The organism is Candidatus Blochmannia vicinus (genome assembly GCA_030020825.1).
In the GTDB taxonomy this organism is placed as follows: domain Bacteria; phylum Pseudomonadota; class Gammaproteobacteria; order Enterobacterales; family Enterobacteriaceae; genus Blochmanniella; species Blochmanniella vicinus_A.
On sequence record CP125213.1, the window covers coordinates 692058 to 780225 of the forward strand.

Genomic DNA, 88168 nt, shown 5'->3' on the forward strand with positions numbered 1-88168 from the left:
TATCGATTAACCAAGAATTTACTAAAGCAGTTTTTGGTTTGCGACAACTACATTGTTCTTCAGGAAAATGAGGGCAAATTAAGATTTGATTAAACTTAATACCTTGGGATTGAAATATTTGAATCATTAGGTAATGCAGCTCATCAAATTTTTCTTTGGGAAATGAAATACTTCCTAGTCCATTTTGGTTAGTAACTATAACAAATTCAAAACCTATATTTTTTAGCGCTATGAGAGCAGAAATAACATGGGGTTCTAATGAGAACTTATCTAAAGAATCAACTTGAAAATTGTCTTTTGGTTCGTTAATTAGAGTTCCATCCCGATCTATAAATAAAATTTTATGACACATGGGTGCTCCTATATGTATTTACGTAGGTGACGATGAAACACGTAATTTTTTTAAAACAGAAACTACACGTTTACATTCATTAAATGTACCAATAGTGATGCGTGAGCAATTAATTAATCCTAGTTGGTTGCTTTGATCTCTTAAAACTATACCTTGATTTAATAGTGCATTAAAAACTTGATATTTTGGATTAAATTTAACTAATACGTAATTAGCATTACTATTAAACACTTTTTGGACACAAGAGCATTGTTTTAAACCTGTAATTAATATGTCTCTGTTTGTATTGATTATAGTTATTCTGTTTTTAGTGTATTGTATGTTTATTGGGGTTAAAGCTTGTTCTGCAATGTCAATTACTGGAATAGACAATGGATATGGTGCTATAACTTTTTCTAACAATTTAATAATTTCTGGATTAGCTAAGGTAAAACCGCAACGTATTCCGGCTAGTGCGAAAGCTTTAGATAAAGTTCTTAAAATAACCAAATTTGGATATGTGGATAACCAGCGTACTAAGCTTGCATCAGGACAAAAGTCAATATATGCTTCATCAGTTATTAATAGCGCTCGATTTTGGATAATATTTAATAATTTTTTTAAACTATTTAAATGAATAATATTACCAGTAGGATTATTTGGGTTGCAAATATAAATTAATTTAACATTATTTAATTGTGATTTAATAGATACTAAATCCAGTTGCCAGTTTTTCTTTTTTGGTATGATCCGATAATTAATTCCTAAAATTTCCGCAGTGGTTTTGTACATACCATATGTTGGAGGACAAAATACAATGACGTCTTTCCCAGGGTTACAAAATACTTTCATTAATAATTCAATACTTTCATCAGCTCCTCTAGATACTAAAATTTGATCAGATCGTACTCCAGCATAGTCAGCATATTTGTTGATTATTTCTTGTGGTTGGCACATAGGATATCTATGAATTTTTTTACAACGTAATTGATAATCAGGGGCAATCGGAAATTCATTGGCGTTAAGCCATATGTTACCTGAATGTGTTAATTTTCTGGCAGATTGATAAGGTTTGAGAGTTAATACATTATTCCTAGCTAAGTCACGAATGTTCATTTTGTTCCTTAATATGATTGATGCGATATATTACAGCATATTCATGAGCTTTTAATTGTTCAATTTGTGTTAATGTTCTAATTGTTGATGATAATTTTAAGAATCCATTTTGAGTTAATTGTTGTACTGATATCCTTTTTTGAAAATCTACAACTCCTAAACCAGATGTAGTAATTGAACGTCCGTATGTAGGTAAAACATGATTAGGCCCGCTTGCATAGTCTCCAGCAACTTCTGGAGACCAATTTCCAAGAAATATTGATCCGGCATTAATGACGTGATTTAAATAATTTTGGGCATTTTCAATGTGAATGATTAAGTGTTCTGGAGCATAACTATTACTTATAGAAAAACATTGCATCAAATTATCAGTAATAATTATGCAGCCATTAATTAATGAATCCTCAATTATATTTTTACGTGGTAGTATTTTTAATTGTTTATGTAGTTCTTTTTTTGTTTGTTCTGCAATGTGTATGCTGGGAGTAATTAGTATTATGTGCGAATTAGGCCCATGTTCTGCCTGCGCTAAAAGATCAGCTGCGATAAAAATAGGATTAGCTGTATTATCTGCAATAATCAATATTTCGGAAGGTCCAGCCAACATATCGATAGCTGTTCCATTTGGTGCAAAATTAATTTGCCGTTTTGCTTCAGTAACCCAAGCGTTACCTGGTCCAAATATTTTATCTACTTTTGGAATAGATTCAGTACCAAATCCCATAGCAGCTATAGCTTGGCTTCCTCCTATTTGATAGATCTCATTGATTCCACAAAGTTGTGCAGTATATATAATTATGTTGGGCACCGGAGGAGGAGAGCATAATATAATACGTTTACATTGAGCAATACGAGCTGGAATACCCAACATCATCACTGTTGATAGTAATGGTGCAGTTCCTCCTGGAATATATAGTCCGACAATGTTTAATGGGCGAATAATTTGTCGACAGTATACTTCGGGAGAAGTTTCTAAATTTATTTCTGAAGGATATTGTTCTTGATGAAATCGTGTAATATTAGTTATCGCGACGTTTATTGCTTTTTTTATTGTATCAGATAAACCATTACCTGAGTTTATAATAGTTTCAGGTGTAATCTTTAATTGTTTAGTTTGTACGTTATCGAAATGTAGGTTAAATTTAAATAAAGCGCGGTCTCCTTCATTATAAACTTGATTAAGGATGTCTTTAACATTTATACTAATATCTTTTAAGTTATTGTTTATTGGACGGATAAGTAATCTTTTTTGTTCAGATGTAGAACAACAGTTCCAATAAACAGATATAGGATGTTTATAAGGACTCATAATATTATTCCATCATTTTTTCTATTGGTAATACTAAAATAGAACTAGCTCCAAGATTTTTTAAATTTTCCATTGTTTCCCAAAATAATGTTTCATTGCTTACCATATATATTGCTACACGATGTTGATTTCCTGCTAATGGTAATACCGTTGGACTTTCTGCTCCAGGTAGTAAATTAATAATTTCTTCTAGTTGTTCAGTAGGAGCATGTAACATTATATATTTAGAACCTCTAGCTTGTATAACTCCTTGGATACGAATCATTAATTTATTTATTAATGATTGTTTTATGTTTGATAATTTTCCAGATCTTTGAATAAGACATGCTCTAGACCGATAAATCACTTCTACTTCATGTAATCCGTTAGCTTCTAAGGTAGCTCCAGTAGAAACAAGATCGCAAATTGCGTCTGCTAATCCAACGCGTGGCGCTACTTCCACCGAACCGTTTAGTAAGCAAGATTTAAAACTAATACCCAATTTATCTAAATACTGTTTTAATAGATGAGGATATGAAGTTGCAATTCGTTTTCCTTGTAAACATTTTGGCCCGTTCCATGGTTCATCTATTGGTAAAGCCATGGATAGTCTACAATCTCCAAAATCTAATCGACGTAACATAACAAAACAAGGATTATCTCCTTGTGACCGTCTTGATAACAATGCTTCTTCTAATACGTTTTCTCCGATGATTCCTAAATCTACAATACCATCCATAACTAAACCAGGAATGTCATCATCTCGTACTCTCATGATATCGATAGCCATATTTTCAGCAAACGCTAGTAGGCGTTGTTGTTGTAAATTGATTTTAATGCCACATTGTTCAAGAAGTTGTTGGGATTCTTTGCTTAATCTTCCTGATTTTTGCATCGCTATTCGTAATCGTGATCTATCCAACATGATATTTTACCTTATGTAAAGAATTTGTTATAACTAAATACTTTAATAAAATTTATACAATAGAAGTAATTTTGACATTTTTAATGAACAAAGGATTCAAATTATTTCTATTGTTAATTTATTTGGAGGATCGGCCAAGATCATGATGTTAAATTAACATATGAAGCGCAGTTTTTTCATTAAAAAATTTTTTAATACTTTAATATTTTAGCGAATATAATTAAATTTGTATAGGGTTAAATTTTGTTCAGTTACTTTATTTTATACGTATATAATTAATATTTTAATTAAATTATAAAATATTTTAGTATAAAAAATACTTATATAAAAAGTTTTAGAATTATAATTGTGACCATATACATATATAGTTAGTAATAATAATACGACATATATCATATTTTTATAATATTATATTTATGTAGTAAAGTAATTTTTTAGTTAATTTAGTTATATTGGATCGTATTTTATTTGTATCTATGAATAAAATATTAAAAATTATTATTTTTAACGAAAATTAGAGTATCTCTCATAAAGATGCTGATAATATTTTTGTAATAAATGTAGAAGTTCAGTTTTTTGTTTATTATAGCTGTAAATTGATAAAAGTATATTTAATTTATCGTTATAAGATTTTGATTGATTTTGAGTAAATAATTTATTTTTTATATAATTCAACCATTCTTTTTGTTCTTTTTGATTTAAAGTGCTAGGGAAGTTACGAGCTTTATAATAGTATAATAATAATTTTAAACGACTATCCACATTTTCGATACATAGATTTTTTAAGTTTTTTGGATGAGTTTTTTGGATATTTAAAATTATTTTTTGATCGGCATTATTAAAGAATCCATGATATAGTTGAGAATCTACATGGAAGTTATTATGTAGCGATTTTTGATGCATGTATGAGTCAATGATAGTATATAATGTATTTATTTTTTTACGTAGATGAATGCTATTTTCATGAATTCTAATAAAGTTTAAATTTTTTGAACAATGTTGATAATTGGTAGAAAACTGCATGGAATAATTGATGTTGATAGTGTTTTTATTAAAAAAACTTATTGGTATTAAAATGGGACATGCATTTAATCGGATCAGTTGTAATGGTATGTTTTTTAATACATCACGTATTGTTGTATGGTTGGAGTATAATTTTTGATATATTGTATTTATATTTAAATTTAACAAAGTATCAATATTTTTATTTAGATCATATGCAATTAAAATATTAGAATTTGTAGGGTGCCAAGTAATTGGAGCTATATAAGTTATAAAATTATGATATTTATTGTTAATTTTTTTATCTATAAATATTAGAGGTTGTGTGGTTTCTAAATCAATTATTTTTTTCAATTGGTATTTGGTACGATGATTAAATAAGAATTGAAATAATTGAGGTTGGGTTTTTTTTGTTAATTTTGTTAACTCTAAGGTAGCATATACATCTGACATAGCATCATGAGCGTTAAGGTGTGTTATAGAATTTGCTTGTGTTAAATCTTTTAGACGAAAGCTAGGTTTATTCTGAGTATTTAATGGCCATGTAATGCCATTTGGACATAGCGAATAATAGGCACGTAATACATGTAACAAATCCCAGCGTGAATTTCCTTGTTGATAAGCCCATATATAGGGATCAAGAAAATTTCTATAGAAGATATTTCTACTAAATTCATCATCAAAATGAATATTATTATATCCAAGTATGCAAGTGTTGGGTATACAGAAAATTTGGTTGATGCGATGGGCGAATTCAGCTTCTATCAAACCGTTATGCAAAGTATCTTGAGGGGTAATTTTTGTAATAAGTACTGATTTTGGATCAGGAAGATAATCGTCTGGTAAGCGACAAAAGAAAACTTTTTCTTTTTCTATGGGAGTTAATGTATCGTTAGTACGAATCCCAGCAAACTGTGCTGGTTTATCTAGCGCTGGATTTATTCCAAAAGTTTCATAATCATAAAAAAAAAACTAGGATTTTTAGTATTTTTATTTATTGACATAGTCACACCGGTACTTTCAGTATAAATGACATTTAAATTATTTACTAATATTATAAAACCATATGTTTAGACTTATTTGTAATGCATTGTATTTTCTGATACAACGTAAACAAAATGTAGTCGTGTATTATATATAGTTCGTGTAATGTATTATGATTAATTTAGTATCTATATTTATAGACATATTAGTATTATCTCAATGTGAATAATATTGGTTTTGGTATAATTGAGTAACATTATGATTTTTTTAATTTAAATAAAATAATTATTGTATAATACTCGTAATATTTATAAATTTAAATTTTAAATTTTGATTTAATTAGATTATAGAAACTTATTATGTATATATTTTTAAAATAAATATAAATAGGAGATGATTTATGGGCAATGATGTTAATAAATCGTTTTATGACGTATTGGAATTTGTGCGCATATTTCGTCGTAAGAATAAACTGCAACGAGAGATTATTGATAATGAAAAAAAAATTAGAGATAATCAAAAAAGAGTATTATTGTTGGGTAATTTAAGTGATTATATTAAGACTGAAACATCTGTAGAAGGGATACAAGTTATTATTACTAATATGTGTAATGATTATGAAGATCGAGTGGATGAATATATAATAAAAAACGCTGAATTATCAAAGGAACGTCGTGAATTATCAAAAAAATTAAATAATTTTAAAGAATCTATAGTTGATTAAATGTAATGAAAAGTCGATTTATATTGAAATATTTATTTCAATTATTAGTAATGAATTAATATATGGAAATAAGATGTTTATGTTTACATATAATTCTGTATTGGGGACGATAGTGGTCTGATAAAAACATAAGATGTGTTATGTTTATTGTATTGTATTGTTAATACAATGGAAAAATTATAATGATAACCATTAACCGCAATATATGTTATTATTATATTTAATTTCAACATTTAATTAAAATATTTATGTATTTTTATTTTAATAATGAAATATTTATTGTGTATCTTAGTTGGGTTTAAATAAATGAATATAAATATGTTTTGAGTATTTGTTATTTTATATAATACCCATAGAAATATATTTTCTAATGTTAGCTGAAGGATTTCATTTATATTCAATAATGTGAGTTATTTAACAGTGTTATAGTTTGAAATTGATTATTTAATAATTATGGTAATAGTTAATGATGCATTACTGTTAGAATTTGCTAAAGAAACTTTAAAGATCGAAATTAACGAAGCTCAAAGCATGTTAGATAGGTTAGATGAAAGCATTGTTTTTGCTTGTCATATATTATTGAATTGTACAGGAAAGGTTGCGGTTTCTGGTATAGGTAAGTCAGGACACATTGGAAAAAAAATTGCTGCTTCTTTATCAAGTACAGGTACTCCTGCTTTTTTTGTTCATCCTGCAGAAGCTTTGCATGGTGATTTAGGTATGATTGGAACACAAGATGTGGTTATATTTATTTCTTATTCGGGTCGTGCTTGTGAAATAATGACTTTAATGCCATTCTTGTCAGAAATCGGAATTCCTGTAATTGCATTTACTGGTGATGTTAGCTCTCCTTTAGCTAAAGGAGCTACATGTGTTCTTAATATTAAAATAAAAAGAGAAGCTTGCCCTATGGAATTAGCTCCTACTTCTAGTGCAGTTAACACTTTAATGATGGGGGATGCATTGACAATGGCTCTTATGAGATATAGAGGGTTTAGTTTAGAACAATTTGCTAGATCTCACCCAGGAGGTATATTAGGAGCTCAATTACTCAATTGTGTGCATCACTTAATGCGTACTGGGGAACATATTTCAAAAGTTTTTTGGGAGGTAACAGTAATGGACGCAATGTTTGAATTAAGTCGTACTGGGCTTGGATTAACTGCTGTATGTGACAATAATATTCGTGTTATAGGAGTGTTTACTGACGGAGATTTAAGACGTTGGATGGTTAAAGGTAAGTCTCTTGATGATCCAATTGATATTGCTATGACTAAACCTGGGTACCGTATTCCAAAAGAATGGCACGCGAGTGCGGCATTAAAAGCGTTATATCAACGAAAAATAGCTGCGGCACCAGTGGTGGATAAATCTGGAATATTGGTAGGTTCAATCAATATACATGATTTACACCAAGCCATAATAGAGTGAGTAATTTAGTTTTAATTTTAATGAACTAAAATATAAAATAACTAAAATTATGTAAAAAATATTTTTAGTTATTTTGACTCCCCTGACTGGATTCGAACCAGTGACATACGGATTAACAGTCCGTTGTTCTACCAACTGAACTACAGAGGAACCAATAAATTGGATCAATACTATATATTAATATATTTAATAATACAAGCGCTTAATGACAATTGGGCGAATTAGTAAGATACGTGATATGATAATGGGAAAACTGTATATATCATTACCACATTTAATAGTTAGATCATGTTTATTATTTTGTGGTATTTTCATGTGTTATTTTCTATATGAAAGAATATAAGATTCTTTATATTTTTGATAGGGAGAGATGCCGGAGTGGTTGAACGGAGCGGTTTCGAAAACCGTTTTAAAGAAATAATGTCTTTCAAGGGTTCGAATCCCTTTCTCTCCGTCATTTTTTGAGAGTATAAATATTAATAAATGCTTATTATGATATTTAATGTTATGTTGGAATATGATGATTCGTATTTAATTAAAATAATTAAATAATTGATGATGAAATTCATATTGGTTTGTATTAGTTTTATTTTTTGATAATGTCAATGTGTATAATATTATTATTTATTGTTGTATTACAATATGTTTAAGATTTTTTTATTGTTTTGTTGTAGATATAAAATGATAAGGGATATTATTTTGGTTAGTTATGGTTTATATATTTATATGACATCATTCATGTATAGGTAAATTGAAACAAATAATATAATTTATTTGTGATCAATTTAAAGGATGATTGTATATTTTTATGTTTTATGAAGTAAATATTATGGATTTAGTTTTTATTTTTATAAAAATATCTGGTTTTATTATATATAGATCGCAAGAAGATGATTTTTATAAATATTACAAATAGAATAATGATGTAATTACTTTTATTTTATTTAGTAATTAAAATTGATTTTTGTTAATTTGCAGGTATATATAAATTTTAATTTTTATAAAATTTAATAACTGATTTTAATTTATATAGTTATGGTAGTGGCGGTGAGGAAGGGATTCGAACCCTTGATACATAAATTATGTGTATACATGCTTTCCAGGCACGCTCCTTAAGCCACTCGGACACCTCACCATGAAATAAATAATATTATTCTGAAATAATTATAAAATTTTTGTTTATTTCGGGTTAAGTATGATTAAGTTAATTTAATCTGTTGTTTGCTAGTATCGATTAAATGTATTAGTCTTAAATTAAGCATTAAAAATTTTTTAGTATTCCAAAAGTTAAGTGATATAGTAAGGCATATTTTATACGATAACTATATATTTTTAGTTATAGTTTACGTTTCTTATTATTTTTATTATTAAGTAAAGATTGAAAAGAATAATATTTGAATTGAAAATATAATCCTAATAAAGTAATTAAACCGATTATACTCAGAACGATCCAAGGTAATTGCATAAAATTTTGTGCTTTACCAATATCATATAACCATCCGCTGCCGCTATAACCTACAGTACCTCCCAAAGCTAAGCTCAGTTTACTAAAACCTATGTAACTGCTACGTGCCTTGTAATCTGTTAGTAAAGCCACTAAAGTTTCTCTCGCAGGTTCAGCAATAATAGAACCTATGTAGAATAAGCTAATTAGAATTAATAGCATATGTAAGTTTTTAACTAACCCAATGGGAAATAAACTAATAATAATAGTTACTAACCCTACCATTAAGCGGGTTTCTAATTTGAAATATTTTTCACTCCACCAAGTTATAGGAATAATCAATAATAAAGACAAAATTGCTTCTATGATATACATCCACTTTATATATGATAGTTGTCCAGATACTTCATGAATACGAATAGGTAACATTAACATTACTTGAGCTGATAAGATATAATATCCGGTTAAGGTAAAAACAAAAATTATAAATCTTTGATTATTAAGTACTTTTTTTATACCTTCTAGTAATGAATCATGGGAACTAGAAATTTTGTATGCAGGTAATCGCCAGGCGTTAAAAACTCCAGCGATAAAAAATAATGTTGCTCCGGTAAAGCATACTAATTTAAAGTCATATTGTAATAACCATGTGCCTAGTACAATACCTATGATAGCACACATGCTGTCTTCTAGCATTAATACAGAATAAAATCTCCCTAATTCCCATGGGCGAACTAATTTAATTACAAGGGCAGTGCGTGGTGGATCAAATAATGTTCCACCTAATGCAGATAATACACATGATAAACATAATAACGTGGGAGTATTTGCAATACTCATTATAATAAATCCTAAAGTACGCATAAATAATCCGGATACGATCATGGGTTTTGCGCCTAATTTATCAGCGAAGGCACCGCTAAAAATTCCTAATCCTTGTTGAATAAATTGCCGTAATCCTAAAGCAAATCCTACTAAAAAAGCTCCCCATCCTAGTTGTTCGACAAAATATATTGAAATAAGTGGGAAAACAACATAAAAACCTACAACTACAAACATATTATCTATAATTAAAAAATATTTACCTAGTCTTCTGGCTTGCGATATTGTATACATGGGTCCTCGTTTGTGTATTTTGTATACATTTTTGTTTACTGTGTGTATTAAAAATATTTTTAATAGTTGTATGTTTTTATTTTTAATCACAGTGTAAATTAATATGTATTTTATATTTTTCATGAAACATTTAAATACATAAATATAATATTTGTGTATGTTTATCTTTTATATATTTTGTTCCAAATATAATACTTAATAATAAAAGTGATTATCTTTACTAAAGATTGCTAATATGTGTAAATATTTATGTTACACATAGTTAACCAGTTTTATAGTAAATTTTAAAGAAAGCATTTTAAGCGGTCATTTTTTAAAAATATATAGCATAAGCAATATGGCTTTTGTTATTAGTTATTTTTAATAACTACCATGTTTTGTGCGCATCAGTATATGTACTACATTATAACAGAGATATATAATAATTGTAGTTTATATATACGTTCTATTGGTATTTTAAATATATGATTCTAAAATCAAAATATTTTCAAAATAATATTATTGTTTATAGAACTGGTTGTTATAAGTTATGTAACTCAGCGCAATTTTTTAATTTGTGATGAAAATTATCTTTGAATAATACTATATTTATACTGAATTTTTGAAAATTTTAATATAATGAATCTGTTAAAGTCGCTGACTTCAATGAGTTTTATAACTATGTTATCTCGTATTTTGGGTTTTATTAGAGATACTATTATAGCTCGAATGTTTGGCGCCAGTGTCATGACAGATGCGTTTTTCATTGCTTTTAAATTACCTAATTTATTAAGACGTATTTTTGCTGAAGGAGTGTTTTATCAAGTTTTTTTGCCTATATTATCAGAATATCGATGTCGTGATAGTGAAGAAGAAATACGAGTATTTATTTCTAGAGTCTCTGGTGTGTTAATATTTATGGTAACTATTGTAGTTGTAATTGGGTTAATAACAGCTCCTTGGATTATCGCGGTTACTGCTCCAGGTTTTGATAGTTCTACAGAAAAATTTATTATGGCTATTAAAATGTTTAGAGTAATGTTTCCTTATATTTTATTAGTGTCATTGACATCATTAATGGGATCTATTTTAAATACTTGTAATTTTTTTTTAATACCATCGTTTACTCCAGTTTTTTTAAATATTAGCATGATCAGCTTTATGTTATTTGCAGAGCGTGTATATTCTCATATTCCTATCATGGGATTAGCTTGGTCAGTTATTGTAGGAGGAGTATTACAGTGCGTCTATTGTGTGCTGTTTTTAAAAAAAATTAATATGTTAGTTATTCCAAAAATGCAATTTCATGATAGTAGAGTATGTAAAACATATAGATCAATGGTTCCTGCTATAATTTCTGTTTCAAGTAGTCAGATATCGTTAGTTATTAATACCATTCTTGCTTCTTTTTTGAGCGATGGTGCTATTTCTTGGATGTATTATGCTGATAGATTAATGGAGTTACCCATTGGAGTTTTTGGTGTAACGTTAACTACTATTTTATATCCATATTTGTCTCGTTTTATTTCTAATAAAAATTATGAAGATTATTCTTGTTTGATAAATTGGGGTATTAAGTTATGTTTTATACTAAGTTTACCTAGTGCTGTTATTTTAGGAGTTTTGTCGGAACCATTAATAATAACATTGTTTAAGTATGGAAAATTTTTAGAGTTTGATGTACTAATGACACAATATTCTGTCATCGCCTATGCGATAGGGTTACCTGGTTTAATTTTGGCTAAAATATTAACATCTGCTTTTTACGCACGCCATGATATTAAGACTCCAGTCTATATAATCGTTATTGTACTTGTTTTTACTCAATGTGTAAATTTAATGTGTATTCATTCATTAAAGCATGTTGTTTTTTCTTTTTCTATTAGTTTAGGGGCATGGTTAAATGCAGGGTTATTATATTGGAAATTGAAAAAAAAATATTTATTTCGATTCCAGCCTGGATGGCTGTTTTTTTGTGGCCAATTGATTGTAGCTCTTATTATATTGTGTGCAGCATGTGTAGGATTGTTAATGTATATATCTGATTGGACGCAAGGGCGTATTTTTTATAGATTAATTAGAATGATAGTTGTTTTAGTATTAGTTGGTAGTAGTTATTGTTTGACGTTATGGTGTGTAGGTATTCGTTTAAAAGATTTTATTTTTTTAAGTAGAGAATAGAGTTTTTTTATTAAATAATAGATGTGTTAGTTTATCACATATGCTTTACTGTTTTAATTCCTAATAAATTTAATCCTTTTTTTAAAATACGAACAGTAATTAATGCTAATTTTAATCTACTATATTTTATGTGTGTATTGGCTACTTTAATGATTGGACAGTGTTCATAAAAAGAAGAAAATAATACAGATAATTTATATAAATAAGAACATAACATGTGAGGGGTTCCTTGATTTGCTACTGTAGTAATTGTTTCTTCAAATTGAAGTAAACAAATTGCCAACAATTTTTCTTCTTGAGTTTCTAATTGAATATGATTTTGTTTTAGTTGAAAATCAATTTTTTTAGATCGTTCAAAAATAGAAAAAATTCTAGTACATGCATATTGTATATAGGGCGCAGTATTTCCCTCAAATTTTAACATGTTATTCCAATCGAATATATAATTTATAATACGGTTTTTTGATAATTCAGAATATTTGATAGCACCAATACTAATAATATGTGCTAGTTTATTTATTTGAGCGTATTTTAAATTGGAGTTTTTACTTAATATCAATAAACGAGCACGTTTTAAAGCTTCATCTAACAATGTTTTTAATTTTAATGCATTACCAGTTCGTGTTTTAAATGGTTTTTTGTCTTTTCCAAGTAACATACCGCATATGTGATGTTCTAATAGCACTGATTTATCTAAATAACCTGCTTTATGGGCAATTTCTTGTGCTTGCATGATATGTTGTTTTTGGCGACTATCAATATAGTAAATAATTCTGTCGGCATGCAATATTTTGCAGCGATATTTTATGCAAGCAATGTCAGTAGTGCTATATAAGTAAGCTCCATCTTTTTTTTGAATAATTACTCCGAAAGGAGTGTCATTTTTATTGTTATAATTTTTTAGAGGTACTACAATGGCTCCATTACTTGTAATTGCTAAGCCTTTATTTTTTAAATCTGATACAATATCAGGAAGCATGTTATTATAAAAACTTTCTCCTATAATATCGCTTTTTTTTAAAGTAACATTTAATCGCATGTATATATTTTGATTATTTGATATGGAGATATCTACTAAACGTTGCCATATTTGACAGCAATATTTGTTTCCTTTTTGTAATTTTAGAACATAATTTCGAGATAATTCTGCAAAATCGGGATCAATATCATACATTTTTTTAGCTTCTTGATAAAAATTCTCTAATTTAGATAATTCTATAGATTTATTTAATAAAAATTTAGGATGAACATTTTTTTCTATATAAGCAATAAGCATGCCAAATTGAGTGCCCCAATCTCCTATATGATTGGCTCTAATGACGTTATGTCCTAAAAAAGATAAAACACGAGCAACACTATCTCCTATAACAGTTGAACGTAAATGTCCAACATGCATTTCTTTTGCAATATTTGGACTAGAGTAATCAATAACAATGGTTTTTGGTGTGACCGGAGTAATACCTAAACGAGGTGCTGAAAAAATACTATTAATTTGATGAGATATCCATTTTGTGTTTAAAAATATATTAATAAATCCTGGTTGTTCAATTTTTGTTGTTTGAGCGATATTATTTAAATCGATAAGTTCTATAATTTTTTTAGCAAGTTCTTCAACAGGGATATGTAATTTTTTGGAGATATTTATTAATCCATTAACTTGATAGTCCCCAAATTTTGTTTTTGTTGATTGTTGTATTTTTATTAGATTGGAAACAGATTTATTCGTAATTAATAATAGAGCTTGGTTTATTTTTTTTAGTAAAAATGTTTGAATATTCATATAAATATTTCAAAAATATATTATCTAATAATATTAGATAATATATTAATTTCTAGTAATGTACATCATAAATTTTATTTTATAATTTCAAATATACTTTAAGGTTATTTTTATCTGTTAAGTATATTTGCTGTGTTGGATAATAATTAAGTTATATAAAATTATTTTTAAAACTAATGAAATAGTAATTGTATATGTGAGCAATATAATACACTTTATTTGTGAAAAATGAGATATTTTAGCTCTATTTTAGATAGAGAATTTGTTTTAGTTTTAATTAAATTTATTTAAATTATAATTTTATAATAAATACATAGTTTTGACTAAAATAAATGGTATATATTTTAGTCAAAACTATGTATTTAATTTTTTTTAAATATTAAAATATTACTTAATTGATATCTTCAAGATAAGTTACGATTGACTGCAATAAATTTAAGTATGGTTCAGAATGAGTATTTTGTAATCTTGAGAAATGATTAATATAACATCAGACAATGTTTTTATTTGTATGAATTATTAAAATTAAAAATATATATGCATATATATATAATGTTTTTGATATGATTTTTTTAAATATATTTTATGCAATTAAACATTTATGATTAGAGGAATTTGTATGCGTACTGCATATTGTGGGCAATTAAATTTGTCTCATGTTGGATTAGAAGTTACGTTATGTGGTTGGGTAAGTAAGTATCGTAATCTTGGCGGGTTAATATTTATTGATTTACGTGATAGAGAAGGATATATACAAGTCTATTTTGATGTTAATCAAAATAGAAAAATGTGCATATCTGCAACTACATTGAAACAAGAATTTTGTATTCAGTTAACAGGAATCGTTCGTGCACGACCTAAAAATCAAATTAATAGAAATATGTTTACTGGCGCTGTTGAAATAGCTGCAAAAATTTTTAGTATTCTTAATACTTCTGAGCCATTACCATTAGATATTAATCATAATAATATTGAAGAAAATAGATTAAAATATCGTTATCTTGATTTAAGACGTCCGGTTATGTTACATCGCATAAAAACTCGATCGCGTATTATCTCAATTGTTCATCGTTTTATGGAATTAGAAGGATTTTTAAATATTGAGACACCAATGTTAACAAAAGTTACTCCAGAAGGTTCGCGTAATTATATTGTTCCTAGTAGATTGCATATGGGTAAAAGTTATGCTTTGCCTCAGTCACCTCAGATATTTAAGCAATTATTAATGGTTGCTGGATTTGATAGATATTATCAAATTACTAAATGTTTTAGAGATGAGGATTTACGTGCGGATCGTCAACCAGAGTTTACTCAAATAGATATTGAAACTTCTTTTATGTCTGCACAAAAAATACGAGAACTTATGGAGATTTTTATTCGTATTATTTGGCGTGAAATTTTAAATGTAGAATTAGGAACATTTCCTCAGTTGACGTATTCTGAAGTAATTCAACGTTTTGGATCTGATACCCCAGATTTAAGAAATCCAATAGAAATGATTGATATATCATATTTATTTAAATCATGCCGAAATAGGCTATCTTTTATTCACAAAAATAATATTGATATTCAAGTAATAGTGATGAAAGTGCCTAATGGTGGAAAATTGACGCAAAGACAGATTGATGAATATATTTATTATGCTAAAAAATGTGGTTTGCAGGAATTAATGTGGATTAAGGTTTTTCAATATAATAATGGTAATGCTAAAAAAGAAATGAATGGATCATTTATTGATTTTTTAGATAATTCAGTATTGGATATTATTTTAGAAAAAACTGATACTAAAGATGGTGATATTTTATTTTTTGGATTGAGTGAGGACAAAAATAAATCTATTACAAAAATATTAAGCCCTTTAAGATCTAAATTAGGTAATGATCTTTGTTTAATTAAAAAAGATTCTTGGGCTCCGTTGTGGATAATAGATTTTCCAATGTTTAAAAAGAACAGCTATGGTCAACTTGTATCTATGCATCATATTTTTACTTCTCCAAAAAATTGTGATATTTACGATTTACAGAAAGATCCGTTATTAGCGATTTCAGAAGCTTATGATATGGTTGTTAATGGGTGCGAAGTTGGTAGTGGATCGGTTCGCATTCATTTATTTAATGTACAACAAGCAGTATTTAATATTTTAGGTATCACTCAAAATGAACAGCAAGAAAAATTTGGGTATTTAATGAATGCTTTAAAATATGGAGCGCCTCCACATGCTGGTTTAGCATTTGGTTTAGATCGTTTAACTATGCTGTTAACTGGAGTTAAGAGTATTCGAGAGGTTATTGCATTTCCTAAGACTACAGCAGCAATAGATTTAATGGTTAATGCACCTGATTAATATATGTAATTAAGTAGTTGGTTCAATATCATAGTATTTTATGTAGTACAGTTGTTAACTATATTTTAAAAAGTGTTTAAGGAAGCTATTTTTAGATATTTTAAAATATAAAAAGTGATAAATGGATCATTTAGTTTTCATATTATTTTAGATAGATTTTTAGGTAATGTGATTTTTAAAAGGTAGTGTTATTAGTGTTAAAGTTTTTATTCTTTTTATATTTTCTTTTGGTTTTTATTAAGTATCATTTTCTTTGTTATAAATCGTAATATAAGGTTATTAATTGGTGTGTAGTATTATAGTTCGTTCTATTAAGTTATTATATCGTTATTTGCATAAATGTTATTTTATAATGTCATCTATATTGCTACTAACCATTATAGTGATGTCTATTTGGAAATTTTTTATTCCATATGCATTTAATGGTAATAAAAAAAATTTTAATAAGGAATTTTATCTTAAGAAAGATGAGTCTAATAAATCTGAAATTATAAAAAATGAAAAATTTTGCAATAATGCAACAATGTATTTTGATATTTTAAAGAAACACTTATATTTTAATAAATTATCGAAAGAAATAAATGTATATAATTATATAGTATGTCCAGATGATGTTTTGAGTGAAATTTTAATAAAATATAGTAGTGATGGTGTTGATGCTTCTGGGATTTCGCTTTTATTACAACAGCATCCAATACTTAATAAGTTAGAAACAGGACAAATACTTTCTTGGATGATAATTACAAAAAAAAAATTACAATGTTTGGTTTGGGATATTTTTCCACAGGAAACTCGTATATATAATCGGATTCATGCTAGTTTTACAGAAGGCATTATTAGACTCTTAAATCAATTAAATAATGGTTTATATCCTGCAATTTTATTTATAGGTGAATTAAATGGAACATTTATCGATAGCGCTCGTTCTTTAGGTATAGAAGAAAATTATATTGTAGATATAAGTAATGCATTACAATATCAATTAGATTTTAGAAAATTGCGTAAAGGGGATAAGTTTGCGGTATTAATATCAATAATGATGGATAGTAACCATAATATTAAAAGTAAATTACTAGGGGCAAGATTATATACTTCTGGTAAAAACTATTATATTTTTCGCGCAAATAATGGTAAATTTTATGATAGTGAGGCTGTAAGATTAGAAGGGAGTTTTATACGATTTCCCACATTAAAACCATTTCGTATATCTTCTAATTTTAATTTAAACAGATTAAATCCTGTAACCGGACAAGTATCTCCCCATGCTGGGGTTGATTTTGCTGTTCCTATTGGAACTCCAGTTTTTTCGGTAGGAGATGGAGAGGTTATTGTAAGCACATATAGTAAAATTGCTGGTAATTATATAACAATTAGACACAGTTGTCATTGTATGACTCGATATATGCATTTAAAAAAATTACTAGTTATACCTGGACAAAAAGTTAAACGAGGTGACAATATAGCATTGTCTGGTAATACAGGTCGGTCAACAGGTCCTCATTTGCATTTTGAAATATGGATTAATCGTCGTCCCGTCAATCCATTAACTACTAAGATTTTAAATCTTGATAAATTATTAGGAAATGAACGTATAATATATTTAAATCAAGTAAAAGATATTATTCCAAAACTACGTTTTGATTAGAGGGATTTTTGTGATATTTGATCAATAATGAGGATCTGAGTTTGATAATAAGTAAATATTATATATTGTATATGTGAGGATGTAATATGTGTATTTTTAAAATTAATTTCCAGGAATATTGAGATAAAAATAATTATTCTACTTGTAAAATATGACTGACATTCATCATGTCACATTTGTTGTATACGTCGTTTTGTATCATAACTACTAACTCTCCAGACGTGAGAAATCCTTTATCACGTAATAAATTTCTGGCATATTTGGCGTCTATCATATTGTCGCCTGTTCGATTAAAATAAATAGGAATAACTCCTTTATAAAGAGTAACTATATTTAAGGTGCGTTTGTGTTGGGACAATGCAAAAATAGGTAATTTTGAATTGATACGAGACATCAATAATGTAGTGTTTTCAAATTCAGTTAGAGCAATAACAGCGCTTACTCCTTCTAAGTGATTAGCAGTATACATCGCTGACATGGCTATAATTTCTTCGATGTTATTAAATTTTTTTTGATTGGTGTGTGTTGAAAAATTGACGTTTGAAATTTTTTCTGCGCCTAGGCAGACATTTGCTACTGTTGCTACAGTTTCAGATGGATATTGACCTGTAGCAGTTTCAGCAGATAACATAATTGCATCAGTGCCATCTAATACTGCATTAGCTACATCCATTACTTCTGCACGAGTAGGCATAGAATTATGAACCATAGATTCCATCATTTGGGTTGCAGTAATTACTGCTCGATTAAGAGCACATGCTCTTTTTATTATCTTTTTTTGAACACCTACTAGCTCTGGTTCTCCAATTTCTACTCCTAAATCTCCTCTGGCTACCATGACAGCATCTGATGCATGAATAATATCATCTATTGTTTCATCGGATGCCACCACTTCTGCACGTTCTATTTTAGAAACAATTTTTGCGTGACTACCAGCATCTACAACTAATTTTCGAGCAAAATTTAAATCTATGCTGCTACGTGGAAATGATATTGCTAGATAGTCCACTCCAATTTTAGCTGCAGTCATAATATCGATTTTGTCTTTATTTGTTAATACTTTTGCTGCAAGTCCACCTCCTAATTTGTTTAGTCCTTTATGATTAGTTAAAATACCTCCAATAATTACTTTAGTATAAATTTTAGTATTATGGATGGTTATTACTTTTAGCTGAATTTTCCCATCATCTAATAGAAGTAAATCTCCTGAGCGTACGTCTTGTGCTAGTTCTTCATAATCAACACCTACGCATTTATGATCATTTATATTGTTCGTCAGCATAGCATCAATTAAAAAATTATCCCCAGATTTTAAATATATTTTGTTACCTTGAAAAGTTGAAATACGGATTTTAGGGCCTTGTAAATCTCCAAGAATAGCGACGTATTTGCTTAGTTTTGAGGCAATCTCGCGTACTTTTTTTGCGCGGATAAAGTGTTCTTTTGTTTCTCCATGGGAGAAATTTAGTCGTACTATATTTGCTCCTGAAACAATTATTTTCTCAAGGTTGTTATCCTTATCTGTAGCAGGTCCTAGAGTAGCGATAATTTTAGTTCTTCTTAATTGGCAAGGCATGATAATTCCTTATGGACTGAAATATAAACAACAAATATTAAAGAATGATGAATAATCATCATGTTATCAACATATGATAATTTTTACTATTTTACATTAAATCTTAATATGTTATATGGTAGTTTTATACATAGTATATAATCTATTTTAAATATCTATGAAATAATCTATTAATAATTTTGTAAATATTAATAGTGCAAGGGCATAACTAAATTTGATATTGCAGAATGCATAATTAATCATGTTGAATAGACATATAGATGTTTTGGTTGCAACTGAATACCATTATCTTTAAGATAAATAAATTCTTTAATTATAAATAAACTTGTGATACGGTGGTTTGGTTATGATGGATAGATATTATACTTATTTATGACAATATTTAAATATATTAGGTTTTAGAATAAGTAGTTTAATTGCATATTTTAAAATTATGTTGATGCTGTGCAAATATAAAGTTAACTGGTATTAGACAGACTCCATGTGTGAGATTTAATTTTTATGGGCTTTGATTTGATATTTAATCAACATATCTGCTTTTATTTTAAGTCACTTATATTTACATTGTAATTAAATATAATAACTATAAACTAACATATCAGAGAACCAATATGCAAGCAACATCTATTACTCAAGCATGTAATTTAATTATTTTTGGAACTAAAGGTGATTTAACGCGTAGAAAGTTGTTTCCATCATTATATCAGTTAGAAAAAATAGGCGCTATTCATCCTGATACACGTATTATAGGAGTAGGTCGTGCAGAATGGAGCCTTGTTATGTATATTGAAGTTGTATATGCTGCTTTAAAAAAATTTATGCAAGATCCTATTGATGAATCTTTATGGTGTATTTTTAGAGCACGACTTGATTTTTGTAATTTAGATGTATATCGAACTGAACGATTTATTCATTTGTTGGATAAATTACAGAATGTAGATATAGTAACAGTAAATTATTTGGCTACGCCTCCTGATACTTTTGGCGTTATATGTAAAGGATTAAGTACTATTGGATTAAATAAAAAATCAAATCGTATAGTTATAGAAAAACCATTGGGTACTAATTTGGATTCTGCTCGTATTATTAATGCTCAGATATCAAAATATTTTGAGGAGAAACAAATTTATCGAATTGATCATTATTTAGGAAAAGAAACAGTTTTAAATTTGTTGGCATTACGTTTCGCAAATTATTTATTTTCTGCAAATTGGGATAATAATACTATTGATCATGTGCAAATTACTGTAGCGGAAGAAGTAGGTATTGAAGGTCGTTGGGGTTATTTTGATTCGATAGGTCAAATGCGTGATATGATACAAAGTCATTTATTGCAGATTTTGACCATTATAGCTATGTCACCTCCATCTAATTTAAGTGCTGATTGTATTCGAGATGAAAAAGTTAAAGTGCTTCGATCATTGCGGAAGATTGATTGTAATAACGTACATAATGTTACAGTTCGTGGACAATATACGTCTGGTTTTATTCATGGGAAACCAGTTCCAGGCTATTTAGAAGAAAAGGGAGCTAATAAGAGCAGTAACACTGAGACATTTGTATCTCTTTGTGTTAATATAGACGACTGGCGTTGGGCTGGTGTTCCATTTTATTTGCGTACTGGAAAGAGATTACCAATTAAATGTTCTGAGATTGTAATTTTTTTTAAAAAACCAGTGATTAATTTATTTCCTGATTCATATCAAGATTTGCCTAATAATAAGTTGACCATTCGATTACAACCAGACGAAGGTATAGATGTTCAAATTTTGAATAAAATACCCGGATTAGGCCATAAGCATCGCTTACAAGCTACTAAATTAAATTTGAGTTTTTACAAAACTTTTTGTCCAGAACATATAGTTGATGCGTATGAGCGCTTATTATTAGAAACAATGCGCGGGATTCAAGCATTATTTGTTCGTCATGATGAAATAGAAGGAGCTTGGAAATGGGTTGATTCTGTCATACAATCTTGGGAATTAGAAGATAATGTACCAAAGCTTTATCAAGCTGGTACTTGGGGGCCTGTAGATTCAATGACCATGATAGCTAAAGATGGTCGTTTTTGGAATGAATATAAATTGTATACATAATTAATTTTGAATATATTACAGTTTTATTAATTTTTGAATTTTGTTAATTGATAAAGTTTTTAAATTTTAATTTAATATAAAGATATTGATATGTAATTGGGTATTTTAGATTGTTTCAAATATTGAAATACAAGTGTGTATTCTATGTACAGGATAGGATTACTTAAAATTGAGTGATTATGTATAGTAAAGCATTGTTTTTATATTTTGAGTTCTTTATTAAATAGGAAAATTATTTTTTATGGTACGTATTATATTATTTGTGATTACCAATTTATCGGTAATGATATTATTTGGCAGTATATTGAGTTTATTGGGATTTTGGTCTTCTACTACATTTGGGTTAGTCAGAATGGCTGGGATATTTGGTTTTGGGGGTGCTATTATTTCTTTATTTTTGTCAAAATTTGTAGCTTTATCTGCAGTTAATGGTGTAATCATTAACAAAGCATCTAACGACATGGAAAATTGGTTGTTAAAGATAATACATAAACAAGCCAATAAGTTGGATATTGTTGCGCCACAATTAGCTGTTTATGATTCTATGGATATGAATGCTTTTGCTACAGGTGCAAGAAGAAATGCAGCATTAATAGCAGTTAGTACTGGTCTTTTAAAAAATATGAAGCAGGAATCGATTGAAGCTGTTATTGCTCATGAAATGAATCATATTGCTTCTGGTGATATGATTACTATGACTCTCATTCAAGGTGTGGTTAATACTTTTGTTATTTTTATATCACGTAGTCTTGCTAAATTAATTTCTTATTGGACTTCATTTATGCAGGATCAAGATAATGAACAACTTGATACTAATGATTATCATGAAGATGTAAATAGTTCTTTGACGTATGTTATAGTATCTGCTCTTTTAGAGATTTTATTTGGTATGTTTGCAAGCGTGATTGTATTTTGGTTTTCTCGTCATCGTGAATTTTATGCAGATGCTGGATCTGCTAAATTAGTGGGATGTAGAAATATGATTTCTGCTTTACAAGAATTAAAACGTAGTCATGAGTCTAAAGTATCTAATAGCATCACTACTTTGTATATTAATAGTGTAAAAAAAAATAGTGTGATAAGTGATTTATTTGCATCTCATCCTTCTTTAGATAAACGGATAGAAGCGTTGCAACATGGTACTTATTTGAATAAATCGTCTTATTTTTTCTAAACAAATTATGTGCTTTATTTATTTTATTAAATAGTTGATTTATAGGTTTTTATAAATGATACCATCATATGATTTGCAAAATAAAAAATAAATGTTACTATGCAAACAGAGTTTGGTATAAGTTAAACTTTTTTGTAAATGTTTTTATTCTTTATATAAAAATGATCTGAAAGAATGAAGGAATGTATGTATATTATTGATTAATATCATATAGTCATATAATTATATGATAAGGTATCAGGTAAACCGAGGTATGTTTCCGTATGTAAGTAGTATTTTGATAAATTCAGTAAAGAAGTGTTGTTATGTATGAATAATATAATTTCCTCTTATTTGAATGTTTCACGAGAATAATAACTCTGGTTTGTCTTTTAATCGCTGTTACGGCAAATGTAAACACTCTAAAGGAAATATGTAAGATGGCAAAAATTAAAGGTCAAGTAAAGTGGTTTAATGAGTCTAAAGGTTTTGGTTTTATTACACCGTCAGATGGTAGTAAAGATGTTTTTGTACATTTTTCTGCTATTCAAGGAAATGGATTTAAGACTTTATCTGAAGGACAAAACGTAGAATTTGAAATTCAAGATGGACATAAAGGCCCATCTGCTGTTAACGTGACGACTTTATAATGTATGTGTATATGTACTTTATAATATAATTAAGGATATTAAAAGTATAAGGTGGTGGTAAAGAAGAGGAATTGTAAAAAATAAACAGCGAGTATCATGGTATACAAATTTACTGTTGATATGAAATACATAGATAGTAGTATTTAATTTTAAAGTTTAAAAAAATATGTGTAAAAACTATATATGTAGTATTAATGTGTTAATTTGGTAGTTTTGGAAGAGATCTAAAAAGTGTATAATGGTTACTGCTGTGTCTGTGTTTGTTGCTACAAAAAATAAGAGAACCTTTCTGTTGTTATGTGTTGTTGTAAACTTCAAGGTTCTCTTATTTTTTGTAGCCTTTTTATTTACTATCTACTGCTATTTGGTTAAAGACCTAATAATCCTATCCAGTATCCAAAAATTCCGATTCCGAAAAATCCTATAATAATCCATAGTGCATTTATTTTGTTATTTAGCAACCACATACAAGCAAATGTTAATAATAAAGGAATAAATCCAGGCATGAGTTGATCTAGAATATTTTGTACAGTTGTAACTACTATGTTTCCATTATTATCAGTAAGTTTAGAAAGTACACATGGAACGTTTACATGAGTCCATTTGTTAACTAATGCTCCCATAACAAATAAACCTAAAATTGAAGAACCTTCTGTTAATTTTTTTAACACTCCTCCTTTCATATCATTAACAATGCTTACTCCCTTCTTATAACCGTATATAATGCCATAATAACGAGTAGCTAATCTAGTTATGTTAAATAGAATAAAAAATAAACATGGACCTAATAGATTTCCACTCATAGCGATTCCTGCTCCTAAGGCAGCAAATACTGGTCTAGCAGTCCCCCAAAATATTGGATCACCTACTCCAGCAAGAGGACCCATTAATCCTATTTTTAAACCATTGATGGAAGCATTATCTATAGTAGTAGCACCATTAGCTTTTTGTTCTTCCATGGCCATGGTCACTCCTAATATAGGTGCGGCAACATAGGGATGTGTATTAAAGAATTCTAAATGTCGTTTAATTGCTTCTTTTTGATTTTCGCTGTGTTTAGGATATAAACGTTTAATTATTGGAATCATAGTAAAACAAAATCCTAGCGCTTGCATACGTTCAAAATTCCAAGATCCTTGAAAAAGGTTAGAACGAATAAAAGCCGCCCGTATATCACTTTTTCTTAATTTTATTATTTTTGTTTTGGTATGGATTGTTTGAGGGTTATTAATCATTATAATTACCTATTAATCTAGTCTAATTCGTCATCAAGTTTGTTTTGAGCTTTAACAGTCAAATCATGATTATTTTTTTGTGTAATTTGATTATATCGTGGAGATAATTGAATGTATAGGATAGCCATAATTATACCAATAATACCTAATGCGACTAAATTAAATTCGGTGAATGCTGTAATAACGAATCCCAGAAAAAAAAATGGCATTAGATATCCAGTGCGCATCATATTAATAACCATCGCATAACCAACTACAACTATAATACCTCCAGCAATGTTTAAACCATTAGTTATTACTTCTGGTATTGCGTGAAGCATGCGATGTATAGTTTCAGTTCCAACGGAAATTCCAACAATAGTAGCTGGAATTGCAACACGCATAGCCTGTAACATAAGAGCAGTAATATGAATCCAGCTTAAAATTGTTATATTACAGCGTTCTGCTGCTGTGTCAGCAGCATGTTGAAATGCTACAGTAATAGTACGTACAATAATAGTTAATACTTGTCCGGCAGCAGCTAATGGAATTGCTAAAGCAATTCCTGCTCCGATAGGTTGTTGTCCCATAATTACTAAGATGGTAGAAATAATTGAAGCTAAAGCAGTATCAGGCGCGACAGCGGCTCCTATGTTCATCCATCCAAGCGCTATCATTTCCAATGTTCCTCCAATAATAATCCCAGTTTTTATGTCTCCTAAGATTAAACCAATTAGAGTACATGCTATTAGTGGTCTATGACATTGAAATTCGTCAAGTATTGAACCCATTCCAATAATAGAAGATATAATAAACAATAAAAAAATTTGAAGTGCATTAATTTCCATTTCATTTTCCTAAAAATATGAAAATAAAACATTTTATTAATATAGTTCTCATATGAATTTATTAAATAAATATACATATGTAAATTAATTAGGAATGATTTATTTTTTTTATTAATTTCATTATTTTTAATGATGGATCTGATGGTACTTTACGTGCTTCTAATTCAATACCATATTGATCAAGTTTTTTAAAAGCCTCAATATCTATGTTATTTACTGATATAGCATTATTTATTTGTTTTTTGTCTTTATAAAAAGCCATTCCTCCAACATTTACTGAATTAATAGGGATACCGCCTTCAATAAGGCGTACAATATCTGTAGGATTAGTGAATAACATGATGACTTTATCTCCAGCATATTTAGGATTATTATATACGCGTATAGTTTTATCAATATCTAAGACATGAGCAGTTACTCCAGGAGGTGTTACTTGAGTCAATAAAGTTTTTCGGATCATATCTTTAGATACTTCATCGTTTACTACTATAATACGTGTAATGTTATATTCTTTAACCCAACGAGTAACTACTTGTCCATGAATTAGCCTGTCATCAATACGTGCTAAACAGATAACCATATGGTTTTTATTGTTTTTATTTAATAATGAATGCAAAATTTTATTTTTATTGGTGTTCTGGTCACTCTCTAATTGATTAGGATCAGAGCAATATTTTACAGATTTTATACTTTCGTTACCAGACTTCAATGCAATTTGTACTAATTCTTGACAAGTATGGGTATCGTCACGCGCCATGAATACTTCAATTAACATAGGGATATTTATACCCGTGACAATATCATATTTTTCTTTGTTTAATATGATGCTATGAGCAGCATTGAAAGGACTTCCTCCCCAGGTATCTACTAAGAATAATACACCTGCATTAGTATTAAGATTTGATAGACATGTATTATATTTTTTAATTAGTATTTCAGTATTTTCTTCAGGAAGTAATTCAATCCATGCAACATTTTTTTGTTTTCCCACAATCATTTCAGTGGTTTTAAGTAATTGTTCAGATACAGAACCATGAGCTCCTAATACTATAGCTATAGTCACTACTTTGTCCTCTTTGATACATTATCGATATTTTATTTTTTATTTTGTATTATTTTAATTTTTTAAAATAATACGGTATATATTTTTAGTTGTTTTTCATGTTGTTTACGATTTATTTTATGTTATGTACAATATGTAGGTTAATGTTTCTTTAGTATTTTAAAATACAAAACCATATGCTTATACTATTTTAGTTTTCTGATTTTATTTTAATCAATACATACGAAAGTAAGTATTGAGATACTTCAAAAGACAACTGATTACATTATACTGTCTTTTCTGTCATAATGATAGATTATCTTTAATGTTAAAATGCATGCTTTACAGCGGTATGTAAGAGATATTTTACATCATATCATAATAGTAGCATTTCTTTATTTAAGTAAAATTCACATAACCTTATGGCGATATATATTAACTTTTATCAATACCCTTTCCTACGCAAACTTTTATTTGATCATGTTTAATTTGTTGTTTAAAACTTCATTATGTAATCAGATATTTTAATATGTTTATATAAACATGCCATTAAATGATGTGTTATCTAACATTCAATGGAGGAGATTATCATGGAATTTTTAACGGACATTTCAATGTGGGTAGGATTATTAACTCTAGTGATTTTAGAAGTTGTACTCGGTATTGATAATTTAGTTTTTATTACTATCTTAGCAGATAAGCTGCCAAAAAAACAACGTGAACGTGCATGTATTATTGGTTTAACATTGGCATTAATAATGCGTATAGCATTATTATCTTTAATTTCGTGGTTTGCAACTCTCACAAAACCATTATGTAAAATCGCTGATTTTTCATTTTCTATTAGAGATTTAATTTTATTATTTGGTGGTATTTTTCTTTTATTTAAGGCAACTACTGAATTACATCAACAATTAGAACATAAAATACATAATAATACTACTCGTGGATACGCTAGTTTTTGGATAGTAGTAATACAGATTGTAGTTTTTGATGCTATTTTTTCTCTTGATGCAGTAATAACGGCTGTTGGTACAGTAGAAAATTTAATCATCATGATAATGGCAGTTATAATAGCGGTAACGTTGATGTTGTTATTATCTCGTTTGTTAACTAATTTTATTAATAATCATCAGACTGTAGTAGTTTTATGTTTGAGTTTTTTGTTAATTATCGGTTTAAGCTTAATTGCAGAAGGAATTGGATTTTATATACCAAAAGGTTATCTATATGTTGCTATTGGATTTTCAGTATTAATTGAATTATTTAATCAAATAGCTCACTGTAATTCTATGAAAGGTCAATCAACTAAATCAATGCGTGAACGTACTGCAGAAGTAATTATGAGGTTAATGGGTAATACGGTGCAATGGAGTTCTACTACAGAAAAAAATTATTCTATTTCTTCATCAACAACGCATTTTGCTGAAGAGGAGCGACATATGATTACTGGAGTGTTATCGTTAGCTTCACGTACTTTAAGAAGTATAATGACTCCTAGAAATGAAATTTCATGGTTAGATTCTAAAAAACCAGTACAGGAATTATATTCTATTTTAATGAATACTCCTCATAATATGTTTCCTGTATGTAACGGTGAATTAGATCAATTAATAGGAATTGTTCGTGCTAAAGATTTGATGGCAGCGATAGCTCATGGAGAGCAAGTGGAAACACATGCTGCAGAAAATTTGCCTATTGTGGTTCCAGAAACTTTAGATGTCTTAAATTTGTTGAAAGAATTACGTCGCGCGAGAGGTAGTATGGTTATTGTATCTAATGAGTTTGGGATTATTCAAGGACTAATAACCCCTTTGGATGTGCTAGAAGCTATAGCTGGTGAATTTCCTGATGAAGATGAAACACCAGAAATAGAAACAATTAATAATGGTACAGGTTGGTTAGCAAAAGGTAGTATGGATTTGCATGCATTGCAACAAGCATTACAAGCTCATGATTTAGTGCATGAATGTGATCATGTTGCTTCTTTAGCTGGATTATTATTATCTCGTTGTGATCGTATACCAAAAGAAGGTGATGTACTAACAATTAATAGATGGCGTTTTATAATTCGAAAAATGATAGAGTATCGTATTGAACTAGTGGAGATAGAACACTTTACTTTGTTTAATGAAACACATCAACAATAGATTTTTGTATAGATATATTTAAAAATATTATTGTTAGCAAATTATAGTAATTATATTAAATAAAATTTTTTCAATAACGGTAGTAATAGAGTATGTATTTTGTCTTTCATTTCTTGATATTCTATATTTTCGTCACTATCGAATACAATGCCGCTTCCTACTGAACAAAAGAGATTTTTTTTATCAGCTAATAGTGTTCTAATAGCAATATTGGTATCCATGTTCCCACAACAACTTAAGTATCCGATGCTTCCAGACCAAATACTTCGACGATGTGGTTCAAGTTGTTCGATTAACTTCATTGCTTGAATCTTTGGAGCCCCAGTTATAGATCCTCCAGGAAAGCATGCTCGTAATAAATCACAAGCAGAAAAATTATTAGCAAGCTTTCCTGTAATTGTGCTGATCATATGATGTACTCCTGTAAATGATTGGATATCAAATAATTTAGGTACATGAATACTGCCTGGAATAGCTACTTTTCCAATATCATTTCTTAATAAATCAACGATCATTAAATTTTCTGATCTATTTTTTATTGATTTAGATAATTTAATAATTTGGTGATAATCATCTTGTTTATTTTTTAGTCTGGGTAGTGTTCCTTTAATGGGTTGAGTTTTAATTTTCGTATCATGTAATTGTAGAAAACGTTCTGGGGATAAACTAAGTATACTTAATTTATTTGGCAGCCTAATAAATCCTGAAAAAGGTGCATGATTATAATTTAATAAATAACGGAACGCTATCCAAGTATTGCCTATATATGGGGTATAAAAACGTTGAGAAAGACATACTTGATAACAATTACCTATAGTTATATGTTTTTTTATAATATTAAATTTTTCTGAATATTCAGATTGGTTAATATTACTTCTCCATGGTTTTGTAATACGAAATGATGTACGATCAATGTGATTTCTGTATGTATATTGTTGATATATCCAGGGTAAAATTTGGTTAGGCTCATCATGAGTAACAAGGTAATTTTTATAAAGTTTATGATCAGAAATGATTGCCCAACGATATAAACCTATTGCCATATCTGGAAACAGGAGATCTTGCTTTGCTAATGTTGGTAATGATTCGATACATCTTGCGAGGTCATATCCAAATATACCTAAAAATCCACCTTGAAATGGTAATTTAAGTTTATGACTATTACATGATTCCATATTAATAATATGAGTATATTCTTTTAATAATATAAAAGGATCTGTATTACTAATCTTATGATTTTTGTTATGAGAAATTGTAGTGATATTATTTTTAGTAACTAATGTTAATACTGGATCAGTAACTAATATATCGAAACGACTATCTGGGTGTTGATTATTATGCCCAGAATACAGCAGCATAGACCATGCTGTATTGGATAAAGGTTCAAAAAGATTTAATATAGCATCGGGGCGATAAGGTAATTCTATAAGATGTATTCCCATTAAAAATAGACATTCCTTTATGTTTTGAAAATATGTGTTAATTATGTTAGTTATATTAATAAAGATAAGGTATTAATATTAATTGTATGATATTTTATCATTTTAAAATTATTAAAGAATGTATAATAATTTATTATTTTATATTGTGTTAGGTATATTTATTTTCATATTGTGTTTTATTTTGAAGCAAACGTAAAACGATAAATCTTTATTACGATATATATTATTATTTTGAAAAATTAAGTTGTGATAGCACTCATTTTTTATAAAAAAAATGAGTGCTATCACAACTTAATTTTTTAGTGTTGGTAATTTTTTCTTGAATTTAATTGGTATTTTATAGTTTATATGATAAACATAGCACGTATAATATAATTTTTTTATGATACTTTCAATATATAATTTTATTGTATTTATGTGATATGTCTACTCGAATTTTGGCTTTTGATACTACTACTGAATTATGTTCTGTTGCTTTGATGATCGATCATCACATATATGATCACAAAATTGTAGCATTAAGACGTCATTCAGAAAAGATATTACCTATGATTAATAAATTATTATCAGAAGTAGGTGTTACCTTGCAATCTCTTGATTGCATTATATTTAATAGAGGTCCGGGTAGCTTTGTGGGGGTACGAATTGGCATATGTGTTGCACAAGGGTTAGCATTGGGAGCTGATTTGCCATTAGTGGAAGTATCTTCTTTGGTAGTACTAGCTCAAGGAGCTTGGCGTATTTTTTCTATTAAACAAATTATATCTACTATTGATGCACGTATGGGCGAATTGTATTGCGCTCGTTATCGGATGAGTGATAATGATTGTTGGATATGTTATAGTAATGAGTCTATTATGACAGCAGAGATAATTGCGGCAGAGTTAACATCTTATAATACAATGTTGCAAGGTAGTTGGGTACTTGCAGGTACAGGTTGGAATAACTATTCAGTGTTAGAACATATCAAAGTAAGTGATACTATTTTTTTAAGGAAGATTGTCATGTCACCTGAAGCACGGGATATGTTACCATTAGGAATGCATAGTTGGAGAAATAAAATGTTTTTGACTCCAAGTCAGGTACAACCTGTTTATTTACGTAATAAAATAGTTTCTACATAAACAATATTGGTTTAGTATCAAATGTGGTATTTAATACTTAATATCGTATACAATACTAGTAAGGTATATGGATGAGTTTTTGTTAATAGTTTGTGTGTGAAAATATTGCATATATGGTTTATTATGGGTTGTGAGATGTTATAATATAATCTATTGTAGAATTGACCGTATAAATAAAAAGATAATGTAAATGTTATCCATATATTTAATTTCATTGCAATTTTGATTGAAATAGAGTGGTTTATTAGAAAATTAGTAAATAAATGATGAGGGATGAATATATTTTTATAATATTAGTTTAATACATAAATTAATAAAGTGTTTTTCAAGTGTTATTTTTATTGGAATATTTAATTTAAATGATACGTATAGCTTGACGTATTACGTTTTTTCATTAGAGTAAATTACTTTACATTTTAAAATAAATGTGTTGTTGTCTTCTTTTTCTAGTTGTACTGAAAGTATATATGGATCAGGTATATATTTATGTATTATTCGGGTTAAATCTTTTTTTAGTTGATATAAATAATGTGGAGAATGGTTATTTATATTTTTGATCTTATGTTCAGAAATAACGTCTTGTAGTCTTCTTTTGGCAATTTTAGCTGGGGTTCTTTTTCTTAAAAAAAGGAAATTGACTAATACCATAAGTATTATCTCTTAAAAAATCGTTTTAAAAAGTTAAATTTTTTGCTTTCAGTAAATCGAAAAGGACACTGTTTCCCCAATAAACGATCCACTGTATCTGAGTAGGCTTGACCTGCATGGGATTTGATATCTAAAATAATTGGTTCACCTTGATTAGATGCTTTTAGTACTGATTTATCTTCTGGTATAACACCCAATAAAGGGATTCTTAATATTTCTATTACGTCTTCTAAACTAAGCATATCTCCATGTTTTACGCGAATAGGATTATATCGAGTCAGTAATAAGTATTCTTTGATAGTTTCTATATTATTTATAGAATGTTTAGATTTAGAAGACAAAATACCTAAAACACGATCTGAGTCATGTACTGAAGAAACTTCTGGATTGGTGATGACGATAGCTTCGTCAGCAAAATGTAGAGCTGCTAATGCTCCGCTATCAATACCTGCAGGAGAATCACATATTATAAATTCAAAATTCATTTTATTAAGATCATTTAATATTTTTTCTACTCCGATAAGAGTTAAGGCATTCTTATCGCGGGTTTGTGAAGCAGGTAGAATATATAGATAGTCACTGCGCTTGTCTTTAATTAATGCTTGATGTAATGTGGCTTCATTTTGAATGACATTAATAAAATCATATACCACTCTGCGTTCACAGCCCATAACTAAATCAAGATTACGTAAACCAATATCGAAATCAATAACAACTGTTTTTTTTCCTTTATGTGCCAATCCAGTGGCAATAGCTGCGCTTGATGTTGTTTTACCAACTCCTCCTTTTCCTGAAGTAATAACAATTATACGTGCCATCAACAAATTCCTTATTTTCAGTATACATTATAAATCTTGAATGATAAGAGCGTCATTTTTTAAACTAAGTCTTACTGCTTTACCTGAAAATTCTTTTGGAATTTGATCGCTTAGCCAATAACGCCCTCCAATAGATACTAGTTCAGAAGATAAATTAGTACAAAAAATTTGAGATTCTTTATTACCAGATGCACCAGCTAATATACGTCCTCGCATTGTGCCATAAATGTGGATATTCCCATCAGCAATTATTTCGGCGCCAGCACTAACATTTGCAATAACAATTAAATCTCTATTATGAGCATATATTTTTTGTCCAGAACGTATTGGTGTTTTAATTAGTTGTGTTCTGGATGTTGTTAAAGTATTTTTTTGAAGATATTCTGGAAAATCTTTATGTAATATGGTTATGTTTTGTGATAAAACAGGTAACCCGCTACGAATGATTATTTCTTTTAATTTATTATCGTGACAACAACATGCTCCAACTACAGATAATCCAGAATCTGATATTGTTTGATATAGCGCATCCCAATTACTACGGGAATTAAGATTACCAACATTTATAACAACTGGAGTATTTTTTAATAGAAAAATAGGAGATTTTTTAATTTTTTCTAGCAATGATCTACGAATTGTTTCCAAGCATGTACTATAAACATGCACCACTAATAATGGAAAATTGCTTCCTTTTATGCTAATAGACACTCTAATTTTTCACAATTTAAATATATATATGTATATGTATGTACTTATATGTAATAAATATTATTTATATAAGTATACGTTTATTTATTGTTAATTTTATTTATTTTAAATAAAATTAACAGTTTACATATTTTTAATTAAAATACTATATTATAATTTTTACAACGTTACAATAAAAAATAGCACTATAACTTTATTATATTAATGATTTATGTTTTTATGAACGCTTATAATAAATAACTTATTTGTTAGGATGATGTAGAGATGATTACGCTGTTATTTGGTATAATGGTGTTTTAATTTTAAAAAATAATAAAAATATTGCAGAATTAGTACTACTTTTTAGGGTTTGGTTAGTTGTCTGTAAATATAAGAGACAATTTTTGTTACGAACATTATTATGTAATATAAATATATTTTAAAACAATCAGCGTTTTGTGTATTGATTATAGCATACATCAATTGAAATAGAATTCATATTAACAAAAATGATTTACAATTAATATATATATTTTAGTAATAATTTTAATTTATTAAGGTATAGTTACTTGGTTTTATTTTTATTTAAATTGTTATTTAGTATTATGTTTTAGAAGATCATTAATTTGTGATATGCCTATGAACAATGCTATCAGCAGATAGCTAGAAAAAATTATGAGCATCCACTGAGAAATTTCTAGCGATAAAAAATACCATTTAAATTCAGCGCAATTACCATTGGCATCAAATATAGAGGGCCACCATTTATTTATAGGTAACCAATCGGGAAATTTGACAAATAAATCACATGTAAAAAATGGAGAAGGATGTAATTGAATATCAATGTATTTTTTAGCGAATAATAATCCTGTATAAGCGCTGTATGTCCAAATTGATATAGCAAATAATCTTAAAGGAGCAAATGAAGGGACGGTTATTGCAATTAATCCTGCAATTCCTATGCCACATAGGGCACATCTTTGATAGATACATAGTACACAAGGTTTTATTAAAACAATGTGTTGTAAATATAGGGCTACTAATTCTAGAGTAATGATAGTAAAAATTAGAAAACCCCAGCATTTTCTACTTTTGGAACAAATATTTAGAAAATACAACATAAATAATTACCTAAAATTAAAATATTTCAGGTTCAATGTGTAATTGTTTAAAATAGAATAAAAAATATTTATTATATAATTATTATTATTATTATTATGTATTAACTGTTGTTATGCTTATTTATATGTATGCAAATTGCAAATATATTAAAACTTTTTAAGATTATCAAATCATACATGATGATACAAGTGCCAAAATTTAATTTTGGAATTAAATTTGAAATTGTCTATATAGAGATATTTAAGTTTTAAAGTTGATAATTTTTATTTTGTAGGAATATAAAAATATTAAGTTATATTACAAATAAGGTGAAATTAATAAAAATTTTGAAGCTTGATGTATATATTGATAGGGATGTTGTTTTTTATTAATTTATTTAAACAACCTCCCTATTTAAGTTGTACAGGGTACATTATACATGATTTTAAGTATTTATTTAATATGTCACATACTTATATGATCAGTATCATTATTTATAATTTGTAATATATATGCTTAAGTCAATGACTTTATCAGAATAACCTGTTTCATTATCATACCAAGATATTAATTTAGCAAAGTTCTGATTTAATGAAATACTAGATTGTGCGTCGAATATAGAAATTAATTTTTCTCCATTAAAATCGCTGGATACTACTTTTTCATCGGTATATCCCATAATTCCTTTTAAATATCCACAAGCAGCATGCTTAATAACATCACAAATATTTTTGTAAGAGGCTGGGTTTTTCAATCGGACAGTAAAGTCGACAACAGAAACGTTTGGAATGGGGACTCGGAATGACATTCCCGTTAATTTACCATCTAACTCTTTAATAACTTTTCCTAATGCTTGTGCTGCTCCAGTAGAAGATGGGATGATATTTTGATAAGCACCACGTCCATTTCTCCAATCATTATATATTGGAGAATCAACAGTTTTTTGAGTAGCAGTAGCAGCATGAACAGTAGTCATTATGCCTTCAATAATTCCAAAGTTATCATGAATAACTTTGGCTAATGGAGCTAAACAATTAGTAGTACAAGATGCATTAGATACTATTTTTTCTCCGTTATAGAGGTGGTTATTTACTCCCATAACAAACATTGGAGTGTTGTCTTTTGCCGGGGCTGTTAAGACTACTTTACGAGCTCCAGAAGATATGTGCCCGTGAGCCTTTTCTTGTGTTAAGAAAATACCTGTAGATTCAGTAACAATGTCGACATCAAAATCTTTCCAATATAAATTTTTTGGGTCTTTTTGTGAAGTATAGTGTACGACTTTATTGTTAATAATTAAGTGATCATCATGTACACTGATTGTACCTTTAAATCTTCCATGAGTTGAATCATACTTCAACATATATGCAATATGTTCAATATCTAATAAATCGTTAATAGCAACGACATCCGCATCTTTTCGTTCTTGAGCAGCTCTGAAGATAACACGACCAATTCTTCCAAATCCATTTATACCTATTTTAATAGCCATATATTATATACTCCTGTGTAAAGTAATTGTAGTTATGCGTTATTAATAAAGTTCGATTATAATATATACATGTATGAGATATATAAATTAATAATTTAAAATATAAAGTATGTTTGTATGTAAGTATTAATTAATTACACGTTATCATAACACTAAATAGAATATATGTGTTTAATTAGTTATAATATGATTTACTATGCGATAGTAATATATAGGAAAATAAATATTATATATTTTTATCTTTTGTTTCATTGAAATTAATATTGAATATATTTATTATTTGATATTTTATATATACAAATATAATTTAATACTTTTATAAATTCCTAAATAAAGTTTTGATTATGTTATTATAATTGAGTTAAATGATCTAAATAAAGAGCATAACAATTTTTGGGGTCATTCCATATAAAGTTTAAGACATTAAGGTTATTAATTTTTAATTTTTCGTGAAAATTAGTTAATAAAAGATGATTTAAAAAATTCATACTTATAGTATGAATAACCTTATTAGTGTGTTGTAATAAAAAATCTATCCAATTTGTTTTATCTTCATACCAATTGAGTTGATATTCTGTTAGATGAGCTAATTTAACAGCTTTATTTATTGCGTCATCTAAATCTCCTATGTTATCAATTAGTCCATTTTTTATCGCATCATAACCAAGCCATACATGTCCTTGAGCAATTTTATGAATATCTTCTATGGTTTGATAGCGAGACTCAGCTACTGTGTTAATAAAATAATGATAGCTATTATTTACATAAAGTTGCATCATATCTATATATTCATTAGGTAGTGATGTAGTTATCGAAATATTTGAAATAGGAGATGTACCTACTCCATCATTATGAATACCGATAGTATCGAGAGACTTTTCAAATGTATTAATAATACCAAATATTCCTATAGAACCCGTAATAGTACTATTGCTTGCAATAATCGCATTAGCTGGAGTTGATATCCAATACCCACCAGATGCTGCTACCCCTCCCATAGAAACAACTACCGGTTTACCAGAATTTCTTACAGCTATTAATTCTGATCTAATTAATTCAGAAGCATTCACGCTGCCTCCAGGACTATTAACACGAAGTATTACTGCTTTTACTTTAGAATTAAATCGGGCACTTTTAATTTTATGAGCTATAGTGTCACCGCCAATTGAACCTGGTATATCAGGTCCATCTACAATTGGTCCATTAACACAAATTATTGCTATTTCGTTGTTTTGTTTTATCGGCACTGTAAGATTATAATCATACATGCTAATTGCATTGAATGAAGCGCTTTGTTTATTAGATCCAAATATTTTTTGCATTGTATCTTCTATAACACTGTGAGAAGCAATTTCATCTATCCATTTTTTTTTAAGCGCATAAGCTGCAGTATCACCTTTTATTTGATGTAATTCGTTTAACATTTTATCAGTTTCTGGAAAAATTTCTTGAGTTGTTATTTTACGATTAATGGATATTGTTTTTAAATATTGATTCCACAAATGATTGATTATTTTTTTCTCTTCATGTCGCACATGATCAGACATTTGGTCTTGAATAAATGGTTCAACAGCAGATTTATATGCACCTACTCTAAAAACATGAGTATTAATTTTTAAATTATCCAATAGTGATTTATAATATAATCTGTTGGTAGAGATACCTCGTAAATCTACAAAACCATGAGGTGTAAGATAAATTTTGTTTGCGTAGCTGGCTAGAAAATATTGTGATTGGTTGTAATAATCAGAAATAGAATAAATCAATTTACCAGAGTTTTTAAATTCATGTAAAGCCTTTCCAATATATTCTAATGATGTTTGATTACTTCCAGAAAAATTTTTTAATGATAATATTAATCCGGTTATGTTGGGATCATTTTTGGCTTGACGTAATATATTAATAATATCAAATAGTGAGTTTTCTTTGATGTTGGATTGATTTGTATTTAGTAAATATTTACTGAATTTGTGAAATTTGTTATCTGATGTGATAGGTTTATCTACAACGGTACCAGAAATGTCTAAAATAAGAGCAGTGTTCTTTGATGGAGATTTAGTAGAATTATTTCTTAAGTTTAAATATGTTCCTATCACGATAATCATTAGGACTATAAAAAATATATTTATTATTATCGTTCGTATTAAATATAGTGTACGTACACTATATTTAAGTATTTTACGAATGGTTTGCCATTTATTCTGCATGAACTCTTTAATCATTAAATACATTATATGATGATCCAATGAATAATTTATTAACTATTCTTAAATTATATTAGGTGTTTTATACATATACTCATAATTTGTAGAAATTAATAGCGTATTATTTTTATAATAAGTAACAAAGATTAAATATAACTTTCATCTCTTATTATATAAGTATAAGTTAAATATTGAAATCTGCCCATACTGGGGCATGATCAGAAGGTTTACTCATACTACGAATGCTATAACTTATATCACTATTTTTACAACGATTTTCTAAAGAACAAGTTACCAATATTAAATCGATACGTAAACCACTATTTCTATTAAATCCATTGGATTTATAACTAAACCAAGAATAACGTTCATTTTTATGAGGGTGCATATTTCTATAAATATCTATTAACCCCCAGTTCATTAAATTGTGTATCCATGTTCTTTCTTCTGGTAAGAAAGAACATCGTCCTGATGAAATCCAATTTTTTCTATTCTTTTCGCCAATACCAATATCCAAGTCTGTAGGACTGATATTCATATCACCCATAATTAGTAACAATGCATTATTGCGATAAGTGTGTTCTATATAGTTTTGAAAATTTTTGTAAAAATTTCTTTTATACATAAATTTTTCAGTATGATTTTTATTTTCTCCTTGAGGGAAATAACCATTGATAATAGTTAATATGCCTATTGATGTTGTAATATCAGCCATGATTATTCGTTTTTGAGATAAATGATCATCATTAGAAAGCCCTCTGGTCACGGTTACTGGAATCTGACGAAGAAGTAATGCAACACCATGATATTTTTTTTGTCCATAATAGTATACGTGATAACCGTATTTTAAAATTTCTTTTATGGGGAAATAATCATCATGTACTTTAGTTTCTTGTAGACCGATTACGTCAGGTTGTAACTGCAAGATAATTTCAGTTAACTGATGCATGCGCGCTCGTAGTCCGTTGATATTAAAAGAAACAAATTTCATACAATATTGATCCGTAAATTATTTACAAGTATTATAAATACAATCTATCGTTTATTTATTAATTATTGTGGATATTTCATTATAATCAATAAATAAATTTTGTGAGCTTATAATAGAGTGTATAAAAGATAACTATTAATCATACTGATTAATCTTGAATCGATTGCAGTATATAATATTTTTTTTTAAAGTAACAGTTTGTATTTTAAAGACCGTGGACATTATATATAAATATTTTTGTACAATGCAATAATGAGAGCTAATTAAAAAATGATTGTTGTATTTTAGTAAGTGTATTTAGTTTAGAACAGTATTTACATATTGTGATGCAATTGCTTTATCATTACTTTAATAAGTGGTTATGTTTTGAATTTTTAGTTTATGTATTTATTATATTCAGATAATTGCTTGATTAAGGTGATAACTACAGACAAAATGCTTATTTTTAGTAGTAATAAATTATGTGTTATTAATTTATAATTTTATTACAAGTTTATATGGTGAATTTTTTTCATAATAGCCAATTATTTAAATTAAAATTGGTGTTGATTTGAGATTAGTTTATTAATAAGTTTTATTCAGATTATTAAAGATAGTCATAAGTAATTGTATAAATATCTTATTTAATCGGACTTAAATAGTTTTTAATATTAAAAATAATATTTTTTAGTATATAAAAGGTTTTTGTGTATGCAATAGCTATATTAGTAAGTCTTATAATCACAGAGATTTATATAAAAATAAGATTTTTCGAAGATTGGTCATTGTTTCTAAAACAATTAAAATTTTTAATTCTATAAAATAGATAGTATCTTACGTTTTTTAAAAAGATTTAAATATGTTTATTATGATATTAGTTAATGGTTGCATTTGATTTATTAGATTCTTTTTTTTTGCATAAAATAGAAAATATTAGTGAAAATTGTTCTTGCAAATATTTTGGATATTTATTAAATAATCTTATTAATTTTAATGATTGTAATAATTTTTAAATTTTCAATTTTTATTGAAATATGTTAAAATAGCACGGTTGTTTGTGCATGTGATTTTTTAAGTAGTATTCATATTTATAAACCAAATTTTAATATATTCAAAGCTTGTTTATTTATAGCATAAATCATGATATTAAATTGAGAATGTTGTAAAATTATGTTTTAGTTTTATATTTTTTAGTTATTTAAATTATTATGAAGAATAGAATTAGTTGTGTGATGCACGCAATCCTTTTAGGAATGTAATTGGGAAAAGTAATTGTAGAATTGAATAAATGTAATTTCTTTAATTAATTTTATGTGTTATTTTTTAAATGCTTTAGAACGAAATAATGGAAGGAACAAATAATTAGAGTTTATTTTAATAGTTATATTCGTATCGGTATTTGTATTATTTAAAAATTATTATTAATATCAGTGTTATAATTGATTTTAATGTGGTTGATTTTTGATTTATTTAAGATTTATGTTTTTATATACAATGTCAATCTGTCAATAATGCAGATGATAAAGTTGTGACTGATATTGTAAGTGTAGATAGATAATGAAATTTATCGATAATACTGAAAAATAGGAGTATATATTCATATTCAGTTAAAATGTTATAATAGCTCAGTAAAGAGGTAACTGTTAAGTAATGATTGTTTTGAGAACATGTCTAATAGTATTTTACATATGTATATAAATATTATATAATACAGCTTATTACTCTAATTACTGGATGTTAATTTTTATAAAATAATTATGAATATTGTGTGTTCGTATTTATATAAAACAAAGAGCTTAATAATATGATCAAAAGCCCTTTGGTTTTACATTAAATATAAAATACAATAGTACTATTAATTATAGTAGAAAATCTTCTAACTTTTTCAGTTTTTCATCGATAGCTTTCTTAATAATTGAGGGTGTACGCCCTTGTCCAGTCCAGGTTTTAATTTCACCATATTTATTGGTATACTGATATTTTGCTGGGCGAGTTGCACGTTTATTTTTATGAAATAATTTAGTAGTAGTACTTAAATTTTGTAATAGTTCATTGGGATCTATTCCATCAGCTATAAGCATATCGCGGTATTGTTGTAATTTTCGAGCATGTTCTTCTATTTCAGCTTGAGCTTGATTGTTTTCTTCTCGGCGCTCATTAACAATTATTTCTAATTTTTCTAACATTTCTTCTAATGTTTTAAGAGTATATTCTCTAGCTTGCGCTCGTAACGTGCGTATATTATTAAGAATTTTTAATGCGTCGTTCATTGATTTAATCTCAAATGTTATAAATAACAAATCTATTGATAAGGATAGAGCGCTAATTTATTTTCTGCAATACCTAGAGTGTTTTAATTTATAAATAATTCTATTATATTTTGTATTAACAGGTCATTATATATAGAGTCATAAATATAAGTAAAGTATTGTGATATGTTATTAAAAATTTTTATTAATTTAATTAAATAAACTGATATATTTTTATAAAAATTTTTAATCATTATTTAATTAAATGATTATTTTTTTATTTATAAAAATTTTAAATATAAATAATAGTTATTTGTTAATTTTTAGTTATTTTTATTAGAGATATAGAATCTTTTTAGATATAGAGTATTTATTTACTTAAATTATTGTTTTATATGTAAAGTATAGAATGATTTTAAGGTATATACGTAGTATTGTAAAAGTGTTTGTATTAGATAGAATCTGAAATATATTACATTAAAATTAATGTAATATATATATAAAATATTTTATTTATAAATTTCACAGCTAAATTAGTTGAATAAGCTTGTTTTTAACATAATAGAATTATGTTATGTGAATTATATTCCAATGCTGTGATTTAGTTAGGATTTTAATTTATGGCGCAATTGTATTTTTATTATTCTGCAATGAATGCCGGAAAAACTACTGCATTATTACAGTCTTCTTATAATTATCAGGAACGAGGCATGCGTACTGTGCTATATACCGCTGCAATGAATCATAAAAATTGTAGAAATGAAAAAATTAAATCCCGTGTTGGATTAACTGCTTCTGCTAGAATATTTAATGTCAAAACTAATTTTTTTGATCAAATAGCAGCTATGTGTCAGAATGATTTAATACATTGTGTATTAGTAGATGAGTGTCATTTTCTTAATCGTGATCAAGTGACTGATTTAGGAAAAATAGTGGATACATTGAATGTTCCAGTATTGTGTTATGGTTTACGTACTGATTTTAAAGCTGATTTATTTCCAGGAAGCTTATGGTTATTAGCATGGGCGGACAAATTAATTGAATTAAAAACTATTTGTTATTGTGGACGTAAGGCCAATAGAGTCCTTAGGATTGATGATCAAGGTGTGGTAATCCGAGATGGTGATCAAATATTAGTTGGTGGTAATAATCGTTATGTTTCAGTATGTCGTAGGCACTTTTTGGAAAAATTTAAATGATTACTCTCATCTAATAAAAAGTATTTATCACAATAGATAAAAATATTTAGTTTTTGTATGTACAAATATCAATAAATACATAAATATTGAAAATATTAATATCTGTTATTTTTTGTTTTAAAAAGATATATTTTATAATATTAAAGATATTATAATGTTAAATCGAAAATAGTTATTATATGGATTATAGATTTTTAATTTCATTAATTTTTTATTTTATATTTAATATATTTTTATTATGATTTATGTTGTGGTTATTTATAACGTATAATGGTGTATATTATGTGCCATATTTAATTGTGTTATGTATATATAACGGTTAAGTGTTGTTTAATTTAATTATGAAATTAAGTACAAGCGTTAAATTGATGGTATTGAAGGGAACAAAATTTTTATTTGTAGCATATAAGTAATTTTATTATCTGTATAAATTAATTATAGTTATTAAGGTATGTTAGATTAAATAAAAGGAATATGTAGTTTTACTAAATATTACCATCACAGTTTTTATTGGTCAGCTTATTTTAAGTTGAGTGATATTGTTGATATTTAAGATTAAGATTAATTTTTATAATAAAGGACTTAAGAAATAAAATAGACGTTCAATAATACGTTCCCAGTAAGGACGGTTAGCCCAGGTTTGAGGATCAATTACTTTAGAGTGAGAAATATAGTTTTGTTGTGTTTTTTCTAGTTCATCACTAAATTCTTGGCTATCAATGACTAAAGTAATCTCAAAGTTTAACCATAGGCTTCGTGTGTCTAAATTTACTGTGCCTATCAAGCTTAATTGATGATCAACTAATACGCTTTTTACGTGCAGTAGTCCATTTTGGAATTGATGTATTAAAACTCCAGCTTTTAATAATTCGCTAAAAAATGCTCTACTAGCCCAACTTACTAGTACAGAGTCGTTGTGTTTTGGAATAATGATATGTACTTCTACTCCTCTTTGTGCCGCTGTACAAATAGCATGTAGTAAATCATCGCTGGGTACTAAGTATGGAGTAGTAATTATAAGTTTTTTACGGGCTTCATATAATGATATTAGTAATATTTGATGAATTATTCCTTCTGGACATCCTGGTCCAGAAGGAATAATTTGAATGGTGTGGCCTGTTGGTATTAATTTTTGCGCTGTCACTACGCGAGTATTTAATAATATTGGTAATAATATATGTTGTCCTGTTTCGATTTCCCAATCAGAAGAAAATATTATGCTCATAACTGAAGTTGCAGGCCCGTCTATTCTAACCATAATATCAATCCATTGTCCAATTCCTATATTTTTTTTAAATAATTTCGGATCTACCATATTCATACTGCCAGCATAAGCAATGTGTTCATCAATTAATATCATTTTTCGATGTTGTCGTAAGTCCATTCGTCTCCAAAAGATTCGTAGTAAATTTACATGTAGCGCTTCTACTACATTAACTCCAGCCTGTCGCATTATAGTAGGATATGGACTGTTAAAAAAACTAGCGCATCCAGCAGAATCTAATATAATACGGCATTGAATGCCTCTTTTGGCTGCTATAATTAATTTTTTTATAACATGATCTACTAATCCTCCAGATTCCCAAATATAAAATACCATATCAATACTATGTTGGGCTAATTCAATATCTTTGATTAAGGAGGTAATAGCATCATTAGTTGTTTTAAATAATTTTATTTGATTACCTTTTAAAGCACCTATTCCTTGACGATGTTCACAAAGTTTAAATAATGACGAAGCAATTGCACTGTGTTCAGTTGAAAAAATATGTTTATAGGTTTTTAATATTTGTATGCGACGTACAGTAGATAACCATGCCATTTTACTTCTAGTAGATCGTTGTTTACCAAGATTAGATTCTCCAAATAGCAGATATGTAATTATACCTATTAAAGGTAAAATGTAAATTACTAATAACCATGCCATAGATGATGGGACTGCTCGACGTTTTATTAAAACTCGAAATGTAACTAACGCGATTAATAACCAATAACTGCATAAAAAAATACAATTTAAAATGGTATACATCGCGATCATGATTATAGTAAATCCTATTTGGAACGTTTGTGGAATATTTTTAACAAAAGGCTATGTGATTATTATTGAATGTTTATTTCGTGATAAATCTTATAATTGTATAAGAGACTTATATATCTATAACAATCAAATTTTTATCGGTAAAATATATTGATTAAATGTTAATAAATTTTTTATTAATAATGTTGATTTTGTTACGTTGTCACAAACCATAAAACATATGATAATTGCATGAAATTTTTTGTATATTAAATAAAATAAACGGGTATTTTAATTATAAAATTAGTAATTATTGTTACATAAGTAACCAAAAATTTATGTATTATTAATGCTAAATTAGTATATAGTTAAAATCTAAAACTTGATATATGTGTTGGGTTAAAATTTTTTGATCTTAATTAATTATTGTTGATTTTATTAATATTTTTAGTAGAAAAAATATTTATTTATTTAATGAGTGTGAAAGAGTATTTTTAAAAAATAATGTATATAATATGTAAATTTAAAGTATTCTAAAAATATATTTTAATAGTATAAGAATGCTTGCATAAATAAATTATGAACATTTAAGTGAATTTGAACTGAAGACTATATGGTTACTATTTTAATGTATGTAATGAAAGAAACATGCAAAATATAAATGTGTTTTATATATAAAGTGATTAAATTTTTTAAAAAGTGTTAAGGAGCGTGCGTGATAGAGCATTATTTTTTATATAAAAGAATAAATTATTTAATTTGCATAATGCACTATGGGTTTTTTAAAAAATTTAATTATAAATAGTTACCGATGTACTTGGTACAAATTGCATGTGTCGATTTATTTTTGTGTTTTTTTATCATGTATAATGCATATATTTATAGTGAATATATTGTTGTACCAATTTTATCATGTTGTTAATAAGTCTATTTATATAGAAAAATCTAAAATATTTACCTTATCGTTTCCGAAACCTGATCAGGCTCTTCATACCTCATTGGAAGAAAATCAGTCATTAAAATTGTTAAAAAAAAATCATAATAAGTCAAACTCAAAAACTATAGTTCATTCAAAACAACAACAGATTGTAAATAATTCTAAAAATATATTAAATTCTAATAAAAATGTTTCTGTAGTTAAAAAAAATAATATGAACACTTCAGAGGTTACAGAACGTTCTATATCTTCTTTTAAAATAGATCATAATCAGAGTTATATATCGTCCTGTGTGATTAATCGTATGTATCCTGAATATCCTAATAAAGCAAAAATATTAGGTATAGAAGGAGTAGTTATTGTGCAATATAATGTTAGTATTAAAGGTAGAGTTGATAATATACGGATATTATCAGCTGTTCCTGCTGGTACGTTTGAAGAAAGTATTAGATCAGCTATGCGTTGTTGGGTATATGAGAAAAATAAGCCAGAAAAAGATTTAATTATTACTTTTAAATTTTGTTTAAATTCTAGTAAAAATTTTAGTGTCCGTCACTAAAATTTTTAAATAGTTTGTATATTTGTATGTTTTATGTGTAATAAGATAGTGATTTAAATTAAGTGAATTTATAAAAATATATCCATAAGACAGGATTTAAAATTAAAAATTAATAATACTGAATTATTTTTATTTTATAAACACGACAATTTATGGTGTCTTAATAATCATGTATAAACGATATAGATATATTAAAATGATTACAGATAATGCATTGTTAAGGCAGTTTACTAAAATTTTGGTAATAAATGTCCAATAATCGTAATGGTGGAATATAATTAATATTAGCACTGTTTTAATCAAAAACCATACTAATATTGGTGGTGTAATTAAATGAAAATTACGAGAACTGATTTTGATACTAAGGAATATGGATTCTATAACTGGTAAATTATCAGTAATAACTATAACCGGAGTTAAACTTATAATAATAGCTAATACAATACCCGGAATAATTGCAGTCATAAGCCCTAATTGTATAAATAATGTAGTATAAAATATTAGCAATAAGAATTTTGGAAATATTAACATTGCTGATGTAATAATGTTTCCTATGCTTAAATGTTGATTACTTTTATTAGCGGTAGATATTAGATGTAACATAGTTAGTATACTTCCAAATAAAAAGGTATTACTCAACATTTTAGAAATACTATTAGCAGCAGATAATCTAAATAAAATGTACTGTTGATCTACTGATAATTCTTTGATCACGTTACGTAATCCTATTTCAGTAAAATTATTCATGAATATAAGTTCTTCTTGCTTTGGCAATAAAATGTAATCTAGACAAATTTGAATTACTGTTGTAATCAATATTAATGTTGTAATATTAGCACAATAATTATGAATAAAATGCAATACATTTCGAGATAATTTAATTATCATAGTTTCTATAACTTTTCCTTCAAAAATTTTCAAAAAATAAAAAATCATATTTTTTGAAATGAAATTAATGAGACATGATTAAGTTATTTTATAATTTTTAGTAGCATTAATAGTTTATAACAAATTGAGCATTTTTATTTTGATGTTTCATATTTTGTATAACGAATATAATACTGTTGTTATTTATTATATTATATTAATAATGACATGTAATAACATGTATTAATTGATGTTAAGTGCTCGTTTTTTATAAGAATTAAATGATAAATGTGATATGTATCATTTAATTTGTGTGAAAATACATAGACATTTTCATTAGACATACTAATTTTTTTAATTTTTTTAGCGTTAATTCTAGATTAGATATATTTTCTTCAATAATTCTTGCAATTTCAGAACCGGAAATAATTCCAGAGGTGCCTAATGATAGTGATTCTTGAGCTTGCAGTGGTGTATGTATACCAAAACCTTGTAGGATAGGTATTTTTTTTTCTTGTTTTTTAATATATTGAATTAAATTATGTAAAACAGTAGTGTTAATTGTTTTTTTGTTAATTTCAATCCCAGTTACTCCGGGACGGGATAATAAATAGATATATCCGAGTCCTTGTCTTGTAATTTTATGTATTAATTCTTCAGTAGCATTAGGCGGACAAATAAAGATATGTGCTATTTTATGTTGTATGGCAGCTTTATAAAATGGTAGGCTTTCTTCTATAGGAAGATCAGGAATTAGCACAGAATCTATATCTAGTTCTGAGCAATGTGAATAGAAATTATTAATTCCATTTTTAAAAACTAGATTTGCATAGATTAATAGCCCGATAGGTAAATTTGGGTATTTATTGCGAATGTTTCGTAATATGATAAAACAATGTGAAAAATTTATACCTGATTTGAAGGCTCGTGCTATGCTTTTTTGTATAACAGGTCCATCTGATATAGGGTCAGAAAATGGTATGCCTAATTCTAATGCATCAGAACCTGATGAAATTAAAGTATCTATGATATGCATGAAAGAAATAGCATTTGGATCCCCTATAGTAATAAAAGGGACAAATGCTCCTGATTTATTTTGATTTAAACGTGTAAATAATTCTTGGTAACGATCCATTTTATGTTTCTCTTTGTTGTTGTAATACATTATTAACTGTATAAATATCTTTATCTCCACGTCCAGATAAATTAACTACTAAAATTTGCGTTTTATTTGGGTTTTTTTGAATTATTTTTAGCGCATGTGCTAAAGCATGAGCGGATTCTAGAGCGGGAATGATGCCTTCATGAGCAGATAATTTCTTAAAAGCTGCTACGGCTTCTATATCATTAACAGATACATATTTCACTCGACCAGTTTGTTTTAGGTAAACATGTTCTGGTCCAACAGATGGGAAATCAAGGCCAGCAGAAATAGAATAGGAATTGTTTATTTGTCCATCTGAAGACTGTAGGATTGAGGTTTTCATACCAAAATAAATTCCTATGTTTCCATGTTGTATAGCAGCGCCATGATATTTAGTATTTATTCCTAAACCCCCAGCTTCTACACCTAATAACTGCACTGATGGTGTATCAATAAAATCAGAAAATATTCCGATAGCATTAGATCCTCCTCCTACGCAAGCAATAATTGAATCTGGTAAACGTTGTTCATATTTTTGTATTTGTTTATATGTTTCTTTTCCAATAATACGTTGAAATTCTCTAACAATTGTGGGAAAAGGATGAGGGCCAGCAGCTGTACCGAGCATGTAATGAGTGTATTCATAAGTTTTAGACCATTCCCGTATAGCTTCATTACAAGCATCTTTTAAAGTTCCAGATCCATGATGTACTGGGATCACTTGTGTACCCATTAATTGCATTCTTAAGACATTAAGTTCTTGACGTTTTATATCTTTAGATCCCATATAAATACGACACTTTAATCCTAAAAGAGATGCTGCAATAGAGACAGCAACTCCATGTTGTCCAGCACCAGTTTCAGCAATTATTTCTTTTTTACGCATACGTTTAGCTAATAAAGCTTGTCCTAATACTTGATTAGTTTTGTGAGATCCTCCATGTAATAAGTCTTCACGTTTTAAATAAAGTTTAGCTTGTGTTCCTTTTGTTAAGTTTCTACATAATGTTAAAGGAGTGGGTCGACCAGCATAATGATTTAAAAGGTATTTAATTTCTTTTTGAAAATTAGGATCGTTTTGAGCTGATATAAATGCTTCTTCTAATTGAGTAAGAGCTGGTATTAGAATTTGTGGTACATACATACCTCCAAATTCACCAAAATAGGACTGTAATTTTATCATATTAATTATATTTGGTTCCTTTGGTTATTTTAAATGTATTAATTTTTTAATAAGAGCTTAGTATTTGAAATATTTTTACAAGTTTATTATGATTCTTGATGCCTGGTTTAATTTCAACGCCAGAATTAAAATCTAAACCTAAACAACCTATACTTGCTGCTTTTGTACAATTGTTTATTGTTAATCCTCCTGCTAAAATTATTTTTTCTAATTGCATATTAGAAAGAAGTGACCAATCAAAAGTTTGTCCGCTACCTCCGCCATTATCCACTAAATATCGGTCCACATTTAATATATTATACGATAATACAGGTCTATTATTCATATTAATACTCTTCCATATATGACATGTAATTGGTAGTTGTTTTCTTAAAATATTAATATAATCTTGATCTTCTGTTCCATGTAGTTGTACTGCTGATAAGTTTAGTATATTTACTATATTGATAATATAAGAAATAGTAGCATTACGAAATACACCAACATAGCTTAAATTTTTTACGTTAGAAACAATATGTTGTGCGGTAATGATATTTATATAGCGAGGTGAGGTAGAAACAAAAATTAATCCGCCATATATCGCCCCTAATTTATTAATAATGTAAGCATCATTAACTCGGGTTAGTCCGCAGATTTTATTCTCTCCTAAAATTAATTTTTTTACCGCTGTATCAATATGTGGTTGAGACATTAATATTGTTCCGATTAAAAATCCATTGACATATTGTCTAAGCTTTCTGATTTGACAATAACTATTAATACCAGATTCGCTAATTACTGTTATTGTACTGGGTATATATTTACTAAGAGTGATAGTACGATTTAGATCAACGGAAAGGTCATGTAGATTACGATTATTTATGCCAATAACTTTCGCTCCCAAATATTTAGCACGTTTTAATTCATTTTCGTTTACTATTTCTGTCAATATACCCATACGTAATGTATGGGTTATTTTAGCTAATTTTTTATAAGTTGCGTCATCTAAAATTGATAACATTAATAAAATGGCATCAGCTTGATGTAACCGTGCAAAGTATATTTGCCATTCTGAAATAAAAAAGTCTTTACATAATATTGGTTGTTCTACGATGTTACTCATTTGGTGTAAAATGTCAAAATTTCCATGAAAATATTTATCGTCAGTTAATACTGAAATAACTGAAGAATATTTTTTATAAGTTTGGGCTATTTGGATAGGACTAAAATTATTACAAATAATACCTTTAGAAGGTGATGCTTTTTTACATTCTAGTATAAATATTGTTTGTTTTTTTTTATTGGACACAGCATGATAAAAATCACGATTGCTTACTTGTATCTTATTTTTTAAAATATGTAACGGGTGTTGTTTTTTTTGTTTAGTTATCCATATTTTTTTATATGATAAAATTTCATCAAGTATTGTGTGTTGCATGATTTTATATCCTATTTTTTGATAAAGATAACAAACGATCATAGGGAATGCCACGATGTATTTTGTCTAGAGCTAATCGTGTGTTATCATATAAATTATTATATCCAAATAATTTTAATAATAATGCTACATTGGCTGCTATTACGGCAGAATGTGCAGGTTCTCCTTTTCCTTTTAGTAAATTAATTATGTATTCATGAGCTTGGTTTTTTGAATAACAGCATAGTGTTTCAATTGGGTAGGAATCTAATCCAAAATCTGATGCGGTTAAAATATAGTTGTTTATTATATTATTATGTAATTCTGCTATATGGGTAGGGGCATGCAATCCAACCTCATCTATTCCTCCGCAATGCGCTACTATTGCGTGATCATATTTAAGTAATTTCAATACTTGAATCATAGGTGATAATAATTCTTTTTTGTATACACCAATCAGTGTTAATGAAGGTTTAGATGGATTAATTAATGGACCTACTATATTAAACAGTGTGGGAGTTTTTAATTGTTTGCGTATAGGCATTATGCGAGATAAGACTTTGTAGTATTGAGGAGCATACAAAAAACATATACCTAGTTCATCAAAATTTTTACGTGTTTGTTGCACATTTTTTTTTATATGTAAAAAATCATATTTTTTTAAAAAATCCATTGATCCTGTTAGACTAGATATACTGCAATTGCCGTGTTTAATAATTTTTGCACCACAAGTTGAAGCAACAATAGCGCTTGCTGTAGAAATATTAATAGTATTACTATTATCTCCTCCAGTGCCTGTGATATCTGCAAATAAGTTATTTGGGCGTGGGAAAGGTTTAGCATGAGTTAATAATATATTTACAGCGCCTATGATTTCTTCGCATGTTTCTCCACGTGTTTTCATACTAATAAGTGCAGCTGCTATTTGTATAGAAGATAATTTTTCTTTTATTATGTTATAAAATAGGTTTTCACTTTGTTTTTGGTTGATGCTCTTACCTTGATATAAAATTTCTAGGATATCTTGCATATTATTTTTTTCCTTGTGATGAACATTTTGCCCATGTAATAGTTTGTTTAATGAGTTGTGTGCCATGGGTGGTTAAAATAGATTCAGGATGAAATTGAAATCCACAAATTCGATCAGAATCATTACGTACTGCCATTGCTATATGTTTATTGTAATAGGCATTAATTTTTAAATTATTTGGTATATAATTACCTATTAGTGAGTGATATCGTCCAACTAAAAATGGGTTTGGTATATTAGAAAACATAGCTAAATTATCATGGTATATTAAAGAGGATTTACCATGAAAGATCTTTTTTGATTGAGATATACGTCCTCCATAAAATTCTATGATAGCTTGATATCCCAGACAAATTCCAATGATTGGAATTTGTCTAATTAGTTGTTTTATTAACTGAGTCATGCATCCAGCTTTACTGGGGGATCCAGGTCCTGGTGATAACATCAAAATTGGGTTTATCATACTTGATAGGGTGTTTGTGATTATTGATATTGGTAATTTATTGGCATATATTAATACTTTGTGTCCATCATCACGTAACTGATCTACTAAATTATACGTGAATGAGTCAATATTATCTAATAATACTATGTTGCTCATTTGTTAAAATAACTCCTCAGAAGCATGTGCTATAGCAATGGCCCGTAAAACAGCTCGAGCTTTATTCCGGCTTTCATCTGCCTCTGATTGAGGTATGGAATCTATCACTATGCCAGCACCTGCTTGTACTGTAGCTATTTGATTCGTAACATAAGCTGATCGTATAATAATGCATGTATCTAAACTTCCAGAACCAGTTAAGTATCCAATAGCGCCGCCATAAGTATTACGACGCGTACCTTCTACTTCGTAGATAAGCTGCATAGCTCGGATTTTAGGGGCTCCAGTTAATGTACCCATATTCATACATGCTCGATAGGCATGTAATACATCAAGATCATGGCGTAATTCTCCTACTACTCTAGACACTAAATGCATAACAAAAGAATATCTATCTACTTTTAACAAATCAGCTACATATCGACTACCTGCTTTGCAGACCCGTGCTAGATCATTTCTTGCTAAATCCACTAACATTAAATGTTCTGATAATTCTTTATGGTTTAATCGCATCTCTAATTCTATTCGGTTATCTGAATCTGTATCTAATGTTCCGTCAATATGATAAGTTCTAGCTCGTGTTCCGGCGATGGGATAGATTTCAATTTGCCGAGTATCTGCATTATATTTTAAAGAACTTTCTGGAGACGCCCCGAAAAGTGTAAATATCATGTCTTGCATAAAAAACATGTAAGGACTGGGGTTGTTAGTTTTTAATATATGGTATGCTGCTAATGGTGAGGGGCATGGAAGGAAAAAACGTCGTGAAGGGACAGCTTGTAAAATTTCTCCTTGACGTATAGCTCGTTTTATTTTACGTATAATTTTTTTATAATTTTCGTCATTTGGATTACATCGTAGTGTCATATTATGTACTTTTTGATATGGAATAGTTTGAGGTGTTTGATTGAGTTGGGTTTTTAATTGGTTCATTCTAGTTTTTAGTCTATTTTTTTCTAAAGTGTTTGAACTAAACAAAGTACTTTGTAATAAAGCAGTATGTTGTTGATGATCAAAAATTAATAATGTTTCAGCTAAGTAGAAACAGTAGTCTGGGCATGCATAAGTATTAATTAATTTAGGAAAAGATTCAAAACAAGATATTAAATCATAAGAAAATAGGCCACCTAAAAATATGGCTTTAGGAATAGTTTTAAATGGTTGTGTTATCATTAACAATGATCGTAAACAGTCAAATATTGAAATTGATCGCAAACGCGTGTCTTCATCGATCATTGTTTGTATTGGAGGAAATATTAATTTGATTTTATCAACAGTTTTGTTAATTTTTACTTGTACTGGGAAAGTTTTCCCTAGTAATGGGAGTAGACTTGCACCATTTTTAGTGAGCGCTTGTATGGTAACGTGTGCTCCATAAGCGGTAATACGTAAGGCGCTATCAATAATCATCATGCTTTCTATGTTATGTTTTTTATTAATTTCTGATGATTCTAATAATAATGTTGAATTACGGTTATTACATAATTGGTTAAAAACCGCCGCAGGATTAGAATGGTAGCGTACTTGAAGATTTGAACATTCTATATGAATTTTTTTAAATTCCATTATTTAATTTTCCAGTTATTTATTAAGACCTCATATATATTAACGGTTTGATTGAAATATTTTCAAGCATATTAAACGTTCTAAATAACTGTTTAATTGCTATTAAATGGTTAGGTAAGTAGAAGAAGCAGTTTTGTATTAATATGATTAAGTATTTACTTTATAAAGATATGAATACGAATTATCTTAGTATTACTATCTTTTTTTTAAATGTCAAATAACAATGATTTCAAAGGTAGCAAAAATTGTCTATTGAATATAATTTTTTATGTGTTATTACAGTAAGTAATTATGTGTTGTAGTTTTTACAGTATAATTGTTTTGATAAATGTAAATACTAAATTATATTTAATTATTTTAATAATTATATATTATTGCATTTCATAAATATATTGAAATAAAAATCATAAATATATGAAAGTACATGCTTATACTATATATATTTTTGATGGTTTCAATGTGTGTTATATATAAATAGTTATTATTTTGGTTTTGTATAAATTGAATTTTGATTATTATATAATTTTAAACCAAATATTATACAGTTTTTCTTTTAGTTAATGGTATAGTTAAGAAGTTAATAAATATTAAAATAAAATAGTAATAAATAGGTGTTATGATTTTTGTTTTATTTTTTATAAATTTAGTATCAATTAAGTAATGTTAATATAATTATAAAGAGATATAATAATAATTAAATTAAAATTTAATAAAAATTTTTAATGAGTATTTATTAAATTTAATATATAAAGATCTAACAAATTTTAGATTATTAAATATTTATATAAAGTTTGGGGTTAGGTTTCACTACTAAATAGGGGGTATTTGTATATTTAATTTAATCGAGTATATAATTGAATATGGTTTGATAAAATCATTTTTGTAGTAAAGAAAATAAAATTGATGTGTTTGTTTTTATTTTTGTTTATATGTATATGAAATTTATGGAGCATTGATAGGTTCATTGTTTTAAACACATGTTAATTATTATTTTGTTTAAAAAGTGATTTTTTATAAATATTAAGAATATATACTAAAGATATGATTTATTTATTGAGAATATGAGGTATTTTGAATTAGTTGTATAAAATAATGACTGATAATAATTAAAAAATCTATCTAATTATATTAATAATTGTCATGATTACTTATCATAGATTTTTTTGTTTAATTGGTTTTTGAATATAGATTATTTGTATAGAAATATATGATAAATACTTTTACATAAAATAAACAAAGTTTATGGTACATAGAGTATGGTATGGAATACTATTCCATTATATAAAATAATCCATTAAAAGTCTTTATGATGTTTGAAATATGTATTGATTAATAGGATTCTATTATGGACAGTAATATCTTTTATTTTTATTTTAGTAAATAAGTAATTTTAATAGATATGTAGAGAATAAGTATCTATTTTGGAATGGAGCTATTTTGGGTTTATAGAATATTCTAAGACATTAATTAAAGTGTAGATTATTTTCATAGCATTGAATATATTTTCAGATAAAATTATGTAGTTTACGTATATATATGTAATGCGATAAATAATTTATATATCTATTAGATAAATTAAATAAAATATAAATCTATAATAATTACGTTTAAGTATTAAATAAAGTTTAATGATATATGGACATATATTTCACTTATTTTAAGTAAAGTGTAAAATAGATTAATAATAGAAGTTATGATTGTATTAAGTATATCTAATGTTATTAGGTATCGCTAGATAGATTGGTCGTTAATTATATCAACAAACATTTTAAAAAATGTTGATTAATTTTATTGTTTGAAGGGTTCGTATTTTTAATATTATTTATTTTAAATCTTGGTTGTATGTATCTTAAGATATATAAAATTAAGAAAGTAAATTTTAAAATTTTTTATGATTAATCAATATGATTTAATCATGGTTAATTGATAGTTTAGTATTATTAGAATTATTTTTCATATATCTTAGATAATATTTACAAATAGAGTTGATAACTAAAAAATTATTATTTTAGAATTAATTTTAATTTTAATTGAATTGTAGACGTAAAAAGTGTAAGGGATGCAGATTGAAATGGGGAGTATATAATTTATTTATTTTATGAATAAAAGGTAATGCGTATTCAATCAATATATGATTGAATACTTTATGCAAATTAATATTTTATAATAGATTTCTTTGTAGAATAATAAAATGTAATAATATTATATGTGGATATTTGATTAAATTTTAATAAATAATATTTAATTTGCATAAATTTTAAAAATTATAGAACCAGTATTTTTGATCAATTTTATATAGATGAAAAAAAATGTTTATATAAAAAATTAAATTAAATATTAAAACTATAAATAGTTCATTATAATAGATTATTCATATCTATTTTTAATAGTTAGCATTTTTGGTATTGTTAAATATAATTTAATAGTATTTTTGAAATATAGTTTTAATGTAGGAAATATATATACATAAATTATACTTTGTAATAATTATTTATTTAAATAGATGAATATATGAAAATATTTCATCTATGATTAATGCATATATGAATTAATTGTAAAATAGTATTATATTACAGAATAATTTAGATCATTTTGATGATGTTATATAATAATTAATATTTAATTGTATTGAGTTTTCTTATTTCTTATTAGTTATTAATAAATGTCCTAATTTGGTTGCTTTGGTGTCTAAATATCTAGAATTTTCTGGATTCCTTCCTACGATTAATGGAATTCGTTCTGTGATGTGAATACATGATGTATGTAAAATTTCTACTTTTTTTGGATTATTTGTTAAAATACGTATTTTTTTTACGCATAATAATTTTAAAATATCTGCACAAATGGTGAAATCTCGTTCATCAGGAGCAAATCCTAGACATTGGTTTGCTTCTACTGTGTCAGCTCCGCTGTCTTGTAATGCATAAGCTCTAATTTTATTCAACAATCCTATGTTGCGTCCTTCTTGTCGATGATAGATTAAAATACCACGTTTTTCTTCTGTAATACAATGTAATGCTGTTTTTAGTTGAAATCCACAATCACAGCGTGAACTAAATAAAGCATCACCTGTTAAGCATTCGGAATGTATTCGTGTTAATACTGGATCTGATCCAGTTATATCTCCGTATATTAATGCGACATGATTATGCCCGGTGAATTTTTCCTCAAATCCTACTACTAAAAAAGTGCCCCAAATTGTTGGTAATTTTGCTTCTGTCACACGCTTAAGTTGCATATTTGTTACCTCTTTAAAGATGTAATCAATAATATTTGTTTTTGTTAAAGAATAGATGGTTTCTTAACAGTCTCATCGCAGTGAAAAATATGTCATGTTATATGATAATTATATTATGGTTATTCATAGTACAATATATTTTTTAGTTAATAATGAATCATTCAGTATATATGATAATGGTATTATGATACGTATAATTACTAAAGTTTATTACGATAAATGTTATATGTTTTATCTGTATACAATATCTATAAAATGTATGAACGTTTTGTTATCAGTGATTTTTTTAAAACTATATGTGAAAGATGTTATTAATTAAATAATAAAAATTATATTATACAATTATAAATATGAATATCTTTTTATAAATTATAGAATTATAATCATGGAATGTATTGAACAGAACTTATGAATATTTATTATGGACTGTCGATTTAGGATAAGATTTTTAATATATATATAAGTAATACGTAATAATTGGTACTTACTTTTTAGCTATAGTTAATAACTGTAGATTAAAATAAATACTTTAATATTTAATTATATTTTAACAAAAATAAATTTTATTCCTACTTAAAGGTAGGATACTTGTTTATAATGTATGAATTAATATAGTAATCGGTAAAAATAGATCAAATTTACATTGTGATGATATGATATAATTGTAATTTTGTATATTTTATTTTTGTGTTTTAAATATTATTTTTAAGATATAAACGTGTAAAAATTGTAGAGGATACATAAATAAAAGGTTATGGATTTTTATATTTTTATAAAATTAATTAAATATAATTGCACAGATATTAAATATACATTTGATAATAAAAATAAATGATAACAATATTCAATAATATTTGATTTTAGATAATTTATTATGAGGTTTATACATAAAAAAAATAGAATCAAGATATAGTATATATACTATATAACGATTTAAAAAATTATTTTAATCATGATAAAAGAGTTATTATAAATTATTAATAATTGTGAACTGGTTGTGTAATATTACGATAGTTTGAAAATATATTATGAATTGGTATATGTAGTATAAAGGTAGTGTAGGTACGTAAATAAATAATATATTTTGTGTGTCAGTGAGTATATGCAGTTAGTTTGAAAATAAATTTAATGTGGTTAGGTTGAATTTTGGTGAATAAATTGATTAATATAAATAGAGTATTTTAAACTTTAATTATTAGTTATAGTGATTTAATAATTTATTTAAATACTGGATTTTTCAGAAAATATTTTGTGAATTAATGGTGTTTAAATAAAAGTAAAATGGTGTAAATATAATTAAAATAATAGCGAGCAAATTTTGACGTATTTAATCATATTATATCTTTTTTGTAAATCAGAGTTATTTATTATTAAGTAATATGGTCTATTTACTTTTTTACGATAGAAATATTTTAATACTTTTTTAATACTGTATATACTTTGCTCATGTACTTTTATATTTTTAAAGTTATACATTCAATTATACAAATATTTATACATATTTTAGTTTTATATTGCTATAATGTCTATGTTTTTTGATTTTTTTTAAATATTTCAATGCTAATTTATATAATTAAGGGTAAAAATAATTTTATAAAAGTATAGTAATGATTGTTAGATTAATCTTAAATGATTTTTTTATTGAATATATTTTAATATTATTACAATAAACTGTTACAGTTTGGAGATGCAAGTATGGGATTGCTTAGTAATAAGCGGATTTTAATTACTGGAATGGCTAGCCATCGTTCAATAGCTTATGGTGTTGCTCAAGCTTTATATAGAGAAGGAGCTGAATTAGCTTTTACTTACCATACCAATAAATTAAAATTAAGAGTACAAGATTTGTCTAAAAATTTTGATTCTGATATTATATTACCATGTGATGTATCTGAGGATTATTGTATAGATCAACTATTTATTGAATTGAAAAAAAAATGGCTAACTTTTGATGGGTTTGTCCATTCGATAGCATTTGCTCCTACTGAGCAGTTGCAAGGTGATTATGTTGATACTGTTACCCGTGAAGGTTTTGCGTTATCTCATATTATTGGTTCTTATAGTTTTGTAGGAATAGCTAAAGCATGTAGAAGCATGCTAAATGATAAGGCATCTTTAGTTACATTAACTTATTTGGGATCTGTACGTGCTATACCCCATTATAATGTAATGGGATTAGTTAAAGCTTCATTAGAAGCTAATACTCGTTATATGGCTAATGCTATGGGACCAGAGGGGATTCGTGTTAATGCCATTTCTTGTGGTCCTGTACGTACTTTGGCTTCTTCTGGTATTAAAAATTTTAAAAAGATGTTATCATCCTTTCAGCGACAATCACCTATGCGTCGTAATATTTCTATAGAAGAAATTGGAAATGTTGCTGCATTTTTGTGTTCTAATTTTTCATCTGGAATTACTGGGGAAATAATTTATGTTGATGGTGGGTTTAATATTGTTTCCACTATAGATGATCAAAATGACTTGTATAAATAATGGTGTATTGTCTTGAACAAAGGATTCATATTTGAATTCTTATAAAAAATTATATATATGAAGTTATTCCATTTTTTAAAAATTTTTGGGTTATAGTGTTTTTACATGAGAATATAGTATAAATTAAAAAATTTTTAATAAGTAACATTAAAATTATCGAACAATTTTTAATGCTAGATCTGATTTGTAAATAAAATAGGATATATAAATATGCAATATCATATTGTACCAGTTACTTCTTTTAATCAAAATTGTTCGATAATTTGGTGTGAAATAACGCATGAAGCAGCTTTGGTAGATCCTGGAGGAGAAACTAATAAAATACGATCAGAAGTGGATAAATTGGATGTGAAGATAGTTAAAATTTTATTAACTCACGGTCATATTGATCATGTAGGTAGCGCAGTTGAATTAAAAAAATATTATAATGTTCCAATAATAGGACCAAACAAAGCTGATCAGATATTGTTGGATAGTTTAATTGTTCAATGCAATATGTTGGGTGTGGATATTCCTAATAAAACTGTGTCAGTTGTTCCTGATTTTTGGTTAAAAGATGGGGATATAGTACAAGTAGGGTATGAAGTTTTTCATGTATTGCATTGTCCTGGACATTCTCCAGGGCATGTAGTGTACTGGAACAAAATACAGAAATTTATAATTATGGGAGATGTGTTATTTAAAGAAAATATTGGTCGAACGGATTTACCAGGAGGAAACATTGTATCTTTAATTAATTCTATTAAAAATAAGTTATTCCCGTTAGGAGATGACATTATTTTTTTACCAGGTCATGGTGCCCAATCTACGATTGGGCACGAGCGTGTAAATAATGCTTTTATAGTATGATTAAATTTATTTAGTCATACTCTTACATAGTAAAAGTTATAATATATAGTCTGTAAATAAACAGATCTTAATCTTTATAAATATTTTTATTAAAATTACGGGTTTTGTTTATTTGGATGTGGTTAAATTTCTATTTAGAGTTTTAATAATAGATCTACATACATAAACAATATTATCATTTGACAGTCCAGCTAAATTAATTCTTCCAGCACCTACTAGATACACGCCGAATGTATCTCGTAATTGCATTACTTGATTTTCATTTAATCCTATAAAAGAAAACATCCCACATTGGTTTTTAATAAAACTGAAGTCTATATTTTTATTATTATTTTTTAAAGTATTAAAAAATAATTTTCGCATATAATTAATATGTTCCCGCATGGTTTTTAGTTCTTCTTCCCATATAGAGCGTAATTTTTTGTTGTTTAATATTAAAGAAACAATAGATGCACCATGGGCTGGTGGATTAGAGTAATTACCGCGAATGATAACACGTAACTGACTTAACACTCGATTTGAATCATCGTTATTATTAGTTATTACGGTACATGCTCCTATTCTTTCATTGTATAATCCAAAATTTTTTGAATAAGAATTGCATACTATCAATTCTGGATTTTTTTTACAGAAAATATATAATCCTGTTATGTCTTCTTTCAATCCACGGGAAAATCCCTGATAAGCTAGATCAAACAAAGGTAACCATCCATTTTTTTCCGATAATTCTGACAGAATATTCCATTGTTCAGTATTAGGATCGATTCCTGTAGGATTATGGCAACAACAATGAAATAATACCACATCATTAGGTTTAACATTTTTTAAATTCGAATATAATTCGTCAAAATTTAGTGAATGAGTTGTATTATTATAATAAGGATAGGTACATATTTCCAATCCTGCAGCGGTAAAAATATTTTTATGATTTACCCAACTGGGAGAACTTATCCATATTCGTTTGGATTTAGTATTTTTTACTATAAATTCAGCTGCTATACGTAATGCACCAGTTCCTCCAGGTGCTTGAACGGTTCTTATGCGTTCTTTTGAAATAATAGAGCTATCATCATCATTTATGCCAAATAATAAACACTGAGTAGCCGTATTAAAAGAATGCATACCCTCTATGCTAAGATAATTTTTAGTGGTTTCATGTTTTAATAACCATTCTTCAGCTTGTTTAACGCTAGCTAAAACAGGAGTATTTTTAATTTTGTCAACGTATACGCCTATACCTAGATTTATTTTGTGTTTTCGTTCGTCAGCATCGTAAATTTCTGATAAACCAAGAATTGGATCAGCAGGTGCCATTTTAATAGACTTAAACATAACGTACATCCATATTTATTGTAATTATGCAGGGTTCTCTATTTATACCAAACCTATTATTGTTTTCCAACTATTAATATTATATTTTTTAATTTAAATGCAAAATATAATTAATTTTATAGTTTTAGATATCTATTATTTGTTATAGATTATTTATCTTTATTAATATTGTAATAACATATATTTTATTTATATAAATTCATATCAATATAAGTATTATTAAAAATTAATATTCTTTGGCACTCTAGGGAAAGGAATAACATCTCTAATATTTTTTATTCCTGTAACATATATCATCAATCTTTCAAAACCTAATCCGAATCCTGAGTGAGGTACTGTTCCGTATCGTCTTAAATCACGATACCACCAATAATTTTCTTGTGTTAAATTGTTTTCTTGTAATCTTTGATCTAATGATGATAACCTTTCTTCTCTTTGTGAACCTCCAATTATTTCTCCAATTCCAGGTACTAAAATATCCATAGATGCTACAGTTTGGTTATCATCATTTAAACGCATGTAGAAAGCTTTGATACTTTTTGGATAATTTTTTACTATTACGGGAGATTTAAAATATTCTTCTGATAAATATTTTTCATGCTCAGAGAATAAATCTGTTCCCCAATGTATTGGAATATTAAATTGTTTATTACATACTTTTAACAATTTTATTGCTTCAGTATACTCTATGCAGTTAAATTTAATATTAGTGAAATTTTCTAATCGGGTAACGATATTTTTATCTATTTTATCGGCAAAATATTTTATATCATCAGAACGTTCTTTAAGGAGTATGATGATTAGATTTTTAAGTAAAGATTCTGCTAAAACAATAATATCATCTAAGGTCATAAATGCTGCTTCTGGTTCTATCATCCAAAATTCAGATAAATGACGATTGGTATTTGAATATTCTGCTCTAAAAGTTGGACCAAAAGTATATACTTTTGATAATGCACAAGCATAAGCTTCAGCATTTAATTGACCTGATACTGTTAAAAAAGCTTCTTTACCAAAGAAATTATGGGTGTCATAAGTATTTGTTTTTTCTTGTGAATTATGTAAAATTTTCTGATTCTTTGAAGTAGAAACGCAGAACATTTTTCCATTTCCTTCAGTATCATATGCAGTAATTATGGGGGTAGGAACCCATATAAATCCTTGTTGGTGCATAAAGTTATGGATAGCTTGTGATAATGTATGTCTAATACGTGCAACAGCTCCAATTATATTGGTACGTGGTCTTAAATGAGAAACTTCACGTAGATACTTCATAGTGTGGTTTTTAGCTGTTATTGGGTAAGTGCTAGGATCTTCAATCCATCCTAGTATTTTAATATTTTTTGCAATTACTTCAATATGTTGCTTTGTTCCAATGGATTCAGATACGATTCCATCAATTGTAACTGAGCAACCACTAGTCAAATGTAATATTTCGTTTTTATAATTGTATAAATTATCGCACGCAATTATTTGTAGTGGGTCTATGCAAGAACCATCGTAGATATTAAGAAAGGAAATTTTAGCTTTAGAATCACGCCGGGTGCGAATCCAACCCTGTATAGTAACTGCAGTATTTTTTGATATATAACCGCACAATATATCTGCTACTGATACTACATTCATATTATAATCCTCCAAATTTTTTAAACTAATAATACTTTTGTGTTATTTTTAATTTAAATTTGAAAACATATAGTAATACATGTTCTCTTTGATTGAAGACATTACGATATATAGTTCATATAACTTTTTTGAGATATATTTGTGTCTTCGGTATAAATAATTATTAAAACTTAATACAGTATTTGATTTAATCAATATATATAATTTAAAGTATTTTCAATACTTTAAATTATATATAAGTATATCAGAATATTGTATTTTTTTTGAATAATCCAACTTTTAAGTCAGTTGCGGTATAAATTATTTTTCCATCACATAATACTTCACCATCAGCCATACCCATAGTTAGTTTTCTGTTAATAATTCTTCGGAAATGAACAAGATAAGTAACTTTTTTAGATGTAGGCAAAATTTGACCAGTAAACTTAACTTCTTTTACTCCTAAAGCACGGCCTTTTCCCTCTCCTCCAAGCCATCCAAGGTAGAACCCCACTAATTGCCACATAGCATCTAATCCTAAACATCCTGGCATAACTGGGTCTTTTATGAAATGACAATTAAAAAACCACATGTCTGATTGAATATCTAATTCTGCTTCTATAAATCCTTTATTATAATTTCCTCCATTTTTAGTCATTTTTATTACTCGATCCATCATAAGCATATTGGGAGCTGGCAGTGTAGGTCCATTTTTTCCAAATAGCTCACCTCTGCTAGAAGCTAATAGATCTTCCTTTGTATATGATTCACGCCTATTAATCATGGTATATCTCATTTTATGTATATCTCTTCTTATGTTAAAGATAATAAAATGTAACAATTATTAAATGTGAATACACTCTACGGTAAAAAACAGTTATTTTATAATATATAGTTGTTTTGTTAGATAATAAAAAATTTTTTATTAAAACAAAAATTTTAAGTTATTATGGTTCGATGAAATCTGGAGTGTTATATAAATATTTATAAATTAATTCTATTATATTTATTTTAGTCTGGAAATATTATTATTTATTAAATATATAATCATTTATTTGGAAAAGTATAATTAAATTTGATATATATTATGCGTAGAAAATATATATATTAAATATAAAGTATTGTAAAATATATCATTAATAATGATAATAATAGAATTAATTTATAATTTAACACGTTCATTATGTACTAAAATTTAATATAATGGCTGTAAGTTTAATGTTTAAGGTGGTAATTAATATATATAACATACACGGGTTTATAGTTTGTAAAACTATAGAGATGGTTAGTTAGGCTGTACATTTTAATTGTGCTTAATTATTGTGTTATTTATTAAATGAAATACTTAGTAATAGATAGGATAGGAAAGATATTACGAAAATTTAGATTAGATTAGATTATAGTAAACTATTATGTAGGGCAGTATGATGAAAATGTCGCTGGAAAAGTTAACATGGCGTAGAATGGTTGTATATCATAATATTTATTATATATAGTGGGTTTCATGATGTATGAGTATTTAATTTCTTAGTCTGGGTGTTTGAAGTTGCAAACGAATGGATGCAGAAAGTTCATCTAAAGTGCTTTGTTCTGGATGTATATGGGAATTTTCGTATCCTAATTGCACTTCTGCTAAATAAGTGTGTATAGGTTTTCCGTTTTCATCTTCCATCACAACATGATACCACGGAGATTTACGTAAAGTGTCATTTTTTGTAATTTCATCTAAAGTTGGTTTTTCAAGAGAATATTCTGGATCTATATCTATGACTACTCCTAAATATCCTAACAACTTATGTCGAACTTGTTGTCCAATTCCAAATTTACTAGTTATCATATAATCTCCTGTAAAATATTATCTATCAGGGACAATAGATATGGGGCAATATAATAAAATCAAGGGTAAATTATTATTAAGTAGATTAGATGTAAATAGAAAGTTATTGTTATTATTTAGTCTTAAATAAGTGTAATAGGTTTTTATTTAAATATTAAAATTTTTAAATAAAACAATTGGTCTTAAGTTTAAAAATAGTATTTGATATATTATAAGCATTTAACAGGTTTAGGTAGTCCTGAAATTTTTGCAATTTTTTGCGCTACAGATCCTTTTGGAAATAGTCTAACAAGAAATTGGCTATTTCCTTTTTCTTTACCATATTTAAGTGCTATGGCATTAATTAATATTCTGATTTTTGGTAACGCGTTAAATTCCATGTAGAATTTACGTACGAAATATATAATTTCCCAATGTATGGTATTCAGTGTAATGTCTTCTAATTTAGCTAGATAAATCGCAATGTCTTCATTCCAATCTTCAATACGTATTAAATAGCCTTGTTCGTTGATGTAGCGTTTATTTGACTGCATTTCACAATTCTCTCCTAAATTATTTAACTGTTATTATTGTTGAATAATAATGCTCAGAAAACAAGATAATATTTAAATTTAAATATGAACAGAATAAATATTCATTATTAGCATGCTTATGCTAATAATGATAAACTTTGTGTAATTTTATTATTAAATATATCTTATATATTAAGTTTAATATATACTTAATATTACTTTTAAATCATGTAACTAGATGTGATGCTATTGTTTATAGGAATTGTTTTTAAAATATTTAGCAATAGTTAAATATTAGATTAATGATTTTGATCACATAACATTATATATTATTTAAAAGTATATATGCTGTATTATTAAGAGTTGATAAAATTAATTTAATTATTTTAATTTTTTGGGAGGAGTGGCCGAGTGGCTTAAGGCGCCGGTCTTGAAAATCGGTAGTGAAAAACATTCTAGAGTTCGAATCTCTACTCCTCCGAAAGATTTTATTAATCATTATGTTCAACAAATATTTTATAAATTGATTGGTATAGCAGAACTAATATTATTGGTATTAGAATCATATGTAAAACATATGATATGTTTACTTCAATTACTTTTTAGTATATAAGAATAGTGGCCTTAAGGAGACCTGATAAAAGATGTATAATGCTACGGCAATTGATTGCTGATAGAGGTATATTCATATACATTACACAACTAAAGGTTATAACGTCTAATCGAGTGTACATTGCAGTATAAAGCAAAGAGTGCTAAATATTTTTATTGGGCCGTGTAGGATTTGAACCTACAACCAATTGATTAAGAGTCAACTGCTCTGCCATATTGAGCTAACGACCCAACTATTTTATGGTATAGTAGCATACTAGAATGACAATTCTAGTTCTGAGTATTAATTATTTTTAGAACTATAATAATGATTATTATGTATAATGTTTAATTTTTAGGTGTTTTGAGGATCATTTGATTTATTTGTGTTTTATACATAATATAGTGGAAACTATGTGTATGGTAATAACTACTGTAATAGTATATTATACACTATTCGAAATATAAAAGTATTGTTGTATGTATCTGATCTGATGCATAGCCAGTTTTAAAGGTTAATAATGTTGTAATTGTATTAAAATTAATTATTTTTTTTAAGTATTATGGATTTTATTAATATACCAACATATCTTACTTTATTTCGAGTTGTTGTGGCGCCATTGTTTACAATTCTGTTTTATTTACCCATGAGTTGGGCACCGATGGTGTGCACTGTTACATTTTTTGTTGCAGCTGTCACAGATTGGTTTGATGGATTTCTAGCTCGTCGTTGGAAACAAACTACTAGTTTTGGTAAATTTTTAGATCCGGTAGCAGATAAAGTGATGATAATTGCAGCGCTTATTTTAATAGCTGAGCATTTTCATGTATGGTGGATTACATTACCAGCTTCTAGTATAATTATTCGTGAAATTATTATATTAGCATTACGTGAATGGGTGGCTGGAATTGGTAGTAGTAATGGAATTGAAGTGTCTTGGATTAGTAAAATTAAAACATGTATACAAATGTTAGCCTTGACCGCATTACTGTGGAGTCCTTATGAATGGATAGTAATTACAGGCATTATTGCATTATATATTTCGGTGTTATTAGCTTTTTGGTCCATGTGCGCTTATTTATATTATGCGTGGCATAACTTATGTAGTTGTTAATTTTGTATAATGTGATTTTTGAGATTTAAAATAACTAACTATGGTTAATAATTGTAATTTTTACATCTAAAATTTATTTTTTGAAATTTAAATATTTGGTTTATCAGTATATGATAATACCGAATTTTCATAAAGTTTATCGATTCATAAATGTATTAATTAATATTATTAATTGACTTAAAATATGATTTAATAATCATATGTGTTTGTTTTGTGTGAGTGATGTGGCGCGTTGGCAGAGTGGTTATGCAGCGGATTGCAAATCCGTGTAGCTCGGTTCAATTCCGAGGCGCGCTTTTTATTTTGAATAGCCCGCCCGGGTGGTGGAATTGGTAGACACAAGGGACTTAAAATCCCTCGGCTTTGGCTGTACGAGTTCGAGTCTCGTCCCGGGTAGTGTTTAAGAAACACAGTGTGTAATAAAAATTGTTTGAATATTAAAGCAATTTTACTTGATAAAATAATCATTAGTTGTTGCTAATATATTTTGATACTAAATGTTATTTATATTCATAATATGATGATTACGATTGTTGTTTATTTTTAGTTTTGATAAGTTTTCGCGTAATATTTATTGGTATACCGGAACGATTTTTTAATGCTTGATTAACTATTTTATAATCTATATTAGAATCATCAATTAAAATAGATTGTATTTTTTTATTTAAATGTGTACACACTAATGTGTTTAAATTATTTTTTTCTTTATTATGGGATAAAGGATTATGGATTTCAAGATATTGCAAGCCGTTTGCTTCAACAGTAGTTTTTATAGGTTCATTAATGAATTGTACTCTTGTACCTACAGGTACAATTTTAAAAAGAAATTCAATATCTTTAGGACGTAATCTAATACAACCGCGAGTTACTCTGAGTCCAATGCCAAAATTACTATTAGTTCCATGAATTGCATAGTTTTTACCTAAGTACAAAGCATATAGCCCCATTGGGTTATTAGGTCCTGCTGGAAATATTGTAGGCAGGATTTCTCCACGCTTGATGTATTCATCACGCATACTTTTGGTAGGGATCCAAATTGGGTTTTTTTTTATGTTTTATTGAAGTTATCCAGTAATATGGTGTTGCATTTTTAATTGTTCCAATAGCAATTGGTAATATAACGACAGTATTGCTATTTTTAGGATAATAATATAATCGCATTTCAGCGCTATTAATCACAATACCTAAATGAGGCGTGTTTGGTAAAATTAATTGATGTGGAATTATTAATTTTTTTTCTGAATCTGGCAGATATATGTCAACATCTGGATTAGCCTCCAACATGTTACTAATTCCTACTTGAAATTGTTCGGAAAAAAATTCGAGAGGGTGTGTATTGTTTTTAGGCGTAAAAATTTCTATATTTTCTCCAATTAGTCTATTATTGTTTTCAGGTAATGTATAAATAGTGGCATAGGAAAGATAATGACTCAATCCTATAAAGATAAATATTACATTATAAAAATATACTTTTATATTCATAAGTATTTGTGCTGCTTGTAGAAATTTACATTTCTAATTATATGTATTGTACAACAATAAGCATTGTGTAAATTTATTTTTAATAGTCTTCAAAAAATTTTGAAATTAATTTACAATAAATAACGTATTTCGTTATGTAACAAAATTATAGTAAATGCTAATAATATAAACAATAATTTCTTATTTATTAATTCTTAAAATTATTTTTAATTAAATTAAAACATTTTTAGAGATTATACAGAAACTATTGATTTTTTAGTGAATATGAGCGTCATTTTTGATATTTATTTTATTGTTTTTGTTTTGATCATGTATGATGATTTTTGCAATTATCTGTTGATATTTAAATAATTTTATATTTTTATATAACTTTTTATTTTATGAATTAATATAAAGAAGGTTCTCCAGGTGGGCGGGTTTTAAATCTACGATGTAACCACATATATTGATCAGGGGCTAATAGGATTACTTGTTCGACGACTTTATTAATATATTTGATCATGTCAATATTTGTTTCTATAGGTATTTCATCTTGTTTGTTTGGTAAAATCAATAATTCATATCCAATAACATTAGGTAACCTACGTGCTACAAAAGGAACGATTGCTGGTTTAGCTATTTTTGTGAGTATATAGGTTCCGATTGTACTTGCAGCATTTGATACTGCAAATAGGGGAACAAATACACTGTTTTTATATCCATAATCATGATCTGGTGCGTACCAAACAATTTCACCATTTTTTAAAGCTTTAATCATGCCTTTAATATTAGCACGATCTAACATCATTTTATTAGATCTTAATCTCCCCTTGGTTTGTAACCAATTTAATAATGGATTATTGTTAGGACGATAGACACCAATACCTGGATTGATTATGCCCAAAATTCGAGCGCCTAATTCTAAGGTAAAAAAATGCATTCCAATTAATAGTATACCTTTATTTTTTTGTTGTGCTTGTATTATATTTTTTAGTCCATTAATTTTAAACCAACGTTTAATTCTATGTTCTGACCAAAACCAAGCCATTCCAGTTTCAAATATCCCCATACCTATTGATTCACAATTTTTATTGAATAAGTCTTTTTGCTCTTGATTTGGTAAATTAGGAAAACAGAGCTCTAAATTTCGGCGAATTATACGCATGCGATTTAGCATAAAATATTTTGTGATACGACCAATTCTAGTACCAAGATAGTGTATTGTAGGATAGGGGAGTAGTACTAAAATATATAATGTTCCTATTCCTAACCAAATCAACCAAAATCGTGGGTGCAAAAAAGAATAATTAAAAACTGGAAGTTTTTTCATATGCGAGTAATTTTATCAAATGAATATATAAATGTATAAGTAAATATTTATAAATAAATTGTTATTACTACATTGTCTGGTAGAAATCTATATAATTTTATTTAACAAAATTATAAAAATTAGTTGTGTAAATATATTTATGCAAAAAAGCAATGTTTGTGTTAATTAATCGTTTTGTTAACGTGTGGTAATATTATCTGATTTATGTATATCATATAAGTTTATTTTATAAAAAATTAAAAATTAATCTTTTTGAGATTTAAATATTATTTAGATATATGCAAGATAATTGTATACAAATTAATTTTCAAAAGTTATTTTGTCATTATTTAATAACATTGTTGTATTTTTTAGGATCATTTTTAGCTTGTCGTTGTTGTTGTAAGCGTTGTTTAAGATTTATACGAAAATGACGAGAAGAACGACGTAATCGACGAATAAACCGTGGATAATCATAGTTATTTTTTTCTTCTTGGTGATCTATTTTATTAGAGCGCGTAATAACATGATGTTTGACATATGGATAGTGTATAATGGTATTGTTAATGGTTTTAATGTTTTCAATAAGATTAGTATTTAACTCAGTAGCCGTGGTTTTTTTCTCAAAAATATGGGAATGTGATGTGTTGTTGTATTTTTTGTAATGGTTTATGTTTATAGGTGCTGATTCTTCGTTTGTTATTATATTCAAGGGATATTTAAATTGATGTGTTTTTAACCATATACTAGGTTCTAGATCATTTATTTTCTTTAAGTTTTTATGTTCAATATCCTTATCCTGTTTATGCTTTTTTTTATATTTTTGTTCAGATATGTTTTTTATGATTTTATTAATGAATAATCCTTGATTAGGATAATCAGAATTAAATTTAGTCTTGTTGGTATTTTTAATAAATTTTAATAGAGATATGATGTTATCATTTTTTTTATCTAGATAATTTTTTATTTTTTCATTATTACTTAAGTTAATTTTATTTTGTATATTGTGGTTATAATTTTTTTTATTATTGTTGTTATTATTAATATATGTAGAATAAGAATTTTGATTTAATTTATAATTATAATTTAAATTTTGGGATGGTTTGTTTTTATATATAATTTTAATATATATCCAACTGATATATTTTTTTATTGTTCTTAATAATTTTTGTTTTACATTATTATAATTGTTAATATATGAATAAGTTATTTTATTAAAGTAATTTACTATGTTATTAAACCATGAAATTGATTTTTTTGATTTAGATTGCAGTGTATAATTTGTATAATGAGAAATGTTGTTGTAAGCAGATGTTAAATTTGGAACGATATCTGTTTTTAGTTGTAATTGTTCTGAATTATAAGTATAAATTGAAGAGGCTGTTTCTCCTGATGATTGAATTGCTTCATTATTTTGGTTTGTGGCCAACAAATAACTTGGTTTATTATTTATTTCTCCTTTTCGTATACGTCGCACCTCATAATTTGGAGTTTTCATGTGTTCATAAGGAACGATAATAGCGCGTACACCTTTTTGTCGTTGTTCTATATCGCTAATAGCTTTTCGTTTTTCATTAAGTAAATACGTGGCGATGACTACTGGAACGATAGCGTGTACTTCATAGGTGTTGTTTTTTAGTGCTTCTTCTTCAATTAAACGTAAAATGGATAAGGATAAAGATTCATTATCACGAATATTGCCTGTGCCACTACAACGCGGACAAATATAATGACTTGATTCTCCTAATGATGTGCTTAGTCGTTGTCTAGATAATTCTAATAAACCAAATTTAGAAATACGCCCTATCTGAATACGAGCACGATCTTGATGTACTGCTATTTTTAAGTTGTTTTCAATTTCTCGTTGATGTTGAATTGAAGTCATATCTATAAAATCTATAACAATTAAGCCAGCTACATCACGAAGACGTAACTGACGTGCTATTTCATCAGTTGCTTCTAAATTAGTATTAAAAGCTGTATCTTCAATATCTAATCCTTTAGTAGAACGCGAAGAATTAATATCGATTGCTGTTAAAGCTTCAGTGGTATCAATAACAATGGATCCTCCAGATAATAACCGTACTTCACGTTGGAATGCTGATTCTATTTGAGACTCTATTTGATAATGACTAAATAAAGGAATATCTCCGTTATATGATTTTATTTTTTTAGCAAAGTCTGAACGACCTAAAGAAATTAGGTGTTCTTTAGCTAAATTTAAGATTTTAGGATTATCAATTAAAATTTCTCCTATATCTGGGCGTAAATAATCGCGAAATGCACGTACGATGACATTACTGTCTTGATGAATTAAAAAAGGAGCTAATTGATTAGCTGCAGTATTTTTAATAGTTTCCCAATGTTGTAAGAGAGAAGTTAAATCCCATTCTAATGCTTCAATAGATTTTCCTACTCCAGCAGTTCGAATAATTAAACTCATTCCTTCAGGTAAATCTAAAGTAGATAGAGTTTCTTTTAATTCTACACGATCATTACCTTCAATGCGTCTTGAGATTCCGCCAGACTTAGGACTATTTGGCATAAGCACTAAGTAACTTCCTGCTAAACTAATAAAAGTAGTTAGTGCAGCACCTTTATTTCCTCTTTCTTCTTTGTCTACTTGTACAAGTAGTTCTTGTCCTTCGTATAAAATTTCTTTAATATTAAACTTATTATAGGAAGATGATGAAGAAAGAAAATACTCACGAGTAATTTCTCTTATCGGAAGAAATCCGTGTCGTTCAGATCCATAATCTACAAATACTGCTTCTAAACTAGGTTCTATGCGAATAATTTTACCTTTATAAATATTTGCTTTCTTTTGTTCATGACCTACTGTTTCAATATCTAGGTCGTATAATCGTTGTCCATCTACTAATGCTACTCGTAACTCTTCTTGTTGAGTAGCGTTAATTAACATTCTTTTCATTATAATTTTTACTCAATGTTGATATATTGAAATGTAGATATTTTAGTTTAAATACCTAATAGTTTTCAGTATTATTGTAAACTTGATATTCAATAGGTTTGCAGTGATAACTTAAATATATAATTATTTTTATCTGTAAGGTCTTTGGCATTATGAATAACTATATATTTATGCAAACTATAATATTAGTTATTGATAGATTATTACATTTACATAACATTATTTATGATGATATTTATCATGTGTATTTTTTAATATGTTATTTATAAGTAATTTTATTATAACTATATGAATCAATAGCTATGTTCGATAACAAATTAAAATAATAATTTATATATATATATAAAAGTATAGTTAAATATTTAAAAATTACTAATTTTTAAATATTTAACTATACTAATTTTATGTATTTATTATTTAGTTTGGTCTATTTTAGTTTGTTACAATTGTTATTTTTTCTATTTTATTATTATATTCAAACAATTACGTAATTACCATGGTTTCTTATGAAAGAACATGATATTCATATGCATTTTATTATAATTTCTTCAAATTTTTCTGGTCAAAGGATTGATAATTTTTTGAATACTTATTTTAAAGTAGTGCCTAAATCTATGATTTATAGAATTATACGAACTGGTGCAATACGTATTAATAAAAAAAGGATTAACTTTCAATATAAATTGAAAATAGGAGATATATTACGGATTCCTCCAGTAAGGAGGATCCATTCAAATAGATTTGATATAAAATATATGAAAGAAATTTCGTTCTTACAGAATGTCATAATTTATGAAGATGATTATTTATTAGTACTTAACAAGCCAACTGGTATTGCTGTACATGGAGGAAGTGGGCTTAAGTTTGGTATAATTGAGGGATTACGAGCATTACGCCCTAAGGATCAGTTTTTAGAATTAGTTCATCGTTTGGATCGAGAGACTTCTGGTGTATTATTAGTAGCTAAAAAACGCACTGCTTTGGTGTTTTTACATGAACAGTTACGTGTAAAAAATATTAAGAAAGAATATTTAGCTTTGGTACATGGAAAATGGGATGTAAATGTAAAGATAATATCTGAGCCATTGTTAAAAAAAACCATTTTATTTAATAATAAGATTGTTTATAAAAGTACAGAAAAGGAAAAATTATCTACGACCCATTTTAAAATTAAAGAACAATTTGAAAGAATAGCAACTTTGCTGGTAATTAAACCTATTACCGGACGTACACATCAAATTAGGAAACATACTAAATATTCAAATCATCCTATTGTAGGGGATAGGATATATGGTGATTACAAATCTAATATTCAATTTAAACAATTTGGATTTAATCGATTATTTTTGCATGCTTCTATGTTGTGTTTTATGCATCCAAGTACGAGAAAAAATTTCTGTATATATGCACCATTGGATCAACTATTTTATGATTGCTTATTTTTTTTGAGAAAATTAATTATGACTAATTCTAATTGTTCATTAGAAAATATTGTAAAAAATACAAATAATAATTAATAATTTTGTATTATTAATTTAATGAAATAAGTTACGTATATCATAAATTAAAATGAAAATATTGTTATTTTTGTTGTTTTATATCTTGATGTGATTGATCCTGTAATGGGAGATAATATGTGTTGTATATTATTTATTAATTAATTTTAGCATTATTTCCTTATATTATAAAAAATATAATTAATAAAAATATTGAATTAATTACATATTTTTATAAAAGGACAAATGTTATATTACTAAATAATAGGTTTTATATTAATGATGTGATCAGTTGTTTTGTGAGCTAGTATTATTTAAAGAATGTTTGGATGGTTTTGTCTTAACAATAAAAATTAACTGATTATTCGAATGGATTGTGAATAATGTATGTATTTCATGATTTTAATTATACATTACTATAAATAAAAATGTACATATATATTCAGGATATAGTCATGTAATACTGCATATAGGATGAAGTTTATCTAGACAGTTGAGTTTTATTAGATATATTATTTAATTTTGTTATTCAGGTGATGTATTAATATAGTTAACAGTGCTTAGCTTGGTATTGACGCTGCACTAAGTTATGGCTTATTTTTGTAAGAATTCTAGTAAGTTATAATATTAAGACAGAAATAATACATCATTATAATAATATAATAATAAGTTATGATTTATGTATAGCATAGTATATGTGTATGTGATAATTCTATCACTTTTATTTAATTTAAATAAAAGTGATAGAATTATTGTGATTGAATAAAAATGAATATAGATAGGTTAATATTTGTGGACTGATTAAATATCAAATATGTTTTATTTGATAATAGAAGATTTGGCATAGAATAAAATTAAAAAATTTTATTGATTTTAAAAATAGTCATATTTAATTAAATAAATATTCATTTTAATTGTTTGGTCGATTTAATTAATATTATACTAGTCGTTTAGACAACAAATAATATTAAAATAAAATAGGAGAGTACAATATGGCTGTGCAGCAAAATAAATCTACTCGTTCTACAAGAGGAATGCGTCGTTCTCATGATGCGTTGCGTCCAGTTACTATATCAGTAGATCGAATATCTGGAGAAGTACATCGACGCCATTGTATTACTTTTAATGGATTTTATCGCGGAAAAAAAATGGTTGAGAAGTGATTTTTGAATAATGATATACAGCCGAAAAATGTAGTTCTTGCATTAGATGCAATGGGTGGTGATTTCGGGCCTATTGTGACAGTTCCTGCTTCATTACAAGCGTTGTCTTTATATCCGAAACTTGAATTATTGCTTGTTGGAAATCCTGATGTAATCTTACCCATTTTATCAGCGTCAAGATCTGCATGTGTTGATAGATTAACTGTTATTCCAGCAAAATTGGTAATAGGTGGAGATGTTAGGCCTGCTCAGGCAATTAGAGTAAGTAAAGATACTTCGATGCGTGTAGCTTTAGAACTTATTAAGTCAGGTCATGCTCAAGCTTGCGTTAGTGCAGGTAATACAGGAGCGCTCATGGGTTTATCTAAATTAGTTCTTAAGTCTATCAATGGGATTGAACGTCCTGCTTTAACGACATTATTACCCCACCAAAAACAAGGAAAAACTGTTATTTTAGATTTAGGTGCTAATATTTCATGTGATGGTGCAATGTTAGTACAATTTGCAATTATGGGTTCGGTATTATCAGAACAAATTTTGGGCGTAAGTAATCCAAGAGTAGCGTTATTAAATATTGGATCAGAAGAAACTAAAGGATTAGATAATATTCGCCATGCTTCAGAGATATTGCACACCATTTCATCAATTCATTATGTTGGTTATATCGAAGCAAATGATTTATTAATAGGAAAGACAGATGTTTTAGTTTGTGATGGTTTTGTTGGTAATATTACCTTAAAAACTATGGAAGGAGTTATAAGAGTTATTTTGTCAACATTGCAATCATCAGAAAAAGAAAATAATTTGAATTGGTTTATGCAAAGTATTAATTTTTGGATAAGTAAATATCTGTTTAATAAATTTAGTCAATTTCATCCTGATCGGTATAATGGTGCTTATTTGATAGGATTGCATAATACGGTAATAAAAAGCCACGGTGCGGCTAATCAACGTGCATTTACTGCTGCTATTGCACAGGCAATTCATGCTGTAGAAAGAAAAATTCCAGAAAGGATCTCTGCTCGATTAAGTACAGTATTATCTAAAAAATAATAATTAAATATACATGTTTACTAGAATCCTTGGAACAGGGAGTTATTTACCTCAACACATTAGATCTAACGTTGTTTTAGAAAAAATGGTAGATACATCGCATGAATGGATTGTTGCTCGTACTGGCATTCAAGAACGTCGTATTTCTAGTTCTGATGAAACTGTGGCTAAAATGGGTTATTTTGCTGCTAAAAAAGCCTTAGATATGTCTTGTATACATGCTGATAAAGTAGGTATTATTATTGTTGCTACTACTTCTTCCAGTCATGCATTTCCTAGTTCAGCATGTCAAATTCAACGTGATTTACATATACGAGATACTATTGCTTTTGATTTGTCGGCAGCTTGTTCTGGATTTGTTTATGCGCTAGGCGTAGCAGATCAATATATTAAAGGTGGAAGCGTGGATTATGCTTTAGTTATAGGATCAGATACTTTAAGTCACACTTTAGATCCTAGAGATCGTGGGACATTAATTTTATTTGGTGATGGAGCAGGTGCAGTAATACTTGGTCGCTCAAAAACACCAGGTATTATTTCTACTCATTTACACGCAGATGGGTATCATGGGGATTTGCTAACTCTTCCTAATTATAATAGAAAGAACCCGACTATATCTAATTATTTAACAATGTCTGGAAATAAAGTATTTAAAATAGCCGTTTCTGTTTTAGCACGTGTTATTGATGAAACTCTTAATATTAATAATTTACATCAAGATGAATTAGATTGGTTAGTGCCTCATCAGGCTAATCTACGAATTATTTCTGCTACTGCTAAACGATTAGATATGGATATGAAAAAAGTAGTAGTTACGCTTGATAGACATGGAAATACATCTGCAGCTTCTGTTCCTTTAGCTTTGGATGAAGCTGTTCGTGATGGTCGTATTAAATCAGGCCAATTAGTGTTATTGGAAGCGTTTGGAGCTGGGTTTACCTGGGGTTCAGCGTTATTACGATTTTAATATAAGAGAGAAATATTATGAATACATTGTTAGCTATAGTATTTCCAGGACAAGCGAGTCAAAGGGTAGGAATGTTAAAAACTTTGGCAGCACATTATTCGTTAGTAGAAGAGACTTTTTCTGAAGTATCAGAGGTTTTAGGTTATGATATGTGGAAATTAGTACAATATGGACCTTTTACAGAACTAAATAAAACTTATCTAGCACAACCAGCTATTCTAACGGCTTCAGTATCTGTTTGGAGAATATGGAAACAACAAGGAGGTTGTATCCCAAAAGTAATGGCAGGTCATAGTTTAGGGGAGTATTCTGCTTTAGTATGTTCGGGAGGTATGGATCTACGTTCTGGAGTTAGATTGGTAATGATACGTGGTATGTTGATGCAAGAAGTAGTCCCGCATGGATGTGGAGCTATGTCTGTAATTATTGGTCTACATGATGATGTTGTTTTTGAGTGTTGCAAATCGGCGCAACAAGATCAAATTGTTTCTATTGCTGGTTTTAATGCACCTGGGCATGTAGTTATTTCTGGGCATAAAGAAGCAGTAGATCGTGTTAATTTATTTTGTAAAAATGCAGGAGCGAAGCATATATTTGCACTTCCGATTAGTGTTCCAGCACATTGTGCATTAATGAAACCAGTGGCTAAAAAATTCAGAGAAGAATTAGAAAAAATAACCATTAATACCCCTAGTATACCAGTGTTAAATAGCACTGATGTATGTATTGAGCAGGAACCAAGAGCTATTCGTAGTGCATTAATCCGACAATTATATACTCCAGTGCGTTGGCGCGAAGTTGTGCAATATTGTATCCATCAAAAAATTGAAAATTTTTTAGAAATGGGCCCGGGAAAAGTATTAACTGGGTTAATACGTAGTACTGTTAGTAATGGGTTTATTTTGCCAGTAAATGATCCCGTTTCTTTGTCAGAAGCAATTAAAATTAATTGGAACTAATATACTTGTATAGGAGTACATGTAAGATGACTTTTAATGAAAAAATTGTCTTAGTAACTGGTGCTCGCCGTGGTATTGGTCGCGTTATTATTGAAATGTTTGCAAAATATGGAGCTACTGTAATAGGTACTGCAACTAGTGAGTTGGGTGTTAAAGATATTAATACATATTTAGGAAGTCAGGGAAAAGGGATGAAATTAGATGTTACTGATAAGTATTCTATTGATATTTTTTCGAAAAAGATACAGCAAGAATTTGGAAATGTTGATATTTTAGTAAATAATGCTGGTATCGTTCAAGATAATATTTTATTACATATGAGAGATAATGAATGGCAATCTGTTATTGATGTAAATTTGACTGCTGTATATCGTATGTCTAAATTGGTAATAAAATCAATGATAAAAAAACGTTATGGTAGAATCATTAACATTGGTTCTGTAGTTGGTGTTACGGGTAACGCCGGCCAAGTAAATTATTCAGCTGCTAAGTCTGGATTAATTGGATTTACCAAGTCTTTAGCTCGTGAAGTTGCTTCAAGAGGTATTACAGTTAACTTAATATCACCAGGATTTATTTGTACAGATATGGTGAAAAAATTCACTGATAAACAGAAAAATGATATTTTGTCGAAAATACCAGTTAATCGTTTTGGAGAGCCTAAAGATGTGGCCTATTCTGTGATGTTTTTCGCTTCTGATTATTCAGAGTATATTACTGGACAAACAATGCATGTTAATGGAGGAATGTATATGGGATAATTAGTGTTATGTGATGTATCTATTAAAGATTTAAGAGAAACAGTATAATTTTTAAATTGCTAGATTGGTACGATGTTTTTTTATATTTTTTGAGAACTATCGTATAAGCACAATTTGATAGGAACATGAAGAAAATGAATACTATAGAAGAAAAAGTAAAAACAATTATTGCTGAACAATTGGGGGTTAAAAAAGAAGAAGTTGTGAATCATGCTTCATTTGTTGATGATCTTGGAGCTGATTCTCTTGACACTGTTGAGTTGGTTATGGCATTAGAGGAAGAATTTGATACTGAAATTCCAGACGAAGAGGCTGAAAAAATTACAACTGTTCAAGCAGCAGTAGACTTTATTAGTAATAGTCATCAAAATAAAAATGATTCATTATAAGTTATGATATTTTACTTACGTTAGTGCATAAGTGTTGTTAGTAAATTATATTGATAACTATAAGAAGCATTAAATTTAATGTAGAATAGTTATTATTAATGTATCTATGGATGGATTATATGCGTCATTAGTTTTATTTATGTGAGAATTAATTATATATGTAATAAAATTTTTAATAACATACTATTTTTAGTAAATTGATAGTTTGTTTTTATAAATAAGATGATTGTAATATAACATATTATATTAATAACATATGAGACTTAAAAGATAGTGATTTAAAAAATTGGTACTATTGATAATATTATTAATATTAATGTGAATTTTTTAATTATAGGACTGTGATATATCGTAAGGGTTATAAATAATTAGATTAGAATAAAACTTCTGTATTTAGAAGCATAGAGTAATAAGACATGAATTTCGTAATTATAAATGTTATATTAAGCATAATTACGTTGATTGAATGTTATAAATTGTGTGGTATGTATTAAAAAATAATGTTGTATTATTATTGTTGTATAGAGTTTAGGAACAACTGTTGTGGTATTTATTGTATTAAGGTACGTCAAATGTTATTTATCGCTGATAAATTGAGATAAAAATGTATTGGGTGAATGGAATTTTAAAAAAAACAGTATCATTAAATAATCGTGCTTTACATTTTGGAGATGGATTTTTCACGACTGCTAGATTACGAAATGGGGAAATAGAGTTTTTGGATTTTCATATGGATCGATTAATTTTTTCGGCAAAAAAGTTAATGTTTGATAATTTCAATTATAATCTTTTATATAAAGAAATGTTACAAGCAGCTTCTTTTAGTGGTTCATATAATGTCATCAAAGTAATAATTAGCAGAATTAATAATAGGATACATGGATATAAATGTAAAAATGATATTGAACCATTACGTATTATTTATATTGGTCGATTACCGAGATATTACATGCGATGGGTTGATTCTGGGATTTGTATGAGAACAAGTATTGTGCGGTTAGCGCGGAACACTTTTTTAGCGGGAATCAAGCATCTTAATAGATTAGAACAAGTTATGATTTCTATTTGGATAAGTAAAAACAAGGAAATTGATGAAGCATTAGTTTTAGATACTGATGGCAATGTTGTAGAATGTTGTAGTTCTAATATTTTTTGGCGGTATAACTATCAAGTATTTACTCCTTCTATACATTATGCTGGTGTTAATGGAATTATGCGTCAGATAATATTAAGATTGCTACCAGAACTAGGATACTGTATACGGACAGTAACAGTTGGTCCTGATCATTTAAAAAATGCAAATGAGGTGTTTATTACAAATGCTTTATTGCCGTTAGCATCAGTTAATTCAATTGATGATTACTTTTATTCAGATAAGACATTATTTCATTTGTTGCAATCTTATATTACAAATAATAAAATTTAATAGCATTTGTTATTTTTTTAGAAATTATATATATATAAAATATTTTATGATTTTAGTTAAAAATAGAATTAGCTTAATAATCTGATAAAAAATGATGGTTTAACTTTTTTACAAGAATTGTTATTAAAATACGTCTACGATGACAGTAGAAATGATATTTTCTCTCATATACTGTATAAATATTTAATTATTATTATTATTATAAATTTTTTCTTATGGGCATTGGGTTTTATTGTTTTTGAATTTATATGTGTATATACAATATTTATAGTTGTAGGAAATATAAAATTTATGTATTTATTATCATAAATACATAAATTTTATAACTGTGATGAACAATTAAATTATGATGGTATTAATAATTTTTATATAAGGCATGATGTGGGTAATAAATTTATTGCAATTGAAGGATTGGATGGAGCCGGAAAAACTACCGTTGTTTATCAAATAATTAAATATCTGAATAAATGTGGTGTTGTAAATGTTATAACTACTCGTGAACCAGGAGGTACGCCAGTTTCAGATTTATTACGTGTATTAATTAAATATGGTGGACCTATAAGTGATCCTATTGACAGTATATCAGAATTATTAATGATATATACTGCACGATTTCAATTAGTAAAAAATGTTATTAAACCAGCTTTGTCTAGAGGTTATTGGGTAATTGGGGATAGATATGATTTGTCTTCTCAGGCATATCAAGGAGGCGGTAGGGGAGTGGATATGCCATTATTACATGCTTTATCTGATAAAATTACAAATATATTATATCCAGATTTAACATTTTATCTTGATATTTCTCCAGAATTAAGTGTATCTCGAATAAAGAATAGAATAATATTAGATTGTCTTGAACAAGAACCTTTAAGTTTTTTTGCTCGTGTGCGTTCTTGTTACAAAAAATTAGCCTCTGAAAAAAAAAATATTATCATGATTGATGCTTCTCAAAGTTTAGAAAAAGTTTCTGCTGTTATTTACAGATATTTAGATTGGTGGTTAATAAACTGCAAGAGCAAGTTATGACGAGATGGTATCCCTGGTTGAATATTATTTATAGTAAAATGTTGAATTCTTATCGAAAAAATAGAGGACATCATGCATTACTTTTAAATGCTAAATGGAATAATGGAGAAGATACTTTAATTGATGCAATTGCGCGATGGTTAAGTTGTTCTCATCCTAGGGAAACTCGACACTGCAATTTTTGTCATAATTGCAAGTTAATGAATATAGGAAATCATCCTGATTATTATCAAATAAATCCGGAAAATAATACTGAAACTGTAGGCGTTGATATTATGCGTACTTTTATTAATTCTATATATCATCATGCTTATCGAAGTAAAGTAAAAATTATATTTATAAAGTATGTGGAATATTTAACTGATCAGTCTATTAATGTGTTGCTTAAAACGCTCGATGAACCTCCAATAAATACTTATTTTTTTTTTAAAACTCGAGATTATATGAGAATACCATTAACATTTTTGAGTCGATGTATGAAATGGTCAATTGTATCTCCAAAAGAATCACTTGGATTACAGTGGTTAATGCAACAACAGGAAGGGATAGATGATATTTTATTAGCGCAATGTGCATTACGTTTGTGTAACGGTGCTCCTATAGAAGCGGAAGCTATGTTTAAACTAGGGATGTGGAAAGAACGATTAGAATTGTGTAAATCCATGTATTATACTATTATAAATAAAGATTTTTTAAAACTTGTACCATTTTTGAATACCTGTAGAAATAATACATATTTATATTGGTTTATTACTGTACTTGTAGATGCATTAAAATGGAAGCAAGGAATAAATCAACAATTTATGATAAATTTAGATCAAATAGAATTAATTACTGCTATTGCAGATTACTGGAGTGTTTCGTCTTTAAGCCGTCAATTACAACAATGGTTAGCATTGTTATGTTATTTTCAGAAATTTACTAATATTGATCGTGAATTATTACTGACCTATCGGTTGTTAAATTGGCAAAAAGATATTGTTGAATCTTGTTTCCATGTATGGAGTATATGATACTATGTTTTTGGTAGATTCTCATTGTCATTTGAATCAATTAAATTATCAAAATATTCATAGAAATGTTTCGGATGTATTGAATAAAGCTAAAAAAAGAGGAGTAAAGCTAGTTTTATCAGTTAGTGTCGCTATGTCAGACTATAATAGTATGATTGAGTTAATTGGGTACAGAAATGACGTTTTATTTTCTTGTGGAGTACATCCTACGTATATACATTATTCTGATAATTTTGATAGAGAGAGATTATATATTTTATCTTCTAGAAGAAATGTAGTTGCTATAGGTGAAACTGGATTGGATTATTATCATAAATTAAAATTAGATAACAAAAAAAAACAAAAAGAAGCATTTCGGGAACATATTCGTGTTGCTAGAGCAGCACAGAAGCCAGTTATTGTGCATAGTCGTGCTTCTTGTAAGGATACTATCGATATTTTACGTGCAGAATCAGCAGAAGAGTGTGGTGGCGTATTACATTGTTTTAATGAAGATATAGATACTGCAAGATTGTTATTAAATCTTAATTTTTATATATCTTTTTCTGGAATGGTAACATTTAAAAAATCTTATATGATTCAAGAAGTAATTAAATATGTTCCTTTTGATCGTATATTGTTAGAAACTGATTCTCCTTATCTCACTCCTGTTCCTTATAGAGGGCAAGAAAATCAGCCAGCTTATATATATGAAATTGCTAATTATATAGCACTTATAAAGAATATTAAAATGGATGAATTAGCGTTTATTACTACAGTTAATTTTCGCACTTTGTTTCATTTGTAAAACAAGAATAATATAAATGCATCAAATGGATATTACAGGTAAGTTATCAGTATCGTATTATCATTATGATACATTAAAGTATAATAATTATGCCATATTGAGTATGATTTAATTAAAATCGTAATTAATTTATTATACAATTATAAATATAATTCAATACTTGATAATCTAAAAACAAATATAGTGTTTGTATTTTACTGTGTGAGGGGTCAGATGTTATCTGACGTAGTCAAAAAATTATAGTAGTATTTATATAATTTTTTAAGTGATAGGATAAATAGTGAAAAAAGACAATATTTTTATAAATATTATTAGAAAGAAAATTAAAGTTGATATCTTATATCAAGATGAATTAGTGACTGCATTTTATGATTTAAATCCCCAGGCTCCTGTCCATGTATTAATTGTTCCTAATACATTAATTCCTACTGTTAATCATGTATCAACTAATGATGAAATAACATTAGGTAGATTGTTTGTAGTAGCAGCAAAAATTGCTAAGCAAGAGAATATACATTCTTCAGGTTATCGTTTAATAGTCAATTGCAACCATCATTCTGGTCAAGAAATTTATCATCTTCATATGCATTTATTAGGAGGAGAGCCTCTAGGTCCTTTATTACAGAAAAAGTAATAGAGTAATAAATTAAATACTAATTTATAAACTAATTTTTAAATTAGTATTTAATTTGATAACAGCTTTTTTATTTTTATAAGAATTAAAGTATATGCTTGTTGATGTGTAAAGATTAATACGATAACGAACCTGATAAAAATTTATATTTTAGATAAAATAAATATTAAAAATAATATTAAATTTATTATCAATAACAGTACATATTTTACTTATGAAAAAAAAAATGATGTGTTTAGTGATTAGTATAATTTCTGTACATTGTATTGGTTTATGCAATTATGATCGTATGTCTACGTATAATACGAAACCTGCGTTATCAGTACCATCTCAAATTAACTTAATTCATTGGAAACCAATTTTATTAAATATACTGCAGAATGCATTTTTTTTTGATAATATCGAACGTGGTAGTGTATTGTTAGTAAATATAGTAAAGAATAACACCAATGGTATTTTCCAGACTAATAATGTTACGAACATATTAATTAAATGTATTGTAGAGAATACTAGAACATATGATGTTATCGATATAGGAACATTACATTCTGTATACAGAGAGTTGGGTGTGTTTCCAGAAGATAATAGAAACACTTATAATTTTTCTATAAAAATTGCAAATTATTTGAAAGCAAATTATATTCTGTATGGTATTGCTTATGGAAATGCAGAAAAACCAAATTTAGAATTACAATTAATATCGGTTAAGACTGGTGAGATTTTGAGAGTTGTCAGTGGTTCTGCATAAGATATGAATAAGTTTTAATAGTATTAAAGAGTAGTGATACTTAAAGATTGTAAAAAGTTTGAAGAAATAATCTTATGGAAAAGATTCAATTATTAAATTTTTTAGATATATAAGAATTTAAAAATATATTATTTGGTATGTTTATGAGGTAATACAGCAAATTTTGACGTATCGACCAACCGTACTATTCATTGCTTTACGTTATATTTTGGGAAAATCGATAGATCAGTTTGGCCGAAATATTTATTGGATTTCTAGTATTGCTATTATGTTAGGTGTAATGGCAATGATAACCGTGTTGTCAGTTATGAATGGTTGTGAGCGTGACATAAAACAAAATCTTCTTAATTTTATACCTCATGTATTGCTCACTACTGAAAAAGGATATGTACACATTGAGGATAAACCAAAATTAGTATTACGTCAATTAAAACATAACATAATATGTATACAGCCGTTGGTAACATCTAATGTGATATTACAAAGTTCTAGAAAAGCATCATTTGGAGTTATGCTAGGAATTGATCCGAATCATTTTGAACCATTATATTTTTATTTGATCAATAAACACATAAATCAGTTAATTCCGGGAAAATATTATGTCATTATTGGGTCAACTCTAGCAAAACAACTTAAAGTACGTATAAATGATCAAATTCGTTTAATTATCCCTTCTGTTATGCAGATCACTCCTATTGGCTATATTCCTAGTCAACGATTATTTACAGTATTAGATATTTATATTACTACTAGTGAAGTTGATTCTTATCAAGTATTAATACATCAGTCTGATGCTTCTGCGTTAATGCGTTATCCATCGCAATGTGTTACTGGATGGCGTTTGTGGTTACATGAACCACTTTTACTGAATAATTATTATAATAATTATTCGCAATTATATAAAGATTGGGTGTGGAGGGACTGGAGAGAATATAAAGGATCTTTATTTCAAGCGATGAGAATGGAAAAAAATATAATGTCTTTGTTATTAGTTTTAATCATAATAGCAGCAAGTTTTAATGTTGTTTCTTTTTTAGTATTATTAATATTAGATAAACAGATAGAAATTTCAGTGCTACAAACATATGGTTTTACTCGCCGACAGATTGTGCTGCTTTTTGTGATTCAGGGATTTAGTAATGGTATGTTAGGTATTCTATTTGGCATAGGATTAGGATTATTGTTATCTAATAAATTAAATCAAATATTATTGTTTTTTAAAATATTGCCAGATACTGTACAATTACCTATAGAAATAAAATATTATCAAATTTTAGGTATCGTGTTTATGACGTTTGTTCTAGTCTTGTTAGCTACGTTGTATCCATCATGGCGTGCAGCTTCTATTCCTCCTGCAAAAATTTTGCGTCATGGCTGATATTCCGTTGCTATATTGCACTCAATTAACTAAATATTATCGTCGTGCTAACTTTGTAATTAAAGTTTTGAATCGCATTACTTTAAGTATACAACCTAATGAAATTATTGCTGTTGTAGGGATATCTGGATCCGGAAAAAGCACGTTGTTACATTTACTTGGAGGATTAGATAAGCCAACTGAAGGTAAGATATTTTTTGAGGGGTATGCATTACATACATTATCTGATAATGTACTTGCTATGATACGCAATAAACGTTTAGGTTTTATTTATCAATTTCATCATTTATTATTAGATTTTAATATTTTAGAAAATGTAGCAATGCCATTGTTGATTGGAGGTGCTGGATTCAGTCAAGCAAAAAATAAAGCACGGTGTGTATTAAAGTTAGTTGGTTTAGAAAATCGTATTCATTTTTTTCCGAATGAGTTATCTGGAGGGGAAAGTCAGAGAGTAGCTGTGGCTCGGGCTATAATAAATAATCCAGCTTTAGTATTGGCTGATGAACCAACTGGAAATTTAGACGAAAAAAATTCGAGTAATATTTTTCAATTAATAAAAACATTAAATATTTATTATGGAACAACTTTTTTAATTGCAACTCATGATTTAGTATTGGCTAAGCAATGTCATAGAATATTAACGATATCTGATGGTCAAATAATATTGACATAGTATAATTCGTTTAGGTAATTGTTTAAAAATGATATTATCTTTACAAATTGCTTTAAAATTTCATCAAGGTTCGAATAATAATATTCTGATATCTTTAGTATCTTTAATTGCTATTATTAGTATTACTATAGGAATAGCAATATCTATAATCGCATTAAGTGCAAT

The 88168-nt window shown here is 27.5% G+C and carries 63 protein-coding genes, 7 tRNA genes and 5 pseudogenes (1 of these 75 running past the window's edge); 34 read left to right on the forward strand and 41 right to left on the reverse strand.

The annotated features are described in order from the left end of the window. The 5 genes and pseudogenes from hisB to sbcB all read right to left on the reverse strand — a co-directional run. Positions 1-352, reverse strand: partial view of a bifunctional histidinol-phosphatase/imidazoleglycerol-phosphate dehydratase HisB gene (gene hisB, locus QMA81_02935; GenBank protein WHL25224.1) — the beginning only. The gene continues 719 nt to the left of window position 1, outside the view; the window shows 352 of its 1071 coding nt (coding positions 1-352); it begins with the start codon at positions 350-352; its stop codon lies off the left edge, out of view. Positions 353-370: 18 nt separating this feature from the next. After that, a complete protein-coding gene (hisC, locus tag QMA81_02940; GenBank protein WHL25225.1) occupies positions 371-1447 on the reverse strand; it encodes a histidinol-phosphate transaminase in 1077 nt (358 codons plus the stop codon). Next, positions 1434-2756 (reverse strand): histidinol dehydrogenase, encoded by a 1323-nt coding sequence (gene hisD, locus QMA81_02945; GenBank protein WHL25226.1) that lies wholly within the window; start codon positions 2754-2756, stop codon positions 1434-1436. The genes hisC and hisD overlap by 14 nt, the downstream gene beginning before the upstream one ends. A 4-nt stretch (positions 2757-2760) precedes the next feature. After that, positions 2761-3660, reverse strand: a complete 900-nt coding sequence (gene hisG, locus QMA81_02950) for an ATP phosphoribosyltransferase (protein WHL25227.1) — start codon at positions 3658-3660, stop codon at positions 2761-2763. 504 nt (positions 3661-4164) lie between these two features. Then, positions 4165-5571 (reverse strand): annotated as a pseudogene (gene sbcB / locus QMA81_02955) (exodeoxyribonuclease I). Between the two features lie 475 nt (positions 5572-6046). Here sbcB and tmaR point away from each other — a divergent pair. Further along, the gene (tmaR, locus tag QMA81_02960) at positions 6047-6370 is read left to right on the forward strand and encodes a PTS system regulator TmaR (GenBank protein ID WHL25228.1); all 324 of its coding nucleotides are present in this window, start codon (positions 6047-6049) and stop codon (positions 6368-6370) included. Positions 6371-6823: 453 nt separating this feature from the next. Beyond that, positions 6824-7801: an arabinose-5-phosphate isomerase GutQ gene (gene gutQ / locus QMA81_02965; GenBank protein WHL25229.1), complete on the forward strand. Its 978-nt coding sequence runs from the start codon at positions 6824-6826 to the stop codon at positions 7799-7801. Between the two features lie 77 nt (positions 7802-7878). Here gutQ and QMA81_02970 read toward each other — a convergent pair. After that, positions 7879-7951, reverse strand: a tRNA-Asn gene (locus QMA81_02970). A gap of 214 nt (positions 7952-8165) precedes the next feature. Between QMA81_02970 and QMA81_02975 the strand changes: the two genes are divergently transcribed. Next, positions 8166-8255 (forward strand) — tRNA-Ser (locus QMA81_02975). 588 nt (positions 8256-8843) lie between these two features. On the opposite strand, the gene QMA81_02980 is transcribed toward QMA81_02975, so the two are convergent. Together QMA81_02980 and mdtH are read right to left on the reverse strand one after the other, a co-directional pair. Then, positions 8844-8936, reverse strand: a tRNA-Ser gene (locus tag QMA81_02980). Between the two features lie 201 nt (positions 8937-9137). Next, the gene (gene mdtH, locus QMA81_02985) at positions 9138-10361 is read right to left on the reverse strand and encodes a multidrug efflux MFS transporter MdtH (protein ID WHL25230.1); all 1224 of its coding nucleotides are present in this window, start codon (positions 10359-10361) and stop codon (positions 9138-9140) included. A 618-nt stretch (positions 10362-10979) separates the two neighbouring features. Between mdtH and murJ the strand changes: the two genes are divergently transcribed. Then, complete coding sequence (murJ, locus tag QMA81_02990; GenBank protein WHL25231.1) at positions 10980-12521, forward strand: murein biosynthesis integral membrane protein MurJ; 1542 nt, start codon at positions 10980-10982, stop codon at positions 12519-12521. A gap of 34 nt (positions 12522-12555) precedes the next feature. Here murJ and argS read toward each other — a convergent pair whose 3' ends face one another. Next, on the reverse strand, positions 12556-14301 hold the full coding sequence (gene argS, locus QMA81_02995; GenBank protein WHL25232.1) for an arginine--tRNA ligase: 1746 nt from the start codon (positions 14299-14301) through the stop codon (positions 12556-12558). Positions 14302-14920: 619 nt separating this feature from the next. Here argS and aspS point away from each other — a divergent pair. Beyond that, positions 14921-16645 (forward strand): aspartate--tRNA ligase, encoded by a 1725-nt coding sequence (gene aspS / locus QMA81_03000; protein WHL25233.1) that lies wholly within the window; start codon positions 14921-14923, stop codon positions 16643-16645. Between the two features lie 283 nt (positions 16646-16928). After that, positions 16929-18290 (forward strand): murein DD-endopeptidase MepM, encoded by a 1362-nt coding sequence (gene mepM, locus QMA81_03005; protein ID WHL25234.1) that lies wholly within the window; start codon positions 16929-16931, stop codon positions 18288-18290. Between the two features lie 133 nt (positions 18291-18423). Here the strand turns inward: mepM and pyk are convergent, their stop codons facing one another. Continuing rightward, positions 18424-19866, reverse strand: a complete 1443-nt coding sequence (gene pyk / locus QMA81_03010; protein WHL25235.1) for a pyruvate kinase — start codon at positions 19864-19866, stop codon at positions 18424-18426. A gap of 611 nt (positions 19867-20477) precedes the next feature. Here pyk and zwf point away from each other — a divergent pair. From zwf to cspE, 3 genes are all read left to right on the forward strand, one after another. Further along, complete coding sequence (zwf, locus tag QMA81_03015) at positions 20478-21962, forward strand: glucose-6-phosphate dehydrogenase (GenBank protein WHL25236.1); 1485 nt, start codon at positions 20478-20480, stop codon at positions 21960-21962. A 241-nt stretch (positions 21963-22203) separates the two neighbouring features. Beyond that, the gene (gene htpX / locus QMA81_03020; GenBank protein WHL25237.1) at positions 22204-23136 is read left to right on the forward strand and encodes a protease HtpX; all 933 of its coding nucleotides are present in this window, start codon (positions 22204-22206) and stop codon (positions 23134-23136) included. Between the two features lie 419 nt (positions 23137-23555). Then, entirely contained in the window at positions 23556-23765 is a 210-nt protein-coding gene (gene cspE, locus QMA81_03025) for a transcription antiterminator/RNA stability regulator CspE (GenBank protein ID WHL25238.1), read from the forward strand. A gap of 368 nt (positions 23766-24133) precedes the next feature. On the opposite strand, the gene QMA81_03030 is transcribed toward cspE, so the two are convergent. The 3 genes and pseudogenes from QMA81_03030 to manX form a co-directional block, all read right to left on the reverse strand. Beyond that, on the reverse strand, positions 24134-25000 hold the full coding sequence (locus QMA81_03030; protein WHL25239.1) for a PTS mannose transporter subunit IID: 867 nt from the start codon (positions 24998-25000) through the stop codon (positions 24134-24136). 17 nt (positions 25001-25017) lie between these two features. Next, positions 25018-25827 carry a PTS mannose/fructose/sorbose transporter subunit IIC gene (locus tag QMA81_03035; GenBank protein WHL25240.1) on the reverse strand — a complete coding sequence of 270 codons (810 nt, stop codon included), beginning with the start codon at positions 25825-25827 and terminating at the stop codon, positions 25018-25020. An 88-nt stretch (positions 25828-25915) separates the two neighbouring features. Continuing rightward, a pseudogene (manX, locus tag QMA81_03040) lies at positions 25916-26890 on the reverse strand (PTS mannose transporter subunit IIAB). Between the two features lie 569 nt (positions 26891-27459). Here manX and QMA81_03045 point away from each other — a divergent pair. Then, complete coding sequence (locus tag QMA81_03045) at positions 27460-29019, forward strand: TerC family protein (protein ID WHL25241.1); 1560 nt, start codon at positions 27460-27462, stop codon at positions 29017-29019. Positions 29020-29069: 50 nt separating this feature from the next. Here QMA81_03045 and pabB read toward each other — a convergent pair whose 3' ends face one another. Continuing rightward, positions 29070-30461, reverse strand: a complete 1392-nt coding sequence (gene pabB / locus QMA81_03050) for an aminodeoxychorismate synthase component I (protein WHL25242.1) — start codon at positions 30459-30461, stop codon at positions 29070-29072. 422 nt (positions 30462-30883) lie between these two features. Here pabB and tsaB point away from each other — a divergent pair, with 422 nt between their 5' ends. Beyond that, on the forward strand, positions 30884-31585 hold the full coding sequence (tsaB, locus tag QMA81_03055; protein WHL25243.1) for a tRNA (adenosine(37)-N6)-threonylcarbamoyltransferase complex dimerization subunit type 1 TsaB: 702 nt from the start codon (positions 30884-30886) through the stop codon (positions 31583-31585). A gap of 381 nt (positions 31586-31966) precedes the next feature. On the opposite strand, the gene QMA81_03060 is transcribed toward tsaB, so the two are convergent. The 8 genes and pseudogenes from QMA81_03060 to hns all read right to left on the reverse strand — a co-directional run bounded on the left by QMA81_03060 (position 31967) and on the right by hns (position 41775). Continuing rightward, positions 31967-32233: a cell division topological specificity factor MinE gene (locus QMA81_03060; protein WHL25244.1), complete on the reverse strand. Its 267-nt coding sequence runs from the start codon at positions 32231-32233 to the stop codon at positions 31967-31969. A gap of 5 nt (positions 32234-32238) precedes the next feature. Continuing rightward, a complete protein-coding gene (gene minD, locus QMA81_03065) occupies positions 32239-33051 on the reverse strand; it encodes a septum site-determining protein MinD (protein ID WHL25245.1) in 813 nt (270 codons plus the stop codon). Between the two features lie 27 nt (positions 33052-33078). Further along, positions 33079-33759 (reverse strand): annotated as a pseudogene (minC, locus tag QMA81_03070) (septum site-determining protein MinC). A 572-nt stretch (positions 33760-34331) separates the two neighbouring features. Further along, entirely contained in the window at positions 34332-34859 is a 528-nt protein-coding gene (gene dsbB, locus QMA81_03075; GenBank protein WHL25246.1) for a disulfide bond formation protein DsbB, read from the reverse strand. 470 nt (positions 34860-35329) lie between these two features. After that, a complete protein-coding gene (gene gap / locus QMA81_03080) occupies positions 35330-36331 on the reverse strand; it encodes a type I glyceraldehyde-3-phosphate dehydrogenase (GenBank protein ID WHL25247.1) in 1002 nt (333 codons plus the stop codon). A 350-nt stretch (positions 36332-36681) separates the two neighbouring features. Continuing rightward, entirely contained in the window at positions 36682-38553 is a 1872-nt protein-coding gene (gene sppA / locus QMA81_03085; protein ID WHL25248.1) for a signal peptide peptidase SppA, read from the reverse strand. A gap of 166 nt (positions 38554-38719) precedes the next feature. Continuing rightward, positions 38720-39526, reverse strand: coding sequence for an exodeoxyribonuclease III (gene xthA / locus QMA81_03090; GenBank protein ID WHL25249.1), 807 nt, complete (start codon positions 39524-39526; stop codon positions 38720-38722). 1838 nt (positions 39527-41364) lie between these two features. Continuing rightward, positions 41365-41775, reverse strand: coding sequence for a DNA-binding transcriptional regulator H-NS (gene hns / locus QMA81_03095; GenBank protein ID WHL25250.1), 411 nt, complete (start codon positions 41773-41775; stop codon positions 41365-41367). 599 nt (positions 41776-42374) lie between these two features. Between hns and QMA81_03100 the strand changes: the two genes are divergently transcribed. Beyond that, positions 42375-42953 carry a thymidine kinase gene (locus QMA81_03100; protein ID WHL25251.1) on the forward strand — a complete coding sequence of 193 codons (579 nt, stop codon included), beginning with the start codon at positions 42375-42377 and terminating at the stop codon, positions 42951-42953. Between the two features lie 568 nt (positions 42954-43521). On the opposite strand, the gene cls is transcribed toward QMA81_03100, so the two are convergent. After that, positions 43522-44991 (reverse strand): cardiolipin synthase, encoded by a 1470-nt coding sequence (gene cls, locus QMA81_03105; protein ID WHL25252.1) that lies wholly within the window; start codon positions 44989-44991, stop codon positions 43522-43524. A gap of 848 nt (positions 44992-45839) precedes the next feature. Between cls and QMA81_03110 the strand changes: the two genes are divergently transcribed. Continuing rightward, positions 45840-46466: a TonB family protein gene (locus QMA81_03110; protein WHL25253.1), complete on the forward strand. Its 627-nt coding sequence runs from the start codon at positions 45840-45842 to the stop codon at positions 46464-46466. Between the two features lie 150 nt (positions 46467-46616). Here QMA81_03110 and QMA81_03115 read toward each other — a convergent pair whose 3' ends face one another. From QMA81_03115 to ribA, 8 genes are all read right to left on the reverse strand, one after another. Then, positions 46617-47354 carry a YciC family protein gene (locus QMA81_03115; protein ID WHL25254.1) on the reverse strand — a complete coding sequence of 246 codons (738 nt, stop codon included), beginning with the start codon at positions 47352-47354 and terminating at the stop codon, positions 46617-46619. Positions 47355-47637: 283 nt separating this feature from the next. After that, a complete protein-coding gene (trpA, locus tag QMA81_03120) occupies positions 47638-48468 on the reverse strand; it encodes a tryptophan synthase subunit alpha (GenBank protein ID WHL25255.1) in 831 nt (276 codons plus the stop codon). Position 48469: 1 nt separating this feature from the next. Beyond that, complete coding sequence (trpB, locus tag QMA81_03125; GenBank protein WHL25256.1) at positions 48470-49660, reverse strand: tryptophan synthase subunit beta; 1191 nt, start codon at positions 49658-49660, stop codon at positions 48470-48472. Positions 49661-49706: 46 nt separating this feature from the next. Then, positions 49707-51077 (reverse strand): bifunctional indole-3-glycerol-phosphate synthase TrpC/phosphoribosylanthranilate isomerase TrpF, encoded by a 1371-nt coding sequence (trpCF, locus tag QMA81_03130; protein WHL25257.1) that lies wholly within the window; start codon positions 51075-51077, stop codon positions 49707-49709. Positions 51078-51081: 4 nt separating this feature from the next. Further along, positions 51082-52086, reverse strand: coding sequence for an anthranilate phosphoribosyltransferase (trpD, locus tag QMA81_03135; GenBank protein ID WHL25258.1), 1005 nt, complete (start codon positions 52084-52086; stop codon positions 51082-51084). 1 nt (position 52087) lies between these two features. Further along, on the reverse strand, positions 52088-52687 hold the full coding sequence (locus QMA81_03140; protein ID WHL25259.1) for an aminodeoxychorismate/anthranilate synthase component II: 600 nt from the start codon (positions 52685-52687) through the stop codon (positions 52088-52090). Between the two features lie 3 nt (positions 52688-52690). After that, positions 52691-54253: an anthranilate synthase component 1 gene (locus QMA81_03145; GenBank protein ID WHL25260.1), complete on the reverse strand. Its 1563-nt coding sequence runs from the start codon at positions 54251-54253 to the stop codon at positions 52691-52693. Between the two features lie 2638 nt (positions 54254-56891). Next, a complete protein-coding gene (gene ribA / locus QMA81_03150; protein ID WHL25261.1) occupies positions 56892-57491 on the reverse strand; it encodes a GTP cyclohydrolase II in 600 nt (199 codons plus the stop codon). A 1695-nt stretch (positions 57492-59186) separates the two neighbouring features. Here ribA and QMA81_03155 point away from each other — a divergent pair. Both QMA81_03155 and QMA81_03160 read left to right on the forward strand, forming a co-directional pair. Beyond that, a complete protein-coding gene (locus QMA81_03155) occupies positions 59187-59984 on the forward strand; it encodes an SDR family oxidoreductase (protein ID WHL25262.1) in 798 nt (265 codons plus the stop codon). Positions 59985-60194: 210 nt separating this feature from the next. Continuing rightward, a complete protein-coding gene (locus QMA81_03160; GenBank protein ID WHL25263.1) occupies positions 60195-60833 on the forward strand; it encodes an MBL fold metallo-hydrolase in 639 nt (212 codons plus the stop codon). A gap of 108 nt (positions 60834-60941) precedes the next feature. Here the strand turns inward: QMA81_03160 and QMA81_03165 are convergent, their stop codons facing one another. The 5 genes from QMA81_03165 to QMA81_03185 all read right to left on the reverse strand — a co-directional run bounded on the left by QMA81_03165 (position 60942) and on the right by QMA81_03185 (position 66140). Next, the gene (locus QMA81_03165; GenBank protein ID WHL25264.1) at positions 60942-62165 is read right to left on the reverse strand and encodes an amino acid aminotransferase; all 1224 of its coding nucleotides are present in this window, start codon (positions 62163-62165) and stop codon (positions 60942-60944) included. A gap of 219 nt (positions 62166-62384) precedes the next feature. Beyond that, positions 62385-63791 (reverse strand): asparagine--tRNA ligase, encoded by a 1407-nt coding sequence (gene asnS, locus QMA81_03170; GenBank protein ID WHL25265.1) that lies wholly within the window; start codon positions 63789-63791, stop codon positions 62385-62387. Positions 63792-64035: 244 nt separating this feature from the next. Continuing rightward, positions 64036-64554: a bifunctional 3-hydroxydecanoyl-ACP dehydratase/trans-2-decenoyl-ACP isomerase gene (fabA, locus tag QMA81_03175; protein WHL25266.1), complete on the reverse strand. Its 519-nt coding sequence runs from the start codon at positions 64552-64554 to the stop codon at positions 64036-64038. A 735-nt stretch (positions 64555-65289) separates the two neighbouring features. Continuing rightward, on the reverse strand, positions 65290-65607 hold the full coding sequence (gene hspQ / locus QMA81_03180; GenBank protein WHL25267.1) for a heat shock protein HspQ: 318 nt from the start codon (positions 65605-65607) through the stop codon (positions 65290-65292). Positions 65608-65816: 209 nt separating this feature from the next. Beyond that, positions 65817-66140: a TusE/DsrC/DsvC family sulfur relay protein gene (locus QMA81_03185; protein WHL25268.1), complete on the reverse strand. Its 324-nt coding sequence runs from the start codon at positions 66138-66140 to the stop codon at positions 65817-65819. A gap of 376 nt (positions 66141-66516) precedes the next feature. Between QMA81_03185 and QMA81_03190 the strand changes: the two genes are divergently transcribed. Further along, a tRNA-Ser gene (locus QMA81_03190) sits at positions 66517-66600 on the forward strand. Between the two features lie 288 nt (positions 66601-66888). Here the strand turns inward: QMA81_03190 and QMA81_03195 are convergent. After that, positions 66889-66962: transfer RNA gene (locus QMA81_03195), tRNA-Lys, on the reverse strand. A gap of 311 nt (positions 66963-67273) precedes the next feature. On the opposite strand from QMA81_03195, the gene pgsA reads away from it, so the two are divergent. The 3 genes from pgsA to QMA81_03210 all read left to right on the forward strand — a co-directional run bounded on the left by pgsA (position 67274) and on the right by QMA81_03210 (position 68221). Further along, positions 67274-67825 (forward strand): CDP-diacylglycerol--glycerol-3-phosphate 3-phosphatidyltransferase, encoded by a 552-nt coding sequence (pgsA, locus tag QMA81_03200; GenBank protein WHL25269.1) that lies wholly within the window; start codon positions 67274-67276, stop codon positions 67823-67825. Positions 67826-68051: 226 nt separating this feature from the next. After that, positions 68052-68122 (forward strand) — tRNA-Cys (locus tag QMA81_03205). A 17-nt stretch (positions 68123-68139) separates the two neighbouring features. Continuing rightward, positions 68140-68221 (forward strand) — tRNA-Leu (locus tag QMA81_03210). A gap of 128 nt (positions 68222-68349) precedes the next feature. Here QMA81_03210 and QMA81_03215 read toward each other — a convergent pair. The 4 genes from QMA81_03215 to rne form a co-directional block, all read right to left on the reverse strand. Further along, positions 68350-68841: a L,D-transpeptidase family protein gene (locus tag QMA81_03215; GenBank protein WHL25270.1), complete on the reverse strand. Its 492-nt coding sequence runs from the start codon at positions 68839-68841 to the stop codon at positions 68350-68352. Beyond that, a complete protein-coding gene (locus QMA81_03220) occupies positions 68834-69307 on the reverse strand; it encodes a hypothetical protein (GenBank protein ID WHL25271.1) in 474 nt (157 codons plus the stop codon). Before QMA81_03220 ends, QMA81_03215 begins: the two co-directional genes overlap by 8 nt. A 385-nt stretch (positions 69308-69692) precedes the next feature. Then, entirely contained in the window at positions 69693-70616 is a 924-nt protein-coding gene (gene lpxL, locus QMA81_03225; protein ID WHL25272.1) for an LpxL/LpxP family Kdo(2)-lipid IV(A) lauroyl/palmitoleoyl acyltransferase, read from the reverse strand. Between the two features lie 325 nt (positions 70617-70941). After that, complete coding sequence (gene rne / locus QMA81_03230; protein WHL25273.1) at positions 70942-73527, reverse strand: ribonuclease E; 2586 nt, start codon at positions 73525-73527, stop codon at positions 70942-70944. 506 nt (positions 73528-74033) lie between these two features. Here rne and rluC point away from each other — a divergent pair. From rluC to QMA81_03305, 15 genes and pseudogenes are all read left to right on the forward strand, one after another. After that, the gene (rluC, locus tag QMA81_03235) at positions 74034-75044 is read left to right on the forward strand and encodes a 23S rRNA pseudouridine(955/2504/2580) synthase RluC (GenBank protein WHL25274.1); all 1011 of its coding nucleotides are present in this window, start codon (positions 74034-74036) and stop codon (positions 75042-75044) included. Positions 75045-76015: 971 nt separating this feature from the next. Further along, entirely contained in the window at positions 76016-76186 is a 171-nt protein-coding gene (gene rpmF / locus QMA81_03240; GenBank protein ID WHL25275.1) for a 50S ribosomal protein L32, read from the forward strand. 3 nt (positions 76187-76189) lie between these two features. After that, positions 76190-77239: a phosphate acyltransferase PlsX gene (gene plsX / locus QMA81_03245; GenBank protein WHL25276.1), complete on the forward strand. Its 1050-nt coding sequence runs from the start codon at positions 76190-76192 to the stop codon at positions 77237-77239. A 13-nt stretch (positions 77240-77252) separates the two neighbouring features. Beyond that, entirely contained in the window at positions 77253-78206 is a 954-nt protein-coding gene (locus tag QMA81_03250; protein WHL25277.1) for a beta-ketoacyl-ACP synthase III, read from the forward strand. Positions 78207-78223: 17 nt separating this feature from the next. After that, the gene (gene fabD, locus QMA81_03255; protein ID WHL25278.1) at positions 78224-79165 is read left to right on the forward strand and encodes an ACP S-malonyltransferase; all 942 of its coding nucleotides are present in this window, start codon (positions 78224-78226) and stop codon (positions 79163-79165) included. Positions 79166-79191: 26 nt separating this feature from the next. Then, a complete protein-coding gene (gene fabG / locus QMA81_03260; GenBank protein WHL25279.1) occupies positions 79192-79926 on the forward strand; it encodes a 3-oxoacyl-ACP reductase FabG in 735 nt (244 codons plus the stop codon). A 134-nt stretch (positions 79927-80060) separates the two neighbouring features. After that, positions 80061-80315: an acyl carrier protein gene (gene acpP / locus QMA81_03265; GenBank protein WHL25280.1), complete on the forward strand. Its 255-nt coding sequence runs from the start codon at positions 80061-80063 to the stop codon at positions 80313-80315. Between the two features lie 604 nt (positions 80316-80919). Then, a complete protein-coding gene (gene pabC, locus QMA81_03270) occupies positions 80920-81741 on the forward strand; it encodes an aminodeoxychorismate lyase (GenBank protein ID WHL25281.1) in 822 nt (273 codons plus the stop codon). Between the two features lie 381 nt (positions 81742-82122). Then, positions 82123-82767 (forward strand): annotated as a pseudogene (gene tmk / locus QMA81_03275) (dTMP kinase). Continuing rightward, the gene (locus tag QMA81_03280; GenBank protein ID WHL25282.1) at positions 82764-83780 is read left to right on the forward strand and encodes a DNA polymerase III subunit delta' C-terminal domain-containing protein; all 1017 of its coding nucleotides are present in this window, start codon (positions 82764-82766) and stop codon (positions 83778-83780) included. The pseudogene tmk and the gene QMA81_03280 overlap by 4 nt, the downstream one beginning before the upstream one ends. 4 nt (positions 83781-83784) lie before the next feature. Then, a complete protein-coding gene (locus QMA81_03285) occupies positions 83785-84567 on the forward strand; it encodes a YchF/TatD family DNA exonuclease (protein WHL25317.1) in 783 nt (260 codons plus the stop codon). Between the two features lie 280 nt (positions 84568-84847). Then, positions 84848-85201 (forward strand): annotated as a pseudogene (locus QMA81_03290) (HIT domain-containing protein). A 214-nt stretch (positions 85202-85415) separates the two neighbouring features. Beyond that, positions 85416-85949, forward strand: a complete 534-nt coding sequence (locus tag QMA81_03295; protein ID WHL25283.1) for a penicillin-binding protein activator LpoB — start codon at positions 85416-85418, stop codon at positions 85947-85949. Between the two features lie 163 nt (positions 85950-86112). Next, complete coding sequence (gene lolC / locus QMA81_03300; protein ID WHL25284.1) at positions 86113-87327, forward strand: lipoprotein-releasing ABC transporter permease subunit LolC; 1215 nt, start codon at positions 86113-86115, stop codon at positions 87325-87327. Next, positions 87320-88003 (forward strand): ATP-binding cassette domain-containing protein, encoded by a 684-nt coding sequence (locus QMA81_03305; protein WHL25285.1) that lies wholly within the window; start codon positions 87320-87322, stop codon positions 88001-88003. Before lolC ends, QMA81_03305 begins: the two co-directional genes overlap by 8 nt. The last annotated feature ends 165 nt before the right edge of the window (positions 88004-88168 follow it).

What these genes read in the sequence shown, in the direction of transcription:
- QMA81_03030 (WHL25239.1), bottom strand. Translation starts at nt 25,000, where the DNA reads ATGATTAATAACCCTCAAACAATCCATACCAAAACAAAAATAATAAAA.
- QMA81_03185 (WHL25268.1), bottom strand. Translation starts at nt 66,140, where the DNA reads ATGCAGTCAAATAAACGCTACATCAACGAACAAGGCTATTTAATACGT.
- hisD (WHL25226.1), bottom strand. Translation starts at nt 2,756, where the DNA reads ATGAGTCCTTATAAACATCCTATATCTGTTTATTGGAACTGTTGTTCT.
- hisG (WHL25227.1), bottom strand. Translation starts at nt 3,660, where the DNA reads ATGTTGGATAGATCACGATTACGAATAGCGATGCAAAAATCAGGAAGA.
- acpP (WHL25280.1), top strand. Translation starts at nt 80,061, where the DNA reads ATGAATACTATAGAAGAAAAAGTAAAAACAATTATTGCTGAACAATTG.
- trpD (WHL25258.1), bottom strand. Translation starts at nt 52,086, where the DNA reads ATGCAAGATATCCTAGAAATTTTATATCAAGGTAAGAGCATCAACCAA.
- aspS (WHL25233.1), top strand. Translation starts at nt 14,921, where the DNA reads ATGCGTACTGCATATTGTGGGCAATTAAATTTGTCTCATGTTGGATTA.
- QMA81_03220 (WHL25271.1), bottom strand. Translation starts at nt 69,307, where the DNA reads ATGAATATAAAAGTATATTTTTATAATGTAATATTTATCTTTATAGGA.
- QMA81_03305 (WHL25285.1), top strand. Translation starts at nt 87,320, where the DNA reads ATGGCTGATATTCCGTTGCTATATTGCACTCAATTAACTAAATATTAT.
- murJ (WHL25231.1), top strand. Translation starts at nt 10,980, where the DNA reads ATGAATCTGTTAAAGTCGCTGACTTCAATGAGTTTTATAACTATGTTA.
- QMA81_03280 (WHL25282.1), top strand. Translation starts at nt 82,764, where the DNA reads ATGACGAGATGGTATCCCTGGTTGAATATTATTTATAGTAAAATGTTG.
- cspE (WHL25238.1), top strand. Translation starts at nt 23,556, where the DNA reads ATGGCAAAAATTAAAGGTCAAGTAAAGTGGTTTAATGAGTCTAAAGGT.
- QMA81_03285 (WHL25317.1), top strand. Translation starts at nt 83,785, where the DNA reads ATGTTTTTGGTAGATTCTCATTGTCATTTGAATCAATTAAATTATCAA.
- QMA81_03140 (WHL25259.1), bottom strand. Translation starts at nt 52,687, where the DNA reads ATGAGCAACATAGTATTATTAGATAATATTGACTCATTCACGTATAAT.
- QMA81_03110 (WHL25253.1), top strand. Translation starts at nt 45,840, where the DNA reads ATGCATATATTTATAGTGAATATATTGTTGTACCAATTTTATCATGTT.
- rluC (WHL25274.1), top strand. Translation starts at nt 74,034, where the DNA reads ATGAAAGAACATGATATTCATATGCATTTTATTATAATTTCTTCAAAT.
- hns (WHL25250.1), bottom strand. Translation starts at nt 41,775, where the DNA reads ATGAACGACGCATTAAAAATTCTTAATAATATACGCACGTTACGAGCG.
- trpB (WHL25256.1), bottom strand. Translation starts at nt 49,660, where the DNA reads ATGATAAAATTACAGTCCTATTTTGGTGAATTTGGAGGTATGTATGTA.
- hisC (WHL25225.1), bottom strand. Translation starts at nt 1,447, where the DNA reads ATGAACATTCGTGACTTAGCTAGGAATAATGTATTAACTCTCAAACCT.
- sppA (WHL25248.1), bottom strand. Translation starts at nt 38,553, where the DNA reads ATGATTAAAGAGTTCATGCAGAATAAATGGCAAACCATTCGTAAAATA.
- mdtH (WHL25230.1), bottom strand. Translation starts at nt 10,361, where the DNA reads ATGTATACAATATCGCAAGCCAGAAGACTAGGTAAATATTTTTTAATT.
- QMA81_03165 (WHL25264.1), bottom strand. Translation starts at nt 62,165, where the DNA reads ATGTTTAAGTCTATTAAAATGGCACCTGCTGATCCAATTCTTGGTTTA.
- QMA81_03295 (WHL25283.1), top strand. Translation starts at nt 85,416, where the DNA reads ATGAAAAAAAAAATGATGTGTTTAGTGATTAGTATAATTTCTGTACAT.
- pabB (WHL25242.1), bottom strand. Translation starts at nt 30,461, where the DNA reads ATGGGAATACATCTTATAGAATTACCTTATCGCCCCGATGCTATATTA.
- QMA81_03250 (WHL25277.1), top strand. Translation starts at nt 77,253, where the DNA reads ATGTTTACTAGAATCCTTGGAACAGGGAGTTATTTACCTCAACACATT.
- rpmF (WHL25275.1), top strand. Translation starts at nt 76,016, where the DNA reads ATGGCTGTGCAGCAAAATAAATCTACTCGTTCTACAAGAGGAATGCGT.
- fabG (WHL25279.1), top strand. Translation starts at nt 79,192, where the DNA reads ATGACTTTTAATGAAAAAATTGTCTTAGTAACTGGTGCTCGCCGTGGT.
- cls (WHL25252.1), bottom strand. Translation starts at nt 44,991, where the DNA reads ATGATCGCGATGTATACCATTTTAAATTGTATTTTTTTATGCAGTTAT.
- pabC (WHL25281.1), top strand. Translation starts at nt 80,920, where the DNA reads ATGTATTGGGTGAATGGAATTTTAAAAAAAACAGTATCATTAAATAAT.
- lpxL (WHL25272.1), bottom strand. Translation starts at nt 70,616, where the DNA reads ATGAAAAAACTTCCAGTTTTTAATTATTCTTTTTTGCACCCACGATTT.
- tmaR (WHL25228.1), top strand. Translation starts at nt 6,047, where the DNA reads ATGGGCAATGATGTTAATAAATCGTTTTATGACGTATTGGAATTTGTG.
- QMA81_03060 (WHL25244.1), bottom strand. Translation starts at nt 32,233, where the DNA reads ATGGTATTAGTCAATTTCCTTTTTTTAAGAAAAAGAACCCCAGCTAAA.
- minD (WHL25245.1), bottom strand. Translation starts at nt 33,051, where the DNA reads ATGGCACGTATAATTGTTATTACTTCAGGAAAAGGAGGAGTTGGTAAA.
- argS (WHL25232.1), bottom strand. Translation starts at nt 14,301, where the DNA reads ATGAATATTCAAACATTTTTACTAAAAAAAATAAACCAAGCTCTATTA.
- trpCF (WHL25257.1), bottom strand. Translation starts at nt 51,077, where the DNA reads ATGCAACACACAATACTTGATGAAATTTTATCATATAAAAAAATATGG.
- QMA81_03215 (WHL25270.1), bottom strand. Translation starts at nt 68,841, where the DNA reads ATGCGTGATGAATACATCAAGCGTGGAGAAATCCTGCCTACAATATTT.
- QMA81_03035 (WHL25240.1), bottom strand. Translation starts at nt 25,827, where the DNA reads ATGGAAATTAATGCACTTCAAATTTTTTTATTGTTTATTATATCTTCT.
- QMA81_03145 (WHL25260.1), bottom strand. Translation starts at nt 54,253, where the DNA reads ATGGAATTTAAAAAAATTCATATAGAATGTTCAAATCTTCAAGTACGC.
- QMA81_03160 (WHL25263.1), top strand. Translation starts at nt 60,195, where the DNA reads ATGCAATATCATATTGTACCAGTTACTTCTTTTAATCAAAATTGTTCG.
- pyk (WHL25235.1), bottom strand. Translation starts at nt 19,866, where the DNA reads ATGCCTTGCCAATTAAGAAGAACTAAAATTATCGCTACTCTAGGACCT.
- pgsA (WHL25269.1), top strand. Translation starts at nt 67,274, where the DNA reads ATGGATTTTATTAATATACCAACATATCTTACTTTATTTCGAGTTGTT.
- QMA81_03155 (WHL25262.1), top strand. Translation starts at nt 59,187, where the DNA reads ATGGGATTGCTTAGTAATAAGCGGATTTTAATTACTGGAATGGCTAGC.
- fabA (WHL25266.1), bottom strand. Translation starts at nt 64,554, where the DNA reads ATGATTAATAGGCGTGAATCATATACAAAGGAAGATCTATTAGCTTCT.
- trpA (WHL25255.1), bottom strand. Translation starts at nt 48,468, where the DNA reads ATGGATCGTTACCAAGAATTATTTACACGTTTAAATCAAAATAAATCA.
- gutQ (WHL25229.1), top strand. Translation starts at nt 6,824, where the DNA reads ATGGTAATAGTTAATGATGCATTACTGTTAGAATTTGCTAAAGAAACT.
- hspQ (WHL25267.1), bottom strand. Translation starts at nt 65,607, where the DNA reads ATGATAACTAGTAAATTTGGAATTGGACAACAAGTTCGACATAAGTTG.
- htpX (WHL25237.1), top strand. Translation starts at nt 22,204, where the DNA reads ATGGTACGTATTATATTATTTGTGATTACCAATTTATCGGTAATGATA.
- QMA81_03100 (WHL25251.1), top strand. Translation starts at nt 42,375, where the DNA reads ATGGCGCAATTGTATTTTTATTATTCTGCAATGAATGCCGGAAAAACT.
- tsaB (WHL25243.1), top strand. Translation starts at nt 30,884, where the DNA reads ATGTCTACTCGAATTTTGGCTTTTGATACTACTACTGAATTATGTTCT.
- xthA (WHL25249.1), bottom strand. Translation starts at nt 39,526, where the DNA reads ATGAAATTTGTTTCTTTTAATATCAACGGACTACGAGCGCGCATGCAT.
- ribA (WHL25261.1), bottom strand. Translation starts at nt 57,491, where the DNA reads ATGCAACTTAAGCGTGTGACAGAAGCAAAATTACCAACAATTTGGGGC.
- gap (WHL25247.1), bottom strand. Translation starts at nt 36,331, where the DNA reads ATGGCTATTAAAATAGGTATAAATGGATTTGGAAGAATTGGTCGTGTT.
- asnS (WHL25265.1), bottom strand. Translation starts at nt 63,791, where the DNA reads ATGAATGTAGTATCAGTAGCAGATATATTGTGCGGTTATATATCAAAA.
- QMA81_03045 (WHL25241.1), top strand. Translation starts at nt 27,460, where the DNA reads ATGGAATTTTTAACGGACATTTCAATGTGGGTAGGATTATTAACTCTA.
- fabD (WHL25278.1), top strand. Translation starts at nt 78,224, where the DNA reads ATGAATACATTGTTAGCTATAGTATTTCCAGGACAAGCGAGTCAAAGG.
- QMA81_03115 (WHL25254.1), bottom strand. Translation starts at nt 47,354, where the DNA reads ATGATAATTAAATTATCTCGAAATGTATTGCATTTTATTCATAATTAT.
- dsbB (WHL25246.1), bottom strand. Translation starts at nt 34,859, where the DNA reads ATGTTGTATTTTCTAAATATTTGTTCCAAAAGTAGAAAATGCTGGGGT.
- zwf (WHL25236.1), top strand. Translation starts at nt 20,478, where the DNA reads ATGCAAGCAACATCTATTACTCAAGCATGTAATTTAATTATTTTTGGA.
- rne (WHL25273.1), bottom strand. Translation starts at nt 73,527, where the DNA reads ATGAAAAGAATGTTAATTAACGCTACTCAACAAGAAGAGTTACGAGTA.